The organism is Haloferula rosea, from assembly GCF_016595525.1.
GTDB lineage: Bacteria > Verrucomicrobiota > Verrucomicrobiia > Verrucomicrobiales > Akkermansiaceae > Haloferula > Haloferula rosea.
Map to the genome: position 1 here is coordinate 1 of NZ_JAENII010000011.1, position 115,343 is coordinate 115,343.

Genomic DNA, 115,343 nt, shown 5'->3' on the forward strand with positions numbered 1-115,343 from the left:
CAGTCCGTTAGACTGCGCTTCAACGTGAGCGTCAGCGGACACGCCCCCGAGGCCCTCGTTCGTCTCGACAAACTCACCATCGCCGAGATGCCCGAAGCCGTTCTGGCCCTGCCGATCGACCAGATCGGGACCACCTCAATGCGTCTCAACTGGACTCCTTCCACCCTGCCTGGTTTCACCCGCTACCGGATCTACCGTAGTACAACCAGCACGGTCACCACCGCATCCCCCCTCATCGCAGAGTTCGATCAAGCGACCACGGACAGCTACATCGATACCGGGCTGTCCACCCGCACGACCTACTACTACAAGGTTTTCACGGTCGACGATCGGGACACCCACAGTCCCTCGGGCCTGATGACCGCAACCACCCTCGGCCTGCCGATTCCTCTCGAGGATGACTTCGAGTCCGGGTTCGACGGATGGACCGTGACCGGAGAGTGGCAGGTCTTCGAGGGCGTCGGCCGTGGCGGGGGCATGGCGCTCGTCGATTCTCCCGGAGACTACCTTGCCTCCACCGACACCACCGCCCAGTTCGCCGTCAATCTCGCCGGCATGAACTGGCCGGTCCTCCGCTTCTGGGACAAGCACGCCTTTGCAGGCGGTTCGTGGGGACGGATCGAGTTCTCTACCGACGGCACCTCTTGGGGGAACGCCCTGTACGGAGTCACCGGAATCCGTACGGAATGGAGACAACAGGCGATCGACCTCTCGAAATGGAAGAATCAAGAACGACTTTTCATCCGGTTCCGCCGGGCCACCGATGGAAATGTGGCCGACGGCTGGACCATCGACGACCTGAGCATCGGAGAGAACCCGAACGCACCGATCTATCCGGTCTGGGACGGCTTCGAATCCGAGTCCGGCCTGTGGCTCAACAGCCGCTGGGCCACCGTCAACGATGACCCGAGGGAAGGTTCCGGTTGCCTGCATGACACCCCGGAAGGACGCTATGCTCCCAGTTGTGAACAGCGCCTCGTCCTTGCCCACGAGCTCGATCTCACCAGTGCGGTCGACCCCAAGCTCAGCTTCTTCCTTCGTGGCAATCTCGCCTATCAATCATGGTTCCGGGTCCAGCTCTCGACCGACGGCGGACTCACGTGGGGTGACCTGAGCAGCCTCAACCTGAACTACACCTACGACCAACCCGACTGGAGGTTCCTGCAGGTGTCCCTCGCCCCGTGGATGGGCCAGCAGGTACGTCTCAGCTTCGTCACCTCGGGAAGCAACAACCAGCCCACCTCGAACATCCTGATCGACAGCATCGGCATCGGGGAAGAACCACCGGGCGCTCCGTCCCCACTTTCCCCGATCGACCAGAACATCGTTCCCGAACTACGACCCATCCTCACCACCGTGAATGCCGTCGATCCGCAAAGCGATCCACTAACCTACCGCTTTGAAGTATATGCCGATGCCGCACTTACCCAGCTTGTTGCCCAGGTCCCCGCGGTCGCTTCCGGCAGCACTACCACCTCGTGGCGGGTCGACGTCAATCTCCCCGACAATGCCTTCTACTGGTGGCGCTGCCGCGCGGATGATGGCGATGACACCGGGCCCTGGTCTTCAGTGGCAAGCTTTGCCGTCAATGAGATCAACAACCCGCCGAACGAAGTGCAGCCCGTGACACCACTCAATGGCGGCACCCTCTACAGCTTGACCGAACTCCTGATCTGGCGAACCACCGACGACCCCGACCCCGGAGACTCGATCCTCGACTACCACCTCGAGATCGATGACGACGGCGACTTCAGCTCACCGCTCGTCACGGTGGAAGGCATCACCGTCAGTGGAGTTCCCGACGAAGCCGGCCATCTGGTGGGTTTGCCTCTCGACCAACTCGCCGGCATCGAATCCATCCGTGCGGGCGGCTGGCTGTGGCGCATCCGTGCCCGTGACAGCCGCTTTGGCTACGGCCCTTGGTCCACGGCCACCGCCTCGTTCCGGATCGTCAGCGACTACGAACGCTGGGTCGTCGACCACTTCACTCCGGCCGAACGTCTCGACCCCGAGATCTCCGGACCCGAAGTCGATGACGACGGGGATGGCATCCCCCGGATCATCGAGTTCGCGTGCGGCATGGACATGAACATTTCCTCCATCGAAGGAGCCCCGGAGATGCGATACATCATGCTTGAGGGGGAACGCCATCTCGCCTTCGAGTTTGATCGCAAGATCGGCACTGACCTCGTCTTCCGACTCCAGTCCTCCAGCCGACTCGACTTCGGTTGGAAGGACACCGGGGCGGCAGTCGAAGTGATCGGCCCCATCGACAGCGTCCGCGAGCGCTGCCGCCTGACCGACCCACTCGCCATCGGTGAGTTCTCCCGCCGATTCCTTCGAGTCGAAGTGGACCTTCCTTGATTCAACCAACTCTCAAGGAACCTGCCACCGGTTCGCCCTGCTCCAGCCTCGCTCGGGAGATTCCATCCACTCCCCTGGGTCCGGGCGGCCCCGGCGAGGCGCCCTCTCTGAATCCTTGCCCCCGCATGGAGGTTCTGATTGGTTAGGCTTACTGCTCGGAACATACGGCTCCGCCACGAGCGGATCTCCGGGCCATCCCCCAACCAAAAACACATCATCATGAAAAAGTACGGCGCGGAATTCATTGGAACCTTCTGGCTTGTTCTCGGTGGCTGCGGCAGCGCGGTCATCTCGGCTGCCTATCCCGATGTCGGGATCGGCCACCTCGGCGTGGCACTCGCCTTTGGCCTGACCGTTCTAACCATGGCCTTTGCGATCGGTCACATTTCCGGGTGCCACCTGAACCCCGCCGTCTCGATCGGCCTGTGGGCGGGTGGACGGTTCGAAGCCAAGGAACTCGGCCCCTACATCATCTCCCAGGTGCTTGGTGCCATCCTTGCCGGCGGCGTCCTCTACGTCATCGCGAGTGGCAATGCCGGATTCGTCGTCTCCGGAGGCTTCGCCTCGAACGGCTACGGAGAACACTCACCCGACAAGTATTCCATGACGGCGGCGCTCATCTGCGAAATCGTCATGACGATGATGTTCCTCGTCATCATCCTCGGATCGACCGACAAGCGCGCCCCCGCCGGACTCGCTCCCATCGCCATCGGTCTCGGCCTGACCCTCATTCACCTGATCAGCATTCCGGTCACCAACACCTCGGTGAACCCGGCACGCAGCACAGGTGTCGCCCTGTTCGCCGGTGGGTGGGCCATCTCCCAACTCTGGCTCTTCTGGGTCGCTCCCATCATCGGCGGCGTCCTCGGTGCGGTCGTCTATCGATTCATTGGAAGCGAGGACAAGTAAGGCCTACCACAGGCTCGCAAAGCGCTCGCGCACCTGGCCCTGCCACTTCGATAGAAAGGCCAGGTCGCGGGCGACTTCCCACCCGTCCGCCGCTCCGGACTCCACCGCCTCGAAGCCTGCCACCCGGGATGCCACCAAGGCATCCAGCTTGCCGGTGATGTCCTCAAGCCCGTCACGCACACTCTGGGTGCGTGCTTCAAGCATTGCCTTCGCAAGCGCACTGCCAGCCGCCTCCCGCTCACGAATGAGCGCATCCGCCTGCTGCAGCAACTCCCCCAGCTCGGTGAAAAGCGACATCAATTCCGAGCTTACCGAGCCCCGCAGGTCGCCCGGTCGGTTCTCCAGTTCCAGCCAGTGCTTCAGCCGCCGGCCCGGATCCTTCAAGGTCTGCGAAGCCGCCTCCAGTGACTCGAAAGCTGCGACCGAGCCCCCGGAATCCGGGTGACAGAGCTTTCCCTTCGCACGGAAAGCCGCGGAAATTTCGTCATCATCGAGCGAAAGCCGCCGCTCCAGCCCCAGACAGTCAAACGCGTCCATCACGCCGCAAAGCTCTCCCCGCACGAGCAGGTCACCACCGCGTTCGGGTTGCTCACCTTGAAGCCGCCCTGCTGAAGGTCGTCGGAATAGTCCAATTCGCTGCCGCTCACAAAAAGCGCGCTTTTCGGGTCGATCACCACCTGCACGCCATTACTCGGCACCACGATGTCACGATCCCTCGGGCCATCCACCAGATCCATCTTGTACTGCAACCCGCTACACCCCCCGCCGATCACCGCGATCCTCAGACCGCCGTCCGGCCTACCCTGCTTCTCAAGCAGGCCACGCAGGTGCGCCGACGCCCCATCGAGCACTTTGATCAGTTTCTCGCTCCCCGTCTTGATATTGACTGCAGTCATCCGGCGCCAATTTCACCCCCATCCTTGCATGTGAAAACCGAAATCTCACAAACTCCCCCCGCAGCCTTGATGAACGAGCCCTCCACCCACCCTCCCGACCCCGCCCGAACGGCCGTCATCCTGAGTTCGTCCTTTCTCGGCGTGTACGCCCATGCAGGCTTCCTCAATGCCCTCGATGCCCGTGGATTCGACCCCGCACGCATCGCCGGCTGCTCCGCCGGGGCCCTCGCCGGGGCCTTCCACACCTGCGGATTGCGCGGCGATGCCCTGAAAGACGCCGCCCTCGACCCCCGACTGCGACGCTCGTTTTTCGACCTCGGTTTCCTCTGGAGACTCCCCGGCGTGGCCACCTCGTTCTGGTCGACCGGCATATTTTCCGGAAAACGAACCGTCCACCACCTGCGCAAGCTGCTTGGCGAGCGCGACATTTCCGAGCTTCCCCTCGATATCGCCGTGACCAACCTCACCAAAGGCATTTCCGAGATCAAGCGGTCCGGCCCCCTCGCCGAGACCATCATGGCCTCCTGTGCCGTGCCCGCCCTGTTCACCATCCAACAGATCGGCGACGATCGCTTCCTCGACGGAGGCATCGCCGCTGAGTTTCCCTACGAACAGTTCATCGATGACCCTGACATCGACACCATTCTCATCCACCGCATCCGCCATGAAGAAGGCAGCCAGCCGAATGTGAACTGGGAAACCGTCTCCAACGTCATCAGCATGTCCCACCACACCGCCTGCAACGAACTCCACCGCATGCGGGGAGACCTCGCCGCACAAAAGGGAAAACGCGTGATCGAAGCCACGTCCACCACCCCCTTCCCCGGTCTCCTGTCAAACCGACTGGCACCCACCTGCTACGACCTCGGCTACGAAACCGCCACCAAACTCGACTTCTAATTCCACCCACCATGGAAACCAAGATACTGGAAATCATTCAGACCGAAATACTGGACTCACCGGAGACACTGACCTCCGAGACCGACCTGTTCGAGGCCGGCCTGGACTCGATGGCCATCATGCAGCTGCTCCTCCACATCGAGGACCACTTCGACGTCGTCCTCGAACCCGCCGATCTCTCCAAGGAAAACTTCCAGACCGCACCGAAGATCGTGGCCCTCATCGAATCCAAACGCTAACCGCGCCTTGCCCCACGCCACCACCAGCGACGCTTTCCTGCTCGGCCTCGAATCGCTCATGCGCCGGTCCGGCCAGGGCGCCCACCTGTCCGCCACGGTCCTCGAGCTCGACGGACCACCGGACCGGGAGGCCGTCACCCGGGCCACCGAGGCGATGGGCTGGCGACACCCGCTTCTCCACGCCCACCTTCGCCGGTCGCCCCTCACCTTCATTGCCGCCTGGACCGCGGGGCCCGCTGCCCCGGTCCCCCTGCACTTCCATGTCGGAGAAGCCCTGGCCGCACTCGTCTCACGTCTGATCAACGGGAACTCGATCGACATCTTCCGCCCCGGACCGAACCTTGAAGTCCACATTCTGGAAGTGGACCACCGACACTTCCTCATCCTGCTCTGGCCCCACTCCCTCTTCGACGGGATCGGCATCGACAAGCTCATCAGCGAACTCGATTCCACCGACGACACTCCCCGGGAGGACTGGGGGGAAACCAACCGCGCCTCCGGCAACCCGTCCGAACTCTGGAAGACCGCCCACCCGATGATCGAGGAAATGCGGACGTTCCCCGCATCGAACATCCGCTCGCTCCACCGACCATCCCGGCATCCCGGCACCGCCTGCTTCGAGGTGATCGATTTCGACCTCGATACCAGCGCCGCCATCCACGCAAAGATGGCCGGCTCCGTGGGGGAATTACTATCGACACCGTATTTCGGCGCCGCCTCGGCCCGGGCCGTCGCGGCTGTCCTCGCCGGCCGCGATGAACCCTCCGCATCCATCCTCCTTTCCCTGCCGATCCAGCGCGTCAACGATCCCGCCAAACGTCCGCTCTTCTACAACCACATGACCGCCTGGTCACTCTTGTTGGAAAAGTCCTCACTCACCGACCTCACCCAGGCAACCAAGTCGCTGTTCCGCAGCTACGGGTCCTTCCGGAAGCGGAAACTCCACACCGCGATGGATGCACTCACCAAACTCAACGAGCGCTGTCCGTCCAGGTTCTACCTGCTGCCCATCAAACACTACCTGAAGGGCGAGATCTGTTCCCTCTTCCACTCGCACATCGGCGAGTTCGCCAGCGGTACCGATGCACTCTTCGGTCACCGCATTCTGAATGCCTACCACATCCCCACCGTCTCCACGCCACCGGGCGTCGGCATCTTTTTCTCGGAAAAGAACAAGCGACTGAGCTGCACCCTGTCGTGGCGGGAGGGCGCACTTGACCCCGCGGAGCTCACGACCCTCCGCCAGCAACTCCTCACCGATCTGGGAGCCGGACTTCCCGTTGTTTCATGAATCTCATCGAAGAAATATCACGTCGTCACCCGAGCGACGCCGTCGCCGTCATCAGCGGAGGCCGCTCGGTGACCTATGGCGAGTTGTTTGACGGCGCATCCGAAGTCGCCGCTGAGATTCGCAACGCCGCCCGCCCGCTTCAGCGCCATCCGCGCATCGGCCTGCATTGCCCGGACGGGTTGGACTACATCATCCTGGCCATGGGCATCCTGCTTGCCGACGCCTGCCTCGTCCCACTCGCCGAGGAACTCACCGCCGAAGAGCGCGAAGAGATCACCCACACCACCTCCCTCGATTTCACGCTGGATGGCAAACCGGATCATGGAGGGCACGTCTTGAAGCGCCTCAAGACCAAGCCTCCCGCATTCCCCGAAGACGACTTCCAGGCGCTCAACCCCGCATTCATCCGCTTCTCCTCAGGGACCACCGGGACCAGCAAGGGCGTCGTCCTCTCCCACGAAACCCTCCTCGCCCGGATCACCGCAGCGAACGAAGGATTGAAGATCGGCCCCGACGACAAGGTCCTGTGGATGCTTCCACTCGCCCACCATTTCGCCGTCTCCATCGTACTCTACCTGTATGCGGGCGCCGTCACCGTGCTGGAACCCTCGCCCGCCCGGGAAGACATCCTTGCTGCCGCGGAGGCCCACGAGGCCACCGTCATGTATGGCGCTCCCTTCCACTACGCCATGCTCGGCGCGGATACCGGCAGCTTCCGTTGGCCATCGCTGCGACTCGCCGTCGCCACCGCCGCCGCCCTCCCGGAGGCCACCGCACGGGCATTCGAGCAACGTTTCGATCAAGCCCTCGTCCAGGGACTCGGCATCATCGAGGTCGGACTTTCGGTTCTCAATCTGGAGGACGCCGCATCCACCCCGACAGCCATCGGTCGCGCCCTGCCCGCCTATGAAGTCGCCTTGCTCGATCCATCGGGAAACCCGGTCGCCGAGGGCGAAGCAGGCGAGTTTCATATCCGCGGCCCGGGCCTGTTGGACGCCTACCTTGTGCCATGGGATCCGGCACCACTGCGTGACGGCTACTTCGCCAGCGGCGATCTTGTCGTCCGCCACTCCGACGGACTTCTGACCCTCGTCGGCCGCAGCAAGTCGGTCATCAATGTCGCCGGCATGAAGGTGTTTCCCGAGGAAGTGGAGTCCGTCCTCAACCTTCATCCCGAGGTCGAGGCCAGCCGGGTCGTCGGCAAGGACCACCCGCACACCGGACAGATTCCCATCGCGGAAATCATCCCGCGCGACCCCGCCAACCCACCCAAGGCAATCGCACTCCAACGCTACTGTCGCGAACACCTCTCCGCTTACAAGGTGCCGCTGCGCTTCAAGCCCGTCGACCACCTTCCCCGCACCGCATCCGGAAAGATCCGGCGCGTGTGAATCCCGCACGACGGGTCGGTGGCCCGACACCCAGACGCATCCATCCGCCCCCGGGTGAAAAACGGACGCCCCTCATCACTCCACGATCATGACCCCCTTCATCAGGCGCCAGTGGCCCGGGAAAGTGCAGATGAAGGGATACTTGCCGGGCTTCTCGGGAGTGGTGAACTTCATCGTCACCTTCTCGCCGTAAGGCACCTGAGGCGTGGCGAAGAGAATCAGGTCGGACTCCGGAATGTAGTGCTTTTCCATGGCGTCCGCCTGCGATGCCATCGCATCGGCCAAGGCCCCCACCGCCGCCTCCTGCCCCGGCTTCGTGATCACCACATTGTGGAGCATGTGATCCACATTATCGAAGATGAAGTCATACGTCTTGCCCGCCTTCACCGTGAAGCTCTTCACGTTGAACTCGAGCGCTGCGGGGATTGTCTTCAGATAGATGTGCTTGTCCGTCACCGTCGCGAACTCCTCGTCGTAGGCTTTCGCCCACTTCTGATGCTCGGCAGGGTTCTTCGCAAAGTGGATCCCCTTCGGCTTCTTGCCGGTCTGATCGGCAAGGCTGAGCTTGGCGACAACCGGTCGGCGCGAGCCCGCCGAACTGGAGCTCGTCCTGATCAGGTTCAAGCCTTTGGTGAAACTCAAGTTCAGCTGACCGCTCTTCGCGTGCGTATTGCCGCGGGATTGTCGCACGGGCACCCCATTGAAGGTGATGTTCAGGTTCGGATCCCCCGCATAGTTGAGCACCAGGTCCTTCGCCTCATCGGACTTCACGTAGATCGAGCCACCCTTCTCCTTCTTGTTCTGGATCCAGCCGGTCAGCAAGGTGTCGGACGCCACGGTCAGGATGGGAAACTCAGGCCGAAGCGGCTGGCGACCATGAAGTTGGGCCAACTTGATCACCCGATCCAAGGGAGTGCCGGGTGGCGCTTCCGCCCCGTCGATCAACTCCGTCCAGAATGGAGCGAGCGCGTGCAGATGACTCGCCGCCGAGATCACGGCGATCTTCGTTCGATCGTCGTCGGACTTCAGAAGACGCGAAGCCATGGTTTGAGCTTCCTCACCCAGTGACGGAGCCCACCACCGGATCGACCGCGCGGCCGCCCGCTGGACCGGAAGCTCATCGGAGTCCATCAGCGCGCGGAGCAACCCAGGCTGGGAAAAATCCTTGCAGCGCTCGAACAGCCAGAGCAACTCGAGGCCCAGCTTCCCGTCTTTCATGCCATCGCTCACGAGCGTCCTGGCATGGGCCAGCACCTCCGCATCCGGCCGTCTTTCGAGCTCCTCGCGCGCCAACTCCTGAACCCGGATCTGCGGATGACTGAGCAGGCCGAAGAGCGACTTCAGGTCCGCACCATCGATCGTCGGTGGCGTCGCCAATGGAGCGCCCTTCCGGGTCACACGCCAGATACGGCCATTCTGGTAATCGCGGTTCGCATCGCGAATCGAGTGCTGGGCGTGACCAATGATGGGGTAGTAGAAATCCGAAACGTAAAGGGCTCCATCGAGCCCGAAGCCAAGATCCGTCGGACGGAACACCTTGTTCGCCGACGAGAACAGATTGATCGACTTGTCGGCCGCCACCCACGTGCCACCTTCGAGCTTCAGTGGGGTGAAGAGCACCGCATTCTTGGCCAGCAGGTGTCCGGTGACCATGCCGCCCTGCCATTCCTGCGGGAAGTGCGGGCTCGAGACCACCTCCAGCGTGCACCCCTTGTCGTCACGGAATGGCATGCCCATCGATGGCAGCGCCGAAGTACCCGATGGCGTCGCCACATTGTAAAAATCGCAATCAATGATCTGACCGCCGCCGAACATCTGGAAGGACTCGCCCCACTCGGTGAACGAGATCTTCCACGGGTTGGGATGGGTCGTCTGCCGCTCGATGCTGAGCTTCTGCGAATCCAGATCGTAGAACAGCACCGAGGCGTCCTTGGTTCGGACCACACCATTCGGCGTCTCGAAGCGCCCGCGGTGGAACAAGGCCTCATTGATGATCAACTGCCCCTGCGGCGTGCGCTCGAGGTAGCCACCGTGGTGGGTATCGGTGTCGTCGGCGCCACGCAGGATCTCCTCACGCACATCCGCCACCCCATCGCCGTCGGTGTCCCTCAGCCACAGGAACTGCCGGGCCACGGAGACAATGATGCCGTCCTTGTAGAAGACGAAGCCGTCGGGGAGCTTCAGATGGTCGGCAAACACGGTGCGCTTGTCCGCCTTTCCGTCCCCATCGGTGTCCTCAAACACCAGCACCTTGTCATTGGACAGCGTGCCGGGGACCGGAACCGGATAACTCTCGAAACAAACCACCCAAAGCCGACCTTTCGAGTCGAAGTTGATCTGCAGGGGGTTGATCAGCTCCGGGAAGTCCTCACTCGAAGCAAACAGGTTGACCTCGTATCCATCGGCCACCTCGAAACCCGCGAGGTCCTCCTTCGACGACTGGATCTTGCCCAAACCCTTGCGCGGCTGCTTGGCGGGTGGCTTCGCAATCGCGGTCGGCAATTCCGGCAAGGGGACCACGGCCTCCAGATTGGCAGCCTGCTTCCAAATCGCTTCATCGATCCGATTCGCGAGCTTCAGGTGATGCGGGATCTCCGTGTGATACTCGAAGTCCCGTCCACGAACTCCATAGTAGTGGATGCCATTGGCCGGATGGTAGGCCATCGCCACTTCGTAGGCCTTGCGCGCGACGAGCTTGCGCAGCGACTCGAATCCAGCGGACTCCATCGACACCGCATCGACCTTTTTCCGCGAACCAAGCTCACCGGCGAACACCCGGGCAACCGCCCGATTCCCCGCTTCGTTCAGGTGCATCCCGTTGCTCGTCAGTGGCGCATCACTCTCCGCATACAGCTTCTTGCTCGGAGTGAAGAGGTCGATGAACTTCACATCCCTCTTCGCAGCCTCTTCCTGCATCGCGTTGGTGTAGAGTTCGATGTCGGCATTGCGTGCCGCGGGGTCGGGAAATTGACCGAAATCCACGGCCTCCACCGCCGTCGGCGACACCAGCACGAACTCACTGCCGGGATGGCGGTCCATGATGATGTCGAGATACGCATTCAGATCCTTGCGGAACTTCTGAATCCCTTCCACACCGGCGAATGATTCGTTCATCCCGAAACACATGACCACCCGCTGGCACGGCAGTTGATTGGAAATGTAGCCAAGGTGATCCCCGAACTTCGACGGGCGGATCCGGAAGCCCACCTCGTCCGCACTGTAGGCGAGCGAGCGGAAGCTGAACGGCTTGCCGCCATTCGCGGCATGGAGCAGCGCCTCAAGCGTCCCGTCTTCCTGCTGACGCTCCACGAAACTGTTTCCATAGAAGAGGGTCAGGTCATCGGCAGCAGTCCGCACCTCCGGCAGTCCACCGGTCTTCGGCGGAGCTGCCTCTGCCTTCCTGGCCGGCTTCTTCCTGCCCTCCCTCGCCACAGCTTCCTTCGTATTGAGCGTGCGGACCGGCGTGTCGGCCTCTGGCACGGGTTGCCCCGCCGCCCAGAACACCCCGTTCACCAGCACCCGCATCGACTGGGGCACGTCGAAATCACCCAAGTGACCCAGCGAAGTGGTGAACACCCGGCCACCCCACGCATTCTTCCAGGTCCACGCCACCACGTCCGTCATCTCCGCCTTCAGATCGTGCGTGCCGAAGGCGTTCGTCCGCTTGCCCGTTTTGCCTCTCCCCGTGCCCATCAGCAAGGGCTCGGTGCCCGGCTGCAGCTTCGTGAGGTAGAGCGTGCCCGGTGACTCCCACTCGCCGGAAACCCCCGTCAGGATCGGGTGCTTCTCCGCACCCTTCGCCAGTGCGATCTCGGTCTTGCCACTCAGATGAATGAGATAGGGCGTCCCCAACACATTGCGACCGAATCCATGGTTCAGCTCCGCCTGGGCATGGCCCTTCGGATAGTTGAAACCATGCGTCGTGGTTCTCAGGCCGACCACCGGCTTGCCCGACTGCACGAACTCGGTGATGTGACCCAATTGATCGTCATCCAGCTTCAGGAAGCGAATGAAGAACACGCCAACATCCGCCGTCTTGAGCGCCTCCAGCCCCGGAAGCCCCCGCTTGTCCTTCTCTGGATCCCACGCTGGATTGACCACCGTCGTCCGGAAGCCCAGACGCTCCAACTCGGCGGCGAAGCCGGGCATCGACTTCTGAGGCGTGTAATGATGGGTGCCGACAACGATGACCGCATGGGGCTTCTTCCCAGCCGCTGCAGGAAGCACTGAAATCAACGAAGCGAAGAGAAGGAAATACCGAAAAATGGGGTTCACGGAGGCCCTCTACGCGACCCCACCCACCCATTCTTTCCCACCAAGGGGCCCACTCCCCTCGTCTCCCCCACCCGCTGGAGGCAAAACCCCTAGCCACCCGCCGCCGCAGCGATCTCGCAGAGCACTTCAGCCCCCTCCCGTAGCTTGTCATCCGGCACCGTGTAGCAGATGCGGAAATGGGTGTCCTGCTCGCTGAAGACCGCACCGGGAATGACCAGCACGTTCCGCGCAATCGCCTTCTCAACGAACTCCGTGCCCGTCATCCCTGCCGGCGCCTTGGCCCACAGGTAGAAGGCACCATCGGGCGGACCGATCTCGAAATGCTCCGAGAGGATCCCAACCATCAGGTCACGCTTCTTCTCGTAGTCCTCGATGTATGGATCCAGCTCGACCTGCGGGCAGGCCAGCGCCGCAAACTGCGCCATCGCCGGAGCACACACGAAGCTGTACTGCTGGACCTTCGTCATCGCCTGGATGATGTCCGCCGGACCGCAGGCGTAGCCAAGCCGCCACCCGGTCATCCCATACGCCTTCGAATGCCCCGCCAGCACCAGCGTGTCTTCATGGACCTCAGCCATGGAAACCATTTCCACATAGGCGAAGCGTCGGTAAATCTCATCGCTCACCACCAACAATCCCCGCTCCCGACATACCGAGGCAATCCCCTCGAGTTCCGCCCGGGAAAGAATCCGCCCTGTCGGATTCGCCGGCGAGTTCAGCAGAAGCAACTTCGTCTTCGATGTGATCAGCGAGTCCAGCCGCTCCGGATCGATGCCGAAATTCGTGTCGTACGTATCGAGATACACCGGCACCCCGCCGAACAGGCGAACCAAGTGCTTGTACATCACGAAATACGGATCCGGGATGATCACTTCATCGCCATCCTCAACCAACGCCATCAAAGCAAGAAAGAGCCCACCACTCACCCCGGAGGTCACCAGGAACTCCTGCTCGCTCCAGTCACGCCCGGTGAATTCCTTCTCCTCGGCCATGAGCTGGGTCCGCAACTCCGCCACACCCTGGGTTGGCGTATAGGTATTCTTGCCCGCATCGATCGCGTCATGAGCCGCCTGCTTGACGACATCCGGCACATCGAAATCCGGTTGCCCGATCGACAGATTGATCGGGTCCTTCAATTGCTTGGCCAGGTCGAAAACCTTGCGGATCCCGGAGGCATCGATCTGGTGGGTGCGCGCAGCGAGTCGTGACATGGCCGTTGTCTGCCAGCTTCTTCCCGCCTTGGCGAGTCACCAAGAGGGCCAGGAGCCGCTTTTCAAATCGCTCGCGAATCGAGCGTCGATGCCCGGAGGCATGGCAGGTCCCACCGGACCCTCAATGGCGCCCCTCATCCGCAGGCCGGGGCATCATCCACGCCCAGGTCGAGAGCCCGAGGAAAATCATCGCGGTCAGCCCGACCACCGTGCAGCCCATCGTCAAATTCGCTTGGAGATCGATCCATGACGTCGGATCCACCGCGCCCGACCCCGACAACATCAGCGTCACCAAGAGCATCCGGAGAAAATAGTGAAACGGCGCCAGCATCCCGGTGAACATGCTCAGCGACATCAGGACCTTCGAAGTCCAATGCCGCGCCGCCACCTTCCTGACATGGATCAGGAAGATCACGATCCACGCGACGAAAACTGCGTGAAACAGCAGCATCTCCGGGCCGAACATCAGGCTCCGCGAGATTTGCTCGAGCAATGACCCCCTCATGATGGCAGCGGAAGTTCGCGATGCGGCGATCGCTCACCGCACCCCAGGTCAGCCCAACTGCCGGGCCGACTGAAGCGTGTTCTTCATCAGCATTGCAATCGTCATCGGCCCCACACCACCCGGCACGGGAGTAATCGCCGACGCCTTCTCCGCGCATTCTTCGTAGGCCACATCACCGGTCAGGCGATAGCCGCGTTTCTTCGAAGCGTCGTCGACGCGGTTGATGCCCACATCGATCACCACGGCACCTTCCTTGACCCAGTCCGCCTTGACCATTTCCGGGCGACCGACGGCAGCCACGAGAATGTCCGCCTCACGGCAGATCCCGGCCAGATCCTTGCTTCGCGAATGAGCCACGGTCACCGTCGCATCCACACCCCGAGCCATCAGCAGCAGTGCCATCGGTTTGCCGACGATCATGCTCCGGCCGATCACCACGGCATTGGCACCCGAGGTCTCGACGCCCGCCTCTTTCAGCAGTCGCATGCAACCCGCCGGCGTGCAGGGCACGAAACCCGTCGGATCCTCGAGAGCCAGCTTGGCGACATTCTCCGGGTGGAAGCCGTCCACATCCTTGCGAGGATCCAGCGCCCGCACCACGGCCTCCTCGTCGATGTGCTTCGGTGGCGGGCTCTGCACGAGAATCCCGTGAATCGCCGGATCCGCATTCAGGTCGGCCACCACCTTGAGCAACTCCTCCTGAGTCGTCTCCGTCGGCAACTCGATCTTACGCGAGTAAATCCCCAGATCGCCACAGGTCCGGACCTTCGAGCCCACATAGACCTGGGAAGCGGGATCCTCACCGACCAGCACCACCGCCAGGCCGGGCGTGATGCCATCGGCCTTCAATGATTCCACTTCCGTCCGGCACTCTTCGAGAACCGCCGCCGCGACTGCCTTGCCATCGATCACCTTGCTCATGAGTCTTCTGTAAAGTCGTCCACACCCGCCCGAAGACCCGCTTCGAGTCGTGCGCGCCACGTTTCGAAATCATCCTCCGAAAGCCCGGGCGGAACCGCAAGCGCCTCGTCGAAAATGACGCGCACCCGGCTGAATGGCTTCGGCAGATGAAAGCGGTCCCAACTCTTCAACTTCCACACCGAGGAAAACTCGGCATGAATGGGAATCACCGGCGCACCACTCGTTTCCGCCAGTTTCACCAAGCCGGGCTGAAGCACGTAGCGTGGCCCGCGCGGGCCATCCGGCGTGATGCAGCAGTCGACCCCGGACCTGACCGCCTTGCGCAGGGCCACCAAAGCCGCCACCCCGCGTCTGGAACTTGATCCACGCACCGAACCGATCCCGAACACCCCCACCGCACGCGCCAGCATTGCGCCATCGTGACTCGCACTCGTCAGCACCACCGCTTCGCGCCGGCCCCTGCACAGCTTCTTCCATGCCGCCGGCACGATGAAGATCCGGTTGTGCCAGAGCGCGTAAAGCACCGGCCCGTCGATCTCCACCAGTCCACAACGATCATCGATCTCGATGCGGAGCGTGCCGCACCAAAGCCTCATCAACCACCCTGCCGTCTTGCCCAGCAATGTGGCCTTCCGGCTCTCGCGGATCTCACTCCCCTTCGCCATTACATGAACCCCCCGTCGTGGAGCACCTCCGCAAGATACTGCTGCCGTCCCATCAGTTCCTGATAGAAATCATGCCTCCCCGCATCCGGCAAGCATCGCGATTCCTCGTCGACGGTGACCATGTAGCCTGCGACCTCCTCGAAGCCAAGCGCCTCACCCTGCTCCCGGAACCACACCGCCGCCGCCTGCATCGCCGCACCCAGCAACGGCCCACCGCCGCCGGATACCGCAACCACCGGGACACCCAGCGCATCCGCCAGCAGCTGCCCGCCAGCCGGACCCGCATGCCGGGTCAGCCTGACCTCCAGAGGTTCATACCCCATGTCCTGCAGCCGGCTCATGCCATAGGCGAAACCGAGAGCCACCCCCTCCGCCGCCGCCCGCGCCAGATTGCCGGGCGTCAGGTTGTTCATCGTGATCCCATGGAGAAGCCCCTGCGCTTCCGGCAACCGAGGGACCGCCTCACCGCGCAAATACGGTAGGAATAGTAGTCCGTCCGCCCCCGCCGCCGTCTCGGACAGGGCCTTTTCGAAATCCGCAGACGACCACCCGTTGTGCCTCCTCACCATTTCGGGCGCGGACACCACATTGCGCATCGGCATCCGGGTGAATCCGTTGCCCGCAAGATCACAACCCACCTCACCCTCGCCTCGGTAATCCACCCGCGTGCCCTCCGACAGTCCCGCCAGACACCCATCGCCCGAGAGATCCGCAATCACCTCCTCGGGCATCGCGATCCCGGCCGCGAGCAGCGCCGCCGCCTGCTGTCCCGCCCCGGGCCCGACCCAAACCTGACCCTCCAGCCCCCACGCGGATGCCAGCGCATCCCTGAGTACCCCCCGTGGCTGGGATGGCGGCAGCCCCTGCGGCAACATCGCTGCCACCTCGGGCGCGACGAAGTCCACCAGTGTCCGCGACCACGACCGCTCCGGCACCTCGAACCAACCACTCGTTGCCGCCGTCGACGCCGACGTCCCGGTCTCTCCACTGAGCCAGTAGCCGACGAAGTCCTCCACGCTCATCAACCGCCGGGCACGCTCGAAATGCTTCGGTTCATGGAGCTTCAACCAGCGCACCTGTGCCGCCATCGACGAAGCATCCAGCGCATTCCCCGTCAACTCGATCAAGCCCGGCGCACCGCCGAACTCGCGCAAAATCTCCTGCGCCTCCCCTTTCGCCGACAGGTCGCCTCCCCACTTCACCGGGCGGATCACCCGGTCATCCTCATCCAGAACCACCACCCCACCCGGAGCCGCCGTCACACTCATTCCCGCCACCGATCCGCGCAGCTCCCCGAGCTCATCCAGCACCTGCCGCACCGCCAGATCCACCGCCCTCAACCACATGCCCGGATCCTGCTCACGGCAGCCGTCCGGCAATCCCCCCAGCCATTCATGAGGCGCCGACGCCCTGGCCGTCACACTCGCCGTTTCCACGTCGAGTGCCAGCACCCGCGTCATCGCATGACCGATCTCGACACCCAGAAATTGCACCTCCCTCAAAGGTCCACACCCACCCACCGCTTGGCAAGCCTGCGACAAGGCCCGCGACGGGATTCTTCCTCCCGCCAGATGCGCGCAGGAACACACCGCACCCTCCAATTATCCATTTCCCAACCCACCGATCACCCGTAAGCTAACGGCATGAGCGACTTCGAAGACAAAGTGCGGGACGCGCTGGCCAACCCGCGGAATCAGGGCGAAATGAGCGACGCCGATTCCGTCGGCACCGTCGGTTCCCCGGACTGCGGCGACATGCTCCGCATGTGGCTGAAATTCACCGAGAAGGATGGGCAGAAGGTCATCGACCGGGCCTCCTTCCAGAGCTTCGGCTGTCAAACCGCCATCGCCGTGGCTTCCATGGCCACCGAACTCCTGAAGGGAAAAACCGCCGAAGAAGCCCAGGCGCTCTCCGCCGATGAACTCACCGGTGACCTTGGCCCGCTACCCCCCATGAAGATCCACTGCGGCCAACTCGTCGAGGGTGCCCTCCAAAACGCGCTGGGAAGTGAACCCTCCGCCGCCTCATCGCCAGCCAACAGCCCCACCCTGTCCGGAGAGCTCCAGAAGCCCAAGGGCCAGATCAAGATCGTCCCGCTGGACGACTGAGGCATCCCGGCTCCCAGCCGACCCATCCCGACACCTCACCTGATTGCGCAAGCCGGGCGATCCGACCCGTCACGGATGGTCGGCCCTGAGGAAACGCTCCACCTCCCTGATGACCTCTCGATTCGACAGGATCGACATGTGGTCATCGTGATATTCCTTCAGCGCCACCGCATCCTTCACCGCCAGGTCGAAGGTCATGCTCTCCACGCTCAAAGTCCCATCATTCTCAGGTGGCAGGCCCCAGCTCTTCGAGCTCTTCGTCCCATAAAGCATCATGTGTTCCACATCCCCGAGGAGCCGGTCCTCAAAGACATCCTCGAGGAAATCGCTCTTCGGTTCGATATCCCTCCACGAAGGAATCACGGAGGGCGCCCTCTTGACTCCCGTCGCTGCGAATTCCTGCCCGCCGAAAGGAGAGGAAATCGAAACAAACCGCCCGATGCAGGGATCCTTCGAGTCGAGGTTGTCCAGAATCGCCCGGCGTGCCACCAGACCACCCATGCTGTGGGCGACGACATGCACCTTCTCGAATCGATGGTGACTATGCAGCAACCGCAGCCCTCGATCCAGGCTCGCTCCCATCTCTGACAACCTCCGCCCGCTCGGGTAATGGAAGAACCAGAGCTGGAACCTCTTGCGGTCGAAGGTGGCGATGAAATCCTCGAAGTCCTTGGGCGAACCCGCTGCTCCGTGCACGAAGACCACCGGAGTACGATTGGCATCGTACTTCTCCGTGAAATAGATCCCCAGACCGACCTTCATCGGGTAGCCGGCCGGTTCCCAGTAGCCAGCCTGCGCCGATTCGCTTGAAAACCTTGCCTCACTCACCTTCGCCACCTCACCCAGGTTGATCGGGATCTCCCAACCCGTCTTCACCTCGGACCTGTGACGCCCTTGGTAAAACTCCTCCGCAGGGCCGACCAGGTCAGCCGGATAATCATGGCTCGGCTTCAGGTAACCCATGGCCTCCGGCTCCCCCGGGTGAATGGTGATCGGCGCCACGTTGCCCGCCTGATCCATGCTGAACCACGCAGGTTCTCCCTTGTCGAAGCGGTCATTCCCGTTCGAATCGGCCCAGGCCATCAGGTAGAGGTTGTCGCTTTCCTCCACAAAGAAGCCGAACACCCCAAGCCCCTTCACATCGCAGTAATCCACACTCTTGATCTTCTTCTTGTCCCGGTCCCAATCGACCACGAAGGCCCTGACATCCTTGTAATCCGCAGCATTCTTGATGTGACCCGTCACGATGACCGTCTCATCCATGAAATTCAGGTTCTGTCCGAGTTTGCGGAAATTCGCACACCCGGACACCAGCAGGACGAGCAGAAAAAGAAGCACACCGGATTTCATATGGTCGGACTCTGAGCCAGAAATCCATCCAGTGACAAGGGCCGAGCGGCGACACCATGACAGCAGCCCGCGACCACGCTTGGTGAGTGCCAGGCACCCATCCCACAAAAAAACCGCCCACCCCGAAAGGATGGACGGCTTTGGAAATCAGAAATCGTCTGGCGATCTCAGGAAGTCGGAACTTCAGCAATCGTCTTGAGAATCCGCGAAGCGATCGCGTATGGATCACCCTGCGAGTTCGGACGACGGTCCTCAAGGTAGCCCTTCCAGTCGTTCTTCGCGAAGCTGTGAGGCACACGGATCGAAGCACCACGGTCAGCGATACCCCAGGAGAACTGGTCGATCGACTGGGTTTCGTGGAGACCGGTCAAACGCATGTGATTGTCCGGGCCGTATGCAGCGATGTGTTCGTCGCAGTTCTTTTCGAAGGCTGCCATGAGCTTGTCGAAGTACTCCTTGCCGCCGGTCTCACGCAGATACTCGGTCGAGAAGTTGGCGTGCATGCCGGAACCATTCCAGTCGCCGGTGAGCGGCTTGCAGTGGTACTCCACGTCCACACCGTAGCTTTCGCAGAGACGGTTGAGGATGTAGCGGGCAACCCAGATCTGGTCAGCGGCACGCTTCGAACCCTTACCGAAGATTTGGAACTCCCACTGGCCTTTCGCCACCTCGGCGTTGATGCCTTCGTGGTTGATGCCGGCGTCGAGGCAGATTTCAAGGTGCTCTTCCACGATCTGGCGAGCGACGTCACCGACGTTCTTGAAGCCGACACCGCAGTAGTACTCACCCTGTGGGTTCGGGTAGCCGCCCTTCGGGAAACCGAGTGGCAGGCCGTCTTCGACGAGGAAATACTCCTGCTCGAATCCGAACCAGGCGTTCTCGTCGTCCAGGATCGTAGCGCGGGAGTTGGATGGGTGCGGAGTGCCGTCAGGAAGCATGACTTCACACATGACAATCGCACCATTGTTGCGGGTGGAGTCAGGGTAGATGGCAACAGGCTTCAGGACACAGTCCGAGTCGCTGCCGTCGGCTTGCTGGGTCGAGCTGCCGTCAAAACCCCAGTCAGGAAGCTCTTCGAGAGTTGGAAACTTCTCGTATTCCTTGATTTGGGTCTTTCCGCGGAGGTTCGGGACCGGCGCATAGCCGTCGAGCCAGATATACTCCAATTTGAACTTGGGCATCGTATTAGTCGTAGTTTTGGTGGTTTGATTCGCCCTCGGGGGCGGGATGGCTGGTCCGCGAGATACCGCCTCCCCCGTGGAGAGCCAGCTCACGTTCCGTGACGGGGTCAGCACATAGCGGGCCAATGGCCTCGACGAAACGAATTTTTTTGCCTTTGTCGTCATCGCTTCCCCCAGCCATCGTCCCCGCAGCCGACCGGCCTCCTTGGAAACCGCATGGAAACTGACGTAGAGACCCCGCCACCTTCTGAAATCCGCTGGTCTGGCATCACCGACACCGGGCGCTTCAGAAACAACAACGAGGATGCCTTCCTCGCGCTCACCTTCGATGCCCACGAGCTTCACTACCTCGGCAAGGACGGCAACAGCTCGCTGGATTTCCACGACTTCGTGTTCGCCGTGAGCGATGGCATGGGCGGCGCAAAAGCCGGGGAAGTCGCCAGCAAGATCGCTGTGGAGAAAATCACCCGCCTCCTGCCCCAGAGCTTCCAGCTCGGAGCCAACCGGATCGACTCCGGCTTCGCCGACAGCCTGAGCGAGATCTTTCTCCAGACCCACGACTCACTTCGAGAACTCGGCCGACATTATGAGGAATGCCGCGGCATGGGAGCCACGCTGAGCCTGTGCTGGTTCATGCCCGGCTGGATGGCCTTCGGACACGTCGGCGACAGCCGCATCTACTACCTGCCGAAGAACGGCGACATGGTCCAAGTCAGTGAAGACCACAGCCACGTCGGAAGCCTCCAACGTCGCGGGATGCTCAACGAACGCCAGGCCCGCAACCATCCCAAGAAGAACATTCTTTCCCAAGTGCTGGGAGGACGCAGCGAACGCGTGCACCCGCAGATCGGCCGCGTCGGATGCGAACCCGGAGACCGCTTCCTGATCTGCTCGGACGGGCTCATCGACGGGCTCTGGGACCGGAGGATCAATGACATGGCCCGCGAGGAACTCAGCGCCAAACGACTGGTCGACTACGCCGTCTCGGAATCCGGTCGGGACAACACGACCGCCATGCTCATCGAGGTCGAGTGAGCCCGCCCTGCCGAACCTCTGAGCTTGATCTTCTGTGAAATCGAGGCGATTGGCCGGCGTGCGAATCCCGCGAACCCTCGTGACTTCCCTGGCGGCTACCGTGCTGCCCGGGCTGTCCGTGGAAACCAGGAATCTCACCTTCGTCATCCCGCCGAACAGCACTACCACGGTCAACCTGACGTCCACCGCAGGCATCGGCGATGTTTCCCAGACCACCTTTCCGGACGAAACGACCGCGACCTACGCCGGCAGCATCCAGGCATCGATCGGCTTCGATCCGGAAACCCTGGCAGTGACCGAGTTTGCCTACACCGGAGGGTCTGTGCAGCGGCAGGAAGCCGAATCGAGACTCCAGATCTTTCCGACCATCACCTACACCGGAGTCACGACACCGCTCCCAACCTCGTTTACCCGGACCTCATCGTCCTACGTTTCCCCGTTTTACCGGGCCTTTGTCCCCACCACCGTCAACCCACCAGCCTCGGTCGACCCCTTCGACGGCATCGTGGCGGGGAACCACCACTGGGTGACCAGTGTGGGCTACGAACGGCTCTTCAGCAGCCGGTCGGGGGTCATGAAGCTTGAGGTCGTCAGCTCCCAAGCTCCGCCGGTCGAGCTGCCTCATCGGGGCACCCCCATCATCTCTCTCGCCCAAACAGGGACCACGACCTTCCACCGACTCATTCGGGCAACCCTGACCTACCAATTCACCGAGTCCGCGCCCTCCAACATTGTCCAGTCGGCTCAGCAACTCTTCGTTCAAGAAACCGGCAGCTGGAGCACAACCGCTCTGTTCACCCTGCCGAATGACTACAGCTTGTGGGCCCAGAGCCACGGCTTGGTGAACCCCGACCCCGAGGACACCAATCCCGCCGGCATCCCGTGGGTCTTCCTCTATAATCTCGACCTGCCTCCCACGACCCCATCCCTGCCGGCTGGCTTCGTCCAGCAGTTCGGCGAGAACCTGCTTCAAATTACCCTCCCTGCAACAGGCCTGAAGGTCCCCATGAGCCTCGAATACTCGACCACCCTGGCGGACGGCAGCTGGCAGGCTCTCCCCCTCGAATCTTATCTCGATGGCCCCGGCTCCCTCGACTCTGGCGCCACCGGCTCCCCGCGCTTTTTCTTCCCCGCCGCCCCTCCCTGCTTCCTGCGCTTCAAAACCGCGCTGTAGTGTAGTCCGCCAAGCAGACTGTGCGTTGTGCGATGGGGAGTTTTTTCGAAGTTCAAGGCGTGAGGAGGGTGCGAATCGAGATTCGTGACCGACGAACAACGCAGAAATTTGGGAAAAGACCCCGTCGTTCTTTCGCCGACCCCGCGAAGCGACTGGATACCCATATTCCTTAAAAAATCATAATGTGCAGTCTGCTTGGCGGACTACACTAGCAGGCGACCCGACGGCCCCCTCAGTCATCGAAGACGAAGCAAAGGTAGGTCGTGGCCGCCATCTCATCGAACGTCATTCGCCGCGGCTCATCCTTCCCTCCCCAACTCTCGAGGAAAAACACCTCCCGCTTCTTCGGGTCGAAACCGGTCAGCACCGAGGCGTGCAAAGGAGCATCCTCGCCCGGCCACGTTGCCTTCTCCTCCACCGACAGCGGATCCGGCAGATCGGCGCCCTGTTTGGCCACTTCGTCGTGAAGCCGGTTCCTCTCCCACGAGAACCGCCGCCACACGATGACCGGACGCCCCTCCTCCAGCGCCCGGCGAACCGCCAATTCGTCAAATTTCGGCGAACGGTCCATCGATAGTCCAGCCTCCGCCGCCACCGCACTGTAGAGCTTCACCATGTTCGACCCCGCCGCACTCCCGGTATTCTGAAATCCACCCGCCGCCGCCAACCAGTCCTCATCCAGGTGCAGTCCAAAGTGTCGCGCAGCCATCGCCAGCGTGTTCAGCCCGCAGTAGGGCCGGTATCCCTGCGGAATCGGCTCCATCCCGGCGAGGCGCACCACTCCATCCTCCTTCACCACGGAGCGGCTCAATCGAGCCTGCCTCTCCCGATCGTTCTCCTCCTTGAATGCCCGATCCATCCAGCTGTCGGAGGCCAGCTCCTCTGTGGAAATCTCTGCTCTTACCAGCCGCTGATCCGCGGAGAACAGGCGGATCACCAGATCCCCCTTCTTCCATTCCTCCACTTCAGCCCTCAGCATCCTTCCCTTGCCGATCCGGCGCTCCTTCGGCTCTTCCCGATCCGCCAGCAGCGAAATCGACTTCCGCACCTCATCCAACGACTCCTCGAAAATCTCCGTAAATTCATCCTGCCGCGCCTTCAGACGATCCATCGCCACCTGCTTCGCCTCCTCACGTCCCAGGCCCTTCGGCAAATCGTCCTCGAAATAGCCAAAGAACGATCCCGCATCCGCAAAGGTCGCCTCCACACGCTCCAGCACCCCTTCCCTGCGCACCGCCCTCAGGATCACCACCTCCCGACCAAACACCTCCGGCCGCGCCAACAAATGAGAAATTTCCGCCGACCCGACCCGCCCCTCGGCCACCCACTGACCGGGAAGCTCACCATCGCCCGCCAGAGCCGCCAGCACCGGCTCGGTCAGATCCGTGCCATTGAGTGGACTGTCCGCTTGGACGATGGGGCCGAAAACCGTGTTCGGGATGGCGAAAACCGGCGCCGCCAAGCCGATCGCCACGGTCAGAATTCCTGCTACTCGCTTCATGCTGATACTTTGAGACCTCCTTCCACCGAACATATTCAATATTCCTTCGTTTGCCAGCACACCCTTGTCGGTCCTGCGGCGGTTTGAAACACTCCCCCCTGTGATTCGGCATCTGATCCCCGCCCTCGCCTGCATCGCGCTTTCCGCCTGCACCATCCTTCCGAAGGTTGAAGACAAGCCCGTCAGTCACGCGATCGCCGCCCCTCAGCACGGCACGGCCTCCACCACCAGCCGCCGGATCAACCGCCAGCTGGCAAAGGACCAGTCCGCGTTCCTCCTCCTCGAGGAGGCCAAGGAGGGCCTCGACTGGCGGCTCGCACTCATCGACTCGGCAACCTCATCCATCGACATCCAGCTCTACCTCTGGCACCAGGGAGCCTCCAGCAGCCTGATCTTCTTCCGTGCCCTCCAAGCTGCGGAGCGCGGCGTCCGGGTCCGGATCCTGGTCGATGACTTCCTGCTCAACAGCAACGAACCCGCCCTCGCAGCCCTCTGTCGGGAGCATCCGAATTTCGACGTCCGGATCTTCAACCCCGGCCGCGTCCGCAACAACTCGTTCGGCGCGCTCGCCGAATGGGCATCGAACTTCCGCTCGCTCAATCGACGGATGCACAACAAGACCTTCACCGTCGACCGCAGCCTGAGCATCGTCGGTGGACGAAACATCGGCGACCACTACTACGGCATGGACCGTAATTACAACTTCATCGACCTCGACGTGCTCGCAAGCGGACCCGTCGTCGATGACATCTCGGATGGATTCGACGCTTTCTGGAATTCGTCCCATACCTTCCCCGGAACCCACCTTTCCTCAAAGAGGATGGACTCCGCCGTCCAGACCTACCAGACCAGCCTCCGGACAAGCATGGAGGAGGATTTCGCCGAAGAACTCCGGAACTACCCGCTCGACCGCCAGGACTGGTCACGGATGCTCGGCAAACTCCCCGCAGGCATGCACTTCGGCAAAGCAGAGTTCATTCAGGACCACCCCGAGGTCCACGAAGACAACCGGCAACTCGTCCGGACCCTCGAGGAAGTCCAGGCAAGGAAACAGGGTGAGGTCACCGTCGTATCCCCCTACCTGCTGCCCTCCGATGCTTCGATCGAGAACATCAAGAACGCCGAGGCCAACGGGGTCGACATCAGGATCCTCACCGCAAGCCTCGAGGCGAACAATCAACCTCTCGTCGACGGCCACTACCGCAAGATCCGTGCCCGACTGGTCGACAACGGCGCCGAGGTCCATGAATTCCGGCCCGACCCGAATCCACAGGTCCGTGCGGATGCCGATGTACCGCCCGTCGTCGCGAAACGCATCACACTCCATGCGAAGACCATCGTCGTCGACAACCGACGGTCCTTCATCGGATCCCTCAACCTCGACCCACGCGCACTCGACATCAACACCGAGAGCGGCCTGCTCATCGACAGCAAGCCACTCGCCAACGAACTCAACGAGTGGCTGGAAGAACTCTACTCAAGCGACAACTCCTGGGCCGTCAGCCGCGATGCCAATGGCAAGGTCCAGTGGCAATCACGGGACACCACCCGGACCACTGAGCCGCCCGCCAAGTGGTCGCGGAAGCTGATGTCCCGCATCTCGGGACTCTTGCCGATCCGCGACCAACTCTGAGGCATCAACGATCCACCCGGGCGGATCCACCACCCACGAGCTTCTTCACCTCGTCGACGGTCGCCATCGTCGTGTCACCCGGAGTGGTCATCGCCAGCGCTCCGTGAGCAGCGCCATACTCCACCGCCTGCTGCGGGTCATTGAATTCCATGAAACCGTAGATCAGGCCGCTGGCGAATGAATCCCCCCCACCGACACGGTCGTAGATCTCCAGCTTCGGACGGTGGGTCGCTTCGAAGAACTCGCCATCGTGCCAGGAAATCGCACCCCAGTCGTTGACCGTGGCCGTGTGTACATCACGCAGCGTCGTCGCCACCGCCTGGAAGTTCGGGAAGTCGGCCACCGCATTGCGGATCATCGCCTTGAAGCTGTCCACCTGGAGTCCCGTGACGTGCTCACTCACCCCTTCCACCTCGAAGCCGAGGCTCGCCGTGAAGTCCTCTTCATTGCCGATCATCACATCGACATACTTCGCGATCTCGCGGTTCACTTCCTGCGCCTTGGCCAGACCACCGATGCTCTTCCACAGGCTCGGACGGTAGTTCAGGTCGTAGGAAACAATCGTGCCATGCTTCTTCGCCGCCTTGCAGGCTTCGATCGTCACTTCCGCCGTGGTCTCCGAAAGAGCGGCGAAAATCCCACCCGTGTGGAACCAGCGGCTGCCTTGGTTCCCGAAAATCTCCTCCCAGTCGATGTCGCCGGGCTTCATCTGCATCGCCGCCGTCAGGCCACGGTCCGGAGTGCCCTTCGCACCACGCACACCGAAGCCCTTCTCCGTGAAGTTCAGACCGTTCCGCACGTTGCGCCCCAACCCGTCGAAGTCCGCCCACTGGATGAATCGGGTATCCACCCCACCCTGGAGGATGAAGTCCTCGAGAAGACGGCCGATGTCATTCTCGGCGAATGCAGTCACCACCGCCGCACGTTTGCCGAAACAACGGCGCAGCCCCCGGGCCACGTTGTATTCCCCGCCGCCTTCCCAGACGTCGAAACGTCGGGCCGTACGGGTCCGACCGTCACCCGGGTCGAGGCGGAGCATCACTTCTCCGAGCGAGATGATGTCGAAATTGCAATCGGCGGCGTCTTTGATCTGAATGGCCATGGTCTTCTGGTTGTTGGAAAAAGGATTGAGAGAATTTTGTTAGAACTTGTTGGACTGAATGTAGTCGGAGTCGCCCTTGAGGAAGTTGATCAGGTTGTTGGTCGCCCGCGTCGCCTGGCGGTTCACGCTCTCATGCGTCCGTGATCCGATGTGGGAGGTGATGATGCAGTTCGGAGCCTTCAGCAGCACGTGGTCCGCCGGCGGTGGCTCGCAGTCGAGCACGTCCGCTCCATAGCCGCCCACCTTGCCACTCTCGAGTGCCGCGGCCATGTCGTTGATGTTGACGATCTCACCGCGTGCACAATTCAGCACCACCACATTGTCGCGCATCTCCGCGATCTTCGCCGAGTTGATCATGCCGTGCGTGTTCTCATCGAGGAAGCAGTGGAGCGAAACCACGTCCGAGTTGTGCAGCACCTCGTCCATGTTCGCGCAGCGCTTCACCTTGTGCTTGTAGGAGAAAGCCCCATCGAAATACGGGTCGTAGGCGATCACCTTCATGCCGAAGGCATTGGCACGGATCGCCACCTCCTTCCCGATCCGGCCCAGCCCGATGATGCCCATCGTCTTGCCCATGATCTCGTTGCCGATCGGCTTCTTCCAGCCCGCCTGCCACGCACCATCACGCACTTCCTGACCGTTCGAGAAAACCCGCTTGGTCAGCCCCAGAAGCAACCCGAAGGTATGCTCCGCCACCGTCGTGTGATTCACGCCGGGCGTGAACAGCACCGGAAGCCGCTTCTCAGTCGCATACTTCACATCGATCTTGTCGAGGCCTATGCCGTACTTGCTGATCACACGGAGCCGCGGCAGCGACTTGTCGATCACCGCCTGCGTGATCGCATCATCCCCACAGAGGAAGCCATCGAACTCACCCGCCAACTCCAGCATCCGCTCCTCCGACAGAGGCCCGCGCTCGCGCACGATTTCAAACCCGCCGCTTTCAAGCAGATCATGGTGGCTGCCAGGGGTGTCCTGGTAAGAGGTGGTCGTCAGAAGAATCCGTAAGCTCATGGCGGCGCTCTTTTACTCCTCTAAAGTTGTCATACAAGTATGGATTTTGAGAATCCACTGGCTGCCAAATCCCGGCTAGCAGAACGGCTGGGCGCCCAACCCAGCCAACACGGCAATCACCAGCCCACAAGTCATCCAAACGGAAGCATCCCTGCCTGAAAATCCCGGTTTCGATCCTTGAAAGCCAACCATCACTTTTCTATCTCTCTCATGTGGCCCTACACATTCATGCTTCATTTGGTGGCTCGCTCGCAAAGCCTCTGCTGGTGACCTCTATAATTGGGACCTGCTTGCTCCTTGTCTCCTGTGACGAGGATCCAGAATTGGTCGCAAAGCGAGACCGGCAACAAGCACAGATCAGAACTCTTGAGAGCCAACTGATTGTGCTCAGGGACAAGATCAACAGCGCCCCAGAGGATCGCAGTGAAGAGTTGGCCGAACTCAAGGAAGTCGTGGCAAGGGATGAGAAATCGATCGCTGAATTGAGGACTTCAATCGCGCTCTTGAAACAACAGGCCACCGAGTTGAAGGAAGAGTTGGACGCCTACAAGGCGAAGTACCCGCTGCGTTAACACAAACAACCGACCATATGGGAACAGATCTATTTACCAGCGCTAGAGGGCCCGGCTTGATCGGCACGATTTTAGCCGTGATTGTCCTAGGTGGATTCCTGACGCTCTATCTTCTCGTCTTCGGGGAAGATTTTCAAGGTGGCGGCAAAACCATTGAGTACACCATCCAAGAAGATGAAAAGACGCTAGCCCGCTTGGAAAAAAATGTAGCTGAAGCTAGAAATGAGGCTGAAAGAATAGAAGGCTATACCGAAACAGTGGACCAACTGATCCGATTGGAGGCTCGTTCAAAAGCAACCAAGAAAGATCTCCTCGACTTGGAAAGCCAGCTCATCACCTTCGAAGCAAAGGCTCAGAAGGCACGCGAATCTCTCGACAACTACAAGCAGTCATACCGAGAGTCAGCTCGAGCCGCCCTATTAGGAAAGAAATACGCCACTCTGACCACCGCGCAGGGAAGAACCTACAACGACGTCAGCGTGAAGGATATTGATGCGGCCCGCGTACAAATCCGTCATGCCTCAGGCATCACGGGGATCGGACTTGAAGACCTACCGGAAGACATCAAGGAGTTTCTTCAGATCGATGAAGCAGAAACGCTTGCCCGCCTCGAAGCAGAAGAAAAAGAACGCAAAATTCGTGGACTTAACACGGCTATAAACGAGCGAGCTTACAGGATCTCACGACTGGAAGCTGAACTCACTGCTTCGAAGGACGCGATCTCTACTGCAGAACGTAAAATTGCAAATAATACCAACGCGATTCCAATTCTCGAATCCCAGCTGACCTCCAAGCGCTCCGAACTGAGTCAGCATGAATCCAAGGCAGCGACTGGAGGAATAAGTAATGCCCCCCAAATCAGGGCACAAATTAAGGCACTTGAGGCCAAAATTCTTGATGCGGAGCGGAACATCAAGCTTTTGAACCTGACCATCGCCAAGGAACAACAGGAAGCTGCCAACTACGAAGAACAGATTGAGGCGGAAAGGAAGAAACTCGAATCAGAGGCGGAAAGCCGGGGACAGACGGCCGAGGAACTGGAGTGAGCGGAAAATATGGTCTTTTTTCCTCGTGGACTTTGATTAGTTATCTATCAGGACTGGCTCTTCTCATCTTCATTACTGTATTTTTTTCCTTGGCATTCGATGGCTCGATTACGGTCGACCGCGATAGAGCCAACCTACTCTACCAACTCGAGAAGGGGGCCGAGTATGAAGAAGAACTCAGACTAGAACGCATTCGGCTAGCTGAGAGAATGAAGAGCGATGTTTCTGATCGTTTGGATCAGCACCATACGATAACCCAAATTTCGAGTCTCTCTGAAGCCCTTGAATTGGAGCGACGCCTTCTCACTACTGAGAGAGACCAACTACGGCGCGAAATACAAGCTATTCCTCAGCAGCTTGCCGATCATCGAAGCACCTACAGGCGAGAACAGCGGAAGACTCTCTTGCAACAGAATTTCGAAGAGCTTCGTCTACGATCCGGGCGGATCTTCGTTGGAGTCACCATCAAAGGATTCGATGAAACTTCGATGCAAATCAGGCACTCCGGAGGTATTACCCGCATTCCCATGGTTGACCTCTCGGACGAATGGAAGGAGCGCATTCACTGGAGAGCAGACGAAGTAAGCGGAATTAATTCTCCACGCAGCTGAACTGTCACTCAGACAGATTCTCAGCGCAACTTTCGCATGCGCGAACCAGCTCCCGGTACAATCATGCACCATGAAATCACTCTGCGCCGCAGCCCTCGCCATTCTCCAGGCAAGCTGTGCCTGGATTCCCCGGAAAACAGAAGCTCCGGTGCCCATGCGGGTCGACGAACCACCGTCCACCGCAAAGCAACTGGTCGTGCTCCTGCCAGGTCGCCTGACCACCCCGCAGGAAATCGACCGCGAAGGGTTCACCGAGCTCGCCAAGACCGCCTTCCCCGATGCGCGGATCGTTCGTCCGGACCTCCACATCGGATACTACCGGAACCGCACCGCGGTCGACCGGCTTCACGAGGACATCATCCTGCCCGCCCAGCGCGACGGGATCTCCAAAGTCACCCTCGTTGGCATTTCCATGGGTGGCCTGGGCGCCATGCTCTACGACTTGGAAAAACCGGGCGTCGCCGACGAGTTGATCCTGCTCTCCCCCTTCCTCGGCGAACCCGAGGTCATCGAGGAAATCCAGACGGCAGGTGACCTGCAGCGTTGGCAGGAGGAACCGGAGAGCGAGCGGGACTTCTCCCGGGCCATCTGGAAGCGCATCAGGGAAAGGGAAGCCAAAGGCCTCTCCGCCGCCCCCATCAAGCTGGGGTGCGGTCTGAGCGATCGCTTGGCACCCACAAGTCGCCTCGCCGAGCGCGAGCTCCCCCTCCGTGGTGGGGCCGTCTGGCAAACCGGCGGCCACGACTGGCCGACCTGGCGCGCCCTCTTCCGCGAGCTGAACGGAATCTAATGAGGTGCCTTACTTGACATACACTTCACGTGCCTTCGCTCCGTCGCCCGGACCGACCACACCACGCTGTTCGAGGATGTCGACCATCCGAGCCGCACGGGTGTAGCCCAGACGAAGGCGCCGCTGGAGAAGACTCGTGCTGCACTTCTGTTCCTGCCGGACCACGTCCATGCACTTGATGATCATTTCCTCATCGGCATCCGACACGTCGTCGTCACCGTCATCCATGCCACCGCTTTCGATCGATGCCTGGATGTCTTCCGCGAAGTTCGGCTCTGCCTGACCCGCACAGTGATCCACCAGACGCTCGACCTCCTCGTCGGAAACGAACGCACCCTGGGCCCGTTCCAGCTTGGCCGATCCCGGCGGCAGGTAAAGCATGTCGCCTTTCCCCACCAGCTTGTCCGCCCCCTTGGTATCGAGGATGACCCGGGAATCCAGCTGCGAGGAAACCTGGAATGCCACCCGGCACGGGATGTTCGCCTTGATGATGCCCGTGACCACATCGGCCCGCGGAGTCTGCGTCGCGATGATCAGGTGGATGCCCGCCGCACGTGCCTTCTGCGCAATTCGGGCGATGTTCATTTCCACATCCGCGGGGGCCGTCTGCATCAGGTCCGCAAGCTCATCGACGATCACCACGATGTAGGGGAAACGGTCGGGAATCTCGTCCTCTTCCGGCTCCAACTCGCTCTCGTCGGCCTCCGGCAGCAGGTCCCCGGACTCGAGCGCGGCAGCGATCTCTTCGATCTGCTCCTGATCGACTTCTTCCTCCTCTTCCGGCTTCTCCTCGACCACGGGCTCTTCCTTCTCAGGCCGTTCGCGCTTGTTGAAGCCATCGAAGTTGCGGACGCCGAATTTTGCGAACACGCGGTAGCGCTTCTCCATTTCGTTGACCACCCACTTCAGCGCTGCCACCACCTTCTTCGGGTCCGTCACGACGGGAACCACCAGGTGCGGCAGCTTGTTGTACATCTGCATCTCGACCACCTTCGGATCGACCATGATGAAGCGCAACTCGTCCGGCCCGAACTTGAACAGCATCGAGGCAATGATCGAGTTGATGCACACCGACTTACCCGATCCCGTCGCACCCGCCACGAGCAGGTGGGGCATCGCCGCCAGATCACCGATCACCGTCTTGCCGTAGACGTCCTTGCCCAGAGCCAGCGGGATCTTCTTCTTCGCGGACCGGAACTCCGGGTCCTGTAGTAGTTCATGCAGCGGCACGGCCACCTTCTCGGAGTTGGCCAGCTCGATACCCACGGTGTCCTTCCCGGGGATCGGAGCCAGAATGTTGATGCGCTCGGCACGGGTCGCACGGGCAAGGTCCGCCTCCAGCTGGGAAATCCGCGAAACCCGCAGACCGACACTTGGATAAATCTCGTAGCGCGTGATCGTCGGGCCACGCGTGATGTCGCCCGGCGTGGTCTCGATCCCGAAGGAACGCAACGTATCCACGATGTTCTTCTGGGTGGCAAGCAGCTCGTCCCGATTGGCCTCGGGTGCGTCCGCGTCGACCTCCACTTCATCGAGGAGATCGAAGCCCGGAAGCTCGTAGTCCTCGAAGCCATCGGTCGACAGCATCGTGTGGTCCTCCTTCTTCTTCCGCTCGAAAAGCTTCTCCCCCGGTTTCGGTGCCTCGACCCGACGCTGTGAGGCATCGATGATCTGGGGCGTCGGTGTTTCGCGCAGCGGCAATTCCGTCTGCGGTTCCTCCTCGGGCTCCTCGGCCTTGGAGGTCTTGGATCCTGCTTTGCCGGTTTTTGCAGCCTCGCGTTCCTTGCGCCGCTTCTCCTTCTCCTTTTCCCGCTCGCGGTCCATGCGCTCCCGCTTCGCCGCCTCGGACGCCCTCGCCTCCCTGCTCTCCTTGAACTTCGTGATGCCCGTCCCGATCAGGGCCATGCAGCCCTTCACGAACTTCAGCGGACGCTGTCCGGTCAACAGCACCAGGGCGACCAGATACAACACGCCGCAGACAATCATGGTCCCGGCCTTGCCGATGATCGGCAACAGGACCAGATCCGCCAGCAGACGACCGATCACTCCTCCCTTGCCGGGCAACTCCCCGGGTTCCGACCAGCCGGCATGCAGAAATGCCGCTCCGCTCAGGGCCAGAACCGCAAATCCAATCATGGTCCGCGGAAACAGCCGACCATCGAACACCAGCTTCACCACCCCGAACCAGATGAAAGCCACCGGAATCACGAACCCCGCACTCCCGACCAAGGCCACATGAGCCAAGCCAATCAAGGCGCCCAGCTGACCAATGAAATTCTCCCTCGGCACCTGCGCTTCCGCTCCCGCCGCAAAGGTCTTCCCCATCCCCCAGACCGGAAGATCCGCCGGCGAGAACGAAATCACCGACAAAAATGCCAATAGCCCTGCCCCGATCAGAACGATGCCTGTCAGCTCGTTCGACCACTTCGAGCCTTCCGGCTTCTGTCCTCGCTTGCGGTTGTCCTTCTTGGCCATCGAAATTTCCGTTCCGCAGCATCCCCCGACCCCACCCGTCCGGCAAGGTTGTTTTCATGGACCAAAATGTCAGGAACTCTTAATCTTTGGCCGTTTTGCCGTCTTCCACCCGCCCTTCTATCGAAGGATCCGCCGGGGAAGCCACAGGCTAGCTTTGGCCAGCCAATGGATCCAGAGCCTCTGTGTTCGGCATGCTTCGGATGTGCAGATCGCGCTGAGGGAAGGAAATCTCGATCCCAGCTTCGCCGAATCGACGGTCAATTTCCTCGTTGAGCTCCGTCTGCGTCCTCAGGCGGTTCTCCATGTTCGGCAGGTAGCAGCGCATGCTCAGGTCCAGCGTGCTGTCACCGAACCTCTCGAAATTGATCAACGGAGCCGGATCATCCAACACGGTGGGATGGGCCTCCGCGATCTCCGTCAGGATGCGGCGAGCCTCGGCCGTGTCCGTCCCGTAGGCGACACCCACATTCAGCGTCACGCGATTCAACGGACTGGAAAGCGTCCAGTTGATGAGCGACCCAGTGATGAAGTCCTTGTTCGGCACGACGAATTCCTGGCGTTCCCAGTTCGTGATCGTCGTAGCCCGCATGCGGATCCGCGAAACCGTGCCCGTCACCTCACCCACCGTCACCACATCGCCCACCCGGATCGGCCGCTCGAACAGCACGATGATGCCACAGACGAAATTTGCGACGATCTCTTGCAGGCCGAATCCAAGACCCACACTCAGAGCCGCCGCGATCCATCCGAATTTCGACCAATCCACCGCCAGCGCATGGGATGCGAGAAGAATGGCCAGAGCTCCGACCGCATACTGGCACAGCGTCGCCACCGCGTAGCGCACTCCGGGGGCCACCCCCGACGCACGCATGCCCGCCAGATCAACCATCCCCGGCAGATTTCGGATCACCGTCAGGGAGACCGCTCCGATCAGCACCGCCTGGATCAGCCCCAGCCACGAGAAATTTGCCACCTCCGATCGAGCGACTTCCTCCAGCGGAAGCATCGACGCACCCGTGTAAACCATCGCGAGCAGCACCCCCACACCAATCAATGATCTCAGCAAGCGACGCATTTGCTGGGCGACCGATTTGATATCCATCTCCACCTGCGCGTCGTCCGCCGCCACGGTTTCACCCGTCGACGTCTCATCCGGATCCTCTCCCTCTTCCAGGCTCTCACGACGGGCATTCCGCCGGGCGATGGCCTCCTGCAGCCCGATCCGGCGGGCCCGGATCATCAGCCAGCGCAGGAGCACCCCATACACCACCACCCCGATCCCGATCCAGCGCATCGAAGCATGGAACAGTTCGCTCAGAATCAATGCGGTGAGGCCGTAACCAAGCGCCGCCATCACCGCGAGACCGATCGGCAGGCCCGCCGCCAAGCCAATCCAAAGGTACCGCCATTTCGAAAGCATCCGATCGGGACGCTCGCGGATGATGTCCGCGAACACCCCCGCGGAAGGATGGAACATCCTCCAGAAGGCCCAGGCCATCACACATTCCGCCACGATGAAACTCAGCCGACCCAGGCTGTCGAAATACCCGGGGTTCGATTCGAAAACCGTCAATCCGGTGAGCAGGAGAATCGGCAAATAGAACACGGCGATTATCCCCAATGAATGACGCAAGCGCTCTGACGACCCGGCATTCCACCCGAAATGGCGCTGACCCACACCTTCCTCCCGGGCCATCTCGCGAAGCGAGAAAATCCACATCAATGCCCACGCCGTCCACCCCAACCAACTCCCAAAACCCCTCACCCAGGTGTCCACCCGAGGCTGACTCGAAAGCCCCCATGCCAGAAATGCCAGGACCAGTGGCAACGGTGCCGCCAACAAAAGAGTGTCGAGCAATCCCCGGAGCGTATGAACCAGCCGATCCGTCGAGATCCGCCGGATTCGTTTTCCGCTGTTGGCGATCGATTCCCTCAGTCGACGCCGAAGGCCAAGTAGTGCTCCCACCACCAGCACCAAAAGAGAGGTGACGAATGGATGCCGACCCGGAATCGCAGCCAGCCCCCGAGCCAACTGGACCCAGTTCTCCGACGAAAAGGTCCATGCAATCGAGCCGGGCAATTGCTGGAAAAATTTCGTACCAATTGGAGGCGAGCTTCGGCTGAGAAACAGTTGCTCCGAAAGGAAGCTGGAGAATTCCTGCGTCAGATCGCGATAGGCCCGCTTGTCCGTACTGAGACGGGCGAGATCCCTCAACAGGGCACTCTGGTTGTCCTGCAGGCGCCCCAGCAAGATGCCCCGGATCTCCAGCACCCTCATCGCCTCCGGCACATCCGCCCATTCCTCGCGCAACTGGTCCAGATCCTCCGACAGGTCCTCAAGCCGATATCCCTCCAGCTGCGCGTCCGACAGCTCCTCATCAAGGGTTCGCAAATCAAAGTTCAGACCGCGGCCGTCCTCCAATCGCCGGCGGCGGTCCAACAGCACCTGCGAGAATGCCCCATCCTTCCCCCCAAGCTCGACCTGCCGCCTCAAACGCTCGCTTTCCTTCTTGAGATGGTCCAAGCGCTGCTGGGTTTCATCCAATCGGCTCCTCGTGTTCTCGATTCGATCCGTCGTCGACCCGAGTTGCTCGACCAAGGGATTGAGATCAGCCGCCAGCCGCTTGATCCCCTCATCACCGGCCTCACGGACCAGCTCACGGACTTCATCCCGCATCCTCGCCACCTCATTCTCAAGTCGGCGATTGAGTTCGCCTTCATACACCGCGACCGCCGCCTCGCGGAGCTTCAAACGCCGACTGACCAACTCCAGTCGCGCGGCTGCAACCTGCTCACGAGTTGCGATTCCCACCTGCTGCCGTTCCAATAAAGCGATTTCCGATTCGAGCGCCTCGATCTCTGCTTCCACCAGCACACGATCCGCCATCGCCGCCAGCGACTCGTCCGCGGGCTCTCCAAGCAAGGCCAGCTTCGCCTTCTTCTGCGAGAATTCCGCCTTCGCCTCAGGCAGGCGGTTGGCCACCCGCACCGGCAACTCACGCAGGTCCGTGAGCATCGACTGCGCATCACCCAACTCCGTGGATGCCTGCGCCACCGCCGCCCGTTCCGCCTCCAGTCGGCCCCGCAGACTGTCGATGTCTTCCGGAATCTCGAGCTCCTGACTCTCGATCGTCGGCAAGTCCGCCAGTTCCCTTTTTAATCCCTCAAGCTCTGCCGCGCCCCTTGGACTGCTCTTCCCCAGGCCTTCCATCTGCTGCTTGGACTGCACCGCGGCATCGATTCGATTCGATGCCGTATCCAGCACCTGCTTCACCGACTCCTTCCCCGCATCATCCAAGTCGGAGGCCTCGAGGCTGACCCGGAGATCCGCGACCTCGGACCGCAGCTCACGAGCCGGATCCAGCGCCGACTCCTGCCTTTCCGCGGCAGTCAGCCAGCCCACCGTGATCACCAAGGTCACCAACCATCGGCTCGCTCCTGCTTGAAATGTCGTGCTCAACACTGCATTCCTGACACCAGTAACGGCAGCGGGTCAACCGATCACTTCCAGCCGACTCTCCACTCACACCTTTCATGATCACTTTTTCCCCTCTCTACATGCAGCGCGTCTGGGGCGGACGCTCCCTTGAGACCGACTACCACCGCATGCTTCCCGACACTGCCCCGTATGGCGAATCATGGGAAATCGTGGATCGGGAAAACGAACAGTCCGTGGTCACCGACGGCCCATTCGCCGGCAAAACGCTGCATGAGCTCTGGACCGATCACCGTGAGGAGATTTTTGGGGCCGACCTTCCGGACTCCGAACGTTTCCCGCTCCTGATCAAAGTGCTCGATGCCCGCGACGACCTCTCCATCCAGGTCCACCCGCCTGCGGACCTGGCCCCATCGCTCGGTGGCGAGCCGAAGACGGAAATGTGGTACATCGCCGGTGCCGACCCCGGCTCGAAGCTCTACGTCGGCCTCAAGGAAGGCGTGAGCCGTGCAGACTTCGAGAGTTCGCTCGCCGATGGCACCGTCGAACAAGCCGTCCACGCTATCGAACCGAAAGTTGGCGATTCGATATTCATCCCATCCGGCCGCCTTCACGCCATCGGCTCCGGATTCCTCATCCATGAGATCCAGCAGAACTCAGACACCACCTACCGGGTATTCGACTGGAATCGGGTGGGACTCGATGGAAAACCGCGCGATCTCCACGTCGAACAATCGATGAAGAGCATCGATTTCGATGACTTCGAACCCACCATGGACCGTCCCGACGGCAATACCCTCGCGAACTGCGAATACTTCAAGGTCGAGAAACTTTCGCTCACACCCGGCCAACTGGCAGGCAACAGCACGCCCAACCACTTCGCCATCTACTCCGTTGCCGAAGGTGAGCTCGAGGATGCCGACGGCCGGACTCACGGCAAAGGCTCTTTCTTCATCCTGCCCCGCGGGTGCGAGACTTTGACCGCCACGGTTCCAAGTGTCATTCTCCGCACCACCATTCCCTCATGAAGCCTGCACTTGCCCTCCTACCAGTCCTCCTCGCCGCCTGCACGACCGACCCCACCAGCCCGGAAGTCGTCGGGAGGAAAATGATCGGTCTTCAAGAGAAATTCGATCTCATCGATCTCGATGGCGACGGATACCTCACCAAGAAAGAACTCATGGATGGCTTCGATGATCTCGGCGTGATCACCCAGACTCCGGAAACCGCAGACAAGATCATCGAGTTCTACGACTTCGACAAAGACGGACGCATCTCACTCCGCGAAGCCCAGTCGGGCGCCGTGACAGGGCCAGACGTCCTGATCAAGCAGTTCGAAGAAGAATAAGCACGCCCCATAGCGGTCGGATCCGTGGTCATGCCCACGCCCCACGGGTTCTCATGTTGTGAAGATCCCCACCTCCATCCTCGCGATCCTCGCTCCGATCGCCGGCCTCCACGCCACCCCGACAGGCGTGAACCTTGGCTTTGAGGACAGCCTGAACGGTTGGACCCACTCAGGAGTGGCCATCGAATCCACCGATGTCCACGAAGGTGCCTACGCGCTCGACCTGCAGGCCGGTTGGGTCGAACAAACCCTCACCGGCTTGACCCCGGGCGTCCCGCACACACTTCAAGTCGCCTACCTCGACGCGACCCCGCTCGAGTGGGTGCTGGGTCATGCCAGGATCCTCCTCAATAGAGTGACCCTCACCGAACTCCACAACAAGCAGGACCACGAATTCCTCGATGGCATCGGCTTCGAATTTACCCCTGCCTCCAGCCAAGTCGACCTGCGAATCGAAGCAATCCCCGGAGACACCGAATCCTTCATCATCGATGACATCCGGCTAGCCGTCGGGCCTCGCCCGGCACCGCCCGCCGAGAGTTGGGCGAACCTCACCCCCATTGCCGATGCCCGCGGTGGACGCAGACTGGTCAACGGTTCCTTCGAGGCGGACGTCGGCCTGCCCGCCAATGACCCCTACAACAGCGGCCCCGACTTGGCCGACCATCTCAGCCGCTTCTCGCTTCCCGGATGGCTGGTCACCCGGGAAAACGTCGACCTCGTCTACTCCTGGCACTCCAACGCCCCCGACGGCCAGATCGCCCTCGACGTCAGCGGCCACGGCCCCGGTGGCATCGCCCAGACCATCACCGGTCTCGCGCCCGGAGCCGTCTACACCTGCTCCTTCTACTATGCCCGTCATGGATCGTGGGGCTCGGATGACATGACCGGACAGGCACTGGCGAATGGCGTCGTGGTCGAGGAACTCGTCCGCACCAACGCGCAGGACTGGAACTCACCCTATGAGATCAAGTCCATCCCGATGCTGGCCGACCCCTCCGGCTCGCTGACCATCGAAATCCGTTCCACCACCACCGACCTCGGCGGAAACATCCTCTACGATGACATCCGGCTGACTGAAGGAGGCGATGCCTTCCTTGCGTGGTCCCGGCACCACGGCGTCGACCCCGACCCGGATGCCAACCCGGATACCGATCCCTACCCGCACGAATTCGAGTTTCTGCTAGATCAGGATCCCCTCAATCCCGATCCCGCCATCGTGCCCACCGTCAGCAACGGCCAGCACATCCTTGAAGTCCCTCTCCATGGCGCCGCCCTCGCCCAGGGCTATCAACTCGATCTCCAAGCCAGCACCGACCTCAGCGGCTGGGCTTCCGCTTCCACCTTCGGCGTGACCATTCAAAGCGACACATCCTCGACGACAAGCAGCGGAGTCCGGCGCTATCTGCTTCCTTCCGGTCTCGATGCCTTCTTCGTCCAGCTGGTCCTCACACGACCCTGATCCATCACGATGCCGCACCGGGCTCGCGGGAATCTTGTCTCATTCATCGGTCGACATTCGGAAATCGTCGGCCATCATGCGCCGTTCATGCAGTCACCCATCCCCGGCCAACGCTGGATCTCCACTTCCGAACCCGCCCTCGGACTAGGCATTGTTCTCAATACGGAACACAACCGGGTCGAACTCCACTTCCCCGCCGCCGAGGAGACCCGCATGTATGCGCTCGACAGCGCTCCCCTCGTTCGCGTCCGCTTCAAGCCCGGAGACGAGATCGCCGACCACAAGGGCACCGAATTCGTCGTCGAGAAGGTCGAAGAGAAAGATGAGCTCCTCACCTATTTCGGCAACGGCATCGAATTGTCCGAAGCCGCCCTCCTTGATTCCCTCAGCTTCACTTCACCGGAAGACCGACTGCTCGCCGGCCTGTGCGACGAACCCCGGGACTTCGACCTCCGCCTGCGCACGCTCGGTTGGAACAGCAAGCTGCGCAAATCCCCCGCACGCGGATTCTGCGGAGCGCGCATCGACCTGATCCCCCACCAGCTCTCCATTGTCGGGGAAACCACACGACGGCTGCACCCCCGCGTCCTCCTGGCCGATGAGGTCGGCCTCGGCAAGACCATCGAGGCCTGCCTGATCCTCCACCACCTCCACCTGACGGGTCGCGCCGGCCGCATCCTCATCCTCGTTCCCGAAGCACTGATCCACCAGTGGTTCGTCGAACTGCTTCGTCGGTTCAACCTGCTCTTCGCCCTGTTCGACGAAGAACGCTGCGCCTCGATCTCCGCCCACGACGCCGAGGCCAACCCATTCCTCGATTCCCAGCTCATTCTCGCCAGCACCGATTTCCTCAGCAACAGCCCCGTTCGTGCCGAACAGGCGCGCGCTTCGGGCTTCGATCTGCTCATCGTTGATGAAGCCCACCACCTCGAGTGGTCGCCCGAGGAAGCATCCGCGGAATACGAGATGGTCGAATCGCTTGCCACAGTGATCCCATCACTCCTTCTCCTCACCGCCACTCCACAGCAACTCGGACCGGCCGGCCACTTCGCCCGCCTCCGCCTGCTCGACCCCGAACGCTACGGCGACCTTAGTAGTTTCCTCGCCGAGGCGGAATCCTACGCCCCTCTCGCGCGTATCGTCGAAGCACTGAAGGCAGGCGACCTCCCCGACGGTATCGAAGCCTTCGCCGAGCGTTCACCTCAGGCCAAGTCTCTGATTGAAAGGCTTCGGGACGGCGATGAATCAGCACGCACCGACTTGATCACCGAACTGGTCGATGGATTCGGCACAGGACGGGTCCTCTTCCGCAATACCCGCGAACAACTGACCGGCTTCCCCGAGCGCAACCCAACCCTTCACCCGATGGCACCGGGAGAATCCCCCTACCAATGGCTGGCCGGCCTCCTGCGCTCGCTGCCGGAGGATGAAAAGGTTCTCCTGATCACCAGCTCGCCCGAGGCCGCCATCACGACCCGGGAAAAACTGCTCGAGGAAATGCACATCGAGTCCGCCCTCTTCCACGAGGACCTCAGCCTGATCGAGCGCGACCGGAATGCCGCATGGTTCGCCCAGGAAGAAGGCGCCCGCATCCTTCTCTCTTCGGAAATCGGAAGTGAGGGACGGAACTTTCAGTTTGCCCGTCACCTCGTGCTCTTCGGGCTGCCACAGGACCCCGAACTCCTCGAACAAAGGATCGGACGCCTCGACCGCATCGGCCAGACCGGCACCATCAACATTCACGTCCCCTACGGTGTCGACAGCCCGTCGGAACTTCACGCCCGCTGGTTGCACGAAGGGCTCGATGCCTTCACCCACCCACTCAAAGGCGCCACCACGCTCGCCGAAGAACTCCTCCCGGAACTCGCCGGACACCTCGGTGGAGACGCCGATGAAACCTTCGACACCTTCCTCGATCGCTCCCGCCAGCGAGCCGCAGAAGTCGCCACGGAGCTCTCCACCGGCCACGACCGTCTCCTCGAACTCAGCGCCCCCGACCCGGCGGATGCCGAGGCCCTGATCGCCACGATCAAGGCTCAGGATGAAGATCCGAAATTCGAGAAATTCACCGTCCGCCTGTTCGACCGACTCGGACTGGAAGTCTCCGATCTGGCACTGCGCTCCTACCACTTCAAACGAGGACAGCGCCTGAGCGAAGCCTTCGCCGACCTCCCGGAAGAAGGACTTTCCGCCACCTTCGACCGGGAAGAATCGCTCTCCCGCGAAGACCTTGCCCAGATCAGCCTCGACCACCCGATGGTGCGCGGGGCCATCGACCATCTGCTGAGCTCCGAAACAGGCAATGCCAGCTTCGCACGGTGGGAAACCGGTCAGGGCCGTGCCATCTTCCTCGAAGCATGCTACGTGCTCGAAACGCTCGCCCCCGAACGACTTCACATCGAACGCTTCCTTCCCCCCAGTGCCCTGCGCATCATGGTCGACCACCGCGGCACCAACCTCTCGGGCAGCAAGGTGAAGATGCAGCTTCAGAAAGGGGACGCCCGACGCCTGGTGACTCAGCCCGCCTTCCGTCGCGATATCCTCCCGAAGCTCCTCGCAGATGCCAAGGGGTTCGCCGATGAGGCTGCCAAGCCCATCCTTTCTGAGGCGAAGAAAGCCGCCAAGGCCACCTTCAAAGCAGAGATCGATCGACTCGAAGACCTCGCTCAGCGCAACCCACAAGTCAGCCCTGCGGAGATCCAAGCGCTTGAGACCACACGCGACGATTCGCTGGAAGCCCTCAAGTCATCCCGACTGCGACTCGACAGCATCAGGGTGATCTGGCGGACCTGAATCAGGCAGTCGCCTTCGCCGGTTCGTTGCTCGCTTGAACCGCGTAGTATTCAGGTGGCTCGGTGTCCCACACCAGGTGCTTCGAGGTGAACTCGATGAGCTTCTGCCCATAGCGGCTGCGCGTACTGACCCCGGACACCATGCGGGTGATGTTCGCGCTCAGGTGTTTCTCCATCATCGCAGGAAGCGCCCACTTCTTGTAGGTCTCCTTGAGCTTCGTGCCTCCCTCATACATCGAGAACATCCGCCCATCGTAGAAATACTCGATGATCTCGCCCCAAGCCGCATGCCAGTCGCGCATCTCCGACTCGATGGCCGAAAATCCAGCCGCCAGTTTCTTCGCATCATCCAGCACCGACGGCCCACGCTTGAACACCTTCTCGTCGAGGATCTCCGCCATGTGCATGGCCATGAACAATCCGGGTGAGAGCATCGGATCGACGAAACCAAAGGAATCTCCCACGGCAATCCAGCCGGGACCGTGGGCCCGCTCGGAGATCAACTGGTAATTCGTGTAGGTCATCACGTCGGTAACCCGCTTCCTTCCTTCTCCCGCCTTCTTCAGGATCGGCTCGGCATCGATGATGCCGTTGAGTCGTTCCTCCGGCGTCGAGCCGTGCTGCTGGGCAACCGACTTGTCGACCACCACGCCCACCGACAAGCGCCCGGGAAGCGGAATGCGCCACGACCAGCCGTGCTCCAGAATGGACAGCACCACCTGCCCGTCCACCGTGCTCTCCGCATCGAAATCCTCGAAGTGGGCGAAATAGGCGACGTCGTTGCGATTCCCACGCTCGCTCTTCAAGCCAAGCGTCTTTGAAAACAACCTCGTCCGACCGGTGGAATCCACCAACAGCTTCGGATGCTCACCGTTCATCCCCGCCGCCGTCAGGCTCTCCTCGGCCAGCTGGATCTCGCGAGCTCCCTCGCCCTTCTCCACCTTCGCCCGATGGTGGACGAACTCCACCCCGAGCTCCTCGGCACGCGTCCGCAGCAGGTTGTCATACTCAGGCCGGGGGATGTTGTAGGCGTAGTTCGGCGTCTTTCCCAGGACCCCCTCGGGGAAAAGGAAATCGAGCCTTTGGCCACCGCGGTGCATGAAGGCCACTCCCGGCTTGAATTGGGAGAATTCCTTCACCCGATCCTCGATGCCGAGTCGACGCATCAGATTCACCACCGTAGGCAGCAGCGATTCGCCGACCAGAAGATCGGGCCGCTTGTCATCGTCGAAGACTACGACCCTGAATCCCCGCTCACGCAGAAGCGCTCCCAAGGTGCACCCGGCCGGACCCGCTCCCAAAATCGCCACATCGACTGCCTTACTCACAAGCCATTCCTAGGCTCATATCGGCTTTCGCGCAAGCGCACCTCCTTTCGCATTCGACAATCCGGCACTCCTGCCCGAAAGCTTCCCACCACAATGATCCGCTTCACCCTCTTCCGAGTGCCCATCGAGATTCAGCCATGGTTCTGGATCACCGGCGCCCTCATCGGCGGAGCGATCGGCACCACCGATCAGATCGGCCTGATGCGGCTGCTGATTTTCATGGCAGTCATGACGATCTCCATCCTCGTCCACGAGTTCGGACACGCTCTGACCGGCCGCTACCTCGGCGGTGGATCGCCACGCATCGTCCTCTGGGCATTCGGAGGTATGGCCTACAACCAGGGCGCCCGCCTCAGCCGGAATCACCTGTTCTGGATGATCTTCATGGGCCCCGCCGCCGGTTTCATCCTCCTCGCGCTCACCCTGGCCGTCGTCTTCCTCATCTACGGCGTCCAGGGAGGCACCTGGCTGACCACACTGATCATCTTCAATGAGCCCGTGGGGGATCCGACCATCGAGGCACTGACCCTCCTGCGAGACCACCTGCCCCGCTTCTTCATCCTCGATGCCCTCATCTGGATCAATTTCTGGTGGAGCGTGCTGAACCTCATCCCCGTCCTGCCGCTCGACGGTGGCCGGATTGCCGAGCTCTACGTGACCCCCCGTCACAAGGCCCTGCTCATTTCCGCCATCACCGGGGCCACCGTGGCAGCCGTCGCCTGGATCGGCTTCGACCGGCTCTACACCGCCGTGCTCTTCGGCTATCTCGCCTTCCGCAATTACAAGGACTACCAGTCGAAAAAGTGGTGATCGCTCACCACAGCATCCGGATCGCGGCCAGCGTCGCGAATCCGATGATCATCCACTCGAAGACCTTCTGAGGGACCCGCTGGAGGAAATACTTCCCCAGAAAAATCCCGCAAAGCACCCCGGGAGCGAGCAGCAGGTTCTGCCACAGGGTGTCCACCCCGATGAATCCGAGATTCTGATTCAGCGGCAGCTTGATGATGTTGATCAGGAGGAAGAATCGCGCGCCGATCCCGATCAGCTCCATCTTGGGCACCCGCTTCGACAGCAGGTACAGCTGGAAGACCGGCCCCGCCGCGTTGGCCAAGAGGGTCGTGATCCCCGCCGCCACGCCTGCCCCATTTCCGAATGCCCGGTGCTCCGCCATCTTGAGCAGAAGATCCGGCTTCCACGCCCGCAACAGCTGCAGCCCCAGGAGCACCAAAATGGTCCAGCCGATCAACTGCCGGGCCATCTCTTGGGAAAGCTCCCTCATCAGCCACCAGCCGATCGCCAAGCCCACCAAGGCAGCCGGCAACAGCCTCCAGACATCCTTCCAACTTCCATGTTTCCTGAAGGCCGGATAGACCATCACGTCCGCAAGAATCAAAAGCGGCAAGGCAAAGCCCGCCTGCTCCCTCGGCCCGTAGAGATCGGCAAAGATCGCGATCGAGATCAACGAGGTCCCGCTGAAGCCCGCCTTGGCCACACCAATGCAGAACGCTGCAAGCAGCGCCAAGGTCCACTCGTCCCATCCCTCAAGCACGAGGTCACGCTGCGGCGCACCCTCGCGAACTCCAAGCCCCAATCACCCCATGCCCGACATTCACCCCACGGGAGTGGCCTGAGGAGCGACAAGCCCGGCGAAGATTCCCCGCCGGCGATGCCGCCCCTCCAACCAAAGTCTCACCACCCGAACACACGCATCATGATCATCGTCGTCACGACACCGATCACCCCAAGCCAGAACAGACCGATCGACCACGATCCGAGTTGGCGCTGCCCACCGGACAGGCTCGACGACATGATCCCGAACAAGTGAACCCCAATGAGCGAGACCGGGAATGAGTGCCGGCTCCACTCCAGCACCGGCCCCAGGAATTCAGGACGCCAATTGAGGAGTCCGGTGATCGTGCTCACCGAGGAAACCAGCCAGCACTGACCCAGGAAAACCAAGGAGATCACCCCGAGGACCAGGCTGATCCGCATCGACCCCTCATCCACCGGAGGCGAAGAGGAGGTCCCGAGCACGGGCATCGGCACCGTGTTCATCGTCCGCTGCCCCCGCCCCTCCGGTACTTCTCCATAGAGGAATTTCACCGATGGCTCGCGCCGGGGGCGATCATCCTCTCGCCGACGATCCTTGTGCCGGATCGGAAACTGAGGAGTTGGATCGCGGAAGACCCGCTGGGTAACACCGATGGTTTTCATAACGCCCCAGAGCCTGAATCCACCCCGGAAATCCCGCCATGGGAAGCGGATCGCATTTTTGGAATCACCCGCCGACCAAGGTCCCGACCAGCCCGCACCAGACACCACACATTTTGGTGTTTTCAGCGCCGCGATTCCGCCCTACCCCTGCTCCGCCATGAAAATCGTCGTCGCATACTCGGGAGGCCTCGATACCTCCGTCCTCCTCCTCTGGCTTAAGGAAAAGTACAACGCCGAAATCATCGCCTACTGCTCCGACTGCGGACAAGGCGACGAACTCGACGGTCTCGAAGCCAAGGCCCTCAGCACCGGCGCCTCGAAGTGCTACATCGATGACCAGAAGGAAGAGTTCGCCCGCGACTACATCTTTCCGATGTTCCAAGCCAACGCCATCTACGAAGGCCGCTATCTGCTCGGCACCTCCATCGCCCGCCCGTGCATCACCAAGGGCATGGTCGACGTCGCCCTGAAGGAAGGCGCCGATGCCATCGCCCACGGCGCGACCGGCAAGGGCAACGACCAGGTCCGCTTCGAACTATCCGCCGCAGCCCTCGCTCCCGACATCAAGATCATCGCTCCATGGCGCGATGCTGAATTCCGCGCCCAATTCCCGGGCCGGAAGGAAATGATCGAGTATGCCGAAGCCCACAACATCCCGGTGAAGGCATCGATGAAGAAGCCCTACTCGATGGACCGCAACCTCCTGCACATCTCTTTCGAAGCCGGCGCTCTCGAAGACACCTGGTATGACGCCACCGGCGAGGCCGACCGCGACATGTACGTGCTCTCCGTTTCCCCGGAAGACGCACCGGACACCCCGCAGTATGTCCAGTTCCTCTTCGACAAGGGCAACATCATCGGACTTCAGACCGAAGGCCTTGCCGAACTCATCACCGAACTCGGCGACTTCGAAGTCCAGGGCGAAAAGGACGGCTACACCCTTCTCACTCCTTACGGGATCATGCGCGTGCTCAATTTCCTCGGCGGCAAGCACGGCATCGGCCGTGTCGACATCGTCGAGAACCGCTTCGTCGGCATGAAGTCCCGCGGCATCTACGAGACTCCCGGTGGCACCATCATCCTCGCCGCCCATCAGGACCTCGAGACCCTGGTCATGGATCGGGATCTCCAACAGACGCGCGACACCCTGATCCCCAAGTATGCCCAACTCGTCTACAACGGATTCTGGTTCGCTCCTGAACGGGAAGCCATCCAGGCCCTCGTCACCGAAAGCCAGAAAAAGGTCTCCGGTGAGGTCCGAATGAAGCTCTACAAGGGCAACGTCATGCAGGCCGGACGCCGCAGCCCGCACAGCCTCTATGACGAGGACGTCGCCACCATGGAGGGTGGACAGGAGGAAGCCTACAACCAGGACGACGCCACCGGCTTCATCGCTCTGAACGCCCTGCGCCTGAAGGCCAACGCACGTCAGAAGTAAGCCCCCCGAGAGGCAATGCGAACCGCATTCCCTCGCTCTCTCACATCGCCCGCAGTGCCTCATCGGCCTGCGGGCTTTTTCGTGGCCCGAACCGCCCGATCACATCCTTCACTCGACCACGCTCACCCGATAGAACCGACGATCATCCCCGGCACCTCCAACATGGGTGAGTGTCGTCAAGCTTCCCGTACCCGGTCCTGTCGCCACCGTCGACCAAGACCCCGCGGTCATCGTCGTACTGGTCTGCAGCTGATAGGTGAGACCGTCCACCGACGAGAACGAGACCACCACATCTCCCCCCATCACCTTCGCCTCCTTCGCACGGAAGACCGAAGTCGAATCCAGAGGGTCGGTAAGGGCGATCGACTCGTCGAAGTTCGACTGACCATCCCCATCTTCATCTCCACCGTCCGACAGGAAAATGACCGAGCCGGTTGACTCCACAGGATCCCCTGCAATCCCCGCCACACTCGTCGCCGTGACCCGGGCCGTGTACGACATGCCGGTCGTGCCCGTGAACTCGAACAAGTTCGAACCATCCGTGACGTTGCCACTCGCGATCACTTGGTTCGACGTGTCGAGAACCTCGACGAAGTAGGATGCCACCCGGTCATCTGGATCAACCGGGTCGGACCAGTTGAAGGTCGCGGTGGAACCCAGGGTCCACGCCGAACTTGATGCCACCGGACTTGCCGGAGGTGTGACATCGAAAACCTTGAGGAACAGTCCTTCAAACGGATCGCTCCCCCAGCCGCCCGGCGAAGCATCAGAGCTCCCCGTCGTGGGGACACGTGCCAGGGACACGAAAAATCCACCACTCTGCAATTCCGCTCCGGTGTAGCCACCACCCGGCCACAACCATGCATCCCGCCGCCCCGACATACCCGCCGCAGGATTCTCATAAGCCGCCAGATTCCGGACATTGTAGTTCCGAGCAGACTTCAACCCCAACTCGCCGGCCAAGCCCGATGGAATCACGAAGGTATCCCACTGGACGTTGTCGCGATCCAGATTGGAAAACGCCAACACCACGTCCGCTTCCGCGGGGGAAGCTCCCGGCTGTTCATACTTCGCCACTGCGTGGATCTGACTGTTGTTTTCATCCCCATCCAGGAACCAGCGGTTGGATGACCGCAGCGCCTCACTCTCCTGACGAGCCGTCGCCATCCCCGAGTAAACCTTGAAGAGCTGATCGTTGCCGTAGTCCGTATCGTTCCAGATCGGCATCATCGAGTTGTATCGCTTGAAGTGCGGGATCAGCTTCCCGAAATTCGTCTCATACTCGTCGTAGCCCGTCGTCCGGCTGATCCCCAGCTCCTGGCCCGGGAAGATCATGGGAACCCCGGCGAGCGTGGAAGAAACCCCGAACCGGACAACCGCCTGCCAGGGATCCTCATAGTTCTCCTCATCATGCGAAGTCGTATTCGCAAGAACGAGCCCCTGCCCGTATGCCGCCCTGCGACCTTCGAAGATGTTCCGGTAGTCGTACTTCGTCGTCGCACTCTTGAGCGGGAAAACGATGTTCTCGTTGAGGATATCGAAATGGCGATTGCTCCGGTAAGTCACCGCTCCTCCATCAAGCGATTCACTCATCATCACGAAATTCCACTTCTTCGATCGCGCCACATTGATGATGTATTCCCAGCACTGCGGCGGAAGCCCTTGACCGAAATCACAGCGCAATCCGTCGATCCCCTTGGCGTCCCATTCATACCGCTCCTCGATGGTCAGACCCGCCTCGGTCTCGCTGTTTCGGTTCTCACCCGCCGGCCGGGTTTCTTCCAACCAGTGAACGGCATACTCGGCGAAGTATTTCCAAACCCAGCGGGTGATGTTCTGGGCATTCCCCCCCTTGATGAAATCCGCATTGGTCCAGTCGGTATCCGTCGGATCAAACCAATCCCCCTCGCTCGTGTAGCTCGAACGCTCCGGCTCGCTGTCGAACTCAACCAGCGCATCATACCGTCCGAAGAAGACATCCTTCACGTCGTTCCACTTGCCGAAGTCGAACCGGTCCGGCCCCGGCGCAATCGAACCCGCGTCAAATGCCCGGTCTCCGTAGTTGCCATTCCTGGAAAAGAACCGTGCATCCCTGTCGCGGATCTCGTCGTATGCACCCCAAGTGCTCCCATCGGGCTCGAGCAGATCCACTCCGACCTGAGCCAGTTCCACGTCAAACGATGTGTGGTTGAAGGGAGCATCCAGCATGATACCCACATCCTTCGTATCAGCCGCCGTGACGAAATTCTGCCACGCCGTCATCGCCAGTGCCCGGTTTGCTGGATTCCCCGTGTCCGCAGGGTTGAGCGGGTCACCCGTGAAATCCTTGGTGAAGATCGGATTCACCTCGAAGAAATTCTTCACCGCATACGGACTCCCCGGATCATAAAGGGCCGATCCACTGCCGTAGCCACCCACCGGCTCACGGCCGTCGTAGCCATTCGGATGAATCGGCTGGAACCACAGCCAGTTGGCACCCAGGGCCTTCAGGTAGTCCAGATCCCATCGATTGCTCCCATTGTGGGGAGCACCAGGAGCGTTATGCATGTCCTCGATGGTTGATCTCGTTGCGAAGGTGTTCCCGCTTGCCTCGATGTTGAGCACATTGATTTCGTAAAGTACGATATCCCTCGCATCCCGGGGAGACACGGTGATGGCATGATCACGCCGATTGGCAGCCCCATTCGTGTAGTAGCGCCACTGCGAATCTCCGGCCACTTTCCAGCGTGCCGTCAGCCGATACGCCCCGGTCTTCGAAGCATCCAGATTCAGCGTGTAGACACCTGAACCGGCTGATGCCATCGGCCAGGCCCTGTAATAGTGACCGTCGTCGCCCGCAGCAAGCGAGTCACCATCGATTCCACTGATCCCATCGGGGTAACCATCGCCATCACCATCGATATCCGCCCGGTCCCGACGATTGAGATTCGTGAACACCTCGGCCTCGACCACATTCGGCTCTCCAGGCTGGAATACGATCGCGAGCGGAACCGATTCCCCCACCACCTCATCGATGAAGAGCTTGGTCGTGGTGTAATTCGCGTTGAGACCATTCACGGTCAGGGATGGCTCTCCGAGCACCCCGTTCTGATAGACGAAGGTTTCGTTGTCGGTCCCCGCCGTATGGTCGGCAAACTTCTCTTCGTTGGTTTCGGAATTCCATAGCCCGATCTTGTACTTCACCTCACCACCCAGTGGCAGTCCTGCAAGCACTCCCTCAAGCGTGCCGCGCCAGAACGCCGCATTGCCATTTCCCGAGTTGTCCTGATCCACCCCATCAAAGGTCATCGCCACCGCCGTGCCCGATCCCATGGCAACCCCGAAGGCACCCTCCGGCTCCGAGCCGTCCGTCGTATAGTAAACCGCTCCATTGGTGGCCCACAAGCTCGACGGATCGTTCGACGGACCGATGTAGCCTGTCTTCACCCGAACCTGGATGTCGTCGTCCGCCACCACCCGGTTGTTGGCGTGAAAGATCCAGCCCGGCCGGTTCCGGATCGAAAAGGGAGCCGCTTGCGCATCCGCTTCCACCGTCGACAACGACGTATTCCCCTGCAAGTCACCACCGAAGATGTAGGTGGTCTCCGGATTGCTTCCGGTCGTCCCATCGAAATCCACACGGATGTAGTATTCCACCACATCCGTGGGCGCCGCCAAGTCGAAGGGCAGGGAGGCCTGCCAATACTGATTGCCTCCGGCCGCATCGGATGAGAAGCCGAGCGACTCGCTCAACCAGGCACCCGGCGATCCTCCTCGTGGCGTGAAGCGGTAGAACACCGAACCTCCCGTCTGGTTTCCATTCACCCCACCCGCTTTGGCGAATCCCTGATAGATGATCGTATTCCCGGCCAGCGGCTCATAGGCAGGGTCACGCATCGTGACACCTCCGATCTCCGGTTGTTGGAAGGCTGGCTCATGCCAGACGACGCCCGGTGCGCCGAACAATGGCAGGAGAAGAAAACAATAAAACAGGTGGAATTTCATGGGGCCGATAGGGTCATGCGGTAGAAGCGGGCCCCAACAGCAGCAGGCAGGTCGTCGATCACCCATAGATCCGGGCCTCCCGCTCCCACGGTGGATCGAGGAAGTCCGTGATCATCCCAGGACTCGAGGTCATCGGATACCTCGAGTTGATAGATCCGATCCGGCAGCGTTGGGAATGAGAGTTCGGGGGAGCCCCCATTGAGTGAGATCGTCAGCACGGGGAAATCGCCGGCATCCGCGACCTGGGGATCAAGCCCGACCAGCCACTCGTCCAGGTTACTGATACCATCGCCATCCGGATCTCCTGCAGCACCATGGACACCGGTCGGATCCGAATCGTCGAGCCCGTTCGAAGCTTCCCAATCCGCAGGCAACCCATCTCCATCGCCATCGAGGACCTCCACCTCGAGGGACAAGGACAGGCTGAAGGTTTGATCCTGACTCTCCACTTCCACTTGCTGGACCTGCGCTTGGTTCCTCATCGCCAACGTATCGAACAAGCCCTCATCATCCATCGCCAGACTCTGCCAGGTGGCATTGGCATCCAGACCGACCACGGAACGGGTCAGCAGGGTCGGTGTCGTGTTCGACACCTCCACCCCACTGGCAACCGGTGCGATCGACAGACCTGACTGACCACGCACCAGCAGGCTGTCGAGGTCGGGGCTGATGCCAAAACGCACGAACAGTTTGTTGACTCCACCACTCAGGGAATAATCAGCCAGCAACTCGTCGGCCCCGTTGGCCAGAGTCACCACCTTGGTGATCGCTCCGTCACCGGATGTGAAGGTCCATCCCTGCGTGGTCGGCGTGACCCCATACAGGTCATTCACATAGCCCGTCGTTCCTCCACCACTACCATCAGCAAACCAGTCCTTGAACGCGGAAGTCCTCCTCGCAAGCACCTCTCCCCCGGAAAGATTCCCATCACCCTCACGCTCGTCTTCATAGGCAGGTTGCGACAGCGGGTTGCCGATGACCTGGACCACTTCTCCATTGGCCGCCAGCGACCAAGCCCCGACACAACGTCCTCCAAGCGCTTCAAATACCGCCATCACCCGGTCGTTGCGGAGCACGAACTCATCCTCACCATCAAAGTCGACGTCCATGGCCTCGGTCTCGGCCAGCGCCGGAGGAGCCATCGCCCAGTCTGCGACTGCCGAATACATCCCCGCCATCCTTGACTGGGCTTGGGAGCGTTTGGCGAAACCCGCAAGTTCGTCGTAAGTGACATCCGGATAGATGAAGGCTCCCGTCGAGTAGGTCCTCAGGTCGCTATTGTCCTCCGCATGCCATCCTGCAAGGAAAGTCGATGCGTGGTAGGTCCCGCGCGCCACCCGCCCCAAGCGGGTATCACCCAACCCGGAAACCGCATCCCATGAAGCCTTCGCCACCCCGGATCCCGTCCCACCGAAATCCTGCACTCCGTAAAAGGCGTCACCCACCGGGTTGATCGATACTCCGGGCCTCACCTCGAACACCTTGTCGCGAAGGCTCTCCTCCTGACTGGATCCAAACCACCAGAAGTCGTAGTTCCCCTCGCTCGCATGATCGAGCCACAGCGGCCCCAGTTTCCGACCAAAGGAGGTCGTCCCGCGGTCGATCGAAGCAAACACATCACCCGTCCCGTCCGGAGGAAGCGAGAGATCCACCTCGCCCGACGCCACTTGGTCCGGCCCCACCACCTCGATCCACGGCCGGCTGGCCAACCAGGCCAGATTCCGATCGTAAGCTGTCGCCTGATCCGGATTACGGAAGTCGGAAAGATCACTGTAGAAGACCAGCAACTGGTGCTGCTCCCCACTGCGCGCCTTTCTCGAAACCAGCTGTCGCAGGTTCACATTCAAACCCTGATCCGTGTTCTGGAATCGGAAACCCGAAGCCTGATCGTTGATCACGATCGTATTCAGACCGTTGATCCGATTGATCCGGTAACCGTCGTCGAGCAGGGCCGAGGTTCTCCCGAACCGATCCAGGATATGGCGGAACTGGTCCGCGAACACATGCGTGTATCCGAGGCCCTCCACTTTGCTCAGCACATCCTCGTCGATGATCCGCTCAGGAATCCAGAAGACCCGGTCGGAGGGCATTACACCATAGATCGAACTCAGCGTGTGGTTGGCAAAGGACACATTGTCCGCGATCCAGCCCGGGCTGAAGTAGGACAGCGGTGAGTCGGAATACGTGGAAGCAACCAGATCGATCGTTCCATCCTGGGCCATCGCACCAAGCCGGGCGTTGAACGCAGGTCCATCGCGCCACGGCTTCGCCGCAGCGGGATCGACCGATGCCCATTGAAGCGCCGAAGCAAGAGTTCCCGTCAGATGCAGACCCAACTTCGCGCCATACGCGTCATGGGCATCGAGAAGTCGATAGTAGCCTCCGGCCACTCCGTCCTCAATCTCACCCAAGTCCTCGGCATCACTGATCCGATCCTGCATCTCGCTGCCCGTCTTCAAGGCCTCGTTTCCATGGACCATCATCATCACCTTCGAACGTTTGCCCCGGTCCGGACCATTGTAGTTGAACCATGAACGCAGCTCACTGTTCTGGGAAATGTACCCCTGATCCCGCCAGTAGTCCTCGGCCAGATAGTCGTCATAGATGGTGTCCCGGATGTCCGTCCGCCCGCCGATATCCCCCGCACCCTGCGGGCTGTTCTGGGTTCCGTCCCGAACGGTGAAGACCTGGAAGTTCAGACTCGACGGATCTCCCAGCCAACCGGCATCCGTAAGGGCATCGCGACTGATGGAAAACTCCACCGCATCCAGATCGCTGTTGAAATGGGCTTTTCTGAATCCGTCCGGTGCGTTCTGGTCGCGTCGCACCACACCCTTGGAGGTCAGATCCTCGTTCACGCCGATCGAGTTGTTGGCCGGATTGAGATCGACGTAAACCGCACCTTGGTTTGACTGATAGACAGCCACCACCGCCTCCCACCGCATCAGGGTGCCGGTGTCCACCTCATCAGGAAGCGAGTATTCCCCGATCGCCGTGTTCCCTGTATCGACGGCCACATAGAAATCCAGATTCCCCTCTTCCGCAAAGGGACGAAGGTCGTGGAGATCCACACGGAAATAGAATTCTCCCGTGCCGCCCACGGACACATCCCCACCGTCCCGCGCATAGAAGGCGACCAAGTCCCGGGAACTGTCGAATCCATCATAACCGAGATAGGTATCCCCACCCTGGTGGCCGGTGCCATCCCCTTCAAAGGCATCGAGAACCACCAAGTCATCCACGGTCCAATCGGTGAACTCCTGGCGGTTCGAAACCGCCCCTCGAACGATCGAATTCTCCTCCGACACCGGGCCGATCACGATCGCCTCACCCGGAACCAGCACCACGCTGTTGTCGACCGTCGGATCCGTCCCGGCAAGAAGCTCCTGCACGTTGGTCAATCCATCCTCATCCGGATCACCTGCCGCACCATTGTTCTCATTGGGGATGCTTCCGTCATAACTGGTCACGCCATCATCCAGCGGATTCAGTCCGAACCTCCGCTCGAACCCATCCGGCAAGCCGTCACCGTCGGTATCCCCCTTGAGAGGATTTGTCTCGGTCCAGACCTCACCGCTGTCCCAGCTACGGTTCAGGTTCGTGTCACCCGTGATGGTTCCGCTGAAGTCAGTGTCCTCACCGAATCCATCCGACAAGCCATCGTCATCGGTATCAGAGTCGTTCGGCGAAGTCTCCATCCACACCTCACCCGGATCGATCTTCGCATTCGGCCAGTTCCGCCCCAGCGTGGGAGAATCTCCCGTGCCGATCGCGGCCCCGTCTCCATCAATCCAACCATTGGCGTTGGCATCCTCCACACCATCGAGCAGGCCGTCCCCGTCGGTATCAGGATTACCCGGATCCGTTAGGGAGCCGTAGAGTCGCTTCGCTCGATCTCCTCCTTCGCTCGCACTGTTTACTCCGGGGACCGAACCGAGGTTGTCCAAGGTGTTGTAGAAGGGAGGGTCCAGGTCACCCACAAAGTTGGGCAAGCCATCCTGATTGGTGTCCGTCAGCGTATTCGTATCTCCGGAGGCGGTCCGCCAACCGACCTCAAGCCCGTCGGGCAGGCCGTCGCCATCACTATCAGGCATGAGCGGATCCGACCGCCCGTAAGCCTCCCAAACGTGGACCTCTCCATTCGTCCATTGCTCCGGGTTCGGCTTGTAACGCGGATCCCCCGCTGGAAAGCCATTCGGCAGGGGAAGCGGTGTGCCTTCATCGAAATCGGCCAGACCGTCGTCATCATCATCGGTATCGTTGGGGTCCGCAGCCACCAACTGACGCCGGATCACCGTGGCATTTCGCCGATCCACCGCACTCCCACCAGACGAGAGCGCCGTCGCAAGAAGCCGGAAACTCCCCGGTTGGTTGATCGTCCAGATGAAATCCCAGAACAAGGTCGAGCCTGACACCTCGGGCTGAATGCCGGGCTCCACAGGATCGGCATCGACGGGTGTCAGGACTCCGGATCCAAGCTCGAACTCCAGTGAAACGGACTCCGCCGTGTCGTCGGTCGAAACCCGCACGGTGAAATCGAGGGAATCCGCCCCCGGACCATCCGGCAATACCGTCTCGACCAATTGACCGTCACTGTCGAATTCCTGAGGCTGCAGGATGGTCACCCGTGGAGCGGAACTCGGTGCTGCCTCGACCAAGCGGGTCGCCAAAAGATCGGAGAGGGGATCTGGCCGATCATGAAGAATCTCAATCCGATGGAGGAATCCATCGATGCCGTTGAACAGATTCGGCAACTGGAAAGCGAGCGCGTGATAGGTCGGCGTTTCGTTATAGTTGATGGAAAGCGCAACCGGATCCAGCACCACCGAACTGCCCGGCCAGTCATCATTTCCCCCGTAACGCACGAGGAACCGGCTCTTCAATGATGCCTCGTCCAAGCCGTCCGCAAGACTCTTGGAAAAATACACCTTGAGCTCGTAGTTTTCGTCGATCGCCAGCCCATCCGACGGAGGAAACGCCACGAACATCCGAAGATCAGGCCCGGCCGTCCCCACCGTTCGGGTCAGGGTGGTGAAATGACCGTCCTCGTCGCTCAGTGCATTGTCATCGGACGAGCTCAATTCCTTCAACCGCACCTCGATTGTCGCTCCGCCGGTCGATGGGATGTTGACATAGTTGAACCGGAACTCGCGGATGTAGTCGGCATTGCCCGGGGAGATCGACGCACTGGCGGTCACCTCGGTTGCCATGACCCACTCGCCATTGCCATTGTCGACTCCCGTCGCCAGATCGTCGTTGCTCGCATCGCCATCGGTGATGCGGAACCAAACTTCCTGGGTCGACTTGTCCGCGCGGACCACCACCCCATACTCACTACCACCCACCGTATCGCCGTTGTTCGTCGGGAAAACGATCTCACCCTGTGGCTTCACCGCATCGTAGTAGAATGTTTGGACGAAGGTGTTGTAGAGCGATGCCTTGCCAACCCGATTGAGGAAGGCTCGCCCCCTCAGCACGTGAAATCCCTCTTCGAGCCCGGTGTTTGTCACGCCATAGTCATTGTGAGGCGCATAAGTGATCGACGTTCCATCGAAGCCCTCCACCTTGAACGTGGTGAGCATCGATTTCTTTTTATCCACCGAGGCCTGACCGGAGGGATAGACACTGGAGGCGCCTTCCTTGAAGATCCCGATCTTGTAACGGAGCTCCACACCATTGGCTGGCTGGGGAAGAGTGGCGGTCATCCACCAGTCATTGCCCGACTCATCGTGGGAGTAATTCATTTCCACCACCTGTGTGGACCCAAGCCCCGCCCCCCCGGCACCCTCAGGATTCGTTCCATCCACGGTGTAGTAGCAGAACATCCGGAACCCGCCGCCCACCCCATTGGGCTTCGCCCACAGTGAGATCGTGCTCCCTTCCTCGACATACTGCAACGGTGCTCCCTCCACCGGCCAACCACCACCGGGGACACCACCGACAACACCCGCAGGGTCGTGATAGAGGAATGACGCACGGTCCCCTCCGTCCGTGGAGAAATCATTGGCGCCAACCGGCCCGTCGACGGTCGTCACACTGCCCGAACCGACCTCCTTGATGTAGGTCTCCGCACCCGCCGAACCAATTTGGCTCCGACTCGTATCCACTGCAGCGAACTTCTCCGCATGCATCCTCTGCACGAAGGTCGGCTGCTCATAACCGAGGAAGGTGTCCGTACTTACAGCCGGCGGGTTATCCCTCAACAACGCGTCCGTGATTCCCACCGGAACCGTTCCGTTCAAGTCCACACCACCATCCAACTTAAGGAGGATGTTCTCCGCCGAACCATCGGCCCGGACCACAAAGTCCATGTCGGTCGCACTCGTCACCCGCGGAACCGTCATCGTGTAGGCATAGTCCGTCGGGTCGGCATCCGGCAGACCATAGGGATTGAAGGCAGGATCACCATCGGGCCCATCTCGACGAAGGACCTCCATCGTTCCAGCCTCCACACCATTCTGATAGATGGTCAGCGGGCTCCCTCCCGCCGCCTGCCAGGCATCCGATGGCTCAGGCGTCCTCGGAGCAAAAATGAAATAGCTCCCGGGATCCACGATCACCGACCCCAGATTCGAAGCATACACGTAGAAACCCTGCTGACTCCCGAATCCCCTGGCATACTGGTAGAGATACTCGTCGCCCGTATTGGGATCATTCTCGCTACCCGTCCCCCCTACGGACCGGAACGACGTCGACAAGGGACGGGATTGCCCCGCCGCATAGTTGTCGTTCAGCATCATCAACATGGTGACACCGTCGGAGTCGTTCATCGCCCCATTCTCCCGCTTGTCCATCCGCTCATAAGCCACGAAGTCGCCGTCGCTCCACCGGCCCACCTGATATCCACGGACGAAGTCGCGATGCACCTTGAGCAGGTTCGGGATCCTGCCGTCACCCCACTGGCCGAGGAACGAAGTATTCGAATGACGAGGGAAGGCACCTCCGCTCTCTCCCAGCGTTTCGGCATGGTAATTTCCGTCCGTATAGACCAACCCCAGACCTTCGCGCGTGAAGTAAAAGGCATGCTGCAACTCACGCCGTGCAGCGAAATCATTGTCGTGGCTCTGGGCGTGCATCACGGCCACCGAAGCAGGGAACCCACCGAATCCCGCCTGATCATATCCATTCAAACCCGACGAAGGATTTCCCAGCCGGTTGTTGAAATTCGAGCGCAGATCGTTGTCAATCAAGCGCATCCCCGCATCGATGTATGAGCCGTAGGCCGGGGGTTGGCCCAAATGCTCACCGAACAGCATCGCGTCATCCCGACCCTGCTCGGTATTGAACACGGAATCACGGTGGTTGTTCCAGTCGGAGAAGCCCCGGGTCAGATTGAACTGAAGCTGGATCTGGCCACTATATCCATAGTTGGACGAGTCCTTGTCGACTCCGAAGGTTGCCCCGTAGAACTCGGCCGGCGTGTGTTTCACCGCATCCAGGCGGAAGCCGTCGGCCTTCGTCACATCAATCTGCCAACGCGCAGCCCGATGGAGGAAGTCCTCCACATATTCGGAGTAGAACGACGCATTCTCCGCAATCGTCTGTGGCGTGATCCCGTTCCCAGCACCAAAGCCCACGTAGTTGCCCTCGCCGCGGGAATGTTTTTGCCCGGGACCGCTTGGGATGTAGCAATAATACTCGGGGTTGTCGGGTTGCCGGACGAATTCGAACTTGGGAATCGTATCCCCCTCGTAAGATCCGTGGTTGTAGTTCAAGGTTCCCGGTTCCGTCGCGATATCGATCAAGTCCGACAACCCGAGGTTCTGAACCTGCCAGGCATCATTCCAGTCACGTGTGTTGTCCCATTTGCGATAAAATCCGTCCTCCGTTCGACGAAGGTGGAAGTCTTCCGGGAGAAACCCGGGGTAGACGTCGATCGGCGTGAACGCGTTGTAGCCCGGCACGTCGAACGCATTGTGGTTCATCACATTGTCGAAGTACACCCGGATCCCGAATCGATGCGCCACACGAACCATCTCAAGCAGCTCCGCCTCAGTGCCGTAACGCGTCCGCACACTCCCACGCTGATCCTTGGATCCTAGATCGAATCGATCCCAGCAGTCGTAGCCGACCGACAGGCCACCTGACCCCTTCGTCGGCGGCGGCAGCCACAACGAATCGTAGCCGGCCTCCGCCAGCTCGGGCATCTTTGAAGTCAGCTCCGCCCAACTGATGTTGAAATACTGCAGCATCGCCTCCCCACGGAGTTCACTTCCGACCAAGGACGCAATGCCTGCCATCAGGCCAAGCCATGTCTTCTTCCAGTTCATCTATGGGTTTGTTTGAGAGGCGGTCGACTCCGACTCACGCTGGATGCCTTTGGAGCCGACCGATGGGTTTCAACGAGCGGATGGCTCACCAAGGCCGCAGGTTTAATTAAAGCACAGGAATCACTCCCCCGCCAATCGCGAGACCCAGCCAATGAAATGCTGTAACCCGCTCAGGATCAGACATCCGCCGACTCGAATCGCCCCTGCTCACGATTCTTCCTGACCTGGCCGGCTTCAAACACCGTGCCATTCATGGCGACAAACACTCCCTCTCCTTTCGACTGCACCGCTCCCAGCGCCAAGCCCAGATTGAAGATGGCATCCGTGACGCGAAAACGTGCGGGCGCCAGCGCCCCGGTGAGCACAATGGTCTTGCCCGGAATCCCGGTCAGGAATTCGGCCGTCTCCGCCATCGTATCCGTGCCATGGGTGATCAGAATGCGAGCCTCCGGCGATCTCTCACACGCTTCGCGAATTCGCCTCCGATCTCCCTCATTGATCTCCAGACTGTCCTTCCGGAAAAGGGACTCCAATTCATACTCCATCGCGACCGCTGCCTCGCGAAACACATGCGGCACGGTCGGTTCACCCACCTCATAGTCGGAAGTCGCATCGAAGTAGACCTTGTCGATCGTTCCTCCCGTCGTGATCACGCGGACCTTCATGACTTCGGCAGGAAATAAGAGCGCTGCTTGTCACTGATCGGCAGTCCCAAGCGCTCCATCACCTCCAGCATGTCTTCCCAAATCATCCTCTTGTCCTTCAATCCAGCTGAGCCGTGCAGAAGGTAGGCAGGATGATAGGTCACCCTCGCCGGCGTCCCTTCGAAGTCCTGCCAACTCGCGCGCATGCGACCAACCGAACCACTCAAGCCCAATAGCCCTTCCGCCGCCGTAGCACCCAGCGCGACAATCACCTTGGGCCGAACCACCTTCACCTCCTCGCGGATGAACGGAATGCAGGCGGCCATTTCTTCCGCCGTGGGTTTCCGGTTGTTGGTGGTCTGCTTCGGCATCGCTGGCCGGAACTTGACGATATTCGAAATGTAGGTCTGCTCCCTGGCCAATCCCATGGCCTTCAGGATGTCGTTCAGCTTCTGACCCGCCGGACCGACGAATGGCTCCTGTTCACGCTCCTCATGGTAGCCGGGCGCCTCGCCCACCAGCATCAGATCCGCCTCCGGGTTGCCCGTCGAAAACACCATCGTCTCCCGCAAGCTCCCCAAAGCCTTGGCTGGCGCCCAGTCCGCAGCCATCCGGCGCAACGACTCAATCTTCTCGGCCGCCGAGTTCCCCGTCGCGGCCACCTCTCTCACCACCTGTGGCTGCTCAGGCTCGGTCGTCTCCACCACCGCCGGCATCACCTGCTTCGGAGCACCACCCGAGCGCGCCTCTCTCGTCTGCCGGTGCCAATCGCGCAGGATTGCCTTGGCACTTTCATCCAAATGCACATCCGCCACACCTCGCGCTTGCTCAGCACGCAGGGCATCCACCAGCACATCAATCGGACGACTCACGGGCGACAGGCTAGTCAGGCCGACGACGACTGGCAATCGTTCGAAACGAGGAAGTGGATGAATCCACCCAGCCTCCCACCCATTCCACCTTTCAGGCCAAGCATGCCACCTCCCTGGGCACCAGCCCCGTCCACTCTGTTCCGCTTTGAGTTGAATTTTCTGACGAATAGGTGCGTATTGTCCTGACTCCAAGCCCGCCGACGCCATGATCCGAATCCTTTCTGCCAGCCTTGTTCTGCTCGCCAGCGCCGCGACCGCGGACGTCGCGATCGATGTGGAAGCCTTCGGCGAGAGCCTCGGTGGATGGAAAAAGGAAGTCGTCGACTACGAGCTGTCCGGATCCCAGTACCGCACCCACAAGCCGGAGATCACCCCGTCTCCGGATGGAGGTATCTTCCTCTCCATCCGCATCGATCACCGACGTGGCTGGCTCGCCAGCGACGATCACGCCGTTCTTGAAGTCACCTTCAATGCCGACGGATCCGTCAGCAGCGCCCAATCCACCCTGGCCATCCAAGGGCGGACCATTGCCAGCGACCTGATCAGGACATCTGCCGAGGCTGGCGCCAGCCTGAAAGGTGCCCAAGGAGCCGTACGCATCGGCTCAAACCTTGTCGCGGACCTTTCCAGCAAGCTCTTGCGCGAAAAGATTGTCGAGGCGGGACGCGTCTCCTTTCCGTCCGCCGTCCGGCACAACTACAACCTGCTCTACAAAGCAGTTCGCATGCTCCCAGCCGCTCCGACCGAAACCGGTGAAGCCGAACCCGAAGAGCCCGACCCGGCCAAACCCGAGCCAGCCGCCCCAGCCGTCGAAATCAAACCCTACGGCAAGGTTCCCAAATAACAGGGACTTCATCTGCACCGGCGCCCGATCCGGTGAAGGCACAGCCACCGTTGTTTTCAAGCACTTGGGAAGGATTCCCCCCCAGGCGAAAACCCGATCTGCTCAACCACGTGGGTGGAACTTCTTGTGGAGCGACTTCAGACGCTTCCCGTCCACATGCGTGTAAATCTGAGTCGTAGAAATGTCCGCATGGCCAAGCATTTCCTGGATCACCCTGAGGTCCGCCCCGCCCTCAAGCAGGTGAGTGGCGAATGAATGCCGGAGCAAGTGAGGATATACTTTTTCCTCGATCCCAGCCTGCGCCGCGCGCTGCTTCACAATCTGCCTGACACGGTCCGGAGACAATCGGCCTCCACGCACACTGAGGAATACCTCCATGCTCGTCCTCTTCTTCACAAGATTCGGCCGTTCGTTGCGCAAATAGTTCTCCAACGCTACCCTCGCCTTACCCCCAATCGGGACCATCCGGGTCTTGCGCCCCTTCCCCGTGACGCGGAGAAAGGATTCGTCTTCAAGGAAATCGGTCAGGCTCAGCCCACACAATTCACTCAAACGCAGCCCGGAAGCGTAGAATAGCTCGAGAATCGCACGATCCCGACGCCCCAGCGGAACCGTCGTGTCCACGCCCTCAATCATCCGCTCGACCAGTTGCTGATTCAGGGTCTCCGGCAAATACTCATCCGGTTTGGGCGCAAGGAGCGGCTCCGCAGGGTCCATCTCAATCACCCCTTTGGCCGCCAACCAACGGAAAAAGACCTTCAGGTGAACCGTCGAAATCCGCAGGGACGAGGACGCCAGTCCTGCCGCCTTCCGGTCTCCGAGAAAATCCGCCAACTCCTCAGTTCCCAAATCCCGAAGCAGCAACTTCCGCCGTTCCACCCAAGCCACCAAGGCATCGAGCGTCTGCCGAAGCGATAGCTGATACGCGTCCGAAAGCCCCTTCTCAGTGGCCACGAATAGCATGAACCCATCGATCTCCCCTTCCACAAGAATCATCCTTCCCGCCCAAAGCCGCCCAAGCAACCACCAACATGGACCGCGCGGCGCCGCCACGCACGGAATCGCCCAAAAGCATCTCCCCGATGAGCATACCTGCCCCCGGGGCCAGTCGGGGCTCTAGTCAACCCAACCAGAACTCTCGCGCCCACAGCAACGCACCGAATCAAATGAGTTCGGCCGCGCCACGCGATCCCCCCTCAATCCCAGCAAACCCCCAATCCGAAATCCCCTCTTGCCCGCCAAGCCTTCCGCCCCTCATCGTCCATCCATGCGGATCAAAATCGTCATTGCCTACGACGGGAGAAGCCACGCTGGATGGCAGTCCCAACCCTGCGGCAACACGATTCAGGACCAGTTGGAAGCCGCCGCAGCTACCGTCGCCAAGGAGCCGATTCGTATCCACGGATCAGGTCGCACCGACGCCGGCGTTCACGCGCTCGCTCAAGTCGCACACTTTGATGCCCCGGACCACCTGACCATGAATCCTTTCAACTGGGTTCCAGCGCTCAATACCAAGCTCCCTCCCTCCATTCGTGTGCTCGAGGCCAGCGAGGTCTCTTCCGACTTCCACGCCAGATTTTCGGCGACGAATAAGACCTACCGCTACGACATCTCCACCGAGCCCGTCCTCTCCCCCTTCAAGGCCGGCTTTGCTTGGCATCTTCCCCGCCAGTTCGACCCCTTCCTGCTTGAGGACGCCATGAAGCTCACCCTGGGGACCCACGATTTCCAAGCCTTCTCCGCCAAGCGTGGCAACGAGACTGACACCACCGACTTCCAGAGAACCCTTAGCCAGGCCGACTACGAACCCCTCGACCACGGCTGGCGCCTGACTTGGTCCAGCAACGGCTTCCTCTACAAAATGGTCCGTCTCCTCACCGGTTCCGTCCTCGAAGTCGCCCAAGGCCGCCTTCGTCTCGACGATTTCGCCCGACTCCTCGACCAACCCCGGAACCTCCCCCACGGCCGCGCCCCCCACTGCGCCCCGGCAGATGGGCTGTCGCTGAAGGAAGTCCGCTTCTGATATCCCCCGTTCAGTCGGACCACAGTGCTCTAGTCCAGTCACCATCCGAACGCTTCACTCGCGTGGAGTGGTGGATGAGGAGGGATCCAAAGCACCACCTGCTATGCTGGAGGCGAAAGGTTCCCCTTCCACCAAGCAGAGGCGATTTCAAGGCAAGCAAAAGGGGCATCTCGCAAAAGAGGCCCCTCTGGCTACAAAAAATGGGAGGCAGGTTAACCTGCCTCCCATCGAATCTCTAGTCTTGTCCGAGAGTTAGCGACGACGGCGAATCAAGCCGAGAACGCCCAGAGCACCAAGAAGTGCAACGGAGGGTTCAGGAATCCCTGTGAATGCAGTATCTACGTTGCCACCAGGAGCAACTGGAGCAAACGAAGTAACACTGCCAGCAGCAGGCATTACGAAGTTAGCCTGAGTGTAGGTGCCATACAACAGACCTGGAGCTGTAGCCTCTCCCGCAGAGAGAGAAGTTTCAAACCAGATGAGGGCAAAGTCGTTACCTGGAGCGTCGGTGACGCCTGCAGCTTGCGTGACAAATCCACCGCCTGGCGTCGCGGACGCACCGAGGAAGAAGAAGTCGTCATCGGAAGTGCCTACAAGCGCATTGTTCGTGAGGCTCCAACCGCCTTCAATCGCACCGAGGTTGTCGAGGCCATCACCTGCAGCGTCAACAATAACCCCCCAAGTAACACCAGACAACTCACCACCTTCACCTGTAAAGCCAGCGGCGTTGAACTGCAATGTAACAGTAGCGGTTGCTGATCCGATCATTGCGATACCCAAGAGGGCAACTAATTTACGTTTCATAATTATTTAGGTTAGTTTTAGGAGATCAAAAAATTGGTAAAATCGTAACCTTTACAGTCCACTTACAAAGCCAGGCTCATCACCCCAAGGCAGGTCGCCTGCGGCAGCAGCTGTCCGGTAGATGAAACTTTGTCCAGCAGGAATCGCTTCGGTAGTCAATGCACCCAAGGTTCCGGCGTTATACCACTGGTCAACACCACCGAAAAAGCCAGGGAAAGGTTCTCCAAAGGCATAAATGATGGTGGCAGCTTGGTTGAGACCAGTGCCCGTGACATCAAAGATCAAGAGCTGGTCACCCGCCACAGCAGGAATATTGGCGTCGATGACAACTTCATCAACGGGAGAAACATAACCAGTAGGAGTATCTTGCGATGCTGCACCACCGAGGATTACCGTGCGTGAATTGGACGTTGAAACTTCGCCGGTGATAACGATTTCATTAACTGGTGTGGCACCCGTTCGCAAGATCAAGGCCTCACCCGGATACAAGATAGCATCGGTGGCAGGAGCAAGCGTGCCTGTGTTATACCACTGGTTCACTCCACCGAAGAAACCCGGAAAAGGCTCCCCGAAGGTATACCCGACGTCAGCAGCGAGGTTTTGGCCAACACCCGTGCCAGTGAAACCGAAGAGCTGCGTCCCAACAGGAACGTCGCCAATCGCGGTTCCGATGGTCCAAGCTGCAGAAAGCTTAATTGTGTCGCCGTCAGCCAACCCGGCCAGAGAGTCTCCGGGAGTCGTAGTGGAGACGGTAAGCGTGGTAGCGGTGTTTGCAGTCACGAGGAGCAACTGCCCGTTATTGGTGCCGTCAGCGACCTGCGCATAGAAACCAACCCACTCGTCCGGAGTGTAGGCTGCGCCGTCAATCGTAATATCATTTCCACTGATTCCAGCGGTCGCAATCGCGCCAACGGACGCCGTAGCATTGAACAACGGAATGGAAATACGAACGTCGGTATTCGCTGCGAAAGCATCCGACCCAGCAGTATTTCCAAGGGAGATGTAACCAACAGGATCGGTCACCGCCGCAGTCGCTGCGACGGACGCGAATGCGCTCAAGAGCGCAAAAGAAGTAATGTTTTTCATGACGAGTTTTGATTTAGGTTTTCGACGCCCCACCGTCGAGAAAAATTTGCTGTGTGCAGGTATTTTGACCGTCACAAGGCCTAGAATTCAGCTCATTTGCAGTAGGGCTTGCTCTACAAGAAGCCCTTCGCACGTCGATACCGCAAGGAAAAATTGGGGGTTCTCTACGGTTTTTAGGGAATTTTTGAGACTTTTTGCCTAGAACGAAGATCTTTTGAGGATCCTGGGCAAAAACCACGGCAATTTCCCGGACATGCTTCCTGAGTTGGAAGGCAGAAGCCGACTCAGCGCCGCACGGGTTCTCGGATCCAAAATTCTGACCTGCTTGGGCCCGACTAGCCTTGCTGCCGGGGCATCCGGCGATTGCCGGATGGATCCCCCATGCAAGAGAAGTCGGGCGACCTGACTGCCCGGCCTGTTAATCTGCGAGCGATCTGAGGCGTTCCCAGCACTCAACGAACTCGCTGATCCATTGGCTGGATACAGAATTCCTGACCAGGCCTGTCTCTTTTTGAAGACCTGTGCCCCCCTGCGGCCGTCCCAGCGATTCGGACTGGTCAAGAAGGGCTCGATGGCAATGCTTCGCGCTTCGCAGATTCCCAACATCCCATGAATTCTCAATCCCAAGCCATTCTCGTCGGCGGCACGGTCGCGATCGACAACGTCAAAACCCCTGGATCTGAAGGCACCAATCTTCTGGGCGGCTCAGCGTCCTATGCTGCTCTGGCTGCGAGCTTCTTTACGCCCGACGTCCGATTGATCGGCATCGTTGGCAAGGACTTCCCGGCTGAGCATCTCAATATGCTCGAGAACCGTGGGGTCAGCCTCACCGGGGTCGAGCGTTCGGAAGGCGATTCCTTCACTTGGAGCGGTGAATACCTGGAAAACATGAACGAGCGGGTGACTCACACGGTCGGCCTCAATGTTCTCGAAAGCTGGGAAGTGAAGGTGCCGGCCGAGATCGCCGACGCGCCCATCGTGGTGCTCGCCAACATGTCGCCCGACAACCAACTGCAGATGCTCGAAGGGTGCACCGCACCTAACAAGTTCGTCATCGCCGACACCATGGATCTGTGGATCGAGATCGCCAACGAGCGCCTCCACGAAGTGCTCAAGCAATTGGACTTGTTCGTCATCAATGAAAGTGAAGCCCGCGAATTCGCGGGAACAGGCGACCTCATCGAGGCCGGACGCATCCTGTTAGGAAAGGGCCCGCGTCACGTGGTCATCAAACTCGGTGAGTTCGGCGCGATGCTGTTCACCGGCAATGGTCAGGATCTTGGTAACGGTGACAGCCTGCCGTGTCCCGAAACCTTCTTCCGCTGTGCCGCATTCCCGCTCAAGAAACTCGCTGATCCGACCGGTGCAGGCGACACGTTCCTCGGTGGCCTTGCCGGCTACTTGGCAGCCAATGCCAACGGCGACTACTCCTTCGAACAAATCCGCAAGGCGGTGGCCCAAGGCTCCGTGGTGGCATCCTTCACCTGCGAGGCATTCTCGACCCGACAGCTTGAGGCGATCACGCAGGACGACATCGACGCTCGCATGGAGGCATTCCGCCAGATGAGCAGTTGGTAATTGTCGATTTGAGATTGCGGATTGCGGATTGCGGATTGCGGATTTTGTTGCGACTAGGGGCGTTGGGACTTGGCGGTCTTGATGGAGGCTACGGTGATCGCCAGTAGCTCGTTGGCTTCGTTGATGAGGCTGTCGAGCCGTTGTGCTGGCAGCAGTTCGTCTGCAACGATCAATTCAAGCCAGAAGATGGTTTCGTCGGCCTCTTCCTCGACAATTCCCAGTTTGTAAATGAAGTCCGGGGAGCTCTTGGCTCGGGCAGCAGCTCGGTAGTTGGCCGCGACTGATGTTCCACTCTTGCAAAGCTGCCGTCCGATGACCCACCCCTTGGTCCCATCCGGCAAGGCCTCCACCACTTCAAGCACACGAAGCGCAAACTTCATCGTGCGAGCCTTCAGTTCTCCCGGTGTCATCCATTAAACTTGGCCCTAACACCGCCGCCTCCGCAATCCGCAATCCGCAATCCGCAATCCGCAATCCGCAATCCGCAATCCCATCATTTGAGAAACGGCTCGATATCGAGAAAGTCCTGGCCGTGGATGAGTTCGGCGAGAATCGGTGCACCTGTTAGCTCCTCGATCATTCCCTTGTTCGTGACAGCCGCAGTGTCCTGCTCCTCCTGGAGATTGTTCAGGACCAGGCCGGCGACCTCAAGGTCGCTCGCCCGGATGTCCTCGACAGTGAGAATCGTATGATTGAGGGCTCCGAGTCGGTTGGCCACCACCACAATCACCGGCAAGCTGAAATCCGTGGCCAGATCGGCCATGTCATAGCCATCGGCCAAGGGCACACGCCACCCACCGGCTCCTTCGACGACCACCGTGTCGTGTCGCTTCTCCAGCATTTTGCATGAGGCCACGAGCGAGGCCGGGTTGACCTTCATGTTGGCGAGCATCGCCGCCACCTTCGGAGCCACCGGCGCCTTGAGCCACACCGGATTGACCTCGTCGATGTTCAGCCCCCCCGAGGCTTCGGCAAGTAACGTGGCATCGTCACGCTCGCCGCAGCAGACGGGCTTGAAACCCACCGCATCTCTCCCTTCCGCACGGAGTCCCTGGACGAGCAGGCGACTGAACCACGTTTTGCCGACACCGGTATCGGTGCCTGTAATGAACCAACTCATAGACTTTCGTTGATGACGCGACGCTCCTCTTCGGGCACCTCAAGGGCCCTGGGAGGCTGCTCAACCTTCCACATGCCCTCCTTGGTCAGGTGGGCCTTAATCAGCATCCAGACTACCGTCGCCAGAATCAGGGCCACCATCTTCGGCCCCCAGTGTTTGCGGAACGCTTTTCTCATCGTCGTTGGTTTTGCTGAGGAAGATCTCTTCCATTCTCGTGCGGAAATCACCGGGTTCAAGGTCCCGTTCCATGCTTCCCTCGCTACAGATCGAAATCGCCCCCGTCTCCTCGCTGACCACCACGCAGATCGCATCAGTCTCCTCGGTCAAGCCCAGGGCTGCCCGGTGGCGCAAGCCGATTGATCGGTCCGACATCTCCCGCTGGCTCACCGGGAGCACACAGCCCGCGGCACGGACCTTCTCGCCGGCCAGGATGATGGCTCCATCGTGGAGCGGCGACTTCGGAAAAAACACGCTCATCGCGAGTTCGGGCGAAAAGTCGGCATTCAGACGCACCCCCGTGTCCTCCTGCGGTTTGAGGGAAATGTTCCGCTCCAACGCGAAAAGCGCTCCAATCCGCTTCTTCGAAAGCATGATGACCGCATCATCGAGGCTCTCGAGGAAGACGATCTGCCGACGGTCATTGCGCAGCAACCAATCGAGCCAGCGACTGCTGCCGACGCGGGCCAGCGCGGTGCGGATCTCCGGTTGAAAGATCACCGGAAGCGCGACAAGCAAGACAAGTAGCGCGCGGGTGACGATCCACGTGATCACCTGGAGGCGGAACAGCTGGAGCAGGGCGGTCAGGACGACCAGGATCACCACCAAACCGACAAGAATCCGGGCGCCACGGGTTGCCTTGAAGGCACGGTAAATCTGATAGATCCCGATGGTCAGAATCAGGATCTCGATACCGTGTCTCCAATGCAGACGAATGAATTCCCAGACCATTGACAGCGCCAAACTAGCGCTACCAAGCACGGTCTGTCACCTGCTAGTTTACGAAACCGGCGATCCCATCGCGGGGCATCTGGCGACCCGTCACCGAGTTGGTGTCATCGCAAGAACCGCGCGTCATTGACCTCAAACTCGATTTCCGTTAACCATCCCCGTCCCGTCGGCCCCCAAATCGTCGATGTCCCCCACCATTCTCAAGTTCACCTGCTCTCATTGCCAGACTCCGCTGACCGTGCCCGCAAGCATGGCAGGCGTCGAGGGGCCGTGTCCGAAATGCGGACAAAGCATCAAGGCACCCGACGCTCCGCACTCCACCGCCCCGGCATCCTTTGCCGCGGAACCTCGGGAAAAGCCACGGACCAGTCATCCCGCCAGAATTCCCGAGCCACGGGAAAAACCACGAAGTCACGAGGACTTCGCCGGTCGACCCAGCATCCCGCCAGCCCCCCGAGGGCTGCCCGATCGCCCCGCCGAGAGGAAGGTTGCGGTCAAGCACTCGACCAACGAAGCCGCTTCCGCGGTCAGCAACCGGCGGCGCCCGAGCTCCGAACCCAGCGCCCCAGCGCGGGAAAGGAGCTCAGGTTTCTCAAGGTTTGCCGCCCCGATGCTTTTTGCGGTCGTCAGTGCAGCCACCGTTTACCTCCTCCTCTATCACTTCATGCCTGGTGGCCCCGGGCAAACGAATCGCGAAGTCCACGCTCATCCGCCCGAGCCCACCGGTCAGCCGACCGGTCAGCAAGTGCGGCAGCCAGCAGGCAACCCAACGACACCCTCAGCGACAGGACCGACCCCCTCCCCGAGGAATCCGACGACCACGCCCGTAGCTCCAGCCCCCACCCCGGAATCGCTCGCTCCAGCCGAGAAGTGCGATCTCGACGAAGCGAGGACGATGCTCATGTCATTCTTCGGTCGCAAGACACTTGAGGAGCGGTTGAACATGGCCGAGCCCGCCCGATCGGCCGAACCCCTGAAAGGCGGCATCCTCGATGATACCCTTCCCCCAGTCGGCGAAGCCCTTGCCGGTTCACCGACTCGCAACATGCTGGAGGACTATCTCGATATCCCATTCAACATCCAGTTTCCCATCCCTGATGGCGCCGAAGGCGAAACGCGGGATACGTTGGTGATCGTCAGGAAGCGGGGCGATGAAACTCCCAGGATCCTGATCGATCCGCTGCTCGACCTGGCAGGCGGAGCACTCGACGCCTTTGCTGCTGAACCCGTGGAAGGCCAGCAGACCTTCCATGCAGTGATCGAGGCCGTGCCCCGTTGCTTCGAGGTCGAGATCCCGAATGCCGACAAGAAGTTCACCTACAAGATCTCCTCCTCCACCCGTCAGAGCGAGATCACCCGAGCCTACGCAAGCCTCCTCTCTCCGCTCGCCGAACAACTCTACTCGCCGGATTCCGGCATCGGTTGGGGAAGGCGCCTTCGAGCCACGATCGTGCTCGAGTGGAATACCACCGAAGATCCGGACCGCCCCTACATCGAGATGCGCGAGATCAAGGCCCTGAACTGGAATTCTTGATCAGTCCAGCGGCACGCAGGGCGACATGGCCACCTTGCAGGATGCGGACATCGCTCGGGACCAGGCCCTCGAATTCGCGCCGCAGGCGCTCCGCCAGCTCGTGACTGAGCGAGCAATTCAGGTCGTCGCAGTAGATCACCATCATGCGCGCACCAAACAGCTCGTTTTCATGTCGGGCCAGCTGCGTCACCAGATCCTCCTCGGATAGGCTCGTGATGCTGATGGACCCAGGCAGGCCATCCCGCTTCCAGCGGCCGACGCGGCGCGCGTCCACCCACAAGATGCCTTCGCCCTGCGCCCCCTGAAGATCCTCCAAGCGGACCTCTCCATCGCGCAACGGAGGCAGCTCACCCAATTCGAGGCTGTCCTTGAACTCTTTCTCCGGTAACCCGGAAGGCCGCCCGTCCACCATCCAGTGTCCGAAGCCAGCCACGACGGCCACTCCGACAATCACCGCCAGTTGGGCCGAGCTCTTCATCGGGGAATGGGGCTCTGTTCAGGCAATTCATCAGCCACCGGCTGCCGAACCATCGCAAAGGTCCGCTGGGTGGCATGGCGCGAAATCGGGCAGTCCGTCTTGATTTGGACAATCCCGAGAGCCGCCTTTTCCGTCGATGCCGGAAGGATCTCGAGCTCGTAACTCTTGCCTTCCTCAATCGTCTTCAACGTGGATGTGAATGCCTCGGTGTTCACCTCCGCCGAGAGCACCTTGATCGGCTGCTCGTAATTCATCGTGATTTTGACCGTCTGAGGTTCAGCAGGAGCCCCGATCTCCCAGCGCAGCGTTTTCGGCTCGATCTGGACGAGTACCGGAATGTTCACCCGCACGGTAAGCATCACCGAAGGAGTCGCCTCGGGATCATCGTCGAGCCAGACCTGAAGGATCTTGTCGACCTGGCCGGAGAAATTGCCCATGTCGAAGATCGCACGGATCACACCCGATTCCCCGGGGGCATAGACCAGCTTGCCGCCTTTCACCTTCAAATTCATGCACGAGCAAGCCGCATGATATTTCGCAATTCTGACCGGCTTGTCCGTGTCGTTGGTGAAATCGAAATCGGCCGTGACGATGGTCTCGGTCGGTTCGACCTCCAGCGACTTCAGAACCTCATCGAATTTCAGGCCCGCTGCGCCGGCCAGCGATACAAGGCAGCCGAAAATGAGAATCGTGATGGCTTTCATCGCCGAGACTATGACGCCGATTTCGGCTCCAATTCCACTGAAATGATCAGTCGCCCACCACGCCACTCGGGGCCGAGCACCAACACCGGTTTCCCGACCGCCAGCAGGATCCCGGATTTCAGCACCTTCTTACGACTCAGCCAGAGCTCCAGATCGAGCCGAATCGACTCCTCTGCCAGCCGCTTCTGGACCTCAAAGCGGCACAAGATCTCATCGCTGCCCTTGATCGGTTGGGCCCAGTTCTCATAGCTGCGGAATACCGGCTTCTTGTCATGCCCCAACTCACGGTAGTGGTCGAATTTCAGCTGCTCCTGAGCCTGCAGACGCTCAGCCGTCTCGTCCGCCACCTCCGCCGCACGTTCACCCGCAACCGATGGGTCTTCATCGGTGCCGAAATACACCCGCACCGCGAGCTGACCGACCACATCGCGGCCCGGATCCGCGCCCAGTGCCGCTGGCCACGCCAGCACGGTCAGCAAGATCCCCCATAAAAACCGGCCCCGCTTCATCGTTCGTCCTTCGACGCCATTGGCCGGGTTTCAGGTTCACGCATCACCGTCGCAGGAATCTCCCAGCTGTCTGGAATCGCATCCACCCCAGCCAAGACGATGACCGTGGCGTCCTCGCTGTTCATCAGCTCGGCATTCACACCCTTCTGCGGCGTGTAAAGCACCGGCGTGAGGTCCGCGACGGGAGGAGGGACAATTTCCGACTTCGGTCCGCCGCGGCCAATCCAAATGCCCAGCACCAGACTCGCTGCCGCCGTCAGCGGCACCAACCAACCCAAAAACGAGGAACCGTTCGGTTTGCGCGAAGCTGGAGCAGTCTCGCGGACCTCGATCTCGCGACGGATCCGGGCATTGAAAAACTCCCCGTTCGGCAGGTCTTCATCCGCAGGGATGGTCGAGCCAAGCAGCGACCTGGTCCGACGCGCCAGCTCCCGGCGCTCGGCCCACTCGGCCTGACCGGAGGCCCACACCTCGACCTCGGTGTGAACACTCACATCCAGCTCATCCTCGACCCACAGGGCCAGGAGTTCGTCATCGGGCTTCGTATTCATCTTTCAGCAGTTCTTGGAGTTTATGGCGGGCGTAGTGCAGGCGGCTCATCACGGTGCCGATGGAGCAATCCATCACCTCCGCAATCTCCTTGTAAGCCAGTCCGTGCACATCCTTGAGGACCACCGACTGGCGATGATCCGGGGAAAGTTTCGCCAAGGCGGCCTCAATACGGGCCCTCAGCTCGCCGGATTTCAGGGCGTCATCGGGACGCTGCTCCACGCTGGGCGTCGTCACCGACGATGGATCCACCTGACCTTCACCGAAAATCTCATCATTCAGCTCACCGCCCGCCTCAGGCCGCTTCTTGCGCACCCAGTCATAGACCGTGTTGTGGGCGATCCGATACAGCCAGGTCGAGAAACGCGCCCGAGCCTGGAACCGCGGCAGCGCCTTCCATGCCTTGATGAACGCCTCTTGGGACAAGTCCCAGGCGTCGGCCTCATTTTTGACCATTTGGCGAATCATAGCGAATATCCTTCCTCGGTGACGGGTCACCAACTCGTCGTAGGCCCCCGAGTCACCGGACTGGGCGCGCACAACCAATTCCTCGTCGCTCGGCTCATCACCGGGCTGCGGGGATTCCTTGGACGGCTTGTTGCTAGGATTATTCAACCGATCTACACGCAGATTGTTTCGCCCGGCTCCACGGAGCAAGCCTCGTTCTCACGACCCTCCCGGAACGCCCTCCACCGCCATTCGGCCCGCCGCTTCACCCGTGGCGAAGCACGTCCCCATCACCCGGATCGATGCCTGCGCCTCATGATCGCAGGAAAGGCACCGCCCGGCCACGAACAGGCGCTCAAACCCATCCGCCTGCAGCGCCCCCGCCGGGATCCCCGCGGCGCGCGCATCTTTCAAATACCGGAGCTTCGGACCGCGGTTCGTCTCACGCAGTTCCAGGGGCCACGTCGCCCATGCCACATCGTCCTCATGGGTGGCACCGGCCAGCACCTCCTCGCCCGTCAAAGTCGCCCTACCCCTCCATCGACGGCTCTCACGCACCCCGGCCCGGATCGGCCAGTGAGCAATGTAAGCGCCGCCCCAGCCCCGCTGATGGTCACGCAGGTAAGCCACCACCTGGCTCGCCACCTCACGCCCTGCCACCTCGATCGCTGACAGGCAAGCCGGGTCCGTCGGGTCATAAGCGCCCTGCTCCTCGCCGGACAAATCCAGCGTTCCAAAGATCTCACCAGCCCGGCCGCTGGCTCGGAAATGCATGCCAAGCGCCGCCTTGGTCAAAGCCCCGGCACGCATCCCTTCCACGATCCGACCACTGAGCTCGAGCGAGTTCAACTCCCCCGAAACCCCCTGCACCCCGCACACATAGGCCGGCCGCTGCAGACGTACCGCCTCCGTCGGTTCAGCCGCCCCCATCAGGAACTCCGCCCCGACCGCATCGCCACTCGCATCGATCACCGAGTCCGCCTCGATCACCCGCCTCGCCCCACGGCAAACCACCTCAGCCCGCCAGCCCGGCTCCAGCGAGACCAGCTCGGAGTGAAACAACAGGTCGACCCCCGCTTCGCGAATCAACCGGTCGGACAAGCTCGCAAACTCCACCGGATGCTGTGGCAACACCCAAACCCGGCCCATCTTTACCGGACCCAGCCCCGTCGCCCGCTCCATCCGCTCGGCGATCTCCGAGCTGATCCCCGGATTCGCGATCTCCGCGCGGTCCCCATCGAGCAGATACAATCCACAGAACGTGTGAACCAAAGCCGCCGTTCCCATGCCGCCAAGCAGACCATTGCGCTCGACCAAGAGCGTCCGGGCCCCAGTGCGCGCCGCCGTCACCGCCGCCGCCAGCCCCGCGCTTCCCCCACCGATCACCAGCACATCGACCTTCATTGGCGTGCCTGGATCGTTGCCGCCAGCTTCTCCGGCGTCCCGAGATTTTCCCGACTGGCATCCTCCGCCCCCAGCGCCACCCCCCAACGCTCCTCGATGATCACGATCAATTGCATGACCGCCATCGAATCCATCCCGAGTTCGAACAGGTCGCTGCCCGCACCAAAATCATGCGGCAACTCGAACAGCGCTTCCTGCCTCAGCATCTCGACCACCTCATCGGTCCGGCAACCCTCACTCATCCCCGCCAGCATCGGTCCACTCCCCCCATCGGGCAAGCAATGGATGACCGCCCGACGCAAGCCACCTCACGGCTTCGGCGGGCGATTCCTCAGATCCAGCTCACAGTCCGCCTCAGCAGCCACCGGATCCCCCACCCGCTCGACCGGATGGGTGAACAAATACCTCCATACCTCATCATGCGCCCACCCGCCCGACTCCGTCTTCTTCGCCTTCGGGCCCGGGACCACCGCACCGTGCGCCACCTGCGCGCTCCCCCCGACATCGAAGTCCGTCACCAGCCTCCGCGTGTCCCCGAATGGCGGCTTCGCATCCTCCACATTCACGATCGGCCCGAAGTCCCCCAACCCCAGCATCCGCCAGGACCGACAATAATGGTCGCCGACCCAGCCATCATCGAGGACATGGGAAAACATGAAATACCGGTTCTCCGGCGTCGCCGAGGGTAGCCCCTGCCAGGCCTGAAACTGGTCGCGCGGTCCACAGAACCCAACCACCCGGGCCACCTTCACATGCTTCGCGAAGCGCGCCGCCGTCGTCGATCCATGCGACGCCCCGGACACGATCACCTTCTCCCAGTCCAACCCCGAACCATCCGCCGCGAGGAACTGATCCCAATCCCCCTCGGGATGCTTTTCCGACAGCCAGCGGACAAATTGGTGGCTCCGTTCCATCATCCCATCCGGCTTGGCCAGATCCACCTCATCACTGAAATCCTCACCCGTCGCCGCTTCCAACCTGAGATTCCCCCGGCTGTGTTCGCCGACCGGTTGCTCCTGGCATTTCAGCCCGAACCAATGCCGGGCATAATGAGGCTGGATCACATGAAGCCCATAGCCATTGAGCAGCTCGAAAAGCTCATCCTTCGGCGCCATCAGCCAGATCACCAGTCGACCACGACTCGCCACCGCAGGATCCACACTCGCCACCTGCGTGTCCGCCGGCTTCCCCTCGTCCGTCTCGAGCAGGAACCCCAGCTCCGGATACGCCTTGCAGCGGGGATCGATCACACTCGCCCGTTCAGACATCACCTTCCTTGTGGCCGACCCGGCCGCCACCACCTGAACCACGCACAAGGCCACCACAAAACATCGGAGAGTCATGCCCCCAACGCTGTGCCACCCACCCTGCCCTGCACAGCGTGAATCGTGTCCACCCCTCATCGGGAAAACCGCCTCCGGCGAATCACCGCCCGGAGCCACAGGAAGACCGCCACACAGGTCGGAATGGAGAACACCAGAACGCACAGCGTCCCCAACACCCCCAGAAGATGGAGCGCCACCCTCGCCACTTCCCACAGGTCGACACCAACCGACAAATAGTGGACAACGAACGAGAGCGAAAACCCAACGCTCGCCAGCCCCCCGCACCAGAACAGGGCACGCAGATACTCGGCCTCCTCGCGGGCCAACCGTTCCAACCTCCGATAGGCCTCCTCACTCGCTGTCCTCTCATCCTCCACATCGGGAATCTCCCCAACCACCTCCCAAGGCACAAGCCCGACCGATCCACACTTCTCACTTGGCACTCGGCACTTGGCACTCTCCACTCCAGCCATGTCCGACGCCGCTTCTGCCCTGAAATCCCTCCTTCTCGAAAAGTCCGTCCGCACCGGCACCTTCACCCTCGCCTCCGGCAAGGAGAGTGACCTCTACATCGACTGCCGCATGACCGCCATGGACCCCTTCGGCGCCAGCCTCATCGGCCAGGTCGGCTGGGCCGCCGTGCGCGAGAAAATCCAGGCGGAAGGACTCGAAATCGATGCCATCGGCGGCATGACCCTCGGCGCCGACCCCATCTCCCTCGCCGTCGGCATGACCTCCGCCAGCAGCCACCCCGACGAAGCCCTCCAGGTCTTCACCGTGCGCAAGGAGCCCAAGGGCCACGGCCGTGGAAAACAGATCGAAGGCAACTTCTCCTCCGGCAATACCATTGTGGTGGTCGATGACGTCATCACCACCGGTGGATCCACCCTCAAGGCCATCGACGCCATCGAACGCGAAGGCGGCAAGGTTGCCTTTGCCCTCGTCCTCGTCGACCGCGAAGAAGGCGGCCGCCAGGCCATCGAAGCACGCGGCATCCCCGTCGTCGCACTCTACAGCCGCAGCACCCTGTTGGGCTGAAACACATTCATTCGCCCGGAGCCCCCGCTCGAGCCCGGGGGAATTCCGGATGCCTCAGATCGAGCTCATAGCCCTCGGGCCAAAGGCCGCTCTCGGGATCGAACAATGCCTTTCCGTCCTCGGTGACCACGCCTCCATCGGCATCGCCGAGCTCAAGCGCGCTTGCCGAGAGATCCAGCCTCAACACCACCACCTTCCCGGCGAACCCGTCTTCATGGAAGCTCGTCGTGCCTTCCTTCATCGGAGCGGCGATCAAAGGCAGGCCGGCAGCCTGACTCGAATCGAGGCCAGCCACGTAGCTGAACCCCACCTCGCCCGGCTTGAGGGCCTCGCCGGGAGTGATGATGTTGTCCGGCCTGACCGCTCTCGGATGCTTGCAGTGGAAAATGTCCTCACTCTGGATCCCGTAGGCGATCAACTGGCGAAATAGCGCATTCGAACTCTGACCGGCCAGATCCAGATCCGTTCCCGTTCCACGAAGTACGGCATCCACCGTGGACTCATCCGGGAACTTCCCGAATTCCTGGTCAAACTCCAACAGCGCCAACCCCACCTGCCTGGCATTGCTGATCGCCATGGTGCGTGACATACCATCGCCACAGCTGCGTCGTAAGAACAGCGGAAGCGAGACCCCGATCGCCAACAGGATCATCACGATCCACAGCACGATCATTCCCAGACTCCAGAATCGCTTGGTCGGCACGCTCTCAGGATCCTCATCCGGCGCATCCCCCCAATCGTCATCTTCCGGTTCCTCGTTCCAGTCCGAATCATCTCCCTGCGGTTGGTCCTGATCGTTCATCCTCACAAGCTAGATGAGGACCCCACCCAAGTCACTGACCAACTCAAGCCCTCCAACAAGCCCGGGACACAGATTCAGAAACTCACTTCTCCGGATGCCGCAGGTCGATCACATGACCCGCAGGCCAGATCCCATTCTTCGGATCGAACAAGGTCTGGCCCCCTCCAATCGTCAGGCGACCATCCGCAGCGCGGATCGTCAGAGCTTTCGCCGAAAGGTCGGCTCGCAGGATCACCCCCTTGTCCGAGAACGGCTTGTCGTGAAAGGAGGTCGTCCCCAGCTTCATCGGTGCCGCCAGCAGGGGCAGCGACGGATTCATCGACGTGTCCAACCCCGCCACGTAGCTGAACCTCACTTCCCCGGGCTCCAGCGCCTGAGGACCTCGTATCTTGTTGTCCGGGCGCTTGTCCCTGAACTCAGGGTGACCGCAGTAGAAGATATCCTCACTTTGGATCCCGTAGGCGATCAACTGCCGGAACATCGCATTCGAACTGCTCCCACTCAGGTCGATGCCCGTCGAGGTAGTCCGCCGCACCTCGGCCACCGTCGTTTCATGGGGAAAGCGCCCATATTCCTGATCAAACTCCAACAGGGCCAACCCCACTTGTTTGCTGTTGCTGATCGCTTCGGTCCGCTCCGCTGCCTTGGAGCTCCGCAGGATCATTGGCGAGGAAAGCAAGACAACGACCACCAGCATGAAGACCAGGGTAATCACCATGGCGGCGGTGAAATTCTTCTTGTGAGTCAAACCATGCCACCCCTGCGGCGGCACCTCTTCGGGAGGCTCAACGTCCGGCGGCGGCTGTTCCTGCATCGTCACGGCATCAGTCCAGCAGATCCCGACCGTCCCGTCAGGCCTGCATTCCCTCCTCACACCCGGCCTTGCATCGGCACATTTCACAGGCTAACCCTCTCCCGCGATGCGTCTTGCTCTATTTTTCGCCATCTTCCTGCACTTTCCTGCCTACTCAGCAGGAAAACCCAATCTCGTCTTCTTTTTCGTCGATGACATGGGCTGGCAGGACACCTCGGTGCCTTTCCACCGCGAAACCACCGACCTCAACCAAGACTACCGCACCCCCCACATGGAGAAGCTGGCGGCGGATGGCATCAAGTTCACCCAGGCCTACGCCTGTGCCATCTGCTCCCCTTCCCGGGTCAGCCTGATGACCGGCATGAATGCCGCACGCCACCGGGTGACCTGCTGGACCCTGCGCAAGAACGTCTCGCCCGAGGGCAACCACCCGAAATTCAGAAGCCAGAACTGGAATCTCAATGGCCTCCAGCCAACCGGCGCCGGCGTTGAGCGCAGCTTCGAGGCCGAGACCCTCCCCGGCCTGCTGCGCAAGGCAGGCTACCGCACCATCCACGCCGGCAAGGCGCACTTCGGCGCCAAGGACACCCCGGGCGCCGATCCATCGAATCTCGGCTTCGACGTCAACATCGCCGGTTCCTACATGGGCGGTCCGGGATCCTACCACGGTGACCGGAATTTCTCCGCCGAATGGCGAGGCGGCGGCAAGATCTGGGACATCCCCGGACTGGAGAAATACCACGGCCAAAAGATCAATCTGACCGAAGCCATCACGCGGGAGTCCATCGCCGCCGTCGAGCAAGCCGTCGCGGATGAGAAACCCTTCTACCTCTACCTTTCCCACTACGCGGTCCACGCCCCATTCGAGCCGGACCGGCGCTTCATCGGAAACTACGCCGACAAGGACTGGCCCAAGCACAAGAAAGTCTACGCCTCGATGCTCGAAAGCATGGATCGCTCGCTTGGCGACATCCGCGCCACACTCAAGCGCCTCGGCGTGGCGGACCAGACCATCATCGTCTTCATGTCGGACAACGGTAGCCCGCGAAACAACCCGAGAAACCTCCCGCTCCGCGGTCACAAGATCACCGGCTGGGAGGGCGGAACGCGCGTCCCGCTCCTCGTCCACTGGCCCCAGGTCACCAAGCCGGGCACCACCACCGACACCCCGGTCATCATCGAGGACATCTTCCCCACCTTCCTTGAAATGACCGGAACCCCAACCCCGGAAAACGACGGAATGAGCTTCACCGAAGTGCTCCGAAACCCATCCACCGACCGCAGCAGGCGCCCGCTGTTCTGGCATTCCCCCAACCACTACGACCAGCCGCCCTACAGCGCGGTGAGACTCGGCGACATGAAGCTCATCCACTGGCCCGCCAAGCGCACCGTCGAACTCTACGACCTCTCCAGCGACCTCGGCGAAACCCACGACATCGCCTCGAAGAACCCCGAGCGAACCCAGTTCCTCGCCAAGCTCCTGACCGACTACCTGCGCGATGAAACCCACGCCCTCATGCCCATCGACCGAGAGACCGGCAAGCCCGTCCCGTATCCATCCGAAATCCTTTCCCACTGAACGATGAAACACCTACTCCTCTGCAGCCTCGCTCTGTTCACCCCGCTGGCCGCCCAGCTTCCACTCATTCCCAAGCCCGTGTCTCTGCGCATGGAGCAGGGCTCCGGCCTGCGCCTGACGGATGAAACCACCATCACCCACAGCGGTGAGGAAACCGCCCCGGCCGCCGAGCTGCTCGCCCTCTCACTCCGCCCCCCCACCCGCCTCAAGCTACCCGTCAAACAGGAGTCGGGCGTCAGTCTCGGAAACATCCACCTTCAGCTCGGCGACGTCCCCGATACCACCGGCCGCGAAGCCTACCAGCTCGTCACCCGGGACGATGGTGCCGTCCTCACCGGACGCACCCTCGCCGGCCTGATCAACGGCACCCAGACACTCCGCCAGCTCCTCGACCCCGGTGCCTTCCGTACTTCGGCCCACGACCTCAGTGATTGGACCATTCCCACCGTCACCATCACCGACGAGCCCGCCTATCCATGGCGCGGCATGATGCTCGATGTCTCGCGCTACTTCTTCACCAAGGAATACGTCCTGCGCTATCTCGACATGATGGCCATGCACAAGATGAACGTGCTCCACTGGCACCTCATCGACGACGCTGGCTGGCGCATCGAGATCAAGAAATACCCGAAACTCACTGAGATCGGCGCATGGCGCGGCAAAGGCAATCAACGCTACGGTGGATTCTACACCCAGACCGACATCCGCGAAATCGTCGCCTACGCCAAGGAACGGAATATCGAGGTGATTCCTGAAATCGAGATCCCCGCCCACACCCTCCCCGCGCTGGTCGCCTATCCGGAGCTCGGCTGCACCGGAAAGCAGTTCGAGGTCCCCACCAGGCACTCGATCTCGCCGGAACTCTACTGCGTCGGCAAGGAATCCACCTGGACCTTCCTCGAAGACGTCATGAACGAGGTCTGCGAACTCTTCCCCGCCAAATTCGTCCACATCGGCGGCGACGAAGCCCGCTACCAACGGTGGGACGCGTGCGACCACTGCCAGGACCGACGCAAAAAAGAGGGCCTGAAATCCAGCAAGCAGCTCCAGGGCTGGGCCACTACCCGCATCGAGCAGGTGCTCAAGAAACACGGCAAGCAAATCATCGGCTGGGATGAAATCCTCGACTGCGGCGTGAGCAATCAGGCCGGCATCATGACCTGGCACAAGCCGAGCACCGCCGTCGATGGAGCCAAACGCGGCAACCCGGTCGTCATGGCACTCACCGGACACGCCTACTTCGACGTGGCGGAAAGCAAGCTCCCCGGCGAACCACCGACCGCCACCTGGATCCCTCCCATCTCCCTCAAAAAGGCCTATCGCTGGCACCCCACACCCGACGGACTCGATCCCAAGGCCGCAGCCAATATCCTGGGAGCCAACGGCTGTGTCTGGACCGACCAGTTCCTTCATCGCGCAGACGTGCTCGCCGACAAACCCGGCCAAGGCACCACCGCCTCGGAAGCCTACGTCGACTACCTCAGCCTGCCACGCATGGCCGCCCTTGCCGAAGTCACATGGACTCCCCGCGAATCACGGGACTACGAGGACTTTAGTAAACGCATGGAAGCCCACTACCTGCGCTACCAGCACGCTGACTACCACTTCCGCATGCCCACACCCCGCCTCGAGGTGAAGCGTCAGCCGGACGGCAGTCTCCTCGTCACGGGGGAAACACCCATTGCCGGCGGCTCCATCCACTACACCCTCGACGGCTCGGAACCCACCGCGGAATCCCCCGGACTCACCCAACCGCTCACCGCACCGGAAACCGCCACCTTCAAGGCCGTCACCGTCGCAGCAAACGGCGACACGAGCCTGACCTGGACCTACATCGATGCCTCCAACAAGTTCGCCCACCTCGGTAGCAAGATCGGCGAGTGGAAGTCGGGCGAAGTCGGCAACAAGAAGCCGAAAGAGGTCGTCTTCGATGCCACCGGATTCATCAACGAAAACGGCACCTACCTCATCACCTTCCAATACACCGGCGGCAAGCACCGTCTCGACATCGACGGCATCGAGGTAGTCCGCAACGACGTCGACCCGGTCGGAAAGGACATCCACCACGGCTTCACCGGTGGAAGCAGGAAGGACAACGTCTACACCATCAAGGTCGACAATTATCAGACCGGCGCCTCATTCAAGGTGAAGGCACTCATCTACGGCGACACCGGCGATGACTCGAACGGCGTCGTCCTCATCCGCAAGAAGTAGAACCCCTTCGCTACCATGAAAATGCTCCTGCTTCCACTCATCGTCGCGGCGTCATTCGCCGCCGAGAAGCACATCCAGACGGTCGCGCTCAGCGGCAACGAGACCGACGCCCAGCTGCTGGAAATCGCCTCGAATGTCGTGGCCTCGCCACGCCAACTCGCCTACCACAAGGAGGAGTTCATCGGCTTCATCCACTTCGGCCCGAACACCTTCACCGGAAGGGAATGGGGCAACGGAATGGAAGACGCCAAGGTCTTCGCGCCCGAGGTGGTGGACACCGACCAGTGGTGCCGCGTCATGAAGGACGCGGGCATGACCAAGGTCATCATCACCGTCAAACACCACGACGGCTACTGCACCTGGCAGACGCGCTACAACGACGCATTTTCCGTGCACCAGTCGCCATGGAAGGATGGCAAGGGAGACGTGCTCCGGCAGCTCGCGGACTCGTGCCGCAAGTTCGACCTCAGGCTCGGTGTCTACCTCTCCCCGGCTGACCTGTTCCAGATCGAGAGCCCGGATGGACTCTATGGCAACGAGTCGAAGCCACGCCCATCCGTCATCCCCACGGATCCCGCCAGCCTGCAGAGCGACCCACTGAAACCACGGGCCCGGACCGAGGGCAAACCGGCATTCCAGCACGAACTGGACGACTACAACCGCTACTTCATGAACCAGCTCTACGAGCTTCTCACCGAATACGGTCCGGTTCACGAAGTCTGGTTCGACGGAGCGCACCCGAAGCGGAAGGGCGGCCAAACCTATCGCAAGGACCTGTGGTTCTCGATGATCCGCCAGCTGGCACCCGACGCCGTGATCTTCGGAGGTCCCGATGTCCGCTGGTGCGGAAACGAACACGGTGGCACCCGCGCCAACGAGTGGAACATCCTGCCAATCGGCGACATGAACCTCTCCGGCCTCGACCGGACCCCTCAGGACATCGGGTCGGATGCCCGCATCCTCGCACGGAACTACGAGGTCTATGGGAAAAAGCAGACGGCGAAGTTCCTGAACTACATGGTTTCCGAAGTCGACACCTCGATCCGCAACGGATGGTTCTGGCGCAACGAGCACGAACAGAACGTTCGTTCCGCCGATGAAATCTTCGACATCTACGAGCGCTCCGTCGGCGGCAACGCCGTCTTCCTGCTCAACGTCCCGCCCGCCACCGACGGCAAGCTCGGCCCGCGCGACGTGGCCTGCATGACCGAAGTCGGGAGGCGGGTTCGCTCCACCTACGGCACCGATCTGGCCCAAGGATTCCGCACCACGGCCAAGGGCGTCGACGGTTCAGACCTCGATAGCTACTGGCAGCCGGAAGGCATCAAGGGCAGTTTCGAGATCACCCTGTCGGAACCCCGCACCATCAACCGCATCGCCCTGCAGGAAGCCATCGGCAAGGTCGGGCAACGGGTCAAATCCCATGCGCTGGACGCGTGGATCGACGACAAGTGGGTGGAGATCTCATCGGCCGGTGTGATCGGCTACAAGCGGATCCACCGCTTCGACGAAGTGACCACCTCCCGCTTGCGCGTCCGCATCCTGGATTCCCGGAATACCCCGTCGATCGCCACCCTCACCGCCCACTACTACGCGGCCCCACCCCAGGCCGTGTCCATCACGCGCGCCCCGGATGGCAGGATCTCCCTCACCACACCCCGCCCCGGCCCGGCGATCCACTACACGCTCGACGGCAGCCAACCCGACGCCGGGTCGCCACGCTTCACCGACCCTTTCGACCTCCCCGAAGGAGGCACCGTGCAAGCCACCAGCATCGTCGGCGACCAGAGCGGGCCGGTCAGCGAAGCCACCTTCGGACTCCGCCCGCAGGGTTGGAAGATCACGGCCAGCAGTGAACACGCCGGGTATGAGGCCACCAAGGCGATCGATGGTGACACCGCCACCTTCTGGCATTCCTCATGGGCGGCAGGACATCCGGCACACCCGATCGCCCTCACCATCGAGCTGCCTGAAACCACCGCGATCCGCGGATTCACCTACCTGCCACGCCAGGACAGACGCGTCCCCGACAGCATGGTCGAAGCCTGGCGCATCGAGACCAGCCCCGACGGCAGGGAATGGACGAAGCTCGAGGAAGGGGAATTCGGCAACCTCCTCAACGATCCCAGCCAGAGGACCCACCTGTTCGACGAGCCCGGGCGCACCCGCTGGTTCCGCTTCGTCTCGCTCCGCGGTGCGCAGGGAAAACCCTATGCCGGCGCCGCAGAGATCGAACTACTAGGGAAATAGTCGCTCATCCGTTCAGCTTCGCGAGGGACTTCGGCAGGAACACCCCGTCCTTGCGGATCAGCTTCCCGTCGAAGCAGATCTCACCACCGCCGTAGTCCTTGCGCTGGATACAGACCATGTCCCAGTGCACCTGCGAGCGGTTTCCGTTGTCCGCCTCCTCGTAAGCCTGACCCGGCGTGAAGTGGAAGGAACCACCGATCTTCTCATCGAACAGGATGTCGCGCATCGGATGGCGGATCTCCGCATTGTAGCCGAGTGCGAACTCGCCGATGAAACGTGAGCCCGCATCGCTATCGAGGATCTTGTTGAGTTCCTTATTCTTCCCGGGCGACTCCGCTTTCACGATCCTCCCCTTTTCAAAGGTGAGTTTGACCGAATCAAACGGGATCCCCTGGTAGATCGTCGGCGCGTTGTAGCTCAGGACACCCTCAATGCTGTGCTTCACCGGTGCCGTGAATACTTCGCCGTCGGGAATGTTGCAGGTCCCCGCACAGGTCACCGCCGGGATGTCCTTGATGGAGAATCTCAGGTCCGTGCCCGGCCCCTTGATCTCGACCAGGTCGGTCTTGTCCATCAGGCGCTTCAGCGCGTTGGCCGCCGGGAGCAGCGCCTTGTAGTTCACCAGACACACCTTGAAGTAGAAATCCTCGAAGGCCTCGGTGCTCATTCCCGCCTGCTGGGCCATCGATGGAGACGGCCAGCGCAGCACGCACCACTTCGTCTTCTTCACCCGGCGATCGAGCACGGGACGCAGATACTTCATCGCCAGGGCCATCCGCTTCGCCGGCACATCGCTGCTTTCCGCGATGTTGTCGCTGCCCCGCACCGCGAGGTAGGCGTCCACATCCTTCATCTCACCCATCAGGTGCTTGGCGAGCGTCTTGTACTGGTCATCGGTCGCCCCTTTCAGCATCTCACGGGTCAGGCGCGAATGGTTGATCCGGAGCAGCGGCACCCCACCCTTGCGGCGGGCTTCACGGATCAAGGCCAGGCCGATCGAGTCGGGCACATCATAGAGATCGATCAGGATTTTCTCACCCTTCTTCAGGGAAACCGAATAACCCACCAACTGCTTGGCCAACTCATCAACGCGCGGATCGTGCATGACTCTTCCCTGAACTCCGGCACCGCCCATGGCAAGACCCAAGGAGACAGACAGTTTTCGGGTTTGGCGATCCGCCCGGAAGAGGCCAACCTTCGCCCATGCGCCTCGGCATCCTCGGTTCCGGTTCCGGATCAAACATGCAAGCCATCCTCGATGCCATCGACGATGGCTCCCTCGATGCCTCCATCGAGCTCGTCCTCTCCGACAACCCCGATGGCTTCATCCTCGAACGCGCCCGCAAGCACGGCATCCCCACCGGGCTCATCGACTGCCGGGGCTTCAAACAGAAATTCCCCGACGAGGCACAGACCGAAACCGCGCAGGCACTCAAGGACGCCGGCGTGGAACTTGTCTGCCTCGCAGGATTCATGCGCCTGGTGAAACAACCACTACTCGATGCCTTCCCCGAGCGCATCATCAACATCCACCCTTCCCTGCTCCCGGCCTTCCCCGGCCTCGAATCATGGAAGCAGGCGCTCGATGCCGGAGTGCCCGAAACCGGCTGCACCGTCCACTACGTCGATGCCGGCATGGACACCGGCCCGACCATCATCCGCGCCAAGGTGCCGGTGAAGCCCGACGACACCGCCGAGACCCTGCACGCACGCATCCAGGAGCAGGAACACCGCATCTACCCGGAGGCCATCCGGATCATTTCAGCCGGAGGCGCCTAGCGACGGCGCCTCAGCAGCAAGGCGACACCCCCAAAAAGCAAACTGACCACCGTGGGCTCCGGAACAGGAACCCCGGCTCCGATCGTACTTTGGTTGGTCGTTCCTCCGGTGCCATCAAGCGACTTGCCCGGGATCGAAACCTGCTCGCTCGTCGCACCCGCTCCAAAGCCCGGCAACGCCGTGTAGGCCCCGAACTGACTGTAGACATAGACCAAGGCGTTCTCGTCATCTCCGAACAGAGTCTTCGGGACGAAGATGAAGGCATCTCCTCCACCACTGCCGCTGGAGAGCCTCGCATCCAGGAAAACCGTGTTGTTTCCTCCATCACCCTGCATGTCATAGATTGGGATTCCCAGTGAAGCGCCCAGAGTTGCCAGGGAGTCCGGCAGAGTGGAAGGATCATTGGCACCACCCACCCATATCTTGAAATCATCCATCGAGATGAAACTCTCGGGAGCGGAATTCGACTCATTGATGTCCACCACGAAGATGTAGGCACTTCCCGTGCTGTCTTCGATCAGATCACCCACCCGAATCACGGGATCGAATCCACCTGGGATTTTTGAATCCATCCGCGCCCGGTTGTAGCCGGCTTCGATCACGTTGCCTTTTCCATTCGGTGGCGTCAGTCGATACAAATCGCGGAATACCCCCGAACCCGAACTTCCTTCCACCGAAGGATCCCGGAACAGTGCCCCATTGAGGAAGCCACCACGAAAGGTCGCTCCCGTCCCGCTCGTGAGAACGTCCGGCTCCAAACCTGAACCGAAATTGGTGTTGGTTAAGTTCAGGACCGCTCCGAAACTCGTGCCATGCAGAACCATCCCCAACAGGGTGAGGCGCCGCAGGATCGACGGTCTCTCATCTTGAGGACCAAATCTGGATATCATGTCGTAAGGGTGATGGGTGAAGGGCGGCCCAAAGGATACTCGATTCCCCCTTGTCGCCGACCGCGGCACGCTACCCTCACCCGACAAATACACAAGCTTTGACAATCAACATGCCCTAGACGACTGCCGTTCCGCCCTCCCATCACTTTTCCTCTTTGATCCTGCCCATCTAGAACGTTGTCTCTTCCTGCACCTTTGCCATGGCACCCTCTTCCCTTACCCCCCTTCGCGATCGACTCACCCGGACCGTCCTCGGCTCGGAGTCCGCGGCCCAGCTGCTTCTGGTTTCCCTCCTCGCCCGTGGCCACGTGCTGATCGAGGGCCCGCCCGGCATCGGAAAAACCTCGCTGGCCCACACCCTCGCCAGCTCGATCGGCGGGACCTTCAAACGCATCCAGTTCACTCCCGACCTGCTCCCGTCCGACCTACTCGGCTACTCGCTCTACCGCATGGACCGGGGCGACTTCGAATTCATCGCCGGGCCTGTTTTCGCCCACTGCCTGCTGGCCGACGAAATCAACCGCACCTCACCCCGTGTCCAGAGCGCCCTGCTCGAATGCATGAACGAGCAGCAGGTCACGCTCGATGGCACCACCCATGCACTGCCCGACCCCTTCCTCGTCATCGCCACCCAGAATGACGCCGATCGCCACGGCACCTTCCCGCTTCCCGAGCCTCAGCTCGACCGCTTCCTGCTCTCCATCCACATGGACCTGCCGGATGCCAGCACCCAGAGCCGGATCCTCCTCGGTCACGCCAGCGGAGAAATCAATGGCCACGATGAGTCAGACACCCTCATCGAGCCGGAGCAGGTTCTCGAGCTTCAGCGACAGGTCCGCGAAATGCCGCTCCACGAAAGCATGGCCAGCTACATCACCGCGCTGTGCGAAACCCTTCGCCGACTGACGGGGAGCGACCATTCGGTCTCCGTGCGGGCTTCCCTGGCCGTCATGCAGGCCGCACGCGCCGTGGCATTCCTCGAGCAGGCCCCGGCCGTGCATCCCGACCACATTCAAGCCATCTTCCCCGCCGTCCTCCGCCACCGCCTGGTCACGACGGACGGCTCGGACCCGCTCCCGCTCATCCAGACGACCTTGGAGAGCACGGAGGTGCCGTGATTACCGACTCACGAAAACTCAGCTCCGCAGGCCACCCTGTGTCTTGCGCTTTTCGTCAACCCGGCCATTCTTCCCCCCGTGTCGCCCGAGTCTCAACAGGACTTCGCTTTTGCGTTCCTCAGCATCCTCTTTGAAGGGGCCCCCTTCATTCTTCTCGGGACGCTGATCAGTGGCTTCATCGACATCTACCTTCCGGCAAACACCATGGACCGGATGTTGCCGAAACGCACCCTGCCCGCCATCCTCATCGCCGGTCTGCTCGGCGGTATCCTGCCGGTCTGCGAATGCGCCGTGGTCCCCGTGATCCGCCGCTTGGTCAAGAAAGGCCTGCCGGTCTCCTGCGCGCTCACCTACATGCTCGCCGCACCCATCGTCAACCCGATCACCGCCCTGAGCACCTGGAAGGCCTTCAAAGGCCCCATCGTTTCACTCGGCGAACTGGGCACCGTGACCGCCAGCACCGCCATGACCGCATCCCGGCTCGGGCTGGGTTTTCTCGTCGCCGTGGCGGTGGGACTGGTCGTCGCCCGCATCCCCCTGCGAAAAATCCTGCGCTCCAAGTTGCTCGACTCCCTCAAGAACGACGAGCCCGCTCACGACCACGGCGAGCACTCCCACGGCGAGCACCACGCCTGCGGTCACGAGCACGATCACGACCATTCCCACGACGGCTGCTGCGGCCACGACCACCATCACGAGGATGACGCCAAGCACGGCAGTCGCCTCGTCGCCGCCTTCCGCTCCGCCATGCGCGACTTCGTCGATGTCGGAGTGTATTTCACCATCGGCGTGACCATCACCGCGCTGTTCAATACCGGCATCGCTCCCGGAGCCGAGTGGCTCGACACCCTCGCCGGCAACCCATGGGAAGCACCCGCCGCCCTCATGGTGCTGGCCTTCATCCTGAGCCTCTGCAGCACCTCGGATGCCTTCATCGCCGCCACGCTCGATAAGTTCACCTGGGGCGCCAAACTCGCATTCCTGACCTTCGGGCCGATGATGGACGTGAAGCTGATCTTCCTCTATCAAACCGTGCTGAAGCGCCGCTTCATCATCCTTCTCGCTCTCGGACTCTTCATCACCATCGGTCTCGCCTGCATCGCCTGGCAAGCCGGCATCGCCGCACTGAATCCATGACAAGTGCGATTCTCAGCCGCTGCCTTCAGTCCATTGCCCTCATCTCGTGGGGATCGGCGCTGGTCTATTTCCATGTCAGCAACCGACTGGTCAAATACCTCGCCCCCGACTTCCGCCTCATCGCCTTCGCCGGTGGGCTCGGACTGGTCGTCATCGGGCTCTTCACCCTCCTGACCTGCCGGGAACTCGCCACCTGCGGACACGACCATGGCCCCGAGGACGAGCACGATCACGAAAGCCTCGACATCCACCCGGTCGGAGCCTTCCTCATCATGCTCGTCCCTCTGTTCCTCACCATCTCTTGGACCAAGGACAAGTACTCGCTCGGCGCCCTGACCCGCAAGGGCCTGAATGACACCGCCGCCGACGCCGGATCGCTCTTCCTTTCCTCGGCCCTCCCCCCACTGACCCGCGAGATCATCGAGCAGCAACACCCCCCGAATGCCGACGGATACCGCCCGTTTCCACTCATGGAGTTGTTCTTCACCAGTGCCGACCCCGAGGTCCGCGAGCTGGTCGAAGGCATGCCCGTTGTGACCGAGGGACGCCTGGTTCCCGATGAAAAGGGACCACCGAACCGACGCCGCCTCTACCGCCTCTTCATCACCTGCTGCGCGGCCGACAGCCGCCCCATCCCCATCGTCGTGGAGTTCGAGGAAGGCGAGATCCCGCAAGTCGAGAAGAACGCGTGGATGACCCTCGCCGGAACCATCAGTTTCCCCGACGAAGGAGAGGGCCACATCGCCCTGCTGAAAGTCGACATCTCGAAGGAAACCGAGCCCCCCTTCGAAGAGTCCTTCATGCGCGGATTCTGATAGACTCCCACCAAGCCAACCGTTTCGCTCCTCACATGAAACCATTCCTTTGCCTCCTCGCCGCCGCCTCGCTCCACGCCGGAGAAGTTCAGCTTTTCAACGGCGAGGACCTCACCGGTTGGGAAGGAAATGCCAAACTCTGGTCCGTGGAAGACGGCGCGATCACCGGACGAACCACCGACGACGGCGAGCAATTCATCAAGCACAACACCTTCCTCATCTGGAAAGGGGGCACCGTCAGCGACTTCGAACTGACCTTCAAGTATCGCATCGAAAAGGGAAACAGCGGCGTCCAGTACCGCTCGAAAGTCCTGCAACCCGGTGAGTCCGGCCCCATCCTGACCGGCTATCAGGCCGACTTCGAAGCCGGCAAACGCTTCAGCGGTATCCTCTACGAAGAAAAGGGCCGCGGGATCCTCGCCAAACGCGGAGAGAAAACCACCATCGAAGCCGTCGAGAATGCTCCGGCCGGCAAGAAAGGCCCCGCCCACAAGGTGACCGTCACCGGCAAGGTCGGCGACAGCGATGCCATACAGGCCTCGATCAAACACGAGGACTGGAACGAATACACCGTGATCGCCAAGGGCAATCACCTCCAGCACTTCATCAACGGCAAGCAGACCGTTGACGTGACCGACAACGATCCCAAGGCAGCCAAGTCCGGCGTCCTCGCCCTGCAGATCCACCGTGGCCCGGCAATGGTCGTCCAGTTCAAGGACATCGTCCTGAAAACGGAAGATTGAGGCCCGGTGACCCAGCGGGCGGGAAGCCCGCCCGAGACACCAGTTGTCACAGCCCGTTTCTGCGCTAACCTATGCCATGAGGCGCAGCGCAGAGACCATTGATCGTCTTGCAACCAAGTTCGTGATTGTGACCACGATCCTGTTGCTGATCGCGATCATCCGGATCGTGACCGGTGGCTGAGCCCGCTCGAGCGAAAGCGCGAGTTGGAGTTTTCCCCGCCACGTGACACGGGCCGTCATGCATCCGCTACGTGACACGGCCGTCACGCAAATTGTCACAATTGGAAGGTTGGTGTGACAACTCTGTCACATTAAGATCCTCCCCATGAAAGCGATCGACTCATTCGACAACCTCATCGTGTTCTTCGTCACCGTCGTATGCGTGGCAGCACTGGGTGGATTCGCTTTCCTCCTGCTCGCCTGATCGAGCACCCTCCCGGATCGCTCAACCCCCTCCCTGGTTGAGGAACCAGGCGATCACGAGAACCTGCGGAGTCGTTAGCAGGGGAAGCGCCAGAGTGGCCTTCCACGAGCGGGTCGTTTCACGCAGAGCAAGGATTTCCGTGTAGTCGGTCGCCGCTCCCGCCATCAGGAAAGTAAAGGCATTTCCCGGAGCCCCCGCCCGGTTGAGCAAGTCCGCCGCGATCGGGCTGGATCCTTCCGAACACACTTCGATCACCGTCGTCGCCGCCAGCGTCAGGAAAAGCCCCAAAAGGCTCGGCCCGAAGTACTGCGAGAACATCTCATCCGGCACGAAGGCTCGAATCGCCCCCGCCATCACGATGCCGAAAAAGATCCAGCGCAGGATCATCTTCGACTCCCTCAGCCCATCCTTCACCACCCTGCCGAGATTTCCGTCGCCGGGACGGATGCCCGCCCACGCTTCCTTCAATCCATCCCGCAGCCGGTAGTCGTCCGCCAGCTCGATCTCATTCGGGTTAGCCGGCAGCATCCCGCGCTTCACCATGGCATCCGCCACACGGCCGCTGATCACCCCGATCACCATCGACAGCGCAATGAACGCCAAGGTCCACTTCAGCCCGATGAGCGCGATCAGGATCAGAGTGAGGGAAAGCGAGTTCCACGGGCTCGACACCAGAAACGCAATCGTTTGACCCAGCGAAGCTCCCTTCCGGTAAAGCTGCATGCCGACCATCAGAATCCCGTGGTTGCACAGGTCCAGCAAGGTGCCTGCCAGAGTCGCGCGGATGATACCCCGCATGCTCCCACCCTGACCAAGCAGCTTCGCCACCACTTCCTTCGGCACCTGTCCAAGCACCCCCACCGCCGCGATCCCGATCAGGATCCCCCACCACGCCTTCGACATCAACTCCCACGAGCCATGGGCAAACACATGCCACCACGTCGGGCCACCACCGATGAAATGCCCGGCGATCCCCGCAACCACCAGCGCCATCGACCCCCACAGCAGCCAGTCGACCTTGCGTCCACCCCCACCACAGCACGACGACTCCTCACTCTTCGCCGGAGGTTTCTTCGAGCCACCGCAACAATCACTCATGCCGCAAGTTACGGAGTTCCCGCCCGTCCTCAACCCTAGAGCGATCCCTTCCGACTTGCATCGACCTCGTTCCTGCCCTTACCTCCGCCCACCTTATGGCTGAAATTCACACCGCCGACCTCTCGAACCTGGATACCGACGCTCTAAGGAAGCGCTTGGTCCAGCTCGGGAGGTATCTTTGACGTCCCGAAGCTGAAAAACGAGATCGCGAATCTCGAAGAATCCATGGGCGCTCCCGATTTCTGGGACGACCAAGAGAAAGCCCGCACGGTCAGCGAACAGGCCGCGTCCATGAAGAAAAAGATCGAGACCTTCACAGGTCTTGAATCCGGCCTCGACGACGTGCTCGCCGCGATCGAACTCGCCAAGGAGTTCGACGACGATGACTCCGCTGCCGAGGCCGTCGAGCAGGCCAAGCAACTCGACAAGGACATCTCCTCGTTCGAATTGCTGACCCTGCTCAACAAGCCCAACGACGAAGCCAACTGCTACCTCGTCATCCAGGCCGGAGCTGGCGGCACCGAGGCCTGCGACTGGGCACAGATGCTCCACCGCATGTACACCCGCTGGGCAGAGCGCAAAGGCTTCTCCGTCGAGACCCTCGACTGGGAAGACGGCGAAGGCGCCGGACTGCGATCCGCCACCGTGAAGATCAATGGCGAGAACGCCTTCGGTTTCCTCAAGAACGAGCGCGGCGTCCACCGCCTCGTCCGCATCTCCCCCTTCGACTCTGCCGGCAAGCGCCACACATCCTTCGCCTCCATCGATGCCACTCCGGAAGTGAACGACAAGATCGAGATCGAGATCGCCGACAAGGACATTGAGATCACCACCATGCGTTCCGGCGGCAAGGGCGGTCAGAACGTCAACAAGGTGGAAACCGGCGTGCTCCTGCGTCACCACCCGTCCGGCATTCTGGTCAAGTCCACCGCCTCCCGTACCCAAGGGGCCAACAAGGAACTCGCCTTCCAGATCCTCAAGGCAAAGCTCTATCAGATCGAGGAGGACAAACGCGCCGCCGAAGCGGAAGCCGCCCACGGCGCGAAAAGTGAGATCGGCTGGGGTAGCCAGATCCGCTCTTACGTCTTCCAGCCCTACCAGAAGGTCCTCGACCTCCGCACCGGTGAGGAAAGCGGCAACATCCAGAATGTGATGGATGGGGAAATCGACGCCTTCATCGAAGCCAAGCTGCGTGGCAAGGTCCGGGTCAAGGGCGCCAAGGATGACGAGGATTGAGGAGCAGTCAGCACCTCCCGCCGACATGCCGGGGGGTGACGTGGAGCTGACCCCGTCAGACGACCCCACCGCCCAACGGATTCAGAAACGCGCCCGCCGGCAACGGGGGTGCTTCATGCTCATGAGCCTGTGGGTGCTGGGCTGGACCGCCCTGTTCCTCTCCGGCCTGATCCAGTACAACGTCTGGGTCGCTCCGTTGTGGGGATACGCGGTGTTCTGTCTGATCGTCTCCCCATTCACCCTCATCTGGTCGCTTCCGCTCGCCCTCGCCGGCTACTGGATCGGCAGAATCCGGATCTGGGAGAACTACCGATTCCACTGGGCCATGGCCCTCCCGGTGGCAGCCGCCATTGCCATCCAGATTCCCGGGGCCATGGATCGATTGAATCCCGAGCGGGATTTCAAATCCCTGATGGGTGTCGACCTTCCATCCTCCATCAGCATCACGAACTACGAGTCCTGCTTCGAAGGGATCGACAACTCCATCCACTTCGAACTCAGCATCCCCGCCAGCGAGCTCGATTCGTTCTACGCCGAGATGGCCAAGGAAAACCCGGAGGCCCCTGCAGTCACTCCCACCACCGACCGGATCACCCACGATCTGCAGGGCGCCATGATCGAGGTCACCGTGGATCGGGTCGCGAGCACCATGACGGTGAGCTACCTAAGCTACTAGACCGTCGTCTTCAGCGACTCCCTCCTTGCCAAGCCACGGCCCAAGTACACAGTCATTGCTCATGAAGACCGCTTCCCTTGTCGCTGCCCTTTTGACCACCGGCCTCACCTTCGCCGCCGAAGACCGCCAGCACAATCCCGACTCCTTCACTTGGAATCCCGAGCTTTCCAAAGAAGGCCCCGTGCTCGTCACCGTAAGCCTCAAGAGCCAGGTCGCCGCCGTGTATCGGAATGGCGTCCGCATCGGCAGCTGCGAAGTCAGCTCCGGCAAACCAGGACACGAAACCCCGACCGGTGTCTTTCATATCCTCAACAAGGATGCCGACCACCACTCCAAAACCTACGGAAACGCATCCATGCCCTTCTCCGAGCGGCTGACGTGGGATGGTGTTGCCCTCCATGCCGGGGGGCTGCCCGGCTACCCATCGTCGCACGGCTGCATCCACCTCCCCTACGAGTTCTCCAAAAAGCTCTTCGGCATCACCCACAAGGGCACCACCGTGCTCGTCACCAACAGCGCGCCGGACGTGCACGTCTCCAACCAACACCACCTCGGCTTTGCCGGCGGTGAAACCAGCGACTTCACCTGGAACCCGGCCGCCGCCACCTCCGGACCCGTCTCCCTTATCTTCAGCAAGCCGGACCGCAAGCTCTACGTCATCCGCAATGGCGTCACCGTGGGCGAAGCACCCACCCAGAGCGGTTGGTTCGACAAGCGCCCGAAAGGGACCTCCGCCTTCGTCTTCTCCGGCTGGGTGGAAGGCAAGGACGGCGTCGCCGAATCCCAGTGGACACAGGTCGGAGGCTCCAAGGCCAACCATGCCGAACCAATCAGTGACTGGTTCAAGCTCGATCCCCGCTTCCAGCATCTCGTCCAAGGCCTCCTCGCCCCAGGCACCAACCTCGTGATCACCGACGAACCGGTGACGTCCTCATCCCGGAGCGACTCCGGCTTCCGCGTCCTGCAGGGCCGGAAAGAAGAGGCCGCCAAATAAAGGTCTCCGGCACTCTCAATCCACCCAGCCGCCTGGCTCTTGGCGGAAGGCGTGGTAGCGTCCGACCGCGGGATCCCAGAGATAGAGGTTCCACAAGTGCGAGCGGAACACCAACTCGCAGTTCTTCCGGATGAAGAGCTCCTCCCGAGCTCCCGGATACTCCCAGCGGAGGTTTTTCCCACGTGACCGGAATTTTTCGCGATTCACGACAATCCAGATCCGGTCCCCTCGACTGAACACCTCCTGAAGGCGGCCGATGTGATTCACCACTTCGGCATCGCCATTGCGATCCCGCAGCACTCCGTGCCGGTCCCGGTAGGTGAAATCATGCAACAGCGGGACCACCAGGTCATAATCCGCATGGCCCACTTCCATCTTCGCGGCATGGGGATGGGGTTCAGTAATCATCACCTTGTCTCCCGGACGCTCCATCGCCGCCACATGACGGAGCGGAGTGATCGGGTCACCAAGGATCTTCTCATCGTACGATCCCGGAATGCGCCATGGACTCCAGGACACCAGCACCATGAGGAAACAAGCAACCCCAACCCATCGCCTCACCAGCCCGGTCCGATCCCCATCGATACGCTGCGCGAGCCATGACGCCACCACCGCCATCCCGTGTACCCCGAGAAGAATCCAAAGTGCAATCAGCGTGTATTGATAGCGGAAACTCACCGACGTAATGAGCAGATTGCAGGCAACAATCCCGCCTAGAACAAACACCTGCAGAGCGAGGATGCCACGTTGCTTCGAGCAGACCCCGGCGATCAACGAAAACAACACGAACAGACTCAGTACGACATGAAGCCGCGAGTATCCGATCGCCATGGACCCGAGATTGCCGAGCTCCCAGAAGGTCGGCGAGATTGTCGCCTCCACGTTGGGTGACACGCCGACACTGCGTGTCATGCACTTCACCTGAAACGCCAGGATGTCGATGAACACCGCAAGGCCAGCCACACCGCTGGCCAATACCAACTTCAAATCCGACCTCCACGGCGCCTTCCTCCCGAAAAGCACAAAGACCAGCAGGATGACCGGAGCCATCGTGATGGAGATTTCCTGACTGAGGATCGCCGCCGTGAAGGCGGCAAGAGAGCCCAGACGCCAGGCATCACTGCCGTCCTTGTCGACGAATCCGCGAATGAATGCCCAGATCCCCAACAGCAGGAACAACTGCTGTTGCTGATAGAAACGGGCGATGTGCGACGAGAAGATCAGGAAGGGATGCAGGGCATACAGCACCAACGCCCCCATCGCGATTCGCGGGTCCTTGAAGATGGACTTCGCCATCGCCCAAAGAACCCAGCCCGTCGCCACCCCCGCCAGCACCGAGAACCCGCGGAGCACCCACAAGTTCGATCCGAACATCCATGCCAGCAAACCGGCCGCGTAGTGATACAGGGGACTGCGGGTGTACCAGATGCCCTCACCGATCTCCGGCACCCCCTTCTCGGCAATGCCGACCACCGCTTGGATGGAGGCGAACTCATCGTCGTCGATGGGTTGGTAGTCCATCTTCCAGCCGCGCAGCACTGCCACTGCAATCAGAAGAGCCACCACCAAAGGCCGCTCCCAGCGTTCCACCCAGCTCCCTCCCCGGACACTTCCGCGCATGCTACATCGGACCATCAGCGCGACCAAGAGTGCCGCGGAAAGCGCAACCAATGGCCACCCCGAAGTATGAAAAAACAAGAGTTCGGAGCGCTCGAGCATCGCCGCCTTCACCGCATGAAATCCGACGATCACCAGAGTCCCCACCAGCACAGGTGGCATCCAGGAAGCGTCCGCCAACCAGCAACTGAAGGATGCGTTCACGCATCGCTTCATCATCAAACCCGAACCCGCGAACACGAGCAGCATGAGGAGTGGCGCTACCAGCCTGCGCTGAGTTGGACGACCCGCATGACCGAGAAATTTCATCGCCGGCACCGCGGCATTCAAGCCGTTGAGAGGTTCACCCCTCACGACCTCGCCCTCCACCCCCCATGGATCCGTCCTCTGCCATACCCCGTCACCGGTGAAGTTCCTCCAATCACCGCTTGTCCTCTCCCAACCGTCCACCGCGAGCTTTGAAGAACGTGTCCTTCCGTAGCGATCGTCATCACCATCGATCGTCCGGACCCGGAGCTCATTCTTGCCGCGAACCAGCAGGCGCCCAACCCCGAACGCCGAGAACTGCTCAACCGAACGGTCCCGTGCCACACTCATTGGAGTCCGGCGAATCGGTTCTTCAAGGTAGCCCTTCGGGTCGGACTCGCGGCCCTTCTCCTCCTTCTCCCCATACTGGTCATACAGCAACTGACCTTGCCGGTTGGCTGTTGGACGTTCACGAGTCTGGTTGGCCATGTTCTCCACGCGTGTCAGCTCATTCGCGGTCGGATCACCATGGCGCGGATCCGCAAATCGTTCGCCACCCCAACCCTGACCAAGATCATCCGGGTCCATGAGCGTCGGCGTGACTGCCAAAGGACGGCGACCTTCCCAAGTCACCTGCCATCCCCCGTCGGCGAGACCCAAGCTGGCTCGCGAATCAGGCTGGATCGGCCTGCCATTCAACCATGCACGGTATGGACCGTTGGCGAGGATCCTCAGGAAGGCCTCACCTTCCCCATGCGGGTGATCAAACTGGAGCACCCAATCCTGACTACTGCTCCGCCCAGGCGGGCTGACCATCATTGGTGCGTCAAATGCCTCACCAAATGCCGCGTCCGGCACACTTCGGAACAAACGCCGTCCGCCGTGACCTTGCTCCAGCGCTTGCCTCCAACCGCGCAGCCGAATCTCCGGGCGCGTCCACTCGAACTGTGTCGTTCCCTTCGGCACCGGCTCAGCCAGCCATCGGCGACCTGAGTGGATCTCCACAACCGATCCATCTTCGAGGGTCACCTCCCCCCACACGATCATCGCAGCTCCAGGCTTGCGCGCCTCAAGCTCCAGCGCCAAGGCATTCCACCCGCGGCGAAGAAACGGGCGAAGATCAAACCACACCGGAAGCTTCTCGTTCGCATGGAGCTCCCATTGGTACTCGCGGGGAAAATTCAGCGACATCGCCGACTCGCCCCCATAGATCCGCTGACCGGCTTCGGACAAGCCATTCTGAAATGGCCGCGTCGATCGCCAGAGCGAGAACATGCCCACCGAGTTGCCATTGCACACAAGCTCGAACCCACCCTCGGCGGCCACCGCCAGCCACCCACCAACGACCTCCTGCTTCAGCTCGAAGTCATGCCGGAAACATGCCGTCGTCTGAACCTCGTCAACACTCGAAATCCAGCACGCCTCTCGTGGAGAATCCACCGACACCACCACCGGATGTGAAGGCCTCAGCCATTCAACTACGAGCAAGCCGACCAGCCCGATGGCCACGGCAAGAAGAAGGCGACGTCCCCGGAACTTCTTCACAGCTTCCTCGCTTTCGCTCTTGCAGCCGCAGCCTCTTCCACCCGTCCCGACGCCATCTCGCCCTGAGACAACATCAACCACGAAGCCGACAGAACGCCCTTCTTTTCCTTCCTCTGAAACGGCCCGTAGAGCTGCTCGATCTCATCCCGGCAGCGACGATTGACACCCGCTTGACCTCCGTGAAGCGACAGCAACTGCAAATGGAGGCGGGCTTGAATGGCGGCAGGCTCCCGCTGACAAAGCATCTCAAGCCGCCTCCGCGCGTCCTCGATTCGGCCACTGTTGGCATCCTCGACGGCAACCCGAAGCAGCATCCTTGAAACCTCTCTTCGGACGCTCGCCGATGCCATCTCACATCGCAGCAGTTCCTCCATCTCGACCATCGCACGCAGGTTGTAGGAACCCTCCTTGAGCGACTGAGCCCGCTTGAGCCTCGCTCGCATCGAATCCGCATCGCCACATGCCATGTCAAAGCTTCCCAACTGATAGATCACCCCGGTATCGAATCCCAGCGCCGGCATGAATCGACATGCCCGCTCAAGATCCGAACGGGCATCGTGGGTGCGCTCATCAAGGGCAGCCGCGCGGGAGGACTTGAGGTAGTATGAAGCACCAAGAATCGGGGCCAGACCCACGACCATCCAGATCACCAAACCCGCCGCAAGCGCTCCCGCCGCCACCTTGAAATCCCCACTCCGACTTCCCTCCTCATCATCCCTTCGCCGTAGACCAAGCCACCCCACAAGCAAGGCACCAAGGCCCAGCACACTGAGCACCCATCCCTTCGCCACGAACTGGCAGAAGGCCGGGTTGTAACCAAGCCACCAGATGAGATCCGGCACCTCCGCAATCCCCAGCGACCATGGTGCCACCGTGGGCGGGCGGAATGCCGCAAGCCGCTGGGGTGGATCGGCAAGATCCACCACAGGCATCGTTTGCTGATACCTGAGCCCTTGGGTAAGAAACACATCACCGCCCAACCAGGTCATCGAGTCGTGCTGCTGCTGAAGCCAGGCCAATTCGCCACTCGTCTCCTCATCATGCACAATCACCGCCTGCGGATAGGCAAAGAGCTGCGGCAGGATCAGGACGAGAATCCTGAGCCGCCAACGTTGCTCACGTTCACCGTCACGAACGAGAAACCGAAGTCCCGCCACCAGCGCGAGGCCCACAATCACCGCCGCCTTCCACCATGCCGTCGCAGCCGCATCACGGACCACCAACTCACCATCCACCACCCCGACCGGAACCACCATCCACGGCAACATCAACCCGACGAGCAGTAACCCCAGGCCGCCAGCCGTCATGATCGCAGCGGTCACCTTTGGCAGTGACCATTCCGGAATCTGATTCAAACGACTCATCACTCACTCCAGCCGTCCTCCGAAACCACCTCGATGCCGTCGTCGTCACGCAGTCCCCAGTGACCTTCTGCAATCACCAGTTCCCCCACCTTCACACCGGCAAGCACCTCAGCGGCCAGTCCATCGATATGACCCACCGTGACCTCACGGATCTCACGACCCCCATCACCATCAAGCACGTGCACGAATCCCCTGCCCGCCGAAACCGAAGTCAAAGCCTCCCGAGGGATCGCCATGGACTCACGTTTCGATTCCAGCCTGACGAAACCCGTCATACCCGGCGCAAGCCGGACCTCCTTACCCGCATCAACGAAGCGGAGCCGGGCCTGAAACGTGGCGGCCCACTCCGGCGCACCGGTGCCACGGGGCCTGAGCGGGCGGTTGATCTCAGGTCCGCCCTCGTTGAAACTCACAACGGGAACCACCCGATCCACCTCCACTGCAAGTTCGCGACCCGGATAGCTTTCCAAGTACGCCACCCCTCGTAAATCCTCCTCCACCCAAGTGAAATCCGCCTGATCAAAATACCCCTCGAACCACAAACCCGACGCGATGACGAACCCCGGCTTGCCGCTGTCCTGATTGTATTCACCCTCACGCATCAGCACCCGCTCGACCACCCCGGACACCGGCGCATACACCTTGTGCTCGGCCAACTCCTGCTCACGGTGCTTCACCGCCTCCTTTGCATCGTCCACGGCATTGGCCGCAATCTTCCGGCTCTGCTCCACACCTTTCTCGGACATGGTGAGGAACAACTCGGCCAACTCCTTCTCCTGAACCGCGTCAGTGAACTCACGCTCCACCTCAAGCAGGGCTGTCCGCGAGATCAGCCCTTCCTTCTCCGCCGAGCGGAACCGTTCGATCTTCTCCGTCATCTGTTTCGCCCTCTCGATCGATGCCTCAAGATTGATCTTCTCTCGATCCGGGCGCTCCTGGGCGAGCACATAGGCCGAACCCACCTTCACCCGCTCAAGCTCGGCCGTCGCAGTCGACAGCGCAAGCCTTGCCGACTCCAGTTTGATCTCCGCCTTGATCGAATCCAAGGTCAGCAGCAGTTGCCCCTTCCCGACCAAGTCACCCTCCTCAACCTCAACTGAGGTGATGGTCGACATCGGCACCACCGGAACCAGGTAGGGTTCCGCCGAGCAAGTGCCCTCAGCGAGGATTGGTTTCACAAAAGCACGTTCCTTCACCTCGGCGGCGACCACCGGGAAGTCCTTGCCCATCTTCCGCATCAGCGCCGCGTACCCGAGGCTCGAATCATACATCTTCGATCCCGGGTCCTTGTAAGCGGGCCAGAGGACGGTGACGGCGAGCAGGCCACCTGCCACCAGCAACACCATCACGATGCCCAACAGGGTGCGGTTCTCGCGAGCGAGATCCCGCGCAATCTGCAGGCTCTTGGAAAGGAGTCCCTTCATCGTCGGTCCTGTTTAGAGACTGACGCGGCTCGCGTCGAGGCAAGTTCGGCGCCCTTCATCAGGACGAACAAGGAAAGTTCCGCCCAACACCGCCATCTCGGCTGCGAGTTGGAGGGCCCTCCATGCCACTGCAATGGCGACAGCTTCCGGAAGTGGCATGACCTGGCCCAACAACCAGGTCATGCCCGCTTCTCTTACGCCAATGCCTCCCGGCACGCCAACAGCGAAGAACCCGATCAACCAGGCCAAGCCATCCACCGAGGCAAAGAATGCCAGACCCTCGGTTTCAGGAATGAAAGCCAGCACCAGCACCTTCAACAAAACCGCGTGGAACACACTGAGACCCAGATAAGAAACGAACGCGCGACCAAGAGCGGGAAGATCCCACGAAGCATCTCGCAGCGGCGCCATTCGTCGACACAACGCGTCCCAGATTCGTGACCGCAACTTGAAAACCACAAGCCCGACCACCACCACAAGAAGCGCGATCCACCCTGCGGTTCTCCCGTCCGGCAGAAGCATCAGCCCGAGCAACTGCCGACCTGAACCCAACAAACCCAACGTGGCGAGCGTTCCCCACGCCGCAATCGTCAGCAGCAGCTCAACCAACAAACTCGCTCCCGCGACCTGCCGGCCCACCCCGATCTCCGGTGCCTTCACCACGCGGGACGCATATCCCCAGATACCCCCGGGAAGCCACTTCATCACCTCACTCCGGATCCACAGGCGCGTCGCGCGCCCGCGACCGGGGTGCTGACCCAACCCCGCGAGGACGTCGCTCCAGATCGAGGCATTGCACCACGTGTAGGCCACAAGCCCCATGAACACCGCGACCAGGAAGGCCAGTTTGGCTCCGACCAGGGCCTCCACCGCAGCGGGCAACTGAGATCCAAAGGCGACCAGTAGTAGTGTCACCGCACAGACGGGTAGCAGGCGTTTGATCCAGATTTTCATCTTGGAGTGTCGTTTGGAGTTCATCCGATGGCAGGGACCCGAGTGATCGCACCGAAACCACGACCCTGATAGATCCTGACGGTCATCGCGGCACAGCGGTCCCAATCAAAGACCCGGCTCGCGTGGAGCCGGCCTTGCTCTCCAAGGCGCGACGCCAACTCATCATCACTCAGGACACGCAGGATCGCTGCAGTGAGTGCCTCTTCGTCTTTCTCGGGAACGAGCAACCCAGTCTCACCATCGAGGATCACATCCACGATACCCCCCACTTGGGAAGCAATCACCGGCTTGCAGTTGGCGAGTGCCTCGATCAGCACCACCCCAAGACCTTCGGTGTCGCCCTTGTCGTCGTGGATCGCGGGATGCACATAGGCCGAGCATTCACGATAGAGCTTCCCGAGTTCTTCATTGGATACGAATCCGACAAACCGGACAACCGATTCGAGTCCAAGACTCCTCGACAGCTCCTCCCACTCCTGTTTCCGATCTCCCTCTCCAGTGATCACAAGCTTCACCTCACGTTCGGCGAGGACCGCCGGCAGGGCACGCAGCAGGACATCGATGCCCTTGCGCTGAATCAGGCGACCACAAAAGAGGAGCGACGGCACAACACTGGAGGACTCCTCCCCAGAAGGCTCCATGTCCGGCACCGTCGCTCCATAGGGCACCACTTTGGATGCAAAACCGCAAAGCCGCTTAAGCTCCGCCGCCGTGTGCGAACTGTTCACACAAATCTCGTCGGACTGACTCAGGAAAAATTTCAGGGACCAGCGGACGATCTTGCTGTTCCGTGCCAAGGCGAGCTCCGCACCGTGGCACATGGCCACGACACGCACTCCGAGGAGCCACTTGGGAAGGAGAGCCCACAAACCGTGCGGGAATGGCCAGTGAATGTGCAGCACCTTAGTCCGGTCACGCACGCACCAGGCGAACACGGCAAACGCCCCCATGATCAGGTAGGGCAGGATGAGCAACTTGTAGCCCAGCGACCGGGTCTTGCTGGGCGCGCCCGAATCATGCGTGAGCATCTCCCTGGACGCCGGGGCGTAGCGGAAGCGGCGGACCTCGATGTCGTCGATCTCGTGCGTCCGCAGTCCACGAAAGGAAGGGGCATAGACCTTGAGGGACTCAAGACGGTTCGCCGTGCGGGTCGCCATCTCGCGCATCCAGGGAACCTGATGGTCGTCCTGGCTACGGGCGTAAGTCGAGGTCACGACGGCAACCCGTGGGCGGTTGATACGGCCTTGGAAGGATGAAACGATGGTACTCATGGGGAGGAGTCGGGTTGGGATACGTTCAAGAAGCAGGCGTTCAGGCGACGCGGGTCGCACGGTCAAAGTCGAGATGGCTTGTAGGCGCGGGGGCTTCCACCACCTGCGATACGGGAAGTTCACGAGCCTCCTTCATTTCACGATACACCCCATGCTCGAGCTGCAGCCCCTGACCGACGAACAGCATCGCAGCGATCGCAAAGAGGACCCCGGCCATGGCCGGAACCGTGGCGGCAAGGCCAGCCACCGTGAGTCCGATAGCCGTGGCCCACAGCAAACCTGCGACCCCACCTGAAAGCATCGCCAAGCGGCCGAAGAAGTGCATCGGGCGGTTGCGGTAGGTCTTGAGGAAACTGACCGTGGTCATGTCGAAGATCCCACAAAGGATGCGCTTCACGCCATACTTGCTCACACCGAACTGACGGGCGTGGTGCTGAACCACGATCTCAGCCGTTTGGTAGCCCTCGAAAGATGCCAGGGAAGGAACCATGCGGTGCATCTCACCATACATGGGGAGCACCTTGACCACCTCACGGCGATAGGCCTTGAAGCCGCAGTTGTGATCGTGAAGGGGAACCCCGACGAGACGGCTCAGCACGGCATTGAACACACGGCTGGGAAGCACCTTGTGCCATGGGTCGTAGCGCTTGCGCTTCCACCCGGTCACAATGCCGAATCCCTCCTCAAGTTTCTCAAGGAAGCGCGGGATCTCACACGGATCATCCTGAAGGTCGGCGTCCATTGTGAAAACGACATCTCCAGCCGCCTGTTCGTATCCAAGCGCCAGCGCATCGGCCTTGCCAAGATTCCGGCGGAAGCGGAAAGAACGGACGGTTCCCGGATGGAGACGTGCCAGGCGGCTCATCTCACTCCATGACCGATCCGTGCTGCCATCGTCGATGAAGAGGACTTCCCAGTCGTAGGCGAGCCGTTCCATTTGATTGGCAATGCCACTGAAGAGGGTTTCGAGCGTCTCCTCCTCATTCATCGCCGGGATGATGAAGGAGACCATTTGTAGGGGGCGGTTGTTGGCGTGGATGTTCATAATTCAATAGTTGGTTTGGACATCACCTAACCATCACGCCACGTGCCAAAGGCTCAACCGATGCACGCAACACGCACCTCTTCAATGACTTATAAAACAACCCTCAAACACACCTCCGGGACCGATCGGAGCAAAACCCTGAACCATTTACCGGATTCGGAAGCGTTTACCGGAATCATCTACAGCCCCCGTTGTCTTGGCTCGGTTGACCATCCGGATCCTTTTCCTATACTGCGGCCCATGCTCGCCACTTCGCGCATCGCTCTCCCAAGTGCGGTGCTGACCCTCATACTCCCCTGCTGCACCGTGGGCCCGGATTATGAGGACCCGAATCTCGTAGTTGAAGGCGAGTGGCATTCCTCGGGCGGCGATTCGGTGGTGCAAGACTACTGGACAGAACGCCTCGACGCCGACCAATCCGCCAAGCGTACCGGTGCCGAACTCTGGTGGAGGAAATTCAACGACAGCTCACTCAACAAGCTGATCACGCACGCGCGCAGAAACCACCCGACCGCCGCCGCCGCTGATGCCCGCATTCGCGAGGCGCGTGCCCAGCGGAACGTTCTCGCTTCCGCCTGGTCCCCATGGATCGGCACACGGGGTGAAATCCAAGGGGGCGAGAACAACCCGAGCACGTTCGGGGGAACCACCGGCTCCTCATTCTCCACCAACTACATCGCCGGCCTCGAAGCCGGCTGGGAAGTCGACCTCTTCGGAGGGATCCGTCGCGGTGTCGAAGCCGCCGATGCCGAGTGGGAAGCCGCCATCGAATGGCAACGCGACGCACTCGTCGTGTTGAGCGCGGAAGTGGCACTCCACTACGTGGCCGCGAGGACCCTCGAAGAGCGGCTCGCCCGAGCAACCGAAGCCGTCGATGACTTCCGCGAGCTCCACAGGGTTCTTGTCGACCGTCAGGCAGAGGGCCTGTCTCCCGAAGCGGACGTGGCCGAGTCCAAAGCACAACTCCTGACCCGCGAAGCGAGGCTGCCGAAACTCGAGCAGGAGATGAAAGTCGCACGCATCCGACTCGCCAACAGCTCGGGAATCTACCCGAACGATCTGGACCCGATCATGAAACGCAACCGTGGTATCCCGGTCCCTCCTTCGAAGATCCTGGTGGCGACTCCCATCGATGCCCTGCGGAATCGTCCCGACGTCCGACGGGAAGAACGCAAGCTGGCGGCGCAAACCGCGCGCATCGGCCTGGCCGAGTCCGAACTCTACCCCATCCTCTCGATTTCCGGGGGTATCAACTGGGAAAGCACGTCCGCCTCCGACCTGTTCACACAAGCGAACCGCGCCTTCGGCTTCGGTCCGAAACTCAAGTGGCGGATCTTTGAAGGATGCAAGATCAAGAACCGCATCGCCGAAGAAGAAGCACAAACCGACATCCGGCTCGCGGCTTATCGCCAGCAGGTGATGGATGCCGTCACGGAAATCGAGATTGCGATGACCCGGCTCGACACCGAAGGCCGCTACGCGAGCAAGCAAGCCGAGGCTGCCAACGCCCACCTCAAGAGCACCGAGCTGACCCGCAAGTCCTACCTCGCCGGCCTCGTCGACATTCGCCGACTGCTGAATGCCCTCATCGACTACCACGACGCCCGAGATGAGGGAGCCGCCGCTCTCGGCCGTCGCGCCGGCTTCGCCGCAGCGCTCTTCAAGTCCATCGGTGGAGGTCAGATCCCCGATGGCTGATCGGTCGGAACGACCTCGAGCAACACGCGTTCGAGCTCCTTCGAATTGATCGGCTTGCTCAGGTAATAGTCCATACCCGCCTTGCGGCATGCCTCACGGTCCGCCTCGAGCGCGTTGGCCGTCACCGCCACGATCGGGGTTCTCACGACCGCCTCGCCAGCTTCGCCAGCCCGAATCCGCTGGCTTGCCTCCAGGCCATCCATCTCCGGCATGCGCATGTCCATCAGGATCAGATCGATGTGCCGTGATTCACCTAGCATCTCGAGGGCCTCCCGGCCGTTTCCCGCCAGCTCCACGGAAAAACCCAACTTCTCCAGCATCATCTTCAGCAATCTGCTGTTCACCGGGTGATCCTCCACCACCAGAACCTTCATCCCGCGTCCATCCAGTGCCGGACGGTCGGCCGGCTCCACCTCCGTTCGGGAAGACTCGCCACGAGCCTGCTGCAGTGGCAGGTCCACCACAAACCGCGCCCCTCCCTCCCTCTCACGGAAGGCCCGGATCTTCCCACCCATCGCCTCGAGCAAACGACGGCAGATCGCAAGACCAAGCCCGGTGCCCCCATGACGTCGGGTCGACGAAAGATCCACCTGAAAGAACGCATCAAAGAGCTTCTCCTCGTCTCCCTCAGGAAAGCCAATCCCCGTATCCTTGACCGAAAACCGGAGGGTTTCGTCGTCACGAACATCCAACGAAACAACCACCACTCCCTCCTCGGTGAACTTCACGGCATTGCCCACCAGATTCATCATGACCTGACGAAGCTCGCCACGAGCTCCGATCACGAGTCCGGGGACCCCCGAACCCACCTCCACGCTCAGATCCAACCCCTTCCCCTCAGCAACCCCGCGATGAAGATCCACCGTCTCGCGCAGGAATGCCGTAGGGTCGAAAGTCTCCTCACTCAGTACAATCCTGCCACTCTCCGCCCTCGAAAAATCGAGGATGTTGCTGATCAGGCCGAGCAGGACATCCCCACTCTTGCGGATCATCTCCACCGAGTTGCGCTGATCTTCGGCCATATCCGACTTCTCTAGTAGATCAGCAAACCCGAGGATTCCGTTGAGCGGAGTCCGGATCTCGTGACTCATGGTTGCGAGGAAAAGCGACTTGGACTCGTTCGCCAGTTCGGCGGCCTCCATCGCCTCCCTGATCTCCCGCTCCCGGCGGCGCTGATTGGTCACGTCCCGGACGATTCCCTGCACCACCCGGTCCCCGCCGAGTTCAAACGCGTTGGCCCAGACTTCGGCGACGAAACGGCTCCCATCACTGCGGGAGAACTCACACTCAAACCGGTGGCGGCCACGCTCAGCCACTTCGGACATCGCCTCGCGCGAGATGTCCAAGGCGCTCTCAGGGTGGAGCTGCGATAGATGCTTGCTCGTCAGATCAGAGCGCGAGTAGCCCAGCAGCTTGCACAGCGTCTCATTCACATCGAGGATCACGCCCTTCATGTCGTGGAGCACGATACCATCGAGCGATTGCTCGAACACCGTTCGGAACTTCCGTTCCCTTTCCACGACAGCCGCCTGATTCTTCCGCCTCTGCGTGAGATCTCTGGCAATCGCATAGACCCTCTTCTCCCCACCGATCTCGAAGGCGTTGCCCACCATCTCAGCCGGGAAGACCGATCCATCCGAGCGCAGGAGGTCCGCCTCGAAATGACATCTTCCCACCTCCCTCACCTGACGGAAGGCAGCAAGTGACCGCCTGATCGAACCACGTTCGACAAGATCACGCAGACCGGCACGCAACATCCCGTCGCGCGTCATCCCGAACATCCGCACGGCGCTATCGCTGACATCGCGGATTGCACCATCGAAATCAATGATCACGATCGAGTCGACCGAAGCGTGGAAGAGCGACTCGTAACGCTGTTCCTTCAAACGGATCTCACTCTTGGATTCGCTGCGCTCGAGCTCCGCAGCCACGCCATTGCCCACGAGTTCGACGACCATCCGCCCCAACTCATCCAATGGATGGTCCGGATCGAGTTTCATGACCACAGCGCCTACCGGCTGGATCCGGAACTTGAGGGGGATGGCCACATAGGGAACCCCGCCATCCGTCCACTCATCGACGACAACCGCCTCCGCTCCTCGACGCCGCGCCGCCTCCGGGATCTGCTCACTCGATGACCACGACGTAATCCAGCGGGTGGTATTCAGCTCCTCGCTTTCCCGGAGAACCAAATCACCGATCGCCCCCAGGAGACGTCCCCCTTCATCCAACAGCCTGCGGACATTCGCCTCGTGATCAGCGCTCCGGGAAAGAAGCACATCGGCCAACCGTGACATGGCCTCCCGGTAGCTGCCCAAGGTCCTGCCCTGGCTTGCCAGCAACTTCTCCAGCTCCTGATTCAGCTCATAGAGCTCCGCGCTCTTTTCTTCAAGAAGCCTCTCGGCCTCGGAGCGTGCCCGTCTCTCCCGATCAAGTCGCCGCTCAATCCGACCCTGTTTGTCCAGCTGTCCACTCATTGACAGCGGATCACGAACATGGTCCCGTCATCCAATGGCTCCCGCTCAATACTCGCCTCAGTCTTGAAATGAGCGATCGATCCCTCGATCAGACCATGGCAAACATCATCGAGGTGACGACTGGAGCGGTAGATCATCTCCAACACACCGGGGTCGGGTCGCCGCGTTTCAAAACTCGGCAACTCGGCGTCCGGATAGAGTTTCCTCACCTCGACGTGGATGTAGCTCTCCACCCCTTCAAGAAAAGTCAGCAGGGAGCTCGCCTTGTTGACGAACTCAGGATAAGACGCAGCGAGTTTCCCGAACAGGTGCTTCCCATAAACCTGGAGTAAGTCCGGCACGGCGACCCCGCTTCGCTCGCTCAATTCACTGACCAAGGCAACGATTTCACGATGATCGTAGGTGCCCACGGCCGTGTAAGCCCCGCCCGAAGGAAGATCGCACGCTTCGATGATGTCATCGACCATGTCTTCATCCCATTTCTGCTCTACCAGACCGAGGAACTCGGTGAAAATGATCCCTTTCATATCTTCTGTTCAATTTAGGCTTATCCCGTATCTCCTCATCTTGTTGTAAACCGACTTCTCCGCAATTCCCAGCCGCCTTGCCGCCTCCGCCTTGTTCCCCTCGCATGCCGCAAGAGTCTGACGGATCGCCTCCACTTCCAATTGCTCGAGGGTCAAACCAGAGAGCCCGACAGGAAGTGCCACCGATGCCGCTGGCTCATCGCCTCCTTGAATGAAAGGTGGCAGATCCGCCACACGGATGGTCCGGTCGTCACAAAAGGCACTGGCACGCTCGAGAACATTCTCCACCTCGCGCACGTTGCCCGGCCACCGGTAAGCCGTCAGCCGGTTCTGGGCCGCAGATTCCACCCGGATCACACCACACTTCCGCCGCTTTGAAATGCCTGCGAGGATCTTTTCCATCAAGGCAGGAACATCCTCCGGACGCTCCCTCAAGGGTGGCAACTCGAGAGGGATCACATTCAGCCGGTAAAACAGATCCTCACGGAACTCGCCCGCCCGGATCTTCTCTTCGAAATCAATGTTCGTCGCTGCCACCAGGCGAAAATCCGCCTTGATTCTTTCCTCACCACCCACCCGCTGGAACTCGCGATCCTGGAGCACGTTGAGCAATTTCGGCTGCAAGTCCATCGGCATGTCCCCGATCTCATCAAGAAACAAGGTTCCCCCTCTGGCAGCTTCGATCTTTCCCATGCGACGCTTGATCGCACCAGTGAAGGCACCTTTCTCATGCCCGAACAACTCACTCTCCAGCAATTCACGCGGAAGCGCCGGGCAACTCACGGTCACAAACGGCGATCCGGGGGCCCCACCACTGGCGTGGATGAAACGGGCGAGCGCTCCCTTGCCCACCCCGCTCTCCCCGGTCAGCAGGACGGTCGATTGAATCGGTGCCACCTTGCGGGCCTTCTTGAGAAGTTCCACCATCACCGGAGCCTCGGCGACCATCTCGCCGATCGGCGCCGCATCACTCAGCGAGGCACGAAGTTCCTCATTCTCCTGCTGCACCTCGCGCAGCTTCGACGCATGTCGAAGGCTCAGGAAAAGGTCCTCGAGATCGAAGGGCTTCGTCTGGTAGTCATAAGCTCCGAGCTTCAGCGCACGGACGGCGTCCTCCGCCCGATCCGCCGCAGTCAGCACCACACTCGGCATTCCCGGGTGTTCCTTCTCCAAGCGTTCCAGCAGTTCAAAGCCCGACATCCCTGGCAAACCAAGATCGAGAAGAACCACTTTGACCTCATCGTTGAGGCACTGCAGCGCTTCCTCACCCTTCTCCACAGCCTTCGCCCGAAACCCGAAGTCCCTTGCTTTCAACATCAGCAACCTCCGGGTCGTCTCATCATCCTCAACGATCAATAAATCAGCTGCCCGCTCCAACTCCATTGCGGGATAGCATGTTCACCTGGCCCCTTGATGACAAGCGAACTCAACGCCTGCGGAAGATCCTACATTCCACTCACTCCAACCCGGTAGTTTCTACCGGATTTCCTCCACCCAGAAGTCATCGGACTCAGCTCGACACCATACGTAACTCATTGACTACCAACACCAACACAACACCACAAACCAACTCGGCACGGGACATGCCATCTCCGAGTGGCGTTGAACCAACGCCTCCAAACATGAGAAACAAGATAACCACCCGTCCAAGCACGTGCTTGCAGCTACTTGCCTCGCCGTGCCTCGCCCTCGCCCTGCACGCGCAGGACGAAGCCCCACCCGTCTTCGAACCCCAACCCGATTTCTATCAAGTCGTCTCAGGACAAGCCAACCGCTTGAATCCGAGGTCCGGAGGCTACACCCCCTTGGGGGTAAAAACGGAGTCCTACAATGCCGCCGGCTACAACCCGCTCGATGGCTACGTGTATGCATGGGGGCGATACGCTCCCTACAAGGACAAGCTCATCCGCATTCATGGCGACGGTAGCTACCGCATCATTGGCACGCCCGTCCCGAACGCGGATGCCTCCCCGGAGACCGGCTACTATGCAGCCGACATGGACCACGACGGAAACCTCTGGGTGCGTTCCAACAAGCTCGACTCAGGTTCGGCCCTGATCCGCATCAACGTGGAAACCAACCGCTACGACATCATTCGTTTCAGCGGCGCATCAGCCGGTGGTGTCGCGGATCTCGTCTACCTGAAGATCGACGGCCGACCCTATTTCTTCGGTGCAAGGCATCAACGCCTCTTTATCTGGGACGTTGAGGCACGCACCGTCAGCCGAGTCAATGTGGCCAACCTCCCGGAAGGACGAACCACCTATGGCGCCGCGTACACAGACAAGGACGGCTCTCTCTTCGTCTCGAGCAACAAGGGTGGAGTGTATCAGATCCTCAACTTCACGAAATACAACCCGCGGGCTGTCTACCTCCTCGACAGCGCCGTCACGAACAACAATGACGGCTGGAGCATCCCGGAGCAGGCCTCGCCCATCATCGTCCCGGAGAACCAGCCCCCGGCCATCACGCTCGGGGACTCCGCCACCACCGATCTGCCTGGTGCCAGCGTCAACATCGCGCTTACCATCACCGATGAGGGACTGCCCCTCGAGGGAGACGGCCTGACCATTCAGTGGACTCAGGAGAGCGGTCCCGGAGAAGCGAAGTTCTCCCGCAACCACCGGGCAACCACCGACGTCACCTTCACCAAGAACGGCGACTACGTGATCCGTGCGACCGCTGACGATGGCGAATACCAGGTCAGCGAGGACTTCAACGTGACGGTGACTAATGATGATGTCTCAAAGATCACCACCTACGCGGTTTCCGAGGATGCCTACCGGCAGGCTCGCCAGCTGTGGGCTCAGGTAAAGGAACAGCTCCACTGTCGAAATGAAGGTACCCCGCTCGAGACCGAAAAGCTGGGATTCAATCCAGAGGACTTCCACCTCCAGGAGGATTCGGAAGTGCTCGTCACCCTGATCTACGACGGCGGGACCAACCGGAACACCCTGGGGTGGCATGATGCCTCCAATCCCGACCTCAAAACGACGATCTGGCAGGACGCCTCCACCGGCCCGAACCTGCCTCTGCGCCAAGGGGCTCGTGCAAGCCTTGGCGTTCTCCCCGCGGGCACCGATCTGCGCTTCCACCTGATTCAGGATGGAGCACGTGGTGGCTCACTGATGCTCTATCAGGACGCCTACCTCAACCCGGGCTCCATGGAGCATGTCGCCGCACGCCTGTTCACCGGCGTTACCGAGGACCGCCCCCTCATCCTTGCCTTTGAAGACTGGGAACTGGGATACACCGACCTCGACTACAACGATGTGATCTTTCAGATCGAATTTCGTCCCGTATCACTCGGCACCACCCAGTATGACAATGTCATTCCCGGAATCTCCGGCATTCACTCGAACCGAGAAGCACGCGGAGTCGAGCGGCATCTGCGGAATCTAGGTATCGCCCGAGCGAGCTTCGAACATGTCGGCCAGCTCTACCAGCTGCCAAACCATCCGATCCAAGTCACCATGATCGAAGACCGGAGCTCGATGAAGTTCGATCTCTGTGTCTATGACCACGGAAAACTCGACCACCTGGACCCGTCCTCTCTCGAATACCGCAAGAAGGCCGCGGAGAGCGCCATCTCCATCATGGACGACCGACTCTGCAACATCGGATCGGTTACCACAATGGATCCAGTGGCATTGGGACTGTCCGGCAAGACTGTCGGCTTCTTCATCGTGCCGAACAACACCCGAAGTACCTTCCTGAGGAACCCATGGCGCTACACGCCAAAGGGTCAGGGCGAGCGCACCAAACGCCAGCCACTGTTCACACTCAATGGTGCCAATGCCGGGAACCGGGACCAGTTCCTCAGTTTCGTCGGCAACTCAGGCACCGTCTTCGCCATCGAGGACCACAGCCGCTACGAAGATGAGGCTCTTCCTGAGGATGGGGCCGTGAGCGACAACACCTTTGATGACATCATCATCCACTTCGACACCGTCCTTGAGACCACCGGCGGTTTCCACGAGGACTACCGAATCGGCTCGCCGGACCCGACAACGGGATTCATTGAAGACGACGGCCATCTCCCTCGTGAGGACGATGTCGAGTGCTGCTACTGAGACCCTCGTAGCCAGCCAAGCAAAGGCCGGTTGCCCACCTTCAGGCGGGTGACCGGCTTCTCGCTTTGCACGAGCAGTGTCATCGACCACACTGTGGCGGATGGAAGCCATCGACCTCCCGCATATCGAATCCCTTGGCGGCTTGAGCAGCCCGGAGCTTGTCGAGATCCTTCAGGATTTTGTCGACGGCCTTGATCAACAAGCGGCGGCACTCGGATCCCTAATCAATGAGGGGAACCGCCAAGGCCTGCGGGAAGCCGCACACCGACTCAAAGGTGCGGCGCAGATGGCTGGCTTCCCCGCTGTGGCACGGATCGCTGAGGAACTCGAGACCAGCGCCCGGGATGGCGACACCTTGCCCGAGCAACCCGCCATGCAGAGCCGCCTTAGTCACATCGCACAGGAAGCGATCTCTTCCTGGAACCACGCCCTTCAGTCGAAGGCCTGAAACCAGCCTACGGGCTAGAAACCCGGTTGGCGCCGACGCTGAACCATCCGAATGGCAAGGCTGCAATGGGCAGAGGAACTACGTGATCACGTATTTGACTTGGAATTCCATAAATGCTTAGTTTTCCGTCGTAGCAGATGGGAGTCCCCGGCCCTTCGACAAGCTGAGGAAATTCCGTACATGAAATTGCGCAGAAAACCCACCCGCTGGACTCGACCAAAAGGTCTTACCTTGATCGAACTGACCGTCGTCATCCTTGTCCTCCTCGCGCTGATCAGCGTGCTTTTCATTGGAGGTCGCGCATGGAAACGCGGATCCGACCGGGCTGGATGCATCATGAACATCCGGAACGCACAGCAAGCTGTCCGATCCTACCAGAATCTGAGGGGACTCAACGACGGGGTGGCATTCGACTTTGGGGTGGATGTCGTGGGTCCCGGAAACTTCATCGAAACCTATCCAAGTTGTCCCGGCTACGGCACCTACACCCCGTCACCGACCATCCCCAATCTGGGCACACTCGCGATCACCTGCTCACTGGCAGGGTCTGAGGACCATGTCCCGGAGGACTACTCGGGCTGGTAAAGGTCGAGGTCAGAACGAAACCCGGGCGCCGGTGTGCCAGATCCAGGCGTCGGTCTCGAATCCGCCGCCGGCTTCATCCTTCATCAGGGCATACTCCACACCATTCAGCAGGACCATCTTGTCCTGGTACACATGGAGGTTTGCCCCGAGGTAGAATGA

Annotated in this window: 91 protein-coding genes and 1 pseudogene (1 of these 92 running past the window's edge); 40 read left to right on the top strand and 52 right to left on the bottom strand. The window is 60.8% G+C overall.

Features of this window, described 5'->3' with window-relative positions; all coding sequences use genetic code 11:
- Together JIN81_RS13705 and aqpZ are read left to right on the top strand one after the other, a co-directional pair.
- Positions 1-2,364: pseudogene (locus JIN81_RS13705) on the top strand (fibronectin type III domain-containing protein); the annotation flags it as partial.
- 219 nt (positions 2,365-2,583) lie between these two features.
- Positions 2,584-3,273, top strand: a complete 690-nt coding sequence (gene aqpZ, locus JIN81_RS13710) for an aquaporin Z (protein ID WP_200280767.1) — start codon at positions 2,584-2,586, stop codon at positions 3,271-3,273.
- Between the two features lie 3 nt (positions 3,274-3,276).
- Here aqpZ and JIN81_RS13715 read toward each other — a convergent pair whose 3' ends face one another.
- Entirely contained in the window at positions 3,277-3,810 is a 534-nt protein-coding gene (locus tag JIN81_RS13715) for a DnaJ domain-containing protein (protein ID WP_234044943.1), read from the bottom strand.
- Positions 3,810-4,169, bottom strand: coding sequence for a HesB/IscA family protein (locus tag JIN81_RS13720; protein WP_200280773.1), 360 nt, complete (start codon positions 4,167-4,169; stop codon positions 3,810-3,812). The genes JIN81_RS13715 and JIN81_RS13720 overlap by 1 nt, the downstream gene beginning before the upstream one ends.
- A 69-nt stretch (positions 4,170-4,238) precedes the next feature.
- Here JIN81_RS13720 and JIN81_RS13725 point away from each other — a divergent pair, with 69 nt between their 5' ends.
- Genes JIN81_RS13725 through JIN81_RS13740 form a run of 4 tightly spaced genes read left to right on the top strand, consistent with a single transcriptional unit; the run spans position 4,239 to position 7,990 of the window.
- Entirely contained in the window at positions 4,239-5,069 is an 831-nt protein-coding gene (locus JIN81_RS13725) for a patatin-like phospholipase family protein (RefSeq protein WP_200280776.1), read from the top strand.
- 11 nt (positions 5,070-5,080) lie between these two features.
- Complete coding sequence (locus JIN81_RS13730) at positions 5,081-5,308, top strand: acyl carrier protein (RefSeq protein WP_200280779.1); 228 nt, start codon at positions 5,081-5,083, stop codon at positions 5,306-5,308.
- Positions 5,309-5,315: 7 nt separating this feature from the next.
- A complete protein-coding gene (locus tag JIN81_RS13735) occupies positions 5,316-6,599 on the top strand; it encodes a condensation domain-containing protein (protein WP_200280781.1) in 1,284 nt (427 codons plus the stop codon).
- A complete protein-coding gene (locus JIN81_RS13740) occupies positions 6,596-7,990 on the top strand; it encodes a class I adenylate-forming enzyme family protein (RefSeq protein ID WP_200280783.1) in 1,395 nt (464 codons plus the stop codon). Before JIN81_RS13735 ends, JIN81_RS13740 begins: the two co-directional genes overlap by 4 nt.
- Before the next feature lie 75 nt (positions 7,991-8,065).
- Here the strand turns inward: JIN81_RS13740 and JIN81_RS13745 are convergent, their stop codons facing one another.
- From JIN81_RS13745 to JIN81_RS13770, 6 genes are all read right to left on the bottom strand, one after another.
- On the bottom strand, positions 8,066-12,265 hold the full coding sequence (locus JIN81_RS13745; protein ID WP_200280785.1) for a DUF7133 domain-containing protein: 4,200 nt from the start codon (positions 12,263-12,265) through the stop codon (positions 8,066-8,068).
- 89 nt (positions 12,266-12,354) lie between these two features.
- The gene (locus JIN81_RS13750; protein ID WP_200280787.1) at positions 12,355-13,476 is read right to left on the bottom strand and encodes a pyridoxal phosphate-dependent aminotransferase; all 1,122 of its coding nucleotides are present in this window, start codon (positions 13,474-13,476) and stop codon (positions 12,355-12,357) included.
- 121 nt (positions 13,477-13,597) lie between these two features.
- Positions 13,598-13,981 carry a hypothetical protein gene (locus JIN81_RS13755; RefSeq protein WP_200280789.1) on the bottom strand — a complete coding sequence of 128 codons (384 nt, stop codon included), beginning with the start codon at positions 13,979-13,981 and terminating at the stop codon, positions 13,598-13,600.
- 48 nt (positions 13,982-14,029) lie between these two features.
- A complete protein-coding gene (folD, locus tag JIN81_RS13760; protein ID WP_200280791.1) occupies positions 14,030-14,902 on the bottom strand; it encodes a bifunctional methylenetetrahydrofolate dehydrogenase/methenyltetrahydrofolate cyclohydrolase FolD in 873 nt (290 codons plus the stop codon).
- Positions 14,899-15,567: a lysophospholipid acyltransferase family protein gene (locus tag JIN81_RS13765; RefSeq protein ID WP_200280793.1), complete on the bottom strand. Its 669-nt coding sequence runs from the start codon at positions 15,565-15,567 to the stop codon at positions 14,899-14,901. Before JIN81_RS13765 ends, folD begins: the two co-directional genes overlap by 4 nt.
- Positions 15,567-17,060, bottom strand: coding sequence for an FGGY family carbohydrate kinase (locus tag JIN81_RS13770; RefSeq protein ID WP_200280796.1), 1,494 nt, complete (start codon positions 17,058-17,060; stop codon positions 15,567-15,569). The genes JIN81_RS13765 and JIN81_RS13770 overlap by 1 nt, the downstream gene beginning before the upstream one ends.
- Before the next feature lie 150 nt (positions 17,061-17,210).
- Between JIN81_RS13770 and JIN81_RS13775 the strand changes: the two genes are divergently transcribed.
- The gene (locus tag JIN81_RS13775; RefSeq protein WP_200280798.1) at positions 17,211-17,675 is read left to right on the top strand and encodes an iron-sulfur cluster assembly scaffold protein; all 465 of its coding nucleotides are present in this window, start codon (positions 17,211-17,213) and stop codon (positions 17,673-17,675) included.
- A 69-nt stretch (positions 17,676-17,744) separates the two neighbouring features.
- On the opposite strand, the gene JIN81_RS13780 is transcribed toward JIN81_RS13775, so the two are convergent.
- Both JIN81_RS13780 and JIN81_RS13785 read right to left on the bottom strand, forming a co-directional pair.
- Positions 17,745-19,025, bottom strand: coding sequence for an alpha/beta fold hydrolase (locus JIN81_RS13780; protein WP_200280801.1), 1,281 nt, complete (start codon positions 19,023-19,025; stop codon positions 17,745-17,747).
- 167 nt (positions 19,026-19,192) lie between these two features.
- Entirely contained in the window at positions 19,193-20,206 is a 1,014-nt protein-coding gene (locus JIN81_RS13785) for a glutamine synthetase beta-grasp domain-containing protein (RefSeq protein WP_200280804.1), read from the bottom strand.
- A gap of 216 nt (positions 20,207-20,422) precedes the next feature.
- Here JIN81_RS13785 and JIN81_RS13790 point away from each other — a divergent pair, with 216 nt between their 5' ends.
- Both JIN81_RS13790 and JIN81_RS13795 read left to right on the top strand, forming a co-directional pair.
- On the top strand, positions 20,423-21,241 hold the full coding sequence (locus JIN81_RS13790) for a PP2C family protein-serine/threonine phosphatase (protein ID WP_200280808.1): 819 nt from the start codon (positions 20,423-20,425) through the stop codon (positions 21,239-21,241).
- A 58-nt stretch (positions 21,242-21,299) separates the two neighbouring features.
- Positions 21,300-22,415 (top strand): hypothetical protein, encoded by a 1,116-nt coding sequence (locus tag JIN81_RS13795; protein WP_200280811.1) that lies wholly within the window; start codon positions 21,300-21,302, stop codon positions 22,413-22,415.
- 232 nt (positions 22,416-22,647) lie between these two features.
- On the opposite strand, the gene JIN81_RS13800 is transcribed toward JIN81_RS13795, so the two are convergent.
- Complete coding sequence (locus JIN81_RS13800; protein WP_200280814.1) at positions 22,648-23,916, bottom strand: ATP-binding cassette domain-containing protein; 1,269 nt, start codon at positions 23,914-23,916, stop codon at positions 22,648-22,650.
- Positions 23,917-24,016: 100 nt separating this feature from the next.
- On the opposite strand from JIN81_RS13800, the gene JIN81_RS13805 reads away from it, so the two are divergent.
- Positions 24,017-25,549, top strand: a complete 1,533-nt coding sequence (locus tag JIN81_RS13805) for a phospholipase D-like domain-containing protein (protein ID WP_200280817.1) — start codon at positions 24,017-24,019, stop codon at positions 25,547-25,549.
- Between the two features lie 4 nt (positions 25,550-25,553).
- On the opposite strand, the gene JIN81_RS13810 is transcribed toward JIN81_RS13805, so the two are convergent.
- Positions 25,554-26,651 (bottom strand): sugar kinase, encoded by a 1,098-nt coding sequence (locus JIN81_RS13810; RefSeq protein WP_200280820.1) that lies wholly within the window; start codon positions 26,649-26,651, stop codon positions 25,554-25,556.
- Between the two features lie 39 nt (positions 26,652-26,690).
- Positions 26,691-27,665: a phosphoglycerate dehydrogenase gene (locus JIN81_RS13815; protein ID WP_200280823.1), complete on the bottom strand. Its 975-nt coding sequence runs from the start codon at positions 27,663-27,665 to the stop codon at positions 26,691-26,693.
- Between the two features lie 383 nt (positions 27,666-28,048).
- On the opposite strand from JIN81_RS13815, the gene JIN81_RS13820 reads away from it, so the two are divergent.
- The 4 genes from JIN81_RS13820 (at position 28,049) to JIN81_RS13835 (ending at position 30,684) form a co-directional block, all read left to right on the top strand.
- On the top strand, positions 28,049-28,237 hold the full coding sequence (locus JIN81_RS13820) for a hypothetical protein (RefSeq protein WP_200280826.1): 189 nt from the start codon (positions 28,049-28,051) through the stop codon (positions 28,235-28,237).
- A gap of 17 nt (positions 28,238-28,254) precedes the next feature.
- Positions 28,255-29,283: a coiled-coil domain-containing protein gene (locus JIN81_RS13825; protein WP_200280828.1), complete on the top strand. Its 1,029-nt coding sequence runs from the start codon at positions 28,255-28,257 to the stop codon at positions 29,281-29,283.
- Entirely contained in the window at positions 29,280-29,894 is a 615-nt protein-coding gene (locus tag JIN81_RS13830; protein WP_200280830.1) for a hypothetical protein, read from the top strand. Before JIN81_RS13825 ends, JIN81_RS13830 begins: the two co-directional genes overlap by 4 nt.
- Before the next feature lie 70 nt (positions 29,895-29,964).
- Positions 29,965-30,684 carry an alpha/beta hydrolase-fold protein gene (locus JIN81_RS13835; RefSeq protein WP_200280832.1) on the top strand — a complete coding sequence of 240 codons (720 nt, stop codon included), beginning with the start codon at positions 29,965-29,967 and terminating at the stop codon, positions 30,682-30,684.
- A gap of 9 nt (positions 30,685-30,693) precedes the next feature.
- Here the strand turns inward: JIN81_RS13835 and JIN81_RS13840 are convergent, their stop codons facing one another.
- Together JIN81_RS13840 and JIN81_RS13845 are read right to left on the bottom strand one after the other, a co-directional pair.
- Entirely contained in the window at positions 30,694-33,159 is a 2,466-nt protein-coding gene (locus JIN81_RS13840) for a DNA translocase FtsK (RefSeq protein ID WP_200280834.1), read from the bottom strand.
- 148 nt (positions 33,160-33,307) lie between these two features.
- The gene (locus tag JIN81_RS13845) at positions 33,308-36,619 is read right to left on the bottom strand and encodes a mechanosensitive ion channel domain-containing protein (protein ID WP_200280836.1); all 3,312 of its coding nucleotides are present in this window, start codon (positions 36,617-36,619) and stop codon (positions 33,308-33,310) included.
- 74 nt (positions 36,620-36,693) lie between these two features.
- Between JIN81_RS13845 and JIN81_RS13850 the strand changes: the two genes are divergently transcribed.
- The 4 genes from JIN81_RS13850 to JIN81_RS13865 all read left to right on the top strand — a co-directional run bounded on the left by JIN81_RS13850 (position 36,694) and on the right by JIN81_RS13865 (position 42,198).
- Entirely contained in the window at positions 36,694-37,623 is a 930-nt protein-coding gene (locus tag JIN81_RS13850) for a type I phosphomannose isomerase catalytic subunit (RefSeq protein WP_200280838.1), read from the top strand.
- On the top strand, positions 37,620-37,943 hold the full coding sequence (locus tag JIN81_RS13855) for an EF-hand domain-containing protein (RefSeq protein ID WP_200280840.1): 324 nt from the start codon (positions 37,620-37,622) through the stop codon (positions 37,941-37,943). The genes JIN81_RS13850 and JIN81_RS13855 overlap by 4 nt, the downstream gene beginning before the upstream one ends.
- A gap of 58 nt (positions 37,944-38,001) precedes the next feature.
- Positions 38,002-39,405, top strand: a complete 1,404-nt coding sequence (locus JIN81_RS13860) for a carbohydrate binding domain-containing protein (RefSeq protein WP_200280842.1) — start codon at positions 38,002-38,004, stop codon at positions 39,403-39,405.
- An 87-nt stretch (positions 39,406-39,492) separates the two neighbouring features.
- A complete protein-coding gene (locus JIN81_RS13865) occupies positions 39,493-42,198 on the top strand; it encodes an SNF2-related protein (protein ID WP_200280844.1) in 2,706 nt (901 codons plus the stop codon).
- Between the two features lies 1 nt (position 42,199).
- Here the strand turns inward: JIN81_RS13865 and JIN81_RS13870 are convergent, their stop codons facing one another.
- Positions 42,200-43,525 (bottom strand): NAD(P)/FAD-dependent oxidoreductase, encoded by a 1,326-nt coding sequence (locus JIN81_RS13870; RefSeq protein WP_200280847.1) that lies wholly within the window; start codon positions 43,523-43,525, stop codon positions 42,200-42,202.
- 93 nt (positions 43,526-43,618) lie between these two features.
- Between JIN81_RS13870 and JIN81_RS13875 the strand changes: the two genes are divergently transcribed.
- Positions 43,619-44,335, top strand: a complete 717-nt coding sequence (locus tag JIN81_RS13875) for a metalloprotease (RefSeq protein ID WP_200280850.1) — start codon at positions 43,619-43,621, stop codon at positions 44,333-44,335.
- Positions 44,336-44,339: 4 nt separating this feature from the next.
- On the opposite strand, the gene JIN81_RS13880 is transcribed toward JIN81_RS13875, so the two are convergent.
- Positions 44,340-45,077: a sulfite exporter TauE/SafE family protein gene (locus JIN81_RS13880; protein WP_200280853.1), complete on the bottom strand. Its 738-nt coding sequence runs from the start codon at positions 45,075-45,077 to the stop codon at positions 44,340-44,342.
- A gap of 140 nt (positions 45,078-45,217) precedes the next feature.
- Positions 45,218-45,742 carry a hypothetical protein gene (locus JIN81_RS13885; RefSeq protein WP_200280855.1) on the bottom strand — a complete coding sequence of 175 codons (525 nt, stop codon included), beginning with the start codon at positions 45,740-45,742 and terminating at the stop codon, positions 45,218-45,220.
- 157 nt (positions 45,743-45,899) lie between these two features.
- Between JIN81_RS13885 and JIN81_RS13890 the strand changes: the two genes are divergently transcribed.
- A complete protein-coding gene (locus JIN81_RS13890) occupies positions 45,900-47,180 on the top strand; it encodes an argininosuccinate synthase (protein WP_200280858.1) in 1,281 nt (426 codons plus the stop codon).
- Positions 47,181-47,288: 108 nt separating this feature from the next.
- Here the strand turns inward: JIN81_RS13890 and JIN81_RS13895 are convergent, their stop codons facing one another.
- The 4 genes from JIN81_RS13895 to JIN81_RS19090 form a co-directional block, all read right to left on the bottom strand.
- Positions 47,289-51,164, bottom strand: coding sequence for a hypothetical protein (locus JIN81_RS13895; RefSeq protein WP_200280861.1), 3,876 nt, complete (start codon positions 51,162-51,164; stop codon positions 47,289-47,291).
- Positions 51,161-59,434 carry an alpha-amylase family glycosyl hydrolase gene (locus JIN81_RS13900; protein ID WP_200280864.1) on the bottom strand — a complete coding sequence of 2,758 codons (8,274 nt, stop codon included), beginning with the start codon at positions 59,432-59,434 and terminating at the stop codon, positions 51,161-51,163. The genes JIN81_RS13895 and JIN81_RS13900 overlap by 4 nt, the downstream gene beginning before the upstream one ends.
- Positions 59,435-59,610: 176 nt before the next feature.
- The gene (locus JIN81_RS13905; RefSeq protein WP_200280867.1) at positions 59,611-60,099 is read right to left on the bottom strand and encodes an asparaginase domain-containing protein; all 489 of its coding nucleotides are present in this window, start codon (positions 60,097-60,099) and stop codon (positions 59,611-59,613) included.
- Positions 60,096-60,950, bottom strand: a complete 855-nt coding sequence (locus JIN81_RS19090; protein ID WP_200280869.1) for a uracil-DNA glycosylase — start codon at positions 60,948-60,950, stop codon at positions 60,096-60,098. Before JIN81_RS19090 ends, JIN81_RS13905 begins: the two co-directional genes overlap by 4 nt.
- A gap of 205 nt (positions 60,951-61,155) precedes the next feature.
- Here JIN81_RS19090 and JIN81_RS13915 point away from each other — a divergent pair, with 205 nt between their 5' ends.
- Complete coding sequence (locus tag JIN81_RS13915) at positions 61,156-61,794, top strand: hypothetical protein (RefSeq protein ID WP_200280872.1); 639 nt, start codon at positions 61,156-61,158, stop codon at positions 61,792-61,794.
- A gap of 102 nt (positions 61,795-61,896) precedes the next feature.
- On the opposite strand, the gene JIN81_RS13920 is transcribed toward JIN81_RS13915, so the two are convergent.
- Positions 61,897-62,790, bottom strand: coding sequence for a tyrosine recombinase (locus JIN81_RS13920; RefSeq protein WP_200280882.1), 894 nt, complete (start codon positions 62,788-62,790; stop codon positions 61,897-61,899).
- Positions 62,791-63,061: 271 nt separating this feature from the next.
- Between JIN81_RS13920 and truA the strand changes: the two genes are divergently transcribed.
- Positions 63,062-63,817: a tRNA pseudouridine(38-40) synthase TruA gene (gene truA, locus JIN81_RS13925; protein WP_200280885.1), complete on the top strand. Its 756-nt coding sequence runs from the start codon at positions 63,062-63,064 to the stop codon at positions 63,815-63,817.
- Between the two features lie 252 nt (positions 63,818-64,069).
- Here truA and JIN81_RS13930 read toward each other — a convergent pair whose 3' ends face one another.
- The gene (locus JIN81_RS13930) at positions 64,070-64,621 is read right to left on the bottom strand and encodes a hypothetical protein (protein ID WP_200280888.1); all 552 of its coding nucleotides are present in this window, start codon (positions 64,619-64,621) and stop codon (positions 64,070-64,072) included.
- A 51-nt stretch (positions 64,622-64,672) separates the two neighbouring features.
- The gene (locus JIN81_RS13935; protein WP_234044925.1) at positions 64,673-65,707 is read right to left on the bottom strand and encodes a TIGR02597 family protein; all 1,035 of its coding nucleotides are present in this window, start codon (positions 65,705-65,707) and stop codon (positions 64,673-64,675) included.
- A gap of 609 nt (positions 65,708-66,316) precedes the next feature.
- Between JIN81_RS13935 and JIN81_RS13940 the strand changes: the two genes are divergently transcribed.
- A complete protein-coding gene (locus tag JIN81_RS13940; protein WP_200280894.1) occupies positions 66,317-67,285 on the top strand; it encodes a PfkB family carbohydrate kinase in 969 nt (322 codons plus the stop codon).
- 53 nt (positions 67,286-67,338) lie between these two features.
- Here the strand turns inward: JIN81_RS13940 and JIN81_RS13945 are convergent, their stop codons facing one another.
- The 3 genes from JIN81_RS13945 to cdaA form a co-directional block, all read right to left on the bottom strand.
- Positions 67,339-67,665, bottom strand: a complete 327-nt coding sequence (locus tag JIN81_RS13945; RefSeq protein ID WP_200280897.1) for a four helix bundle protein — start codon at positions 67,663-67,665, stop codon at positions 67,339-67,341.
- 113 nt (positions 67,666-67,778) lie between these two features.
- Complete coding sequence (gene bioD / locus JIN81_RS13950) at positions 67,779-68,405, bottom strand: dethiobiotin synthase (RefSeq protein ID WP_200280900.1); 627 nt, start codon at positions 68,403-68,405, stop codon at positions 67,779-67,781.
- 96 nt (positions 68,406-68,501) lie between these two features.
- Complete coding sequence (gene cdaA, locus JIN81_RS13955) at positions 68,502-69,353, bottom strand: diadenylate cyclase CdaA (RefSeq protein WP_200281175.1); 852 nt, start codon at positions 69,351-69,353, stop codon at positions 68,502-68,504.
- 610 nt (positions 69,354-69,963) lie between these two features.
- Between cdaA and JIN81_RS13960 the strand changes: the two genes are divergently transcribed.
- Positions 69,964-70,887, top strand: coding sequence for a hypothetical protein (locus JIN81_RS13960; protein ID WP_200280904.1), 924 nt, complete (start codon positions 69,964-69,966; stop codon positions 70,885-70,887).
- Here JIN81_RS13960 and JIN81_RS13965 read toward each other — a convergent pair.
- From JIN81_RS13965 to JIN81_RS14005, 9 genes are all read right to left on the bottom strand, one after another.
- The gene (locus JIN81_RS13965; protein WP_200280907.1) at positions 70,862-71,365 is read right to left on the bottom strand and encodes a rhodanese-like domain-containing protein; all 504 of its coding nucleotides are present in this window, start codon (positions 71,363-71,365) and stop codon (positions 70,862-70,864) included. The genes JIN81_RS13960 and JIN81_RS13965 overlap by 26 nt on opposite strands.
- Positions 71,362-72,069 (bottom strand): DUF1573 domain-containing protein, encoded by a 708-nt coding sequence (locus tag JIN81_RS13970; RefSeq protein WP_200280910.1) that lies wholly within the window; start codon positions 72,067-72,069, stop codon positions 71,362-71,364. The genes JIN81_RS13965 and JIN81_RS13970 overlap by 4 nt, the downstream gene beginning before the upstream one ends.
- Positions 72,070-72,077: 8 nt before the next feature.
- Positions 72,078-72,539 carry a hypothetical protein gene (locus JIN81_RS13975; RefSeq protein ID WP_200280913.1) on the bottom strand — a complete coding sequence of 154 codons (462 nt, stop codon included), beginning with the start codon at positions 72,537-72,539 and terminating at the stop codon, positions 72,078-72,080.
- Positions 72,540-72,574: 35 nt separating this feature from the next.
- Positions 72,575-73,129: an anti-sigma factor gene (locus JIN81_RS13980; protein WP_200280916.1), complete on the bottom strand. Its 555-nt coding sequence runs from the start codon at positions 73,127-73,129 to the stop codon at positions 72,575-72,577.
- Positions 73,110-73,667, bottom strand: a complete 558-nt coding sequence (locus JIN81_RS13985; RefSeq protein WP_325100888.1) for a sigma-70 family RNA polymerase sigma factor — start codon at positions 73,665-73,667, stop codon at positions 73,110-73,112. The genes JIN81_RS13980 and JIN81_RS13985 overlap by 20 nt, the downstream gene beginning before the upstream one ends.
- A 126-nt stretch (positions 73,668-73,793) precedes the next feature.
- The gene (locus tag JIN81_RS13990; protein WP_200280922.1) at positions 73,794-74,978 is read right to left on the bottom strand and encodes an FAD-dependent oxidoreductase; all 1,185 of its coding nucleotides are present in this window, start codon (positions 74,976-74,978) and stop codon (positions 73,794-73,796) included.
- Positions 74,975-75,220, bottom strand: coding sequence for an acyl carrier protein (locus JIN81_RS13995; protein ID WP_200280925.1), 246 nt, complete (start codon positions 75,218-75,220; stop codon positions 74,975-74,977). The genes JIN81_RS13990 and JIN81_RS13995 overlap by 4 nt, the downstream gene beginning before the upstream one ends.
- Positions 75,221-75,286: 66 nt before the next feature.
- Positions 75,287-76,321, bottom strand: a complete 1,035-nt coding sequence (locus JIN81_RS14000) for a BPSS1187 family protein (protein WP_200280928.1) — start codon at positions 76,319-76,321, stop codon at positions 75,287-75,289.
- Between the two features lie 56 nt (positions 76,322-76,377).
- A complete protein-coding gene (locus JIN81_RS14005) occupies positions 76,378-76,713 on the bottom strand; it encodes a hypothetical protein (protein ID WP_234044926.1) in 336 nt (111 codons plus the stop codon).
- 61 nt (positions 76,714-76,774) lie between these two features.
- Between JIN81_RS14005 and pyrE the strand changes: the two genes are divergently transcribed.
- Positions 76,775-77,341: an orotate phosphoribosyltransferase gene (gene pyrE, locus JIN81_RS14010; RefSeq protein ID WP_200280934.1), complete on the top strand. Its 567-nt coding sequence runs from the start codon at positions 76,775-76,777 to the stop codon at positions 77,339-77,341.
- A 7-nt stretch (positions 77,342-77,348) separates the two neighbouring features.
- Here the strand turns inward: pyrE and JIN81_RS14015 are convergent, their stop codons facing one another.
- Together JIN81_RS14015 and JIN81_RS14020 are read right to left on the bottom strand one after the other, a co-directional pair.
- Positions 77,349-78,143: a hypothetical protein gene (locus JIN81_RS14015; protein ID WP_200280937.1), complete on the bottom strand. Its 795-nt coding sequence runs from the start codon at positions 78,141-78,143 to the stop codon at positions 77,349-77,351.
- Between the two features lie 82 nt (positions 78,144-78,225).
- The gene (locus JIN81_RS14020; RefSeq protein WP_234044927.1) at positions 78,226-78,957 is read right to left on the bottom strand and encodes a hypothetical protein; all 732 of its coding nucleotides are present in this window, start codon (positions 78,955-78,957) and stop codon (positions 78,226-78,228) included.
- A gap of 106 nt (positions 78,958-79,063) precedes the next feature.
- Between JIN81_RS14020 and JIN81_RS14025 the strand changes: the two genes are divergently transcribed.
- Genes JIN81_RS14025 through JIN81_RS14035 form a run of 3 tightly spaced genes read left to right on the top strand, consistent with a single transcriptional unit; the run spans position 79,064 to position 85,000 of the window.
- Positions 79,064-80,536: a sulfatase gene (locus JIN81_RS14025; protein ID WP_200280977.1), complete on the top strand. Its 1,473-nt coding sequence runs from the start codon at positions 79,064-79,066 to the stop codon at positions 80,534-80,536.
- A gap of 3 nt (positions 80,537-80,539) precedes the next feature.
- Positions 80,540-82,750 carry a beta-N-acetylhexosaminidase gene (locus tag JIN81_RS14030; protein WP_200280980.1) on the top strand — a complete coding sequence of 737 codons (2,211 nt, stop codon included), beginning with the start codon at positions 80,540-80,542 and terminating at the stop codon, positions 82,748-82,750.
- A 15-nt stretch (positions 82,751-82,765) separates the two neighbouring features.
- The gene (locus JIN81_RS14035) at positions 82,766-85,000 is read left to right on the top strand and encodes an alpha-L-fucosidase (RefSeq protein WP_200280983.1); all 2,235 of its coding nucleotides are present in this window, start codon (positions 82,766-82,768) and stop codon (positions 84,998-85,000) included.
- Between the two features lie 4 nt (positions 85,001-85,004).
- Here the strand turns inward: JIN81_RS14035 and JIN81_RS14040 are convergent, their stop codons facing one another.
- Positions 85,005-86,105, bottom strand: a complete 1,101-nt coding sequence (locus tag JIN81_RS14040; RefSeq protein ID WP_200280987.1) for an aminopeptidase — start codon at positions 86,103-86,105, stop codon at positions 85,005-85,007.
- Between the two features lie 98 nt (positions 86,106-86,203).
- Between JIN81_RS14040 and purN the strand changes: the two genes are divergently transcribed.
- Positions 86,204-86,779 carry a phosphoribosylglycinamide formyltransferase gene (gene purN / locus JIN81_RS14045; RefSeq protein WP_200280990.1) on the top strand — a complete coding sequence of 192 codons (576 nt, stop codon included), beginning with the start codon at positions 86,204-86,206 and terminating at the stop codon, positions 86,777-86,779.
- Here purN and JIN81_RS14050 read toward each other — a convergent pair.
- Positions 86,776-87,669, bottom strand: a complete 894-nt coding sequence (locus JIN81_RS14050) for a PEP-CTERM sorting domain-containing protein (RefSeq protein WP_200281006.1) — start codon at positions 87,667-87,669, stop codon at positions 86,776-86,778. The two genes, purN and JIN81_RS14050, sit on opposite strands and share 4 nt — an antisense overlap.
- A 200-nt stretch (positions 87,670-87,869) precedes the next feature.
- On the opposite strand from JIN81_RS14050, the gene JIN81_RS14055 reads away from it, so the two are divergent.
- From JIN81_RS14055 to JIN81_RS14070, 4 genes are all read left to right on the top strand, one after another.
- Positions 87,870-88,787: an AAA family ATPase gene (locus tag JIN81_RS14055; RefSeq protein WP_200281009.1), complete on the top strand. Its 918-nt coding sequence runs from the start codon at positions 87,870-87,872 to the stop codon at positions 88,785-88,787.
- Between the two features lie 78 nt (positions 88,788-88,865).
- Positions 88,866-89,924, top strand: coding sequence for a permease (locus JIN81_RS14060; protein WP_200281012.1), 1,059 nt, complete (start codon positions 88,866-88,868; stop codon positions 89,922-89,924).
- Positions 89,921-90,739 carry a TIGR03943 family putative permease subunit gene (locus tag JIN81_RS14065; protein WP_200281015.1) on the top strand — a complete coding sequence of 273 codons (819 nt, stop codon included), beginning with the start codon at positions 89,921-89,923 and terminating at the stop codon, positions 90,737-90,739. Before JIN81_RS14060 ends, JIN81_RS14065 begins: the two co-directional genes overlap by 4 nt.
- 35 nt (positions 90,740-90,774) lie before the next feature.
- Entirely contained in the window at positions 90,775-91,482 is a 708-nt protein-coding gene (locus JIN81_RS14070; protein WP_200281018.1) for a 3-keto-disaccharide hydrolase, read from the top strand.
- A 445-nt stretch (positions 91,483-91,927) separates the two neighbouring features.
- On the opposite strand, the gene JIN81_RS14075 is transcribed toward JIN81_RS14070, so the two are convergent.
- Positions 91,928-93,004 carry a permease gene (locus JIN81_RS14075; RefSeq protein ID WP_200281021.1) on the bottom strand — a complete coding sequence of 359 codons (1,077 nt, stop codon included), beginning with the start codon at positions 93,002-93,004 and terminating at the stop codon, positions 91,928-91,930.
- A gap of 95 nt (positions 93,005-93,099) precedes the next feature.
- Between JIN81_RS14075 and prfB the strand changes: the two genes are divergently transcribed.
- From prfB to JIN81_RS14090, 3 genes are all read left to right on the top strand, one after another.
- A protein-coding gene (prfB, locus tag JIN81_RS14080; protein ID WP_200281024.1) for a peptide chain release factor 2 occupies positions 93,100-94,240 on the top strand; the annotation gives its coding sequence in 2 pieces (ribosomal slippage) (positions 93,100-93,177 and positions 93,179-94,240; 1,140 coding nt in all).
- On the top strand, positions 94,227-94,916 hold the full coding sequence (locus JIN81_RS14085) for a hypothetical protein (protein WP_200281027.1): 690 nt from the start codon (positions 94,227-94,229) through the stop codon (positions 94,914-94,916). Before prfB ends, JIN81_RS14085 begins: the two co-directional genes overlap by 14 nt.
- A gap of 61 nt (positions 94,917-94,977) precedes the next feature.
- On the top strand, positions 94,978-95,910 hold the full coding sequence (locus JIN81_RS14090) for a L,D-transpeptidase family protein (protein WP_200281030.1): 933 nt from the start codon (positions 94,978-94,980) through the stop codon (positions 95,908-95,910).
- A 15-nt stretch (positions 95,911-95,925) separates the two neighbouring features.
- Here JIN81_RS14090 and JIN81_RS19505 read toward each other — a convergent pair whose 3' ends face one another.
- From JIN81_RS19505 to JIN81_RS14120, 6 genes are read right to left on the bottom strand one after another with little or no spacing between them, the layout of a single operon-like run.
- Positions 95,926-99,282 (bottom strand): glycosyltransferase family 39 protein, encoded by a 3,357-nt coding sequence (locus JIN81_RS19505; RefSeq protein ID WP_325100887.1) that lies wholly within the window; start codon positions 99,280-99,282, stop codon positions 95,926-95,928.
- 32 nt (positions 99,283-99,314) lie between these two features.
- Positions 99,315-100,682, bottom strand: a complete 1,368-nt coding sequence (locus tag JIN81_RS14100; RefSeq protein WP_200281036.1) for a hypothetical protein — start codon at positions 100,680-100,682, stop codon at positions 99,315-99,317.
- Entirely contained in the window at positions 100,682-102,106 is a 1,425-nt protein-coding gene (locus JIN81_RS14105) for a permuted SH3 domain-containing protein (protein ID WP_200281039.1), read from the bottom strand. The genes JIN81_RS14100 and JIN81_RS14105 overlap by 1 nt, the downstream gene beginning before the upstream one ends.
- A 12-nt stretch (positions 102,107-102,118) precedes the next feature.
- Positions 102,119-103,060, bottom strand: a complete 942-nt coding sequence (locus JIN81_RS14110) for a lysylphosphatidylglycerol synthase transmembrane domain-containing protein (RefSeq protein WP_200281056.1) — start codon at positions 103,058-103,060, stop codon at positions 102,119-102,121.
- 20 nt (positions 103,061-103,080) lie between these two features.
- A complete protein-coding gene (locus JIN81_RS14115; RefSeq protein WP_200281059.1) occupies positions 103,081-104,331 on the bottom strand; it encodes a glycosyltransferase family 4 protein in 1,251 nt (416 codons plus the stop codon).
- Between the two features lie 40 nt (positions 104,332-104,371).
- The gene (locus JIN81_RS14120) at positions 104,372-105,376 is read right to left on the bottom strand and encodes a glycosyltransferase family 2 protein (RefSeq protein ID WP_200281062.1); all 1,005 of its coding nucleotides are present in this window, start codon (positions 105,374-105,376) and stop codon (positions 104,372-104,374) included.
- 240 nt (positions 105,377-105,616) lie between these two features.
- On the opposite strand from JIN81_RS14120, the gene JIN81_RS14125 reads away from it, so the two are divergent.
- Positions 105,617-107,074: an efflux transporter outer membrane subunit gene (locus tag JIN81_RS14125; protein WP_200281064.1), complete on the top strand. Its 1,458-nt coding sequence runs from the start codon at positions 105,617-105,619 to the stop codon at positions 107,072-107,074.
- On the opposite strand, the gene JIN81_RS14130 is transcribed toward JIN81_RS14125, so the two are convergent.
- The 3 genes from JIN81_RS14130 to JIN81_RS14140 are packed head-to-tail and all read right to left on the bottom strand — an operon-like array spanning position 107,056 to position 111,461.
- Entirely contained in the window at positions 107,056-109,551 is a 2,496-nt protein-coding gene (locus JIN81_RS14130; RefSeq protein WP_200281067.1) for a PAS domain S-box protein, read from the bottom strand. The genes JIN81_RS14125 and JIN81_RS14130 overlap by 19 nt on opposite strands.
- Entirely contained in the window at positions 109,548-110,078 is a 531-nt protein-coding gene (locus JIN81_RS14135; RefSeq protein WP_200281070.1) for a heme NO-binding domain-containing protein, read from the bottom strand. The genes JIN81_RS14130 and JIN81_RS14135 overlap by 4 nt, the downstream gene beginning before the upstream one ends.
- 9 nt (positions 110,079-110,087) lie before the next feature.
- Entirely contained in the window at positions 110,088-111,461 is a 1,374-nt protein-coding gene (locus JIN81_RS14140; RefSeq protein ID WP_267908015.1) for a sigma-54-dependent transcriptional regulator, read from the bottom strand.
- Between the two features lie 239 nt (positions 111,462-111,700).
- Between JIN81_RS14140 and JIN81_RS14145 the strand changes: the two genes are divergently transcribed.
- The 3 genes from JIN81_RS14145 (at position 111,701) to JIN81_RS14155 (ending at position 115,184) form a co-directional block, all read left to right on the top strand.
- A complete protein-coding gene (locus JIN81_RS14145; protein ID WP_200281076.1) occupies positions 111,701-114,151 on the top strand; it encodes a DUF4114 domain-containing protein in 2,451 nt (816 codons plus the stop codon).
- A gap of 76 nt (positions 114,152-114,227) precedes the next feature.
- The gene (locus tag JIN81_RS14150; RefSeq protein WP_200281079.1) at positions 114,228-114,599 is read left to right on the top strand and encodes an Hpt domain-containing protein; all 372 of its coding nucleotides are present in this window, start codon (positions 114,228-114,230) and stop codon (positions 114,597-114,599) included.
- Between the two features lie 180 nt (positions 114,600-114,779).
- Positions 114,780-115,184, top strand: a complete 405-nt coding sequence (locus JIN81_RS14155; RefSeq protein WP_200281081.1) for a type II secretion system protein — start codon at positions 114,780-114,782, stop codon at positions 115,182-115,184.
- A gap of 9 nt (positions 115,185-115,193) precedes the next feature.
- Here the strand turns inward: JIN81_RS14155 and JIN81_RS14160 are convergent, their stop codons facing one another.
- On the bottom strand, positions 115,194-115,343 hold the 3' portion of the coding sequence (locus JIN81_RS14160) for a porin family protein (protein ID WP_200281083.1). Its footprint extends 1,164 nt past the window's final position; 150 of the gene's 1,314 nt are visible here — the last part of the coding sequence; its start codon lies beyond the right edge, outside the window; it ends in the stop codon at positions 115,194-115,196.

Coding starts and splice junctions, on each gene's coding strand:
- aqpZ (WP_200280767.1), top strand. CDS start 2,584: ATGAAAAAGTACGGCGCGGAATTCATTGGAACCTTCTGGCTTGTTCTC.
- JIN81_RS13715 (WP_234044943.1), bottom strand. CDS start 3,810: ATGGACGCGTTTGACTGTCTGGGGCTGGAGCGGCGGCTTTCGCTCGAT.
- JIN81_RS13720 (WP_200280773.1), bottom strand. CDS start 4,169: ATGACTGCAGTCAATATCAAGACGGGGAGCGAGAAACTGATCAAAGTG.
- JIN81_RS13725 (WP_200280776.1), top strand. CDS start 4,239: ATGAACGAGCCCTCCACCCACCCTCCCGACCCCGCCCGAACGGCCGTC.
- JIN81_RS13730 (WP_200280779.1), top strand. CDS start 5,081: ATGGAAACCAAGATACTGGAAATCATTCAGACCGAAATACTGGACTCA.
- JIN81_RS13740 (WP_200280783.1), top strand. CDS start 6,596: ATGAATCTCATCGAAGAAATATCACGTCGTCACCCGAGCGACGCCGTC.
- JIN81_RS13750 (WP_200280787.1), bottom strand. CDS start 13,476: ATGTCACGACTCGCTGCGCGCACCCACCAGATCGATGCCTCCGGGATC.
- JIN81_RS13755 (WP_200280789.1), bottom strand. CDS start 13,981: ATGAGGGGGTCATTGCTCGAGCAAATCTCGCGGAGCCTGATGTTCGGC.
- folD (WP_200280791.1), bottom strand. CDS start 14,902: ATGAGCAAGGTGATCGATGGCAAGGCAGTCGCGGCGGCGGTTCTCGAA.
- JIN81_RS13765 (WP_200280793.1), bottom strand. CDS start 15,567: ATGGCGAAGGGGAGTGAGATCCGCGAGAGCCGGAAGGCCACATTGCTG.
- JIN81_RS13775 (WP_200280798.1), top strand. CDS start 17,211: ATGAGCGACTTCGAAGACAAAGTGCGGGACGCGCTGGCCAACCCGCGG.
- JIN81_RS13780 (WP_200280801.1), bottom strand. CDS start 19,025: ATGAAATCCGGTGTGCTTCTTTTTCTGCTCGTCCTGCTGGTGTCCGGG.
- JIN81_RS13785 (WP_200280804.1), bottom strand. CDS start 20,206: ATGCCCAAGTTCAAATTGGAGTATATCTGGCTCGACGGCTATGCGCCG.
- JIN81_RS13790 (WP_200280808.1), top strand. CDS start 20,423: ATGGAAACTGACGTAGAGACCCCGCCACCTTCTGAAATCCGCTGGTCT.
- JIN81_RS13800 (WP_200280814.1), bottom strand. CDS start 23,916: ATGAAGCGAGTAGCAGGAATTCTGACCGTGGCGATCGGCTTGGCGGCG.
- JIN81_RS13810 (WP_200280820.1), bottom strand. CDS start 26,651: ATGGCCATTCAGATCAAAGACGCCGCCGATTGCAATTTCGACATCATC.
- JIN81_RS13815 (WP_200280823.1), bottom strand. CDS start 27,665: ATGAGCTTACGGATTCTTCTGACGACCACCTCTTACCAGGACACCCCT.
- JIN81_RS13825 (WP_200280828.1), top strand. CDS start 28,255: ATGGGAACAGATCTATTTACCAGCGCTAGAGGGCCCGGCTTGATCGGC.
- JIN81_RS13835 (WP_200280832.1), top strand. CDS start 29,965: ATGAAATCACTCTGCGCCGCAGCCCTCGCCATTCTCCAGGCAAGCTGT.
- JIN81_RS13840 (WP_200280834.1), bottom strand. CDS start 33,159: ATGGCCAAGAAGGACAACCGCAAGCGAGGACAGAAGCCGGAAGGCTCG.
- JIN81_RS13850 (WP_200280838.1), top strand. CDS start 36,694: ATGATCACTTTTTCCCCTCTCTACATGCAGCGCGTCTGGGGCGGACGC.
- JIN81_RS13855 (WP_200280840.1), top strand. CDS start 37,620: ATGAAGCCTGCACTTGCCCTCCTACCAGTCCTCCTCGCCGCCTGCACG.
- JIN81_RS13865 (WP_200280844.1), top strand. CDS start 39,493: ATGCAGTCACCCATCCCCGGCCAACGCTGGATCTCCACTTCCGAACCC.
- JIN81_RS13875 (WP_200280850.1), top strand. CDS start 43,619: ATGATCCGCTTCACCCTCTTCCGAGTGCCCATCGAGATTCAGCCATGG.
- JIN81_RS13885 (WP_200280855.1), bottom strand. CDS start 45,742: ATGAAAACCATCGGTGTTACCCAGCGGGTCTTCCGCGATCCAACTCCT.
- JIN81_RS13890 (WP_200280858.1), top strand. CDS start 45,900: ATGAAAATCGTCGTCGCATACTCGGGAGGCCTCGATACCTCCGTCCTC.
- JIN81_RS13895 (WP_200280861.1), bottom strand. CDS start 51,164: ATGAAATTCCACCTGTTTTATTGTTTTCTTCTCCTGCCATTGTTCGGC.
- JIN81_RS13900 (WP_200280864.1), bottom strand. CDS start 59,434: ATGAACTGGAAGAAGACATGGCTTGGCCTGATGGCAGGCATTGCGTCC.
- JIN81_RS13905 (WP_200280867.1), bottom strand. CDS start 60,099: ATGAAGGTCCGCGTGATCACGACGGGAGGAACGATCGACAAGGTCTAC.
- JIN81_RS13915 (WP_200280872.1), top strand. CDS start 61,156: ATGATCCGAATCCTTTCTGCCAGCCTTGTTCTGCTCGCCAGCGCCGCG.
- JIN81_RS13920 (WP_200280882.1), bottom strand. CDS start 62,790: ATGATTCTTGTGGAAGGGGAGATCGATGGGTTCATGCTATTCGTGGCC.
- truA (WP_200280885.1), top strand. CDS start 63,062: ATGCGGATCAAAATCGTCATTGCCTACGACGGGAGAAGCCACGCTGGA.
- JIN81_RS13930 (WP_200280888.1), bottom strand. CDS start 64,621: ATGAAACGTAAATTAGTTGCCCTCTTGGGTATCGCAATGATCGGATCA.
- JIN81_RS13935 (WP_234044925.1), bottom strand. CDS start 65,707: ATGAAAAACATTACTTCTTTTGCGCTCTTGAGCGCATTCGCGTCCGTC.
- JIN81_RS13940 (WP_200280894.1), top strand. CDS start 66,317: ATGAATTCTCAATCCCAAGCCATTCTCGTCGGCGGCACGGTCGCGATC.
- JIN81_RS13945 (WP_200280897.1), bottom strand. CDS start 67,665: ATGAAGTTTGCGCTTCGTGTGCTTGAAGTGGTGGAGGCCTTGCCGGAT.
- bioD (WP_200280900.1), bottom strand. CDS start 68,405: ATGAGTTGGTTCATTACAGGCACCGATACCGGTGTCGGCAAAACGTGG.
- cdaA (WP_200281175.1), bottom strand. CDS start 69,353: ATGGTCTGGGAATTCATTCGTCTGCATTGGAGACACGGTATCGAGATC.
- JIN81_RS13960 (WP_200280904.1), top strand. CDS start 69,964: ATGCTTTTTGCGGTCGTCAGTGCAGCCACCGTTTACCTCCTCCTCTAT.
- JIN81_RS13965 (WP_200280907.1), bottom strand. CDS start 71,365: ATGAAGAGCTCGGCCCAACTGGCGGTGATTGTCGGAGTGGCCGTCGTG.
- JIN81_RS13970 (WP_200280910.1), bottom strand. CDS start 72,069: ATGAAAGCCATCACGATTCTCATTTTCGGCTGCCTTGTATCGCTGGCC.
- JIN81_RS13980 (WP_200280916.1), bottom strand. CDS start 73,129: ATGAATACGAAGCCCGATGACGAACTCCTGGCCCTGTGGGTCGAGGAT.
- JIN81_RS13990 (WP_200280922.1), bottom strand. CDS start 74,978: ATGAAGGTCGATGTGCTGGTGATCGGTGGGGGAAGCGCGGGGCTGGCG.
- JIN81_RS13995 (WP_200280925.1), bottom strand. CDS start 75,220: ATGAGTGAGGGTTGCCGGACCGATGAGGTGGTCGAGATGCTGAGGCAG.
- JIN81_RS14000 (WP_200280928.1), bottom strand. CDS start 76,321: ATGACTCTCCGATGTTTTGTGGTGGCCTTGTGCGTGGTTCAGGTGGTG.
- pyrE (WP_200280934.1), top strand. CDS start 76,775: ATGTCCGACGCCGCTTCTGCCCTGAAATCCCTCCTTCTCGAAAAGTCC.
- JIN81_RS14015 (WP_200280937.1), bottom strand. CDS start 78,143: ATGAACGATCAGGACCAACCGCAGGGAGATGATTCGGACTGGAACGAG.
- JIN81_RS14020 (WP_234044927.1), bottom strand. CDS start 78,957: ATGCAGGAACAGCCGCCGCCGGACGTTGAGCCTCCCGAAGAGGTGCCG.
- JIN81_RS14025 (WP_200280977.1), top strand. CDS start 79,064: ATGCGTCTTGCTCTATTTTTCGCCATCTTCCTGCACTTTCCTGCCTAC.
- JIN81_RS14030 (WP_200280980.1), top strand. CDS start 80,540: ATGAAACACCTACTCCTCTGCAGCCTCGCTCTGTTCACCCCGCTGGCC.
- JIN81_RS14035 (WP_200280983.1), top strand. CDS start 82,766: ATGAAAATGCTCCTGCTTCCACTCATCGTCGCGGCGTCATTCGCCGCC.
- JIN81_RS14040 (WP_200280987.1), bottom strand. CDS start 86,105: ATGCACGATCCGCGCGTTGATGAGTTGGCCAAGCAGTTGGTGGGTTAT.
- purN (WP_200280990.1), top strand. CDS start 86,204: ATGCGCCTCGGCATCCTCGGTTCCGGTTCCGGATCAAACATGCAAGCC.
- JIN81_RS14050 (WP_200281006.1), bottom strand. CDS start 87,669: ATGATATCCAGATTTGGTCCTCAAGATGAGAGACCGTCGATCCTGCGG.
- JIN81_RS14055 (WP_200281009.1), top strand. CDS start 87,870: ATGGCACCCTCTTCCCTTACCCCCCTTCGCGATCGACTCACCCGGACC.
- JIN81_RS14065 (WP_200281015.1), top strand. CDS start 89,921: ATGACAAGTGCGATTCTCAGCCGCTGCCTTCAGTCCATTGCCCTCATC.
- JIN81_RS14070 (WP_200281018.1), top strand. CDS start 90,775: ATGAAACCATTCCTTTGCCTCCTCGCCGCCGCCTCGCTCCACGCCGGA.
- JIN81_RS14075 (WP_200281021.1), bottom strand. CDS start 93,004: ATGAGTGATTGTTGCGGTGGCTCGAAGAAACCTCCGGCGAAGAGTGAG.
- JIN81_RS14085 (WP_200281027.1), top strand. CDS start 94,227: ATGACGAGGATTGAGGAGCAGTCAGCACCTCCCGCCGACATGCCGGGG.
- JIN81_RS14090 (WP_200281030.1), top strand. CDS start 94,978: ATGAAGACCGCTTCCCTTGTCGCTGCCCTTTTGACCACCGGCCTCACC.
- JIN81_RS14100 (WP_200281036.1), bottom strand. CDS start 100,682: ATGAGTCGTTTGAATCAGATTCCGGAATGGTCACTGCCAAAGGTGACC.
- JIN81_RS14105 (WP_200281039.1), bottom strand. CDS start 102,106: ATGAAGGGACTCCTTTCCAAGAGCCTGCAGATTGCGCGGGATCTCGCT.
- JIN81_RS14110 (WP_200281056.1), bottom strand. CDS start 103,060: ATGAAAATCTGGATCAAACGCCTGCTACCCGTCTGTGCGGTGACACTA.
- JIN81_RS14115 (WP_200281059.1), bottom strand. CDS start 104,331: ATGAGTACCATCGTTTCATCCTTCCAAGGCCGTATCAACCGCCCACGG.
- JIN81_RS14120 (WP_200281062.1), bottom strand. CDS start 105,376: ATGAACATCCACGCCAACAACCGCCCCCTACAAATGGTCTCCTTCATC.
- JIN81_RS14125 (WP_200281064.1), top strand. CDS start 105,617: ATGCTCGCCACTTCGCGCATCGCTCTCCCAAGTGCGGTGCTGACCCTC.
- JIN81_RS14130 (WP_200281067.1), bottom strand. CDS start 109,551: ATGAGTGGACAGCTGGACAAACAGGGTCGGATTGAGCGGCGACTTGAT.
- JIN81_RS14135 (WP_200281070.1), bottom strand. CDS start 110,078: ATGAAAGGGATCATTTTCACCGAGTTCCTCGGTCTGGTAGAGCAGAAA.
- JIN81_RS14140 (WP_267908015.1), bottom strand. CDS start 111,461: ATGGAGTTGGAGCGGGCAGCTGATTTATTGATCGTTGAGGATGATGAG.
- JIN81_RS14145 (WP_200281076.1), top strand. CDS start 111,701: ATGAGAAACAAGATAACCACCCGTCCAAGCACGTGCTTGCAGCTACTT.
- JIN81_RS14155 (WP_200281081.1), top strand. CDS start 114,780: ATGAAATTGCGCAGAAAACCCACCCGCTGGACTCGACCAAAAGGTCTT.